Annotated in this window: 104 protein-coding genes, 2 pseudogenes and 1 riboswitch (1 of these 107 only partly in view); of the genes and pseudogenes, 58 read left to right on the top strand and 48 right to left on the bottom strand. The window is 58.2% G+C overall.

Annotated elements, in window-relative coordinates:
• Window positions 1-103 precede the first annotated feature (103 nt).
• A complete protein-coding gene (locus QD409_RS01115) occupies window positions 104-499 on the bottom strand; it encodes a hypothetical protein (protein ID WP_430761634.1) in 396 nt (131 codons plus the stop codon).
• Window positions 500-1,431: 932 nt separating this feature from the next.
• Here QD409_RS01115 and QD409_RS01110 point away from each other — a divergent pair.
• The 4 genes from QD409_RS01110 to repC all read left to right on the top strand — a co-directional run bounded on the left by QD409_RS01110 (window position 1,432) and on the right by repC (window position 6,067).
• The gene (locus tag QD409_RS01110) at window positions 1,432-1,920 is read left to right on the top strand and encodes a ProQ/FINO family protein (RefSeq protein WP_430761633.1); all 489 of its coding nucleotides are present in this window, start codon (window positions 1,432-1,434) and stop codon (window positions 1,918-1,920) included.
• A gap of 479 nt (window positions 1,921-2,399) precedes the next feature.
• Complete coding sequence (repA, locus tag QD409_RS01105) at window positions 2,400-3,593, top strand: plasmid partitioning protein RepA (RefSeq protein WP_430761632.1); 1,194 nt, start codon at window positions 2,400-2,402, stop codon at window positions 3,591-3,593.
• A gap of 4 nt (window positions 3,594-3,597) precedes the next feature.
• Entirely contained in the window at window positions 3,598-4,599 is a 1,002-nt protein-coding gene (gene repB, locus QD409_RS01100) for a plasmid partitioning protein RepB (RefSeq protein WP_430761631.1), read from the top strand.
• A 154-nt stretch (window positions 4,600-4,753) separates the two neighbouring features.
• A complete protein-coding gene (repC, locus tag QD409_RS01095) occupies window positions 4,754-6,067 on the top strand; it encodes a plasmid replication protein RepC (RefSeq protein WP_430761630.1) in 1,314 nt (437 codons plus the stop codon).
• Window positions 6,068-6,519: 452 nt separating this feature from the next.
• Here repC and QD409_RS01090 read toward each other — a convergent pair whose 3' ends face one another.
• The 5 genes from QD409_RS01090 to QD409_RS01070 all read right to left on the bottom strand — a co-directional run bounded on the left by QD409_RS01090 (window position 6,520) and on the right by QD409_RS01070 (window position 11,608).
• The gene (locus tag QD409_RS01090) at window positions 6,520-7,521 is read right to left on the bottom strand and encodes a hypothetical protein (protein ID WP_092856681.1); all 1,002 of its coding nucleotides are present in this window, start codon (window positions 7,519-7,521) and stop codon (window positions 6,520-6,522) included.
• A gap of 371 nt (window positions 7,522-7,892) precedes the next feature.
• A complete protein-coding gene (locus tag QD409_RS01085) occupies window positions 7,893-9,209 on the bottom strand; it encodes a flagellar hook protein FlgE (RefSeq protein WP_430761629.1) in 1,317 nt (438 codons plus the stop codon).
• Window positions 9,210-9,352: 143 nt separating this feature from the next.
• Complete coding sequence (locus QD409_RS01080; protein WP_430761628.1) at window positions 9,353-10,072, bottom strand: hypothetical protein; 720 nt, start codon at window positions 10,070-10,072, stop codon at window positions 9,353-9,355.
• A 152-nt stretch (window positions 10,073-10,224) separates the two neighbouring features.
• Entirely contained in the window at window positions 10,225-10,944 is a 720-nt protein-coding gene (locus QD409_RS01075; protein WP_430761627.1) for an SAM-dependent methyltransferase, read from the bottom strand.
• Between the two features lie 163 nt (window positions 10,945-11,107).
• Window positions 11,108-11,608, bottom strand: a complete 501-nt coding sequence (locus QD409_RS01070) for an Lrp/AsnC family transcriptional regulator (RefSeq protein WP_004120269.1) — start codon at window positions 11,606-11,608, stop codon at window positions 11,108-11,110.
• A 130-nt stretch (window positions 11,609-11,738) separates the two neighbouring features.
• On the opposite strand from QD409_RS01070, the gene hppD reads away from it, so the two are divergent.
• The 12 genes from hppD (at window position 11,739) to QD409_RS01010 (ending at window position 24,345) form a co-directional block, all read left to right on the top strand.
• A complete protein-coding gene (gene hppD, locus QD409_RS01065) occupies window positions 11,739-12,848 on the top strand; it encodes a 4-hydroxyphenylpyruvate dioxygenase (RefSeq protein ID WP_430761626.1) in 1,110 nt (369 codons plus the stop codon).
• A gap of 58 nt (window positions 12,849-12,906) precedes the next feature.
• Complete coding sequence (gene hmgA / locus QD409_RS01060; RefSeq protein ID WP_430761625.1) at window positions 12,907-14,268, top strand: homogentisate 1,2-dioxygenase; 1,362 nt, start codon at window positions 12,907-12,909, stop codon at window positions 14,266-14,268.
• Window positions 14,269-14,305: 37 nt separating this feature from the next.
• Window positions 14,306-15,331 carry a fumarylacetoacetate hydrolase family protein gene (locus QD409_RS01055; RefSeq protein ID WP_430761624.1) on the top strand — a complete coding sequence of 342 codons (1,026 nt, stop codon included), beginning with the start codon at window positions 14,306-14,308 and terminating at the stop codon, window positions 15,329-15,331.
• On the top strand, window positions 15,328-15,960 hold the full coding sequence (gene maiA / locus QD409_RS01050; protein WP_430761623.1) for a maleylacetoacetate isomerase: 633 nt from the start codon (window positions 15,328-15,330) through the stop codon (window positions 15,958-15,960). The genes QD409_RS01055 and maiA overlap by 4 nt, the downstream gene beginning before the upstream one ends.
• A gap of 208 nt (window positions 15,961-16,168) precedes the next feature.
• On the top strand, window positions 16,169-17,923 hold the full coding sequence (locus QD409_RS01045) for an alkaline phosphatase (RefSeq protein WP_430761622.1): 1,755 nt from the start codon (window positions 16,169-16,171) through the stop codon (window positions 17,921-17,923).
• A gap of 74 nt (window positions 17,924-17,997) precedes the next feature.
• Complete coding sequence (locus tag QD409_RS01040) at window positions 17,998-18,462, top strand: twin-arginine translocation signal domain-containing protein (protein WP_092854516.1); 465 nt, start codon at window positions 17,998-18,000, stop codon at window positions 18,460-18,462.
• A gap of 5 nt (window positions 18,463-18,467) precedes the next feature.
• Window positions 18,468-19,154, top strand: coding sequence for an ABC transporter ATP-binding protein (locus QD409_RS01035; RefSeq protein ID WP_430761621.1), 687 nt, complete (start codon window positions 18,468-18,470; stop codon window positions 19,152-19,154).
• Window positions 19,151-20,425 carry an ABC transporter permease gene (locus QD409_RS01030; RefSeq protein WP_430761620.1) on the top strand — a complete coding sequence of 425 codons (1,275 nt, stop codon included), beginning with the start codon at window positions 19,151-19,153 and terminating at the stop codon, window positions 20,423-20,425. Before QD409_RS01035 ends, QD409_RS01030 begins: the two co-directional genes overlap by 4 nt.
• A gap of 88 nt (window positions 20,426-20,513) precedes the next feature.
• Window positions 20,514-21,482, top strand: a complete 969-nt coding sequence (locus tag QD409_RS01025; RefSeq protein ID WP_430761619.1) for an ABC transporter substrate-binding protein — start codon at window positions 20,514-20,516, stop codon at window positions 21,480-21,482.
• Entirely contained in the window at window positions 21,483-22,508 is a 1,026-nt protein-coding gene (locus QD409_RS01020) for a FecCD family ABC transporter permease (RefSeq protein WP_425348566.1), read from the top strand. It begins immediately after the preceding gene.
• Window positions 22,505-23,539 (top strand): FecCD family ABC transporter permease, encoded by a 1,035-nt coding sequence (locus QD409_RS01015; RefSeq protein ID WP_430761618.1) that lies wholly within the window; start codon window positions 22,505-22,507, stop codon window positions 23,537-23,539. Before QD409_RS01020 ends, QD409_RS01015 begins: the two co-directional genes overlap by 4 nt.
• An 8-nt stretch (window positions 23,540-23,547) precedes the next feature.
• The gene (locus tag QD409_RS01010; RefSeq protein WP_092854456.1) at window positions 23,548-24,345 is read left to right on the top strand and encodes an ABC transporter ATP-binding protein; all 798 of its coding nucleotides are present in this window, start codon (window positions 23,548-23,550) and stop codon (window positions 24,343-24,345) included.
• Here the strand turns inward: QD409_RS01010 and QD409_RS01005 are convergent.
• From QD409_RS01005 to QD409_RS00975, 7 genes are all read right to left on the bottom strand, one after another.
• On the bottom strand, window positions 24,326-25,018 hold the full coding sequence (locus QD409_RS01005) for a class I SAM-dependent methyltransferase (RefSeq protein ID WP_430761617.1): 693 nt from the start codon (window positions 25,016-25,018) through the stop codon (window positions 24,326-24,328). The genes QD409_RS01010 and QD409_RS01005 overlap by 20 nt on opposite strands.
• A 140-nt stretch (window positions 25,019-25,158) precedes the next feature.
• Window positions 25,159-26,226, bottom strand: coding sequence for an ABC transporter ATP-binding protein (locus tag QD409_RS01000; RefSeq protein WP_430761616.1), 1,068 nt, complete (start codon window positions 26,224-26,226; stop codon window positions 25,159-25,161).
• 32 nt (window positions 26,227-26,258) lie between these two features.
• Window positions 26,259-27,113, bottom strand: a complete 855-nt coding sequence (locus QD409_RS00995; protein ID WP_092854463.1) for a carbohydrate ABC transporter permease — start codon at window positions 27,111-27,113, stop codon at window positions 26,259-26,261.
• Window positions 27,103-28,008, bottom strand: a complete 906-nt coding sequence (locus QD409_RS00990) for a carbohydrate ABC transporter permease (protein WP_425348567.1) — start codon at window positions 28,006-28,008, stop codon at window positions 27,103-27,105. Before QD409_RS00990 ends, QD409_RS00995 begins: the two co-directional genes overlap by 11 nt.
• 95 nt (window positions 28,009-28,103) lie before the next feature.
• Complete coding sequence (locus QD409_RS00985; RefSeq protein WP_430761615.1) at window positions 28,104-29,318, bottom strand: ABC transporter substrate-binding protein; 1,215 nt, start codon at window positions 29,316-29,318, stop codon at window positions 28,104-28,106.
• An 86-nt stretch (window positions 29,319-29,404) separates the two neighbouring features.
• Window positions 29,405-30,190 carry a DUF4037 domain-containing protein gene (locus QD409_RS00980; RefSeq protein ID WP_092854467.1) on the bottom strand — a complete coding sequence of 262 codons (786 nt, stop codon included), beginning with the start codon at window positions 30,188-30,190 and terminating at the stop codon, window positions 29,405-29,407.
• Window positions 30,191-30,224: 34 nt separating this feature from the next.
• The gene (locus QD409_RS00975) at window positions 30,225-31,544 is read right to left on the bottom strand and encodes an alpha-L-fucosidase (protein ID WP_430761614.1); all 1,320 of its coding nucleotides are present in this window, start codon (window positions 31,542-31,544) and stop codon (window positions 30,225-30,227) included.
• A 203-nt stretch (window positions 31,545-31,747) separates the two neighbouring features.
• Between QD409_RS00975 and QD409_RS00970 the strand changes: the two genes are divergently transcribed.
• Window positions 31,748-32,755 carry a LacI family DNA-binding transcriptional regulator gene (locus QD409_RS00970; RefSeq protein ID WP_092854471.1) on the top strand — a complete coding sequence of 336 codons (1,008 nt, stop codon included), beginning with the start codon at window positions 31,748-31,750 and terminating at the stop codon, window positions 32,753-32,755.
• A gap of 104 nt (window positions 32,756-32,859) precedes the next feature.
• Here QD409_RS00970 and QD409_RS00965 read toward each other — a convergent pair whose 3' ends face one another.
• The 4 genes from QD409_RS00965 to QD409_RS00950 form a co-directional block, all read right to left on the bottom strand.
• Window positions 32,860-34,014, bottom strand: a complete 1,155-nt coding sequence (locus tag QD409_RS00965; protein WP_430761613.1) for an ABC transporter permease — start codon at window positions 34,012-34,014, stop codon at window positions 32,860-32,862.
• Window positions 34,011-35,228 carry an ABC transporter permease gene (locus QD409_RS00960; protein WP_092854474.1) on the bottom strand — a complete coding sequence of 406 codons (1,218 nt, stop codon included), beginning with the start codon at window positions 35,226-35,228 and terminating at the stop codon, window positions 34,011-34,013. Before QD409_RS00960 ends, QD409_RS00965 begins: the two co-directional genes overlap by 4 nt.
• Window position 35,229: 1 nt before the next feature.
• Complete coding sequence (locus tag QD409_RS00955; RefSeq protein ID WP_092854476.1) at window positions 35,230-36,210, bottom strand: HlyD family secretion protein; 981 nt, start codon at window positions 36,208-36,210, stop codon at window positions 35,230-35,232.
• A 291-nt stretch (window positions 36,211-36,501) separates the two neighbouring features.
• Window positions 36,502-36,693, bottom strand: coding sequence for a hypothetical protein (locus QD409_RS00950; RefSeq protein WP_430761612.1), 192 nt, complete (start codon window positions 36,691-36,693; stop codon window positions 36,502-36,504).
• Window positions 36,694-36,922: 229 nt separating this feature from the next.
• On the opposite strand from QD409_RS00950, the gene QD409_RS00945 reads away from it, so the two are divergent.
• The 4 genes from QD409_RS00945 to QD409_RS00930 all read left to right on the top strand — a co-directional run bounded on the left by QD409_RS00945 (window position 36,923) and on the right by QD409_RS00930 (window position 41,352).
• Entirely contained in the window at window positions 36,923-38,017 is a 1,095-nt protein-coding gene (locus QD409_RS00945) for a GGDEF domain-containing protein (RefSeq protein ID WP_430761611.1), read from the top strand.
• Window positions 38,018-38,114: 97 nt separating this feature from the next.
• Window positions 38,115-38,372, top strand: a riboswitch (cobalamin riboswitch).
• A 163-nt stretch (window positions 38,373-38,535) separates the two neighbouring features.
• On the top strand, window positions 38,536-39,552 hold the full coding sequence (locus tag QD409_RS00940; RefSeq protein ID WP_430761610.1) for an ABC transporter substrate-binding protein: 1,017 nt from the start codon (window positions 38,536-38,538) through the stop codon (window positions 39,550-39,552).
• A gap of 1 nt (window position 39,553) precedes the next feature.
• Window positions 39,554-40,591, top strand: a complete 1,038-nt coding sequence (locus tag QD409_RS00935; protein WP_430761609.1) for a FecCD family ABC transporter permease — start codon at window positions 39,554-39,556, stop codon at window positions 40,589-40,591.
• Window positions 40,588-41,352: an ABC transporter ATP-binding protein gene (locus tag QD409_RS00930; protein WP_092854484.1), complete on the top strand. Its 765-nt coding sequence runs from the start codon at window positions 40,588-40,590 to the stop codon at window positions 41,350-41,352. The genes QD409_RS00935 and QD409_RS00930 overlap by 4 nt, the downstream gene beginning before the upstream one ends.
• 378 nt (window positions 41,353-41,730) lie before the next feature.
• Here the strand turns inward: QD409_RS00930 and QD409_RS00925 are convergent, their stop codons facing one another.
• The 4 genes from QD409_RS00925 to QD409_RS00910 form a co-directional block, all read right to left on the bottom strand.
• Complete coding sequence (locus QD409_RS00925) at window positions 41,731-42,216, bottom strand: GNAT family N-acetyltransferase (protein WP_430761608.1); 486 nt, start codon at window positions 42,214-42,216, stop codon at window positions 41,731-41,733.
• A gap of 403 nt (window positions 42,217-42,619) precedes the next feature.
• On the bottom strand, window positions 42,620-43,318 hold the full coding sequence (locus QD409_RS00920) for a 4'-phosphopantetheinyl transferase family protein (RefSeq protein WP_092854485.1): 699 nt from the start codon (window positions 43,316-43,318) through the stop codon (window positions 42,620-42,622).
• Window positions 43,315-47,334, bottom strand: coding sequence for a Pls/PosA family non-ribosomal peptide synthetase (locus QD409_RS00915; RefSeq protein ID WP_430761607.1), 4,020 nt, complete (start codon window positions 47,332-47,334; stop codon window positions 43,315-43,317). Before QD409_RS00915 ends, QD409_RS00920 begins: the two co-directional genes overlap by 4 nt.
• 392 nt (window positions 47,335-47,726) lie before the next feature.
• Window positions 47,727-48,671, bottom strand: coding sequence for a GlxA family transcriptional regulator (locus tag QD409_RS00910; protein WP_430761606.1), 945 nt, complete (start codon window positions 48,669-48,671; stop codon window positions 47,727-47,729).
• Window positions 48,672-48,798: 127 nt separating this feature from the next.
• On the opposite strand from QD409_RS00910, the gene QD409_RS00905 reads away from it, so the two are divergent.
• The 3 genes from QD409_RS00905 (at window position 48,799) to QD409_RS00895 (ending at window position 51,413) form a co-directional block, all read left to right on the top strand.
• Window positions 48,799-49,596 (top strand): SDR family NAD(P)-dependent oxidoreductase, encoded by a 798-nt coding sequence (locus QD409_RS00905; protein ID WP_430761605.1) that lies wholly within the window; start codon window positions 48,799-48,801, stop codon window positions 49,594-49,596.
• Window positions 49,597-50,023: 427 nt separating this feature from the next.
• Window positions 50,024-51,226: a DUF3422 domain-containing protein gene (locus QD409_RS00900; protein WP_430761604.1), complete on the top strand. Its 1,203-nt coding sequence runs from the start codon at window positions 50,024-50,026 to the stop codon at window positions 51,224-51,226.
• A gap of 49 nt (window positions 51,227-51,275) precedes the next feature.
• Complete coding sequence (locus QD409_RS00895; protein WP_430761603.1) at window positions 51,276-51,413, top strand: hypothetical protein; 138 nt, start codon at window positions 51,276-51,278, stop codon at window positions 51,411-51,413.
• Window positions 51,414-51,483: 70 nt separating this feature from the next.
• On the opposite strand, the gene QD409_RS00890 is transcribed toward QD409_RS00895, so the two are convergent.
• Window positions 51,484-51,660 carry a hypothetical protein gene (locus QD409_RS00890; RefSeq protein WP_430761602.1) on the bottom strand — a complete coding sequence of 59 codons (177 nt, stop codon included), beginning with the start codon at window positions 51,658-51,660 and terminating at the stop codon, window positions 51,484-51,486.
• 431 nt (window positions 51,661-52,091) lie between these two features.
• Between QD409_RS00890 and QD409_RS00885 the strand changes: the two genes are divergently transcribed.
• Together QD409_RS00885 and QD409_RS00880 are read left to right on the top strand one after the other, a co-directional pair.
• On the top strand, window positions 52,092-52,355 hold the full coding sequence (locus QD409_RS00885) for a DUF982 domain-containing protein (RefSeq protein WP_430761871.1): 264 nt from the start codon (window positions 52,092-52,094) through the stop codon (window positions 52,353-52,355).
• A gap of 484 nt (window positions 52,356-52,839) precedes the next feature.
• On the top strand, window positions 52,840-53,262 hold the full coding sequence (locus tag QD409_RS00880) for a DUF4168 domain-containing protein (RefSeq protein ID WP_092854497.1): 423 nt from the start codon (window positions 52,840-52,842) through the stop codon (window positions 53,260-53,262).
• Between the two features lie 370 nt (window positions 53,263-53,632).
• Here QD409_RS00880 and serA read toward each other — a convergent pair whose 3' ends face one another.
• Entirely contained in the window at window positions 53,633-54,871 is a 1,239-nt protein-coding gene (gene serA / locus QD409_RS00875; RefSeq protein ID WP_092854499.1) for a phosphoglycerate dehydrogenase, read from the bottom strand.
• Window positions 54,872-55,388: 517 nt separating this feature from the next.
• Between serA and QD409_RS00870 the strand changes: the two genes are divergently transcribed.
• Window positions 55,389-55,529 (top strand): hypothetical protein, encoded by a 141-nt coding sequence (locus QD409_RS00870; protein ID WP_159432209.1) that lies wholly within the window; start codon window positions 55,389-55,391, stop codon window positions 55,527-55,529.
• Window positions 55,530-55,627: 98 nt separating this feature from the next.
• Here QD409_RS00870 and QD409_RS00865 read toward each other — a convergent pair whose 3' ends face one another.
• Complete coding sequence (locus QD409_RS00865; protein ID WP_430761870.1) at window positions 55,628-56,137, bottom strand: L,D-transpeptidase; 510 nt, start codon at window positions 56,135-56,137, stop codon at window positions 55,628-55,630.
• 519 nt (window positions 56,138-56,656) lie between these two features.
• On the opposite strand from QD409_RS00865, the pseudogene QD409_RS00860 reads away from it, so the two are divergent.
• Window positions 56,657-57,215, top strand: a pseudogene (locus tag QD409_RS00860) (recombinase family protein); the annotation flags it as partial.
• Between the two features lie 414 nt (window positions 57,216-57,629).
• Here the strand turns inward: QD409_RS00860 and QD409_RS00855 are convergent.
• Together QD409_RS00855 and QD409_RS00850 are read right to left on the bottom strand one after the other, a co-directional pair.
• Entirely contained in the window at window positions 57,630-58,409 is a 780-nt protein-coding gene (locus QD409_RS00855) for a response regulator transcription factor (protein ID WP_092854503.1), read from the bottom strand.
• Window positions 58,410-59,144: 735 nt separating this feature from the next.
• Window positions 59,145-60,233 (bottom strand): hypothetical protein, encoded by a 1,089-nt coding sequence (locus QD409_RS00850; protein WP_092854505.1) that lies wholly within the window; start codon window positions 60,231-60,233, stop codon window positions 59,145-59,147.
• Between the two features lie 595 nt (window positions 60,234-60,828).
• Here QD409_RS00850 and QD409_RS00845 point away from each other — a divergent pair.
• The 4 genes from QD409_RS00845 to QD409_RS00830 all read left to right on the top strand — a co-directional run bounded on the left by QD409_RS00845 (window position 60,829) and on the right by QD409_RS00830 (window position 64,972).
• A complete protein-coding gene (locus tag QD409_RS00845) occupies window positions 60,829-61,404 on the top strand; it encodes a PE-PGRS family protein (protein ID WP_092854507.1) in 576 nt (191 codons plus the stop codon).
• 106 nt (window positions 61,405-61,510) lie between these two features.
• A complete protein-coding gene (locus tag QD409_RS00840) occupies window positions 61,511-63,226 on the top strand; it encodes a type I secretion system permease/ATPase (protein WP_092854509.1) in 1,716 nt (571 codons plus the stop codon).
• A gap of 14 nt (window positions 63,227-63,240) precedes the next feature.
• Complete coding sequence (locus tag QD409_RS00835; RefSeq protein WP_092854511.1) at window positions 63,241-64,686, top strand: HlyD family type I secretion periplasmic adaptor subunit; 1,446 nt, start codon at window positions 63,241-63,243, stop codon at window positions 64,684-64,686.
• A gap of 7 nt (window positions 64,687-64,693) precedes the next feature.
• A complete protein-coding gene (locus QD409_RS00830; RefSeq protein WP_159432210.1) occupies window positions 64,694-64,972 on the top strand; it encodes a transposase in 279 nt (92 codons plus the stop codon).
• Between the two features lie 363 nt (window positions 64,973-65,335).
• Here the strand turns inward: QD409_RS00830 and QD409_RS00825 are convergent, their stop codons facing one another.
• Window positions 65,336-65,956: a GGDEF domain-containing protein gene (locus QD409_RS00825; RefSeq protein WP_245298139.1), complete on the bottom strand. Its 621-nt coding sequence runs from the start codon at window positions 65,954-65,956 to the stop codon at window positions 65,336-65,338.
• A gap of 1,508 nt (window positions 65,957-67,464) precedes the next feature.
• Between QD409_RS00825 and QD409_RS00820 the strand changes: the two genes are divergently transcribed.
• From QD409_RS00820 to QD409_RS00785, 8 genes are read left to right on the top strand one after another with little or no spacing between them, the layout of a single operon-like run.
• Window positions 67,465-67,779, top strand: a complete 315-nt coding sequence (locus QD409_RS00820) for a helix-turn-helix domain-containing protein (RefSeq protein ID WP_430761601.1) — start codon at window positions 67,465-67,467, stop codon at window positions 67,777-67,779.
• Complete coding sequence (hyfB, locus tag QD409_RS00815) at window positions 67,776-69,797, top strand: hydrogenase 4 subunit B (protein ID WP_430761600.1); 2,022 nt, start codon at window positions 67,776-67,778, stop codon at window positions 69,795-69,797. Before QD409_RS00820 ends, hyfB begins: the two co-directional genes overlap by 4 nt.
• A complete protein-coding gene (locus QD409_RS00810) occupies window positions 69,788-70,744 on the top strand; it encodes a respiratory chain complex I subunit 1 family protein (RefSeq protein ID WP_430761599.1) in 957 nt (318 codons plus the stop codon). Before hyfB ends, QD409_RS00810 begins: the two co-directional genes overlap by 10 nt.
• Complete coding sequence (locus QD409_RS00805; protein WP_430761598.1) at window positions 70,744-71,409, top strand: hydrogenase-4 component E; 666 nt, start codon at window positions 70,744-70,746, stop codon at window positions 71,407-71,409. The genes QD409_RS00810 and QD409_RS00805 overlap by 1 nt, the downstream gene beginning before the upstream one ends.
• Window positions 71,406-72,869 (top strand): hydrogenase 4 subunit F, encoded by a 1,464-nt coding sequence (locus QD409_RS00800; RefSeq protein ID WP_430761597.1) that lies wholly within the window; start codon window positions 71,406-71,408, stop codon window positions 72,867-72,869. Before QD409_RS00805 ends, QD409_RS00800 begins: the two co-directional genes overlap by 4 nt.
• An 11-nt stretch (window positions 72,870-72,880) precedes the next feature.
• Entirely contained in the window at window positions 72,881-74,398 is a 1,518-nt protein-coding gene (locus QD409_RS00795) for an NADH-quinone oxidoreductase subunit C (RefSeq protein WP_430761596.1), read from the top strand.
• A gap of 12 nt (window positions 74,399-74,410) precedes the next feature.
• On the top strand, window positions 74,411-74,944 hold the full coding sequence (locus QD409_RS00790; RefSeq protein WP_430761595.1) for an NADH-quinone oxidoreductase subunit B family protein: 534 nt from the start codon (window positions 74,411-74,413) through the stop codon (window positions 74,942-74,944).
• Between the two features lie 12 nt (window positions 74,945-74,956).
• Window positions 74,957-75,973 carry a DUF4365 domain-containing protein gene (locus QD409_RS00785; RefSeq protein WP_092855551.1) on the top strand — a complete coding sequence of 339 codons (1,017 nt, stop codon included), beginning with the start codon at window positions 74,957-74,959 and terminating at the stop codon, window positions 75,971-75,973.
• A gap of 85 nt (window positions 75,974-76,058) precedes the next feature.
• Here QD409_RS00785 and QD409_RS00780 read toward each other — a convergent pair whose 3' ends face one another.
• Complete coding sequence (locus QD409_RS00780) at window positions 76,059-76,385, bottom strand: integration host factor subunit beta (RefSeq protein WP_092855553.1); 327 nt, start codon at window positions 76,383-76,385, stop codon at window positions 76,059-76,061.
• 315 nt (window positions 76,386-76,700) lie between these two features.
• Between QD409_RS00780 and QD409_RS00775 the strand changes: the two genes are divergently transcribed.
• Complete coding sequence (locus QD409_RS00775) at window positions 76,701-77,747, top strand: IS110 family transposase (RefSeq protein WP_430761594.1); 1,047 nt, start codon at window positions 76,701-76,703, stop codon at window positions 77,745-77,747.
• A 297-nt stretch (window positions 77,748-78,044) separates the two neighbouring features.
• Here QD409_RS00775 and QD409_RS00770 read toward each other — a convergent pair whose 3' ends face one another.
• The 3 genes from QD409_RS00770 to QD409_RS00760 are packed head-to-tail and all read right to left on the bottom strand — an operon-like array spanning window position 78,045 to window position 80,577.
• Window positions 78,045-79,400 (bottom strand): sensor histidine kinase, encoded by a 1,356-nt coding sequence (locus QD409_RS00770; RefSeq protein ID WP_430761593.1) that lies wholly within the window; start codon window positions 79,398-79,400, stop codon window positions 78,045-78,047.
• Complete coding sequence (locus QD409_RS00765; RefSeq protein ID WP_430761592.1) at window positions 79,397-80,062, bottom strand: response regulator transcription factor; 666 nt, start codon at window positions 80,060-80,062, stop codon at window positions 79,397-79,399. Before QD409_RS00765 ends, QD409_RS00770 begins: the two co-directional genes overlap by 4 nt.
• 2 nt (window positions 80,063-80,064) lie before the next feature.
• Window positions 80,065-80,577: a PepSY domain-containing protein gene (locus QD409_RS00760; RefSeq protein WP_430761591.1), complete on the bottom strand. Its 513-nt coding sequence runs from the start codon at window positions 80,575-80,577 to the stop codon at window positions 80,065-80,067.
• 1,075 nt (window positions 80,578-81,652) lie between these two features.
• On the opposite strand from QD409_RS00760, the gene QD409_RS00755 reads away from it, so the two are divergent.
• Both QD409_RS00755 and QD409_RS00750 read left to right on the top strand, forming a co-directional pair.
• Window positions 81,653-83,107, top strand: a complete 1,455-nt coding sequence (locus QD409_RS00755) for a hypothetical protein (RefSeq protein ID WP_430761590.1) — start codon at window positions 81,653-81,655, stop codon at window positions 83,105-83,107.
• A gap of 278 nt (window positions 83,108-83,385) precedes the next feature.
• Window positions 83,386-84,176, top strand: a pseudogene (locus QD409_RS00750) (EAL domain-containing protein); the annotation flags it as partial.
• 146 nt (window positions 84,177-84,322) lie between these two features.
• Here QD409_RS00750 and QD409_RS00745 read toward each other — a convergent pair.
• Window positions 84,323-85,618, bottom strand: coding sequence for an MgtC/SapB family protein (locus tag QD409_RS00745; protein WP_430761589.1), 1,296 nt, complete (start codon window positions 85,616-85,618; stop codon window positions 84,323-84,325).
• 432 nt (window positions 85,619-86,050) lie between these two features.
• Here QD409_RS00745 and QD409_RS00740 point away from each other — a divergent pair, with 432 nt between their 5' ends.
• Window positions 86,051-87,496: a tyrosine-type recombinase/integrase gene (locus QD409_RS00740; RefSeq protein ID WP_430761588.1), complete on the top strand. Its 1,446-nt coding sequence runs from the start codon at window positions 86,051-86,053 to the stop codon at window positions 87,494-87,496.
• Window positions 87,497-88,280: 784 nt separating this feature from the next.
• Here QD409_RS00740 and QD409_RS00735 read toward each other — a convergent pair.
• Both QD409_RS00735 and QD409_RS00730 read right to left on the bottom strand, forming a co-directional pair.
• The gene (locus QD409_RS00735; RefSeq protein ID WP_430761587.1) at window positions 88,281-89,150 is read right to left on the bottom strand and encodes an ADP-polyphosphate phosphotransferase; all 870 of its coding nucleotides are present in this window, start codon (window positions 89,148-89,150) and stop codon (window positions 88,281-88,283) included.
• 45 nt (window positions 89,151-89,195) lie between these two features.
• Window positions 89,196-89,459, bottom strand: a complete 264-nt coding sequence (locus tag QD409_RS00730; protein ID WP_430761586.1) for a hypothetical protein — start codon at window positions 89,457-89,459, stop codon at window positions 89,196-89,198.
• Between QD409_RS00730 and nhaA the strand changes: the two genes are divergently transcribed.
• Entirely contained in the window at window positions 89,452-90,633 is a 1,182-nt protein-coding gene (nhaA, locus tag QD409_RS00725; protein WP_430761585.1) for a Na+/H+ antiporter NhaA, read from the top strand. The two genes, QD409_RS00730 and nhaA, sit on opposite strands and share 8 nt — an antisense overlap.
• Before the next feature lie 216 nt (window positions 90,634-90,849).
• On the opposite strand, the gene QD409_RS00720 is transcribed toward nhaA, so the two are convergent.
• Genes QD409_RS00720 through QD409_RS00710 form a run of 3 tightly spaced genes read right to left on the bottom strand, consistent with a single transcriptional unit; the run spans window position 90,850 to window position 92,810 of the window.
• Window positions 90,850-91,122, bottom strand: a complete 273-nt coding sequence (locus QD409_RS00720; RefSeq protein WP_430761584.1) for a hypothetical protein — start codon at window positions 91,120-91,122, stop codon at window positions 90,850-90,852.
• A 54-nt stretch (window positions 91,123-91,176) separates the two neighbouring features.
• Window positions 91,177-91,953: a molybdopterin-binding protein gene (locus QD409_RS00715; protein WP_430761583.1), complete on the bottom strand. Its 777-nt coding sequence runs from the start codon at window positions 91,951-91,953 to the stop codon at window positions 91,177-91,179.
• On the bottom strand, window positions 91,950-92,810 hold the full coding sequence (locus QD409_RS00710) for a cytochrome b/b6 domain-containing protein (RefSeq protein WP_430761582.1): 861 nt from the start codon (window positions 92,808-92,810) through the stop codon (window positions 91,950-91,952). The genes QD409_RS00715 and QD409_RS00710 overlap by 4 nt, the downstream gene beginning before the upstream one ends.
• A gap of 235 nt (window positions 92,811-93,045) precedes the next feature.
• On the opposite strand from QD409_RS00710, the gene QD409_RS00705 reads away from it, so the two are divergent.
• Both QD409_RS00705 and QD409_RS00700 read left to right on the top strand, forming a co-directional pair.
• Entirely contained in the window at window positions 93,046-93,747 is a 702-nt protein-coding gene (locus QD409_RS00705) for a DUF1223 domain-containing protein (protein ID WP_430761581.1), read from the top strand.
• 1,033 nt (window positions 93,748-94,780) lie between these two features.
• Window positions 94,781-95,089, top strand: coding sequence for a hypothetical protein (locus QD409_RS00700; protein ID WP_430761580.1), 309 nt, complete (start codon window positions 94,781-94,783; stop codon window positions 95,087-95,089).
• A 260-nt stretch (window positions 95,090-95,349) separates the two neighbouring features.
• On the opposite strand, the gene QD409_RS00695 is transcribed toward QD409_RS00700, so the two are convergent.
• Genes QD409_RS00695 through QD409_RS00685 form a run of 3 tightly spaced genes read right to left on the bottom strand, consistent with a single transcriptional unit; the run spans window position 95,350 to window position 98,403 of the window.
• Entirely contained in the window at window positions 95,350-96,303 is a 954-nt protein-coding gene (locus tag QD409_RS00695; protein WP_430761579.1) for an ABC transporter permease, read from the bottom strand.
• Complete coding sequence (locus tag QD409_RS00690) at window positions 96,293-97,225, bottom strand: ABC transporter ATP-binding protein (RefSeq protein ID WP_430761578.1); 933 nt, start codon at window positions 97,223-97,225, stop codon at window positions 96,293-96,295. The genes QD409_RS00695 and QD409_RS00690 overlap by 11 nt, the downstream gene beginning before the upstream one ends.
• Complete coding sequence (locus tag QD409_RS00685) at window positions 97,222-98,403, bottom strand: NEW3 domain-containing protein (protein WP_430761577.1); 1,182 nt, start codon at window positions 98,401-98,403, stop codon at window positions 97,222-97,224. Before QD409_RS00685 ends, QD409_RS00690 begins: the two co-directional genes overlap by 4 nt.
• 540 nt (window positions 98,404-98,943) lie before the next feature.
• Between QD409_RS00685 and QD409_RS00680 the strand changes: the two genes are divergently transcribed.
• Together QD409_RS00680 and QD409_RS00675 are read left to right on the top strand one after the other, a co-directional pair.
• Window positions 98,944-99,357 carry a response regulator gene (locus QD409_RS00680; RefSeq protein ID WP_430761576.1) on the top strand — a complete coding sequence of 138 codons (414 nt, stop codon included), beginning with the start codon at window positions 98,944-98,946 and terminating at the stop codon, window positions 99,355-99,357.
• A gap of 17 nt (window positions 99,358-99,374) precedes the next feature.
• Window positions 99,375-99,671, top strand: a complete 297-nt coding sequence (locus QD409_RS00675) for a hypothetical protein (protein ID WP_430761575.1) — start codon at window positions 99,375-99,377, stop codon at window positions 99,669-99,671.
• 88 nt (window positions 99,672-99,759) lie between these two features.
• Here the strand turns inward: QD409_RS00675 and QD409_RS00670 are convergent, their stop codons facing one another.
• A complete protein-coding gene (locus QD409_RS00670) occupies window positions 99,760-100,230 on the bottom strand; it encodes a MarR family winged helix-turn-helix transcriptional regulator (protein ID WP_430761574.1) in 471 nt (156 codons plus the stop codon).
• A gap of 403 nt (window positions 100,231-100,633) precedes the next feature.
• Here QD409_RS00670 and QD409_RS00665 point away from each other — a divergent pair, with 403 nt between their 5' ends.
• Together QD409_RS00665 and QD409_RS00660 are read left to right on the top strand one after the other, a co-directional pair.
• Window positions 100,634-101,983: a chloride channel protein gene (locus tag QD409_RS00665; RefSeq protein ID WP_430761573.1), complete on the top strand. Its 1,350-nt coding sequence runs from the start codon at window positions 100,634-100,636 to the stop codon at window positions 101,981-101,983.
• Window positions 101,984-102,059: 76 nt separating this feature from the next.
• Window positions 102,060-102,332, top strand: coding sequence for a hypothetical protein (locus QD409_RS00660; RefSeq protein ID WP_430761572.1), 273 nt, complete (start codon window positions 102,060-102,062; stop codon window positions 102,330-102,332).
• A gap of 536 nt (window positions 102,333-102,868) precedes the next feature.
• Here the strand turns inward: QD409_RS00660 and QD409_RS00655 are convergent.
• Entirely contained in the window at window positions 102,869-103,366 is a 498-nt protein-coding gene (locus QD409_RS00655) for an invasion associated locus B family protein (protein WP_430761571.1), read from the bottom strand.
• Window positions 103,367-103,647: 281 nt separating this feature from the next.
• Here QD409_RS00655 and QD409_RS00650 point away from each other — a divergent pair, with 281 nt between their 5' ends.
• Entirely contained in the window at window positions 103,648-105,516 is a 1,869-nt protein-coding gene (locus tag QD409_RS00650; protein ID WP_430761570.1) for a chloride channel protein, read from the top strand.
• Window positions 105,517-105,554: 38 nt separating this feature from the next.
• Here QD409_RS00650 and QD409_RS00645 read toward each other — a convergent pair whose 3' ends face one another.
• Window positions 105,555-105,866 carry a hypothetical protein gene (locus tag QD409_RS00645; protein ID WP_430761569.1) on the bottom strand — a complete coding sequence of 104 codons (312 nt, stop codon included), beginning with the start codon at window positions 105,864-105,866 and terminating at the stop codon, window positions 105,555-105,557.
• 220 nt (window positions 105,867-106,086) lie between these two features.
• Window positions 106,087-106,392: a hypothetical protein gene (locus QD409_RS00640; RefSeq protein ID WP_430761568.1), complete on the bottom strand. Its 306-nt coding sequence runs from the start codon at window positions 106,390-106,392 to the stop codon at window positions 106,087-106,089.
• A 276-nt stretch (window positions 106,393-106,668) separates the two neighbouring features.
• Here QD409_RS00640 and QD409_RS00635 point away from each other — a divergent pair, with 276 nt between their 5' ends.
• The 3 genes from QD409_RS00635 (at window position 106,669) to QD409_RS00625 (ending at window position 108,282) form a co-directional block, all read left to right on the top strand.
• Window positions 106,669-107,028, top strand: a complete 360-nt coding sequence (locus QD409_RS00635) for a hypothetical protein (RefSeq protein WP_430761567.1) — start codon at window positions 106,669-106,671, stop codon at window positions 107,026-107,028.
• Between the two features lie 138 nt (window positions 107,029-107,166).
• Window positions 107,167-107,913, top strand: a complete 747-nt coding sequence (locus QD409_RS00630; protein ID WP_430761869.1) for a DUF4336 domain-containing protein — start codon at window positions 107,167-107,169, stop codon at window positions 107,911-107,913.
• 9 nt (window positions 107,914-107,922) lie between these two features.
• On the top strand, window positions 107,923-108,282 hold the full coding sequence (locus tag QD409_RS00625; RefSeq protein WP_430761566.1) for a hypothetical protein: 360 nt from the start codon (window positions 107,923-107,925) through the stop codon (window positions 108,280-108,282).
• A gap of 402 nt (window positions 108,283-108,684) precedes the next feature.
• Here QD409_RS00625 and QD409_RS00620 read toward each other — a convergent pair whose 3' ends face one another.
• The gene (locus QD409_RS00620) at window positions 108,685-109,065 is read right to left on the bottom strand and encodes a hypothetical protein (protein ID WP_430761565.1); all 381 of its coding nucleotides are present in this window, start codon (window positions 109,063-109,065) and stop codon (window positions 108,685-108,687) included.
• A gap of 601 nt (window positions 109,066-109,666) precedes the next feature.
• Between QD409_RS00620 and QD409_RS00615 the strand changes: the two genes are divergently transcribed.
• Genes QD409_RS00615 through QD409_RS00605 form a run of 3 tightly spaced genes read left to right on the top strand, consistent with a single transcriptional unit; the run spans window position 109,667 to window position 112,597 of the window.
• Window positions 109,667-110,752, top strand: coding sequence for a sugar ABC transporter substrate-binding protein (locus QD409_RS00615; RefSeq protein WP_430761564.1), 1,086 nt, complete (start codon window positions 109,667-109,669; stop codon window positions 110,750-110,752).
• Window positions 110,753-110,792: 40 nt separating this feature from the next.
• On the top strand, window positions 110,793-111,824 hold the full coding sequence (locus QD409_RS00610; RefSeq protein ID WP_430761563.1) for an ABC transporter permease: 1,032 nt from the start codon (window positions 110,793-110,795) through the stop codon (window positions 111,822-111,824).
• A complete protein-coding gene (locus tag QD409_RS00605) occupies window positions 111,824-112,597 on the top strand; it encodes an ATP-binding cassette domain-containing protein (RefSeq protein WP_430761562.1) in 774 nt (257 codons plus the stop codon). The genes QD409_RS00610 and QD409_RS00605 overlap by 1 nt, the downstream gene beginning before the upstream one ends.
• Before the next feature lie 393 nt (window positions 112,598-112,990).
• On the opposite strand, the gene QD409_RS00600 is transcribed toward QD409_RS00605, so the two are convergent.
• From QD409_RS00600 to QD409_RS00590, 3 genes are all read right to left on the bottom strand, one after another.
• A complete protein-coding gene (locus QD409_RS00600) occupies window positions 112,991-113,218 on the bottom strand; it encodes a hypothetical protein (protein ID WP_430761561.1) in 228 nt (75 codons plus the stop codon).
• 117 nt (window positions 113,219-113,335) lie between these two features.
• Window positions 113,336-114,400, bottom strand: coding sequence for an ABC transporter permease (locus tag QD409_RS00595; protein WP_430761560.1), 1,065 nt, complete (start codon window positions 114,398-114,400; stop codon window positions 113,336-113,338).
• Window positions 114,397-114,693, bottom strand: the final stretch of a protein-coding gene (locus QD409_RS00590; RefSeq protein WP_430761559.1) for a sugar ABC transporter ATP-binding protein. Its footprint extends 1,254 nt past the window's final position; only the last 297 of its 1,551 coding nucleotides appear in the window; its start codon lies off the right edge, out of view; it ends in the stop codon at window positions 114,397-114,399. The genes QD409_RS00595 and QD409_RS00590 overlap by 4 nt, the downstream gene beginning before the upstream one ends.

The raw sequence follows: 114,693 nt of genomic DNA, 5'->3' as shown, positions 1-114,693 counted from the left end.
CCGCGGACAACTATCAAAACCTGGAAATCCTCGGGATGAAGGGTGCGCAGATGGCATTGCGCCCTCATCATGATCGCCGGAACTGGTTGCTGAGAGAGTGAGCTTACTTCGCCTGCAACTGCTTCATGGCCTCAAGATCCTCGCTGCTCACGAATTCGCAGGCGAGAAGAGCTTTGCCTGAAAAGGCGGCTGACTCGCGGGCGATCACGGATATCACTCCCATGTCTGTGACCGGTCGATCATCTTTCGTCAGCGCTCGTCTGCAGGACTTTGCTGCGGTTCCACGGAGATTGATTGCCAAGGCCGTCCTTTTCCAAGTGGTAAGTCTTGGCCAGGTCATCGGCCCGCAAGCTTCAATCGGCACGCCAAAGCTCGCACCGGCAAAGGCAAGCTCGCTTGTCTCAAAACCTTCGCGACCAAGATCCTTGGGCAATTTATAGACGGCCGCGGTCAGGAGCGATGTGTCAGCGTTCGCCAGCTTCTCGGCTTCGCTGTACATTTTCGTTGCCGATTTCGTCGTGTAGGGCGGCTTGCACAGCGCTGCGTCGAAGAAGGCTGCCCTATCAAAGCCAAAGCGCTCCAAGCAGGCGAAAGTGAAAAAGCAACGCTCAGCGATATGAGTGCCCTCATGTTGAAGATGGCTCTCCAGAAACGGGCAATCGATTCAAGTGCGGCTACCGCCGACAGCGACCGCGTATGTATCGCCGGATTGCGCATCCGCCAAGCCTGCCTTCGCGAGATCCGAGCCAATGTCGCCAATATATAGGGGCTCTCAGGAATGAGTTGAGACGGCACCTGCCACGAAGCTTTGCGCGTGGGCAACGCCTGCGTCAGATGGCACGGAAATGCCGGTTCATCATGGCTGAAGGGCTTGATGAACCTCCCTTTCGGCTACCTCATCGGATCGGTCGCTGCGGAAATGAAGGTCGGATGGGATTGAGCAATCTCGCGGTTTGAACTTGAGAGCCGGGAAACCGTGTTGACCGCCCCTCCCCCGCTAAACAATCTCATTATGGGAACATCATCGCAGGCGACCGATGAAAGAGATTGCGCCCAACACATGAACTTTGGAATTCCATCGAACCCGGTAGTCACCGCTTCCTTGCGAAAATAGACATGAGATCTCCACTTCGACCAGCGGCGCGACGGAACTTCTGCAGCGCAGCCGCATCGCTGAATAAGGTCCACGCGGATGATTGATTATTGGGGATGAGAATGGGTGCCGCGCACTCAATACCTTCCGCGGCCAAACGCAGGCTAGCCGCCAACCATAAAAATCTGGTTAACCAAAACTTGCGGCAGCCGTCGTCCCTGCATATTTGAGTACCTGCCCGGCGAGGCCGCCGACAACCGAAGGCAAATTCTTTGCCGCTCCGTCAAAATCACTTCACAATCAGTTCGTAATGGATTCCGAGGCAGAGGAACGATTTCATGGAAGAACCCTGGATGACCAATCGTGGGCCGATCGTGGCAACGGCGCTCGACGTCAAGAAGGCGGAAGCTATCAACACGCTTCTCGTTCACCGTATCGATATCCTGCCATCCAAACCCGGCGATGTTATCCGCCCCTTCGCGCTCGGTCTCTGGAATGACATTCGGCCGCTTCTGAAGCCCGACATGCCCGTCATGTCGCTTCGCCGGGCCACCAGCGCCTTTCTCCATTCCAAGCGATATTACTTCGCCTGCGCCCAGCCGGACTCGATGCGCCACGACGTGGCGGGCAATCCTATCGAGCCGCTTTCGCCCGAAGACAGGCTCGCCGCGCAGGAGCGCCTTGCCGCGCTGCGGCAGACGCAGGCCAAATCTTCCGTGCCAGCGAGCGAACCCAAATCGCCGCCGCCACCGGCTTTGAGCAAGGCGGAACTAATCCGGGCTTCGCTGCTCGGCGGCCGCAAGCTCTCGGACCGCATCGCTCGGTAAAGCGGCGAAGGCTCGGTCTCATTGGGTAATGGAGAGTACCCAGCTGCGAAATCGTCGCTTGCTTCTGGGTTCTTTTGCCGGAAGAGGAGGAGCGGGCGTATTGCCCCTGACCATGGTGACCCGTCCCGAATGTAGTCCGCGGACTACGCGCCGGGTCGAATATAATGTCACAAGATACGACGAGACCCTCCCCGCTAGGTGAGAGCAACCAACCCTCCAACAGACACGCTCTCCGCCGCGGTAGTCCGCGGACAACCCTCGGAGCTAAACCGGTAGCATCTTTGCTCCCGGTCGCCCTGCCCCGCTACTGGCGAATCGACAGCTCTCCGACGCGGATTCCCAAGCACCCTGTGGGCAAAAAAACCCAAAAACCGCCAATTGTTTAAGCATTTGTAAAACGGTAGCGAATCGGAGCATATAGTAACTGCGTAGTTTAGCGGCATTCCGTCACAATTGCGCAGTTAATTGGGAAAACGATCATGCAACCGAGTCTCGTGCTACAGGACGATCAAGAACATCTTCCGACGCTTCTGGCAACAGATGCGCAAGAGCTGTCTTATCAGCTCCAACAACACCAGGCAAAACTCTTCCCGCCCCAGTCACAAAAGACGATGCGGATGTTCTCGCCGGCGGAGGCCGCTGCCTTCATCGGCATTGGCGAAGGCTACCTTCGCCAAATTGCAGCCGAAGGCCATGGACCGGATCCGCTTTCGAACGGCCGCCGGCTTTATACCGCAGACGATATGGATCGGATCCGCAGGGTTCTCGACGAGCGGAACGGCACCCCGAAATACGTGCCGTGCAGAAGGGGATCCGAGAAGCTCCAGATCATCTCGGTGATGAATTTCAAAGGCGGCTCCGGCAAGACGACGACGGCAGCCCATCTCGCGCAATATCTCGCGCTGCGGGGATATCGGGTGCTCGCCGTCGATCTTGACCCGCAGGCTTCCTTGTCCGCCTTGTTTGGACATCAGCCGGAGCTTGACGTTGGCGAGGGAGAGACGCTCTACGGCGCCATTCGCTATGACGAGCCGCGGCCGATTGCCGATATCGTTCGTTCGACCTATACGCCGAACCTGCATCTCATCCCCGGAAATCTCGAACTCATGGAGTTCGAGCATGAGACGCCGCGAGTGATGGCTGCTGGCCGGGCCGAAACCATGTTCTTCGCGCGCATCGGCGAAGCTTTGACCGAAATCGAAAACTTCTACGACGTCGTCGTCATCGATTGCCCGCCACAGCTTGGCTTTCTGACGATGTCAGCGCTTTGCGCCGCGACATCGATTCTGATCACCGTTCATCCGCAGATGCTCGACGTCATGTCGATGTCGCAGTTCCTGACCATGACCAGCGAGCTGATGACCGTGGTCGAGAGAGCAGGGGGGCGCACCAGCTATGACTGGATGCGTTATCTCGTCACCCGCTTCGAGCCGAATGACGGGCCACAGAGCCAGATGACCGGCTTCATGAAGGCCATTTTCGGCAACCGCATGCTTCACAATGCAATGGTCAAATCGACCGCCGTAGCCGATGCCGGCGTTACGAAACAAACCCTCTACGAAGTCGAAAGAGCCCAGTTCACCAGGGGCACCTACGATCGCGCATTGGATTCGCTCAATCTCGTGAACAGCGAGATCGAGACGCATATCCGTTCAACGTGGGGAAGGAAGTAAATAGATGGCGCGTAAGAACCTGATCGAAGTTTCCGCTCCGAATACGGTGCGGGCAGAGTCCGTTGCGACAAAAGATAATCGCCCGATAGCCGGCTTCCTGCCTCAGGTAAGAAGCGGCGGCCCCGTAGGTGGCATTACCAGAACGCTTGGCAACATCACTGAAAAGATGGAACGGGCCAACGATCTCGAGCGGCAATTGGCCGAAGGCCAAACCATCGTCGATATCGATCCGGATCTCGTTGACGGATCCTTCGTTACCGATCGCCTCGAGATAGATCCCGTCGAACTCAGCCAGCTTGTCGAACAGATCCGCGAACATGGTCAGCAGGTCCCGATCCTCGTGCGTCCGCACCCGGAATCCAAGGGCCGTTATCAGGTCGCCTACGGGCATCGTCGATTGGCAGCGACAAGAGAGCTCGGCATCAAGGTGCGCGCCGTCATCCGCCAGCTGACCGACGACCAGCTCGTCGTCAGCCAGGGCCAGGAAAACAGCGCGCGCACGAACCTCTCCTATATCGAGCGCGCGCTCTTCGCCTTGCGGCTGGAGCAGCGTGATTTCGGCAGGGATATCATCATGGCCGCGCTCGGCGTCGATAAAGCCGCGCTGTCGAAGATGCTGATCGTCATGAGGCAGGTACCGTTGGCGCTCATCAGCGCGATTGGTCCGGCTCCAGATATCGGCCGCAGGCGGTGGCTTGAGTTGGGAGAGCGCCTCGAGAGCATCGATTGCGAGCCGATCGTTGCCGAGTTGTCCGCGGACAACAGTCGCAAGCTGTCGAGCGATGAGCGTTTCCAGCAGGCAATGACGCTGGCCATCGGCAAGCCCGCATCCGTGAAACCCACCACGGCGCCGTCGATCATGGCCGGCGTGCCGGTGACATTTAAGAGAACTCCGGCGCGTGCCACCTTTGTCTTCGACAGCAAGGCGGCCCCCGGTTTCGACCAGTTTGTGCAGGAGAGATTAGAAACTCTCTTCAACGAGTTTCAACAAGGAAAGGAAACGTAACCCGCAAAAGAAAAAGGCCCCCAAACGACGTCGTCGTGGAAGCCCTTCTCGATCTTAAGCAAATCAAGAATCGCATTTCCCCGAATCACAGTCAAGAGTCTTGGCATCGTTTTGGTGAGCAATTTTCTTTTGCCTCAACGTAGGTGAAGGAAAAATGGAAGCTGAATATGTGACGACGCCCTTTGGGCGGCGGCCGATGACGCTTGCCATGTTGATAGCTCAAAGAAGAGCTGTGCATGGGAAGTCCGTCAAGTCGGTCGATAAGTGGAAAATCTATCGCGCGCTTTGCGAAGCCAAGCCTCATCTCGGCGTAACGGATCGAGCGCTTGCTGTTCTCAATGCGCTTTTGAGCTTCTATCCGAAGAACGAACTTTCGGATGATGCCAATCTCGTCGTGTTCCCTTCGAACGCGCAATTGTCTTTGCGTGCCCATGGCATGGCGGAGCAGACAATCCGGCGCCACCTGGCTGCCCTTGTGGAGGCCGGGCTCATCGTCCGCCGCGATAGTCCCAACGGCAAGCGCTACGCCCGCAGGACCAGAGCAGGGGATCTCCATGAAGCCTATGGCTTCTCGCTGGCCCCTCTTCTATCCCGTGCCGAAGAGATCGAGCATCTCGCCGCGGGGGTCGTCGCCGATCGCCTCCATATCCAGGGGCTACGCGAGCGCATCAGCCTTCTCCGCCGCGACATTGCCAAGCTCATCGAAACCGCGCTTGTCGAAGCCATTACGGGCGATTGGGATGCCGTTCATTCCGGTTTCCGCTACCTGATCGACAGTCTTCCCCGGTCGCCCAGTGTGACCGAACTGGAGCTTCTTCTCCAAAAGCTCGGTCTGCTGCACCGGGAAATCGTCAACCGACTGGAAAAACACGCAAAAACAAAAAAAATAAGCGCCAATCACTATCAAAATGAGCGGCACATACAGAATTCAGACTCCGAATCTCAAACTGAATCTGAAGCCCCACGGCCAAAACGCCCGGCAATGTTGTCCGCGGTTTCTGCAGAGCTGTTGCCGAACGCTGCCTCGGTATCTGCGGCCGCATCCCTCCAACGAAAAGAAACGCTACCTCTGGCATCGAATACCGGCTCTGAAAGCTCTGGAGAGAGCCAGGCAGGGCTGAAATCATTCCCGCTCGATCTCGTTATGAGGGCTTGCCCGGAAATTGCTGCCTATAGCTCGACAGGACAGATCAGCAGTTGGCGAGATCTTATGACTGCATCCATCGTCGTGAAATCGATGCTTGAGATCAGCCCAGGAACTCACCAGGAGGCTTGCGCCGCTATGGGCCCGGAGAACACCGCCACCGTGATTGCCTGCATCCTCCAGCGAACCTCGCATATCAAGTCTGCCGGCGCCTATCTTCGCGATCTGACCCGCCGAGCACAGAAAGGCGAATTCGCACTCGGTCCGATGTTGATGTCCCTTCTGAGGGCCAACACGGCGTTGAATGAAAGGAAATCGGCCTAACTCATCCGCATTCAAGATTTCGCCAGCTTCATCGTCAGGTCCGTTTTCGACCTGAACCAACGTCACATGCCCCGTCTTTGCCGGGGCGCTGAATGATCGCTCCGTCAACGATAACAGTCGTTTGGTGAACGATGTCGCACGGACCATGTATGGCTAGAGGAAGGGAACACGAGAATAGCTTCTCTTTCAGGATGTTATCCTAGAGAAATCAATCGGATAAAAAATGTGTAAAATTGAGTAGCACTGGCTTGAAAGGATGCGAAAAATGCCTGTGCGCCGTTCAAATTCTTCAGTCTTATCGCTGATTTGCGCGAAAAAGTCCATGCGTCGTCGGGTAGAAGACCGTTTCATGAAGACGAGAGCCGCCGAGGCTCCCGCTAAGGCATAGAAGAGGATGCTTGCTTGGCAGTCGCACTACCCCCCAACTTTCACGGGGGCAGCGCTCAACCCGCCTACTCGCAAATCGGTATCGGGCGGGCCGGAGGAGCTGGATGGTCTTTCTTATATTGCACAATGACCGGCTCCAGAGTCTCCTTTGCCCAGAACTTCGGAGCGCCGATTTCCTTCAGGCAGGAATCGTTCCAATACAATCCGGCCTGCGCTGGCGAGCGGCCAGCTGCGACAGCTTTCGCGACCGCATTGATGTCGGTCGACTCTGGATAGATGTAGAGCGTCGTCGGATTGTCCTTTACCATCGAGATGATCTGATTGGCATCGGAGGCAGACCAGCTCGTGCAGCCGTCGCTGCGGCCACCCGCATATTCCACCAGCTTGCCGAGGGGGACAAATCCGTCGCGGTTGGCATAGGGGCTTTGCGGATCCTTCTTCATGCATATGCCGGCAACCTTCGCCGCTGCATGGCCACCGATGGCGCGCTGGCGCGCATTGGCGGTATCACCCTCGCCATCGAACTGAAGGAAGCTGCGTAGGAAGGCCACATTCTTGGCCTGCGAGGACCGATAGTAGCCCTTAAAGGTCGTCTTCGTCTCTTCGGTCATATAGGCGCCGCCGGTCGTTAGGTTCGAATCCATCGCGTTGCCGAAGTTCTTGGCGCACATCCGCCCGTTACCGAAGTTGGCAACGCCCTTGAGGTCGCGGCCGCTGCCATGGCCGGAGGAGACGACGCGAAACGTCTGAGTGGCTTCGCAAACGATATAGAACCTGCCACCCGACTTGCCGTCACCCAGATCGTTCGGGCGCGTTGCATCCATGGCGAAATAGCAGGGATTGCGGACCTTGCCTTCGCTGACCTTCCGCATATAGAGCGCGCGGGCCCGTTGCAGGACAGGCCGGGCGACCTGGCCGTCACCCTGACCCACATGGACTGCAAGCCATGCCGGAATATCGGATTGTTGTCCCGCAGCGAAGGAAGGCTGCGCAATTGCGGTGATAGTAGCGACGGAGCAAAGGCTGAGCATCCTGGCGATGCTTCGGGGGGCATATCTCAACCGCACTGAATTAGATCTCCTGTTGCATGCATTGGACCAGTGCCGGGAAAAGCAGCGGGCGACAGCATGCCTGCCCCACAAGCACAGCTGCCCTGCGTTCAGATCCAGAGAAATCATATTTGTGCGCCGCTTTGCTGAACGAGATCCTAACGACGATGGAAATAATGATGGTCTCGATAGACATGGCGTGTTGACCATCAGATTTGCCCCATCTGCTCTGCCCAGCATTTAGAGCGGATGGCGGCGCAAATATGGCTGTTTGTCGACTGCCGAAGGCGGCCGGCGATTTCAAGTCTCGACGAGCGGATTTGAGGCGGGCGCATCTTCAAAACAAAAAGGGCCCCGGAGAGGGGCCCTTTGAGCGCTCGAAAAGAAAATCAGCGTGCGAGATTGACGAGGACGTCAAGCAGTTCGGAGCCCGACTGGAAGACCTTGGAATTGGCGGTGTAGCTCTTCTGCGCCTGGATCATGTCGGTGAGCTGCCCGGCCAGGTCGACGTTCGAGGCTTCCAGCGAGTTGGACTGGATGTAGCCGAGACCGTTGCTGTTGGCGAAACTCGTGACCGTGACGCCGGATTCGGCGCTTGGCTGATAGACGTTGCCGCTGAGAGGTGTCAGCTTGTCCGGGCTTGCAACGGTTGCCAGCGGGATCTGGTAGATCGGCTTCGGATCGCCGGTCTTGTAGTTGGCATAGACGACGCCGCTCTTGTCGATGGTAACGCCGGTGACCGGGCTTGCCGCCTGCCCGTTGGTCGATCCCTTCGAGCTGAAGTCGCTGGCCTTCTGCGTCATCTTGGTCAGATCCATCGCGATCGATCCGGCGGTCTTCGGGTCGGTGATGGTAAACGTCCCTCCAGTTGCCAGATTGCCGTTTGTATCGAATGTCAGCGAGCTGGTGGCAACAGGGCCAGATGAGTAGGGGAAGGATGAACCGGTACCCGTCGCCGCGTCGGCATTGCGGTAGACGGCGACTTCCCACGTGCCTGACGTTGCCGGGGTCGCCGGGGTAGTCGTGGGATCGGCAGGCGTAGGCCCCGCCGTCTTGGTGTAATAGATATCGTACATGACGGTGTTGCCGAGCTTGTCATAGCCGACAACCGAGCTCTTCTGGGTATTGGTTGTAACCGGCGCGCTGGTGGCGTTAGCGCTCGGGAGTGTCGCGGCCGCGGTAACAACCGTCGCATTCGAGTTGAGGTTGCCGGTAAAGCTGCCCGATGTCGATGCGGAATTGGCAAGGCCGCTTTGATTGACGTTGATCGGTATCAGGCCGTCGAAACCGTTGACGACGACGGCCGGCGCGCCCGACGCATAGGAATAGCCCATCAACGTGTAGCCGGCGGAATTCACGAGGTTACCGTTTGCATCGGGGGCGAAGTCGCCAGCACGCGTCAAAACCGTCTTGCCGTCGGCGCCCTGGACCACGAAGAAACCGGCGCCCTGGATGGACAGATTGCTGTTCGACGAGGTCGATATGGTGTCGCCCTGCTTCGACACGGAATAGCTGACATTCGTCTCGACGCTGCCGGAATTGTAGTCGCCGCCGCCCGAAGGCAGGATCAACGATGAAAAGCTGGCCGATCCTGCCTTATAAGCCGTTGTATTGACGTTCGCGATGTTGTCCGACACGACGCTGAGGCGATTTGCCTGCGCATTCATGCCTGAAACCGCCGTTTTCATGCTACCAAAGATGCTCATTGGTTCCTCGCACGTTGCTGATGCCGCGACGATAACCAGAGTGACTTGTGTGAAGCTGGCTTTTTCCCCGTTATGGCGCAAGGTTGAAGCAACCTCGCGGAGCGATGGGCACATTGCTTCCCCAGTTCGGAGGCCGCTGGATCTTATGGCGCAAGCGCGTGCGGCGCAGGAAAATCCAGCACGCTGCGCGTGTAGCTCTCGATCAATGCACTGAACGGCGTGCCGTCCGGCAGCTTCAATACGGCGTGATGTTCGAGAAGGAACGCTGGCAAGGCAAGAGAGCCCGTTGCGGTTGACGGAAGGCCTGCTGCTCCCATCTCCCAGCCCTCAGGAAGCGGAGACCAGAGCAATTTGGCAGACAGGTTCGTCCGCGTGAAGTTGAGCGCCTGGACGGCTCGCCCGAAAGCGATGTCGCTGGTGTTCAGCGCCTCGTTCATCTCGGTGGTCAATTTTGCCGGCACATACCAGTTATCCGCCTCCGACAGCACCCGATTGCCGCAGGCAAGACGAACGCGGCGGTAGGCGATCGGCTCGTCGGGTTTGACCGCCAGCAATTGGCGGACTTGAGCATCGGCCGCCTTGTCCTGGCCGCGTACCCGTTGTGCCACGATCTTCGAGCCTGCCGGCGCAAGCTTGTGGGAAGCGCACCAGCGATCGAGTGTCAGCGTGGCACTGGCATTGCTGAGAAGATCGGCATTCAGCGTCTGGAGGACGGCAAGGGCCTCCACCCGCACGACCGGCGTATCCGGCCATTGCGATGGGGCAGATAGATCCTGCGCTATCGACGTTTGCGCAGCCAGCGTGATCGCGGCCGCACCGGCCAGAGCTAAAGCCCGAGTGAATGTCGAAGAGCGGAAGGTCATGGGCGATGAAATCCTTTGTGCAGGCACATTTGCGGGATCGGAACGCGGGTTTCGACTTCTTGGGTCTTTGTCGGTTGGTCGATGGCTAAGATGGAGAAAACCGCGCCGACGGCAAGTCCCGGATTATGCGCTTTGCTTGCCGAGCGTTGCATTCACCAGTCCGCAGTCCGGCTGATATGGACACTATGGACGCTTGCCCGTTCCTGGGCGACGAACTCGGTGAGCGTTGCCGGAACTTCGACGTCGGCGCTGTGGCGCGCGAGAATGCGAAAGCCTCTTGGAAGGCAAGCCATGATGCGGTCGATAATCTTCTCATAGTCGACGATGAGCATTTCTCTCCCGACCAAAAGATCAAACAGGATGGGATCGAGAATGACATGCTCGTTCTCGCAGAACCAGTAGGAGGAGATGGTCAGATCGGGAAGATAGCCGATCTCAGCCGGCAGGTTCCGCCGCTCGAATTCGAATTTCCCGGGAAGCCGGGCCGCTGAGATGAGTTCTTCGCCGAGCGAGAGCTGTCTCTGCGATGCATCCAGTCCGTGAAGTTCGAGATCGGGATTGTCGGCGAGATAGGCGAAGGCGAGACTGAAGGAACCGGAGCCGCAGCCGAGATCGCATACTTTGCGATAGCTGCGGATCCTGCTTCCGAGATTGACGATCGCCTGCAGACACTTCAGCGAATTGCGTATTCCGAAGGCGCGGGTAAACGCATCGGCGGAGCTGCTGTAATCGAATATTTCGATCTGGCGCCTGCTTTCGACCGCGTTTCGCAGCGCAATGGAATCGATACTTGGGCGGTAGAGGTGATGGCATCTGAGCAGAACATCAGCAAATTCGTCAAAATGTCGTGCCTGTCCATCCATGCATGTCATGCAAGCCGACCTCCCCGCTCCTGCTTAGAGACGTCTCTTCAAGCACGATTGAAAGTGGATTGGTAGGGATGCGCCAGGGTGGCGGTCGCTGGCCGGATTAAAAAGATCGTCTGTGCCAAAAGCCGCGGGCTTACGCGACAGACCCAACCTCAAGCAGTTCTTCCTATCTCATCCCGTCGCCATGCCAGGTGTGCGACAGGGGCACCGGAAAACCTTCGAAAGTCTTGAGCGTGTCGAGAACGATCGAGGTCTTCACATGCTGCACAGATTCGTGAGGCAAGAGCACGTCGTTGACGAAGCGGGACAGGCCGGCAAGGCCGCGGGTTGCGACCTTCAGGTGATAGTCCATCTCGCCCGTCAGCGCATAGGCTTCCAGCACCTCCGGCAGCCCGTTGATCAACTGGGAAAATCGGCGGGCATTGTCTCTGTTGTGGGTGGCGAGCGTCACCGAAATGACCACCAGCATGTCCAGACCCAGCTTCTGCCGATCGAGGTTGGCTTGATAGCTGCGGATGTAACCCTCCGCCTCCAGTCTCGTGCGCCGCCGGGAACATTGCGAGGGGGAAAGCGCGATGCGCTCGCCCAATTCATTGTTGGTCAGCCTGCCATCCTTCTGGAGTTCTTCCAGCAGGCGCAGATCCAGTTTGTCGAGTTGTTCATCCATTGCGCAAAACTTCCAAAATACTCACAGATCGTGTATAATATTTTCGCTCCGTTTAAAGAATGCAAGAACTTTGCGCGTGTTTGGGGCCATACTTTGCATCATCAAGGTTTGGCCTTTCGAGGAGGAGAAAATGGGTCCTTTCCCGCATGACGCACCGCCGTCTGAAATCACCGCCGACAACCCGGCAGGCACCGACGGTTTCGAATTCGTTGAATTCGCTCATCCCGAGCCCGAGAAGCTGCGCGAGCTCTTTACGCGCATGGGCTATGCCCCCGTCGCCAAGCACAAGACCAAGGATATCACCGTCTGGCGCCAGGGCGATATCAACTACATCCTGAACGCCGAGCCAGGCAGCCATGCCGCCCGCTTCATCGCCGAGCACGGTCCGGCTGCGCCGTCGATGGCCTGGCGCGTCGTCGACGCCAAGCATGCCTTCGACCATGCTGTTGCGAAGGGTGCTGTTGCCTATGAGGGAAATGACAAGGCGCTCGATGTTCCGGCAATCGTCGGCATCGGCGGTTCGCTGCTCTATTTCGTCGAGACCTACGGCAAGAAGGGATCGGCCTACGAGGCCGAGTTCGATTGGCTCGGCGAAGCCAATCCGAACCCCGAAGGTGTCGGCTTCTATTATCTTGACCATCTGACGCACAATGTCTTCCGCGGCAATATGGACAAATGGTGGGACTTCTATCGCGATCTGTTCAATTTCAAGCAGATCCACTTCTTCGATATCGATGGCCGCATCACAGGCCTGGTGAGCCGGGCCATCACCTCGCCCTGCGGCAAGATCCGCATCCCGCTGAATGAATCGAAGGACGACACCAGTCAGATTGAAGAATTCCTGAAGAAATACAAGGGCGAGGGCATCCAGCACATCGCGGTCGGAACCGACGACATCTATCAGGCGACCGATACGCTTGCCGACAACGGCCTGCGTTTCATGCCCGGCCCGCCGGAGACCTATTATGATATGTCTTATGCGCGCGTGAATGGGCACGAAGAACCCATCGAGCGTATGAAGAAGCATGGTATTCTGATCGACGGCGAAGGCGTGGTGAATGGCGGTATGACGAAGATCCTGCTGCAGATCTTCTCCAAGACCGTCATCGGCCCGATCTTCTTCGAGTTCATCCAGCGCAAGGGTGACGAAGGCTTCGGCGAAGGTAATTTCCGTGCTCTCTTCGAGTCGATCGAAGCCGACCAGATCAAGCGCGGCGTCATCGGCACTGCGGCAGAGTGATCTCTATGCGACCCGGTGTTCGCACCGGGTCGCCAGGATTCCCGGGAGGAGTTGAGCGATGGACCAAACGATATCCAAGGCTTCCGACCGCCAGGCCACGGCGGCGGAAAAGCTGCAATACATGCCCGGCTTCGGCAATGACTTCGAGACGGAGTCGCTGCCGGGCGCTCTGCCGCAGGGCCAGAACAGCCCTCAGAAATGCAATTATGGTCTCTATGCCGAGCAGCTCTCCGGCTCGCCTTTCACGGCGCCGCGCGGAACGAACGAACGGTCCTGGCTCTATCGCATCCGTCCCAGCGTGCGCCATACACGGCGCTTTTCGAACGCCTCTTATCCGCTCTGGAAAACCGCGCCCTGCCTCGACGACCACTCGCTTCCGCTCGGTCAGCTTCGCTGGGATCCGCTGCCGGCTCCGACGGAGCGGCTGACCTTCCTTGAGGGGATCCGTACGATCACCACTGCCGGCGACGTCCTGACCCAGGCCGGCATGGCTGCCCATGCCTATGTCTTCAACGAGGATATGATCGACGACTACTTCTTCAATGCCGATGGCGAGCTGCTCGTCGTACCGCAGGTCGGTGCCATCAGGGTGTTCACCGAGATGGGCATCATCGATGTCGAGCCGTCGGAAATATGCATCATTCCCCGCGGCATGATGTTCAAGGTCTTCCGCGTCGGTGACGAGAAGGTCTGGCGCGGATATATATGCGAGAACTACGGCGCGAAGTTCACGCTGCCGGATCGCGGGCCGATCGGGGCGAACTGCCTCGCCAACCCGCGTGATTTCAAGACGCCGGTGGCCGCTTTCGAAGACAAGGAAACGCCGTGCCGCGTGCACGTCAAATGGTGCGGAAAATTCCACGTTACCGACATCGGCCACTCGCCGCTCGATGTGGTGGCGTGGCATGGCAATTACGCACCTTATAAATACGACCTGCGGACCTTCTCTCCGGTCGGCGCCATCCTGTTCGACCATCCGGATCCGTCGATCTTCACCGTACTGACGGCTCCGACCGAAAGTGTGGGCACGGCGAATGTCGATTTCGTCATCTTCCCGCCGCGCTGGCTGGTGGCCGAACATACCTTCCGCCCACCCTGGTACCATCGCAACATCATGAGCGAGTTCATGGGCCTTATCCATGGCCAGTATGATGCGAAGGAACAGGGCTTTGTGCCTGGCGGCATGAGCCTGCACAACATGATGCTTCCGCACGGGCCGGACGCTTCCGGCTTCGAAAAGGCATCCAATTCCGAGCTGAAGCCCGTGAAGCTGGATCACACCATGGCGTTCATGTTCGAGACCAGATTTCCGCAGCAGCTAACAAAATACGCGGCCGAGCTCGACACGCTGCAGGACGACTATCTCGAATGCTGGGACAATCTGGAGCGGAGATTTGACGGCACGCCGGGCATCAAGTGAAGATAACTCCAGCATCCTCTGAGAGTGGAACCAGACCATGAAGCTTGCGACTTTGAAAGACTCCACAAGAGATGGCCGGCTTGTCGTCGTCTCGCGCGATCTTACCCTCTGCTCCGAGGTCGGCCATATCGCGCGCAGCTTGCAGGCCGTTCTCGATGACTGGGAGCATGTGGCGCCGAGACTTGCGCGCGTTGCCGAGGGTATCGAAACGGGCGCGCAGCCGACGATCCGGTTTCACGAGCACGCTGCCGCCTCGCCGCTGCCGCGGGCCTACCAGTGGGCCGACGGCTCGGCCTACGTCAACCATGTGGAACTGGTGCGCAAGGCGCGCAATGCCGAGATGCCAGAGAGCTTCTGGGTCGATCCACTGATGTATCAAGGCGGCTCGGATGGCTTTCTTGCGCCGCGCGATCCGATCGCCGCTGCCGATGAGGCCTATGGGATCGACATGGAAGGCGAGGTGGCGGTCATCGTCGGCGATGTCGCGATGGGCTCCAGCCCCGAAGTTGCCCGGCAGGCAATCCGTTTGGTGATGCTCGTCAACGACGTGTCGCTGCGCGGCCTGATCCCGCAGGAGCTGGCAAAAGGCTTCGGCTTCTTCCAGTCCAAGCCGGCTTCGGCCTTTTCTCCGGTTGCGGTCACGCCTGATGAACTGGGCGATGCATGGGATGGCGGCAAGCTGCACCTGCCGCTCTTGGTCGCGCTGAATGGCAAGCCTTTCGGCAAGGCGAATGCCGGCGTCGACATGACATTCGATTTCGGTCAGCTGATCGCCCATGCCGCCAAGACCCGCAGCCTTGTTGCCGGCACGATCATCGGTTCGGGGACTGTGTCCAACAAGCGCGATGGCGGGCCGGGAAAGCCCATCGAAAATGGTGGCGACGGCTATTCCTGCATCGCCGAAATCCGCATGATCGAAACGATCGAAAGCGGATCGCCGAAGACCCCCTTCATGCGCTTTGGCGATCAGGTCCGCATCGAAATGCATGATCGTGCCGGGCATTCAATCTTCGGGGCGATCGAGCAGACTGTCGAAAAATACGAGGGGCCCCAGTCGCGATGAACGAGGTCGTCCTTTACGATTACTGGAGATCGTCGGCGAGCTACCGTGTTCGCATCGCGCTGAACATGCTCGGGATTAGCTACAAGAGCGTATCGATCAACCTGCTGGACGGAGAGCAAAACAGCCCGGATTATCTGGCGCTCAATCCGCAGGGATTCGTTCCGACGCTGGTAATCGATGGCAGCACGCTGACGCAGTCGCTGTCGATCATCGAATATCTCGCCGAGCTTCAGCCGGAGAGCGGTTTGATGCCGGTCGACATTGCGGGCCGGCAGCATGTGCGGGCTCTTGCTTACGCGATCGCCATGGATATTCATCCGATATGCAACACGCATGTCGCGGCCTATGTCACGACCATAACGGACAAGGCCGACGCGCGCGAGGAATGGATGCGGCATTTCATTGCCGCCGGACTTCGCAAGCTTGAGGCGATGTTGGGTAGTTTCGATGGCGCGTTCAGCTTCGGTGATAGGCCGACCATGGCGGATGTCTGCCTTATCCCGCAGGTCTACAATGGCCGCCGCTGGGGCGTCGACATGATCGATCTCAAGCGCATCGTCGAAATCGATGACAGATGCACCAAACTGCCCGCCTTTGAAGCGGCGCATCCGGACCGTGCGAAGCCCTGACGAAAAGCTCGGGTCAAAATGCGCCGGCGCCGGAAGGCAGGCACCACGCCCATTCGGTTTTCTTTTTTAGATGCTGTACATACAATCAGCAATCCTTAGTGAATGAATTCATTCATTCACGGTTGCAGAAAGTTGGCTTCATTTTATGTGATTGTCATCTGGCTTTTATAAGGGGGAGAGGGAAGTAACCAAGACGCGGGGGTATCAAATGCGTAAACTTCTTCTTTCTATGGTGTCGGCAACCGCATTGGCTGGGGCCGCCAATGCTGCAACCGTCTACCCTTTGGACCGGGCAACGGTACTCGTTGGCTCACCCTTCGACTTCAAGGTCGAATTCAGCAAGGTCGTCAAGCCGGAAGACGTGAAGGTCACGATCAACGGCGAGAGCTACGACGCCGTCTTCGGCAAGGCTGCTGATTTCGTCGCCGAGGAAAAGGGCGCCGAAGACAAGGTTCTCGGGTCGGCTCTGATCCTGCGCGGCGTCAAGCTCGCAAAGCCCGGCCAGTACAAGGTCGAGGTTGCGGCCGGAGACGAGAAAAAGTCGGTCAATTGGGACGTTTATGCTACTTCGGCTGCGCCCAAGGCTAAGAACATCATATTCCTGCTCGGCGACGGCCTCTCCGTCGCGCATCGCACCGGTGCCCGCATCATGTCCAAGGGCATGACCGAAGGCAAGGCCAACGGCCGTCTCGCCATGGACGACGTTCCGCCAGTCGCCTTCATCGGCACTTCCTCGACCTCCGCCATCGCGACTGATAGCGCCAACACCATGTCGGCCTATATGACCGGTCACAAGTCCGCCGTGAACGCGCTGGGCGTCTATGCCGACCGCACGCCGGCGAGCCTCGACGATCCGAAGGTCGAAACGATCGGTGAAGCCCTGCGCCGCACCGGCAAGAAGTCGCTCGGCATCGTGACCACGGCCGAGGTCGAAGACGCGACGCCGGCAGCGCTGGTCTCCCATACCCGCAAGCGCGGCGACAAGGCCGAGATCGTCGGCATGATGTATGACGTCAAGCCTGATGTCCTGCTCGGCGGCGGTTCGGCCTATTTCCTGGCCAAGAGCGTGCCGGGCTCCAAGCGCAAAGACGACAAGGACTATATCGCGCTCTTCAAGGATGCCGGCTATGCCGTTGCAACCGACAAGAACGAACTGGCGACGGCTGCCGGCTCCAACCAGGACAAGCTGCTCGGCCTCTTCCACACCGGTAATCTCGACGTCACGCTTGACCGCGAATTCCTGAAGAAGGGTACGGTCGGCAAGTTCCCGAACCAGCCGGGCCTTGTCGACATGACCAAGGTCGCGCTCGACAAGCTTTCCAAGAATCCGGAGGGCTTCTTCCTGATGGTCGAGGGTGCGTCCATCGACAAGATGAGCCATCCGCTGGATTGGGATCGCGCGCTGTTCGATACGATCGAGTTCGACAAGGCCGTTGCCGTTGCCCGCGAATTCCAGGCCAAGAACCCGGACACGCTGATCGTCGTCACCGGCGACCACACGCACGGTGTCTCCATCATCGGCACTGTCGATGATAATAAGCCGGGTACGGAAATGCGCGAGAAGGTCGGCACCTACGCGGCCGCCGGCTTCCCGAATTATGAGGACAAGGACGGCGACGGCTATCCGGATCGGGTCGACGTTTCCCGTCGTCTGTTCCTTGCCGCCAACAACGGCCCTGATCACTACGAGACCTTCCGTCCGAAGCTCGACGGTCCTTTCGTTCCGGCGATCCAGAACGAGAAGAAGGAATATGTTGCCAACGAGGCCTATAAGGACGTGCCCGGTGCCGTCTTCGTTCAGGGCAACCTTCCGAAGGATGAAGACAGCGGCGTTCATGCCGTAGACGATATCGTGCTGCAGGCTGCCGGCCCGGGCGCGGAAGGCTTCCGCGGCTACATGGAGCAGAGCGACGTCTATCACGTGCTGGCTGATACCTTCGCTCTCGGCTCCACGAAAATGTAAGGCCTGTCCATAGCTTCGACCTCGGACAGGCGGTCGAGAAACCGCCTGTCCTTCCTTCTTTCATGGGGATTCTCATGTCTCAGCTTCAGACCGTAGCCATCAGTCGCCGGACATTCTTGACCGCCGCTGCCGCGCTGCCTTTGATGGGCGCTCCCATCACCGCCAATGCTGCCGAAAAGCTGGGTTTTGGCGAACTCTACAAGAGCTTCGGCCCGCTCGGTCTCGAATTTTCCGACAAGGTGAAACAGCTGAGCGGCAAGGATGTGGCGATCAAAGGCTTTATGGCGCCGCCCTTGAAGGCGGAGGCAGCATTCTTCGTGCTGACGGAAATTCCGATGTCGCTTTGCCCGTTCTGCTCTTCAGATGCCGACTGGCCCGACAATATCGTGGTCGTCTATCTCTCTTCCAAGCAGACATTCGTGCAATTCAACGCGCCGATCATGGCGCGAGGGGTGCTGGAATTCGGCTCCTGGACCGATCCTGAAACCGGCTTCATCAGCCAATTGCGTCTCAAGGACGCGTCGTTCAAGACTGTCTGACCGCTATGCTCGCTCTCGATGTTTCCGATCTGAAGATGCATTTCCCGGGTCTGGCCGCGCCGGTCCTCGCCATTGATCGGCTTCATCTGCCGGCAGGTGGGCGGCTTGCGATCACCGGTGCGTCCGGTTCAGGCAAAAGCACGTTCGTCAATGCCATTACCGGGCTCGAAAACGTCACGGATGGCACCGTGTCCTGGAGCGGCACCGAGATCACGCGTCTCTCCGCCGGCCGGTGCGATGCCTTTCGTGCGCGCAATATCGGCCTCGTCATGCAGGACTTCCATCTGTTTCCCGGCCTGTCCGCCTTCGAGAACGTCGTGCTGCCGGTCAGGCTGGCGCGGCGTCTCTTGTCTGCGGAGCGCGAGCGTGCGCTGAAGCTCCTGGCCGTGACCGGCATCGCCCGATCACAGCAGAAGATCGAAACCTTGTCGCGCGGCGAGATGCAGCGCGTCGCGGTGGCCCGCGCGCTGCTGTCGCGTCCCGGCGTCATCGTCGCGGACGAGCCGACGGCGAGCCTCGATCGTCAAGCCGGCAACGAGGTTGCGGAGCTTCTGCTGCAATTGTCGGCGGAAGAAGGGACGACGCTTATTGTCGTCACACATGATGCCGTGCTTGCAGAGCGCCTTGGCCGCCGCATCAATCTGGCGAGCGGGCGCATCGAGAAAGACAGCCAAGAGGTTGCCGCGCAATGATCACCTTCATCCTTGCCGACCTCAGGCGCTTCTGGAGCGGGGCACTGGCCGTCGTGGTGCTGATCGCCTTGTCGGTCGCTTTGAGCGTCACGGTTACACTGCAAGAGCGAGCTGTCCGTCTCGGCAGTGCGCGCGCTGCCGAGAAATTCGATCTTCTTGTGGGAGCAGCCGGCAGCGAGACGCAACTGGCGCTTTCGGCCGTCTTTCTGCAACCGGCGCCGCTGCCGCTGATGGAGGGCGCCGTTCTTTCCCGTCTTGCCAACGATCCGCGTGTCGAACTGGCGGCGCCGGTCGGTTTCGGCGATTCCGCTTACGGACATCCGATCGTCGGCACGACCACTGGCCTGATCTCGTCCCTTTCGCCATCGCTTTCGCAGGGCGCGATGTTCTCGCGGCTCGGCGAAGCAGTTGTCGGCTCCGATGTCGCCTTGTCGGCTGGCGCCGAAATCAAGCCGATGCATGGCACGGTCGAGACCGGTGGCGAAACCCATACGGCCATTGCTTATAAGGTGACGGGCCGCATGGTGCCGACGGGCACGGCCTGGGACCGGGCGATCCTCGTGCCGATCCGAGCGGTCTGGCAGTTGCATGGCATGCATGGCGAGGACCACGACGGCGAGACGGCAGAGGCCCATGGCGCAGCTGGCTCCGATCAAGGTCGCCACGAGGACCATGAACACGAGCATGGTCATCTTGATGCCGATGCACCGCTTGATGAGCATTTCGACGCGCAAACGCCTGGCGTTCCGGCCGTTCTCGTCAAGCCGAAGACGATTGCCGATGCCTACCGTCTCAGGCAGGAATATCGAAGCGGCACGACGCTCGGGGTCTTTCCGGCGGAGGTGCTGACGAGGCTCTATGCAACGCTTGGCGATGCTCGCAGTCTCCTCCTGGCGATTGCGCTGGGAACGCAAGCGATCGTCATTGCCGCGATCGTGCTGGTGACGATCATGCATGTCGGGTCCAGGCGCCGGCAGATCGGTGCATTGCGGGCGCTTGGCACGCCAGTCCGATCTATCGTCGGGCTTGTCTGGGGCGAGCTCTTCATCCTGTTTGCTGCCGGCATCGTGCTCGGTATCGCCTTTGGTTATCTCGCAGCGCTGACAATATCAGCGCGGCTTGCCGCGTCGACCGCCGTGCGCCTGCCGGTCGGTTTCACCTTCGATGACCTATGGCTTGTCGGAGGCTTTGCAGCCGTCGCAGCGATCATTTCCATCGTTCCCGCGTTCAGCGCCCTGCGCTCCAGTCCGGCTGCGGCACTGCGCGCTTAACGCGACACGCAAAGCAAAAATAAACTGGATTGCAAAACTCTTCTTTATTGACTAAAGCCATGTCGCGCATCTGATGGAGGATCCCGCGATGGCGAATAGTGCCCGTAAAATCACTTCAATTTTTGGTCTGCTCGCCGTGATGGCAGCCAGCTCCGTTGCCGCTGAAAACGCGAAAACCGTCTCCGTGACGGATGACCGCGGCGTCAAGGTTGAGGTGCCCGCGCAGCCGAAGCGGATCGCGGCGATCTCCTATTTTGCCGACGACGTCGCACTGGCTCTTGGCATCAAGCCGGTTGCCAGCACCTACATGACATCAGGTCGGCAGCCGGATTTTCTTCTCGGCCTGACCGCGCAGATGGCGCAGATCGGCCAGCGCGCGAAGCCCAATCTCGAACTGCTGTCGCAGGCCAAGCCGGATCTGATCGTGGCGATCCGCCGCTATACGGTCGGCAACGCGCCGCAGCTGGAGAAGATCGCGCCCTATCTCGCCTACAATATGGAGCTCCTGACCGAGAGCGATAAGGAAATCGCCGAATTCTCGAAGATCCTCGGCAAGCCTGAACGCGGCCTGCAGCTCAACGCAGACTTCCACAAGCATCTGGATGAGATCGCCGCCAAGGCGCCGAAGAATGTGCATCCGCGCTTTGCGATCATGTGGGGCGGCGAGACGCCTTTTGCGTTTCATACCGAAAACACGGCGGCCTCCGTTGTTGCGGCCATCGGTGGCGACAATATCGCCGGACCGAAGACGCCGGGCGGCCCTTTCGGCATCGACTTGAGCCTGGAAACCATGCTCGAGAAGGACCCGGAAGTCCTGTTCATCTATGACTCCGGTCCGGACCGGCCGCATGAAAACAACCCGATCTGGCAGGAACTCACCGCCGTCAAGAACAAGCGGGTCTTCTATGTCGGAGATCAATGGGTGGAGACCAACGGCCCGATCGCTCGCGAAATTGTGCTGCGCGAGGCCGCGCATTATCTTTATCCCGATGCTTTCCCGGCCGTCGATGTGAAGGCGGAGGCCGCCAAGATCATTCCGGCCGACATTCAGAAGTAAATGCATCGGGCCGTAGCCACGATTGATGCGCGTAGATCGCTGGCGGTGATCGCACTCCTCGTTGCCGTGACCCTGCTGATCGTCCTCATCGGCTTGCTGCCTGGCGCGAAGGCCTTGACGATCGCGGATGCCATCCGCGTTCTTCTAAACCCGGACGGCAAGGTCGATTCCATCCTTGTGTGGACGCTGCGGCTGCCGCGAAGTCTTGCGGCTGCGTTCGCCGGTGCCGGGCTTGCCGTGTCCGGCTATCTGCTGCAGACGCTGACGAGAAATCCACTCGCGGACCCTGGGATCACTGGCGTCACTGCCGGCGCGATCACGCCGATTGTCTGCTGTTTCGTTTTCCTTCCCTGGCTGTCCTCCGCCTTCTATCCCTTCGTCGGTCTTACTGGTGGTCTAGCTGCGGCGGCCGTCACCTTCTGGGTCTCGAAGGGCGGGCAGGAGCGGCCGCTGCATCTGGCGCTCGGCGGGGTCAGCATCTCGCTGTTTCTCGGTGCCATCACGATCTACGTGCTGCTTTTGACCGGACCGCAATCGACATCGCTGCTGTTCTGGCTCTCCGGCGGCTTTCAGGGACGCTCCTGGTCGCAGCTCGTCTATATGCTTCCCTGGGTCGTCGTCGGGGTGGCGGGCGCATTGGCGCTCCATCGCGTGATCGGCATGTTTGCGCTTAGCGACCACGCTGCTGCCGGCATGGGCGTGCAGCTCAATCTCTGGAAACCCGTGATGCTCGTACTCGGCGTCTGTCCCGTCGCCGGCGTCGCGCCTGTCGCTGGACCGGTCGCCTTCGTCGGGCTGGCGGCGCCACATATTGCGCGGCTGTTGAAGCCGCGTGGTGCAGCCTGGGAAATCGCGCTTTGCGCCGCCATCGGAGCGTTGATCGTGACGATCGCCGACCTCATCGCCCGCACGATTGCCATTCCGAAGGAGCTTCCGGTTGGCATCATCACGGCGTTGATTGGCGGCCCCGTTTTCATCTACCTCATTCAGCGCGGCCGCCTACAATTTCGGGGGAATGGTCTATGACGGTAGACACTCCCGCCATTCATCTGCCACGAAGAGGTACGTTGCCGATCGTACTGGTCCTCGCGCTTCTCTCCTTAATTGCTTCGATATTCCTTGGCGTTGTCGATCTGCCTGTTACCGATGTGCTTGCTGTCTTGAGCGGCAAGGGTTCGCCCGAGGCGCAGTTGATCATTCTGGATATCCGGCTGCCGCGCATCGTCACCGGCATTCTCGCCGGTATTCAGTTCGGCGTAGCCGGTTTGCTGCTTCAGACGATCACGCGGAACCCGCTCGCCGACCCTTCGCTGATGGGAGTTTCGCAGGGCGCGACGCTGACCGTCACGCTGTTCCTGCTCTTCACGGTTTATATCTTCAGTCCCGGCGAGAACACGGTGGCGGAGCTGCCGATCGCCTGGCTCCCCGTCGCAGGTCTTGCGGGCGGCATGATCGCCGGCGGCATTATCTACATGCTCGCCTTCCGGCTCGAACTCAGCCCGCTGCGCATCACGCTTTGCGGTGTCGCCATCGGAGCTGTCCTGCATGCGCTCGCTGTCGGACTGATCGCTGGCTGCGGGTCGGCACGCATCGAGATCATTCTCGAGTGGCTCTCGGGAAGCCTCTACGCGCGCACCTGGGATCATGCGCTGTTTCTCCTGCCGTTCACGATCGCAGGCCTGCTCGTCCTGCCGCTAATCTATCGGCCCCTGGTGATGCTGCAATTCGATGCTCAGGTCGCCCGCTCGTTCGGGCTTGCCTATCGCAAGCAGTTTTCCGTCGTACTCTTGGTTTCCTGCGCCCTTGCGGCAAGCGCCGTCGGTGCCGTCGGCCCGATCGTCTTCGTCGGGTTGGTTGTTCCACACCTGGCACGTTTCCTCGCCGGCCGGCACTTCCCTTTGGTTCTGCCTCTAACCGTTGTCCTCGGCACCATCTTCATCACTCTGGGTGACCTGATCGGCCGTCTCGCCGGGCAGGCGGAAGAAGTGCCGATCGGAGTCGTCACTGCGATTGCCGGCGTGCCCGTGCTGCTTGCTCTTTTAAGAAAAATTCCCTGAGATCGCCCATGCCGCTTTCCTGTTCGCAACTCTCTGTCTTCTACGGTCGCCGCAAGGCGCTCGATGGCTTTAAGCTCTCCATGAAGCAAGGCGAGATCCGGGCGCTGATCGGCCCGAACGGATCCGGCAAAAGCACGGCTCTTCAGGCGCTTGCCGGCCTGCTTGTTCCGGCGGAGGGAGAGGTGACCATCGAGGATGTCTCGGTCGCAAACATGTCTCGGCGTGCAATCGCCAAGAAACTTGCCTTCCTGCCACAGCAGCCATCGGCACCGGATGAGATGACGGTCGCGCAGCTGGTGCGGCAGGGCCGCTTTGCCCATGTCGGGCTTTTCCGCAGCTACGATCGCAGGGATGAAGAGGCGATTGATTGGGCGCTGGACAGCACGGGGCTTTCGAGCCTTGCCGACCGCACCCTGCGGGAGCTTTCCGGCGGCGAGCGGCAGCGGGCCTGGATCTCCGCAGCGCTTGCGCAGGAAGCCGGCATATTGTTGCTCGATGAGCCGACCTCATTTCTCGATATCGGTTATCAGGTAGAGGTGCTGGATCTCGTCCATCGTCTCAGCCGGGAGAGGGGCGTCACCATCATCATGGCGATCCACGATATCAATCAGGCCATCGCCGTCAGCGACCGCATCTCGCTGCTGGAGAAGGGAGAGCTTCGCTTCGACGGCGAGCCGAGCGTTCTCGCCGAAAGTGGTCTGATCGAGAAGACGTTTCGGGTGAAAGGGCGGTTTGTCCAGGTGAGCCCAGACGCCCCGCCGCATTTCGATGTCGAGCTTACGCGGCTCAACCAGCGAGAGGCTTGACGAGCCGGAAGACAATCTTGGTCTGCGTGTAGTAGTCGAGCGCATCGGCGAAATCAGGCGTCCAGCCATCCTCGACGAACGGGATGAAGCCGTCATATTCCAGCTTGCGGCCGGAGACCGCGAAGCCTGCCTTCGCGAAAGCGCGGCCGTAATCGGAAATCGAACGATCCTGAACCACGGTGTTGGTGCGCTTGGCAACAAGCTCGCGCCACTTTGGCCAAAGCGGGTTGTCCGTATGGCAGCCGGTGACTGCGTAGTAGACACCGCCGGGCTTCAATGCCTTCCAGATATCAGCGGCGTGCGCATCGATATCCTCGACGAGGTAGATGACCTCGTGGCTGATCGCCAGATCGAACTCTTCGATCCAGCCTTCTAGCGTACCACTCACCGCATGCTGAACCGGCAGGTTGCCCTTGAAGGCTTCGGCCTTGGCGATCGATTGTTCGGCGATGTCGATGCCCAGGGCCTTGCGGAACGGTCTGATCGCATAGAGATGACGCAGGAGACCGCCCTGATTGCAACCAAAGTCGACAACGCTCTTGGCGGATAGATCGCGCTCGACGATCAGGTCGATGAGGTGCCTCCAGATCGGCGCATGCCCATCCGCCATCCTGTCCTCGGCGTCCGGATCAACATACCATGTGGCGATCGTCTTTTGGCCTTCTTGGCCCATGCGCTTTCTCTCCAGTCTATCGCAAACACACCTTGTCTTTAAGACGGACTTCGAGCGGTGACTAGGTTTTGAAACCCAAAAGCCATGCCACTGGAGGAATTTAATCTGCGGCCGTTGCGCGGAGAGTAAAGGCTCGACAATCAATGCAGACGCTCACCGTTCGACGGGTCGAACAGATGCGCCTTTGACGGATCGATCTTCAGCTGGATAGGCTGGCCCGGGGAGACGGAAGGACGGTCCCTGACCGCCGCAACGATGGATTGGGCGCCGGCCTGCAATTGCAGATGCGTGTCCGAGCCCGTCGGCTCGATGATGATGATTTTGGCCTGCACACCATCTGCATCGACGGCGATATGTTCCGGACGGATGCCAAGCTGGACGGATCGGCCGAGATGGCGGCGGGCGTTTTCCGGCAGCGGCCAATGCAGGTTTTCCGCGTCCTCCAGTACAAGGGTCCCGTTTCGATCGGTGACACGACCATCGATGAAGTTCATCGATGGCGATCCGATAAAGCCGGCGACGAAGCTGTTGGCCGGCGCATCGTAGATTTCAAGCGGCGAGCCGATCTGTTCGATATGGCCGCCGCGCATGACGACGATGCGGTCGGCCATGGTCATGGCTTCCATCTGATCATGGGTGACATAGACCATGGTGGTGCCCAGCCGCTGGTGAAGCGTCTTGATCTCGGTGCGCATCTGCACGCGCAGTTTTGCGTCGAGATTGGAAAGCGGCTCGTCGAAGAGGAAGACTGCGGGACTGCGGACGATGGCGCGTCCCATGGCTACGCACTGGCGCTGCCCGCCCGACAATTGCCGGGGATAGCGATCGAGGAGGGCGGCCAGATCAAGGATCGCGGCGGCATCGCTGACCTTCTGCTCGATCTCCTGGCGGCTGCGGCGCGCAAGCTTCAGCGAAAAGGCCATGTTGTCGCGCACGGTCATATGCGGATAGAGCGCATAGGACTGGAAGACCATGGCGATATCGCGCTCATTGGGTTCGAGATCGTTGACGATGCGGTCGCCTATTTCGATCTCGCCGTCGCTGATGCTTTCGAGCCCGGCGATCATGCGCAGCAATGTGGATTTGCCGCAGCCCGAAGGTCCCACAAGCACCACAAACTCCCCATCTTGCGCGGCGACGGAGACGCCATGCAGCACTTCGAGCGCGCCGTAGCGTTTGATGGCGTTGCGAATGGTCAGTTTCGCCATGGATCTCTCTCCCAAAATTGTCGGCCGGCGCTTCAGCGCCCGCCCATGCCCGCATTGAGGGCGATGCTGTTGTAGATGAGCTTCTGCAGGATGATCGCGAGGAATATCCCTGGAAGCATGGAAAGAGTGGCGCCGGCCATTAGGTAGTTCCACTGCGTGCCCTGCTGCGTCTGGAACATGGTAAGGCCGACCGGCAGGGTGGCATTATCTGCACCGGTCATGACGATCAGCGGCCAGAGGAAATTGTTCCATTGCCCGATGAAGGTGAACAGAGACAGAAGCCCGATCGCCGGCATGGACAGGGGCACGATGATGCTGATGAGGATGCGCAGGCGCGATGCACCGTCGATCCTTGCCGCTTCCTCGAGCTCCATGGGAATGGAAAGGAAGAACTGCCGCATCAGGAATGCGCCGAACGTGCCGAAGGAGACCGGCAGGATCACGCCGGGGAAGGTGTTGACGAGGTTCAGCTTGTTGACGATCAGAAACAACGGAATGATGAGCATCAGCGGCGGCACCATCAGCGTGCCGATATAGCCGAGCAATAGCGTTTCGCGCGCCCTGAACTTCAGCCGCGCAAAGGCGTAGCCGGAGAGGCATGAGACGACGACGGTGACTGCGGTCACGCAGATGGCGATAACCGCGCTGTTCAGGAAGAAGCGGCCGAAGGGCAGCCGGGTCCAGGCGGCGGCAAAATTGCCCCATTCGAAAACCTCGGGCAGGATATGCACCGGTATCGCCGTCACCTCTGCATTCGAGCGAACTGCGTTCGATACCATCCAAAAGAACGGAAACAGGAATGCGAGCGCGACAAGCGTGATTGCCAAGTGGTTGATGATGTCGAGTGCCAGCTTTCGGCGTGCTCTGCTTTGGGATCTAAGCGTCATAATGCACCCATTTGCGCTGGAACCAGAATTGCAAGGCTGTCAGCGCCATGATCAGCGCGAACATCACCCAGGCGATGGCCGAGGCGTAACCCATCTGGAAGTTCTGAAAGCCGCGTTGGTAGATGGCATAGCCGAGCGTCGCGGTCGACGATCCCGGTCCGCCCTTGGTCATGACGTAGATCTGGTCGAAGACCTGGAGCGACGTGATCGCCGTCATCACAGTGCCGAAGAACAGCGTCGGTGAAATCAGCGGCAGGCGGATTTTCCAGAAGCGGTCCCAGGCCGTCGCGCCGTCGATCCGCGCCGCTTCGAGATAGGTTGCCGGCACCATGTCGAGCGCCGCGTTGAAGAGAACCGTGTTGTAGCCGACGCCGGCCCAGATGGAGGTCAGGACGACGGCCTGCATGGCGAGCGTCCGATCGTTGAGCACGCCTGCGAAGGGTAGGGACAGAGCAGCCATCAGGCTGTCGAACAAGCCGCCGCTGGTGAAGATCAGCATCCAGACCATGGCAACCGCGATCAGCGGGGTGAATGTCGGAAGAAAGAAGATCACCCGGAACCAGCGCTGCCCGATCTTCAAGCTCGAAATCCAGGTCGCCAGCCCGAGCGAGATGATGATGTTCAGGACGAGATATTCGGCCGTGAAGAAAATGGTGTTGCGCATGACCGTCCAGAATTGCGGGTCGGTCGTAAACAGGCGCACATAGTTGGAAATGCCGACGAAGCGTGGCGTGCCGAGCAACTGCCAGTTGGTGAAGCTTAATGCGATCGAGGCAAGGATCGGCAGGACGAGGAACAGGACGATGCCGATCAGACCCGGCAGCAGAAAGAACAAGGCTGCCCATCCTTCGCCTCTGAACCATTTGCGGGAGCGTGGCCTTGGTCTTGCGATCATGTCGGTGTGTTTGCCCAGCATCATAGGCCTCTCCTTTCCGGCGATGGCACTGCGATCGCGGGGATGGCGCGACCGCAGGCCGTCCAGCATCCTGATTATGGGAGCTGGCTCTGAATGTCGGCGAGTGCGCCTTCAGGTTTCGAATCCCCGGTCAACGCCAGCGGCACATATTGCATCATCAGATTCTCGAACTGGTTCCATTTCTCGTTGATGCGGAACGGCGTGGTGTGAGCGAACATGTATTGCAGTGTGTCGCGCGTACCGGCGACGTTTTTGGCCGCGCCGTCATACCAGGCGGTCTGCTGCGCAAGCCGGGCCGGCAGTGCGCGTCCGGCCGAGCCGAGGATTTCGGCCGCCTTCGGGCCTGTCAGCACCTGCAGCGCCTTGAAGGCGGCATCCTTGTGCTGGCTGGTGGCGGAAATGCCCCAGCCGGAACCGGCGGTGATGAAGCGCGAAGGGCCGCTGCCGCGCGGCAGCGGCGCAATGCCGATCTTGAAATTGACGTTGGCCTGCCCGGTAATCAGCGACCAGGGACCGTCGATATACATGGCGACATTGCCCGAAGCGAAGCGGCCGCTTGCGGCGGAGGCATCGGCTGCCGAAGCAAAGACCGGCGAGAGCTTGTCCTTGGCGGTGAGAGCGGCATATTTGCTGAAGGCATCGACAAAGCCGGCGTTGGTGAGGTCGAATTCATTGTCGGCATTGAAATAGTCCGCACCGAGCGCGACCGGGCCGGCGATGAAATCGAAGGCCTGGGTGCCGTAGCCGTAGGTCCCGTCCTTTGTCAACGCCTTGGCATCGGCCTTGAAGTCGTCGAACGTCCAGTCCTTAGCAGGCTCTTTCAAGCCGGCGGCGGCGAACTTGTCACGATTGTAGAAGACCATCCACGGGCCGACGTCGTAAGGCAGCGCATAGAGCTTTCCGTCCTGTGAAAGGCCGGACATGATCGATGTCTCGAAGGCCGCCACCTTCACGTCGCTGCCTTTCACATAATCGTCGAGGGGCGTCAGGATCGAGTAGAAATTCGGCAGGCGCATCGACTGCATCGAGACGATATCGGCGACCTGTCCCGAGGCCGCCAGAACCGGCAGCCGCGTCCAGTAATCCGTCCAGCCCGAAAGCTGCAGCTTGACCTTGATGTCGGGATATTGCTGTGTGACGAGATCGGCCAGCTGCTGCCAGAGCTCGGCATCGTTGGGCTGACCCCACATCTGCCAGGTCAGGGTCACCGGGGCATCCTGCGCCTTGGCGCCGATGCCGGGTAGTGAACTCGCCGCAAGGGCGGCGGCAAAGATCAATGAACGCTTCATGATGGTTCCTCCTCCTTAATGACTTTCGTTGCAGTGACGTGCATCACTATCCGGACGCTCCCCTCCGGCTTGGTCTTGCGGCTCGTTCATGCCGCGATCATGGCTTCCAGGTCGGCGATGAGGCCGATCAGTTCGGTTCGCTGGCGCCGCCATGTGTCCGGATCTTGCCCCGGCTCCAGAATGGCGGTCATCCGCTGGGCGAAGTCGGGAGGCAGCCGTTCGAGTTCGGCTGCCATTGGCAGGTTCCAGCCGTCACCCGGAAAATAGACCCGGTTGAAGGCGAAGACCGCCTGCAGAATGGCGTTGGCAAGCTTGCCCGTCAGCCCGACCAGAAAGACGAGATCGCGGCGAACGACCTTGCTTTCATAGTGATAATCCTTGGCCCAGTAGCGCAGAATATCCATGTATTGGCTGAGGATCGAGGCCCTCAATGCTTCCGGATATTGCGCCAGCCGCTGCTTCCAGCTGGCCAGCAAACCCCTGGGATCGGCGATGATCTGCTGGCTGGCAAGATCCGTCGGCAGGTGATAGCCCCAGATCGTCCATTCGAAGCTCTTGGGCACGACGATGCCGGCAAGCCAGGACTCCAGATCGCGCTGGACGCCGGCATAGCGGCGCATCCAGACGCCATCCATGCGGATGCCTTCGGCCTGCCAGCTCCGCAGCGCTGCTTCGAAACGCAGCCACGCCGTGGTTTGCCGGACCTCCGGTCCGCGATAAGCATCGGCATAGACCCGGAAATCGAAATCCGATTGCGCATCCGACCATCCCTTGCCGCGCGAGCCGGCGAGCGCGACGGCACCATTGCCGTCTTCGGCCAGATCGGCGATCAAGGGGGTCATCGCGGCAATGAGTTCGGCTTCGCGGCTCATGACGGCACCGGGCGGCTAGGCTTCGCTATCTCCCTTAGTCCTTGAGGAACAGTTCGATGACCGGCGTCACGACATCGGGCTTCAGAACCGGCAGTTCCAAGGTCAGAATACCCTCGCCGACGGAGACGCCGATATTGGAATCGACCTCGGCATCCGGGTCGAGCCAGTGGAGTTCGCTGGCGTCATGCAGGAACTGCGCATATTTGACCTTGCGCCCCAGTCCTTCGATGTGAATGTGACGAAACGGCCAGGTCTGGATATGCAGATAGAGCCGATTGCCCTTCTGGGTGAAGCGGCAGCCGCTCGGCGCCTTATAGGCGGAAGGGCCGGCGCCGTAGATCGCGCGGCCGTTCAGCCGCATCCATTCGCCATAGGTGTCGAGTGCGGTGATGGCGCGGGCGTCGAAGGTGCCGCGGCCGGTCGGGCCGACATTCATCAGCAGGTTGCCGCCGAGAGAAACCGTGTCGATCAGGATGTTGATGAGCTGACCGGCATCCTTCCAGCTGGTTTCGTCGCGATAGTAGCCCCAGGAGCCGCTGAAGGTGTGGCAGGCCTCCCAGCGCACCGGCAATCCGGCGACCGTCGGAGCGACGCGCGGCGTGTATTGTTCCGGCGTCACTAGATCGGGCATGTGATCGGCATCGCGCGGCAGGTCGAGGCGATCGCCGACGATGATATCGGGCTGCAGCTGGCGCACCAGCTTGATGAGATCGTCGCTTTCCCAATCGGCGCGGCCCTTGCCGGGAAGACCCTTGTAGACACGGCGGGGATAGCTGAAATCGAACCAGATCACGTCGATCTTGCCGAAATTCGTGAGAAGCTCCGTCACCTGGTCGCGCATATACTTGGCATAGCGCCTGACGTCACGGCCCTCGTTAAGCTTGGCGGCGTCGGGGTGGTTGCGCTGCGGATGATGCGCATCGATCGGGAAATCCGGATGATGCCAGTCGAGCAGCGAATAGTAGAAGCCGACCTTCAGCCCCTCGGCGCGAAGCGCTTCGACATAAGGTCCGATCAGGTCCTTACCGTAGGGCGTATTGGTGACCTTGTAGTCGGTGACCTTGCTGTCCCACAGGCAGAAGCCTTCATGGTGCTTGGCGGTGAGGACGACATATTTCATGCCGGCTTGGCGCGCGCGGCGCGCCCATTCGCGCGCGTCGTAGAGGTCGGGATCGAAGTTGTCGAAATACTTCTGATAGGCCTCGGTGGTGAACTCCTCGCGGTTCTTCAGCCATTCGTGGCGCGCGCCGAGTGCGTAAAGTCCGAAGTGGATGAACATGCCGAAGCGGTCGTGTCCAAACCATGCCTTGCCATCGGCCGCATCCAGGCCGCTACTGATTGCTGCGTCGTTCACACTATCCTCCCAAGTGTTACGGCTAAATCGAACCGGTTCGATTTAATCATTGATTCTATCGTTCGGTATGTCAAGCTCGCTGTTGAAATCTCTTTCGGCGTATTGCTTCATGGCCAACAAATGCTAGATTTATGACGGAGATTCATCAGAGAAAGCACCTTCGATCGGAAGGCTAGGGGCGATAGAAACGGTTCGATAAACTTATGGCCACAATTCGCGACGTCGCCAAACTCGCTGACGTATCCGTCTCGACGGTATCGCTGGCTTTGAGCAATCCGGCGCGTGTCAGCCAGAAAACGCTGGAGAAAATCCGTCAGGCGATTGCCGCTGTCGGCTTCGTTGCCGACCCGCTTGCCCAGAGTCTGGCGCGTGGGCGCAGCCGCATGATCGGCTTCGTCGTCGGCAATGTCGGCAACCCGTTTTTCGGGGATATCCGGCGCGAACTGGAGAATTATGCGCTCGACCATGAGCATTTCGTCGTTGTGACCGACTCCTCGGGCAAGACGGATCGTGAGAGGGCGATGGTCGAGCACCTGATCGGCCTCAAGACCGCGGGTCTGGCGCTTTCACCCTCAGGGCACGATCAGGACTATCTCGACTTCATCGCCAGCCTGAACGTACCGATCGTCTGTTTCGACCAGAAGGTCGCGGGCATCGAGCGCGATTTCGTCGGCTCCGACAACTATCTTGCCGGCGCGATGCTGACCGAGCATCTTCTGCAGCTCGGCCATAGACGCATCGCCTTCATCACCGGCCCGAGCCATATGCATACGGCAACGGAGAGATATCGCGGCTTTGCCGATACGATGGCCAATGCCGGCGTCGAGGTGAACCCGAACTTCGTCGTCGATGGGCAGTTCACGCGCACGGCGGGCTACGAGGCGGCGATGCGCCTGCTCATCCAGCCGGAGCGCCCGACAGCGATCCTCGGCGCCAACAATACGGTTGCGCTTTCGGCGCTGCAGGCTATGCAGGAATTGGGTTTTCGCTGTCCCGAAGACATCTCGCTTGCCATGATCGACAATGTGCAATGGAGTTCAGTCATCACGCCGCGCATCACCATGGTGGTGCAGGATACGCTGGCGCTCGGCGGCATCATCGCAAGGCGGCTCATGCACCGCATCACCAATCCGCAAGGCACGGTTGAGCCGCCGCAGGATTTCGTGCTGACGCCGAAATTCGTCCCCGGCAATTCTTGCCGGAGGATCTAGAGCAATTCCAGGAAAAGTGCGCAGCGGTTCTCAGATTCCGTGAAAAACTGAACCGCTCTAGTTCCATCGTGCACGGCGTCAGGGAGATGCGGCGCCGGAAACTCCTAGGCTTTGGCAGCCGGGCGCTGCCGGCTTCTGCTCTCCAGCAGAATGGCGATCACGATATAGACGGCCGCCAATATCCACAGCGTCAGGAATGGTTGGCGGACGTAGGGTAGGGGCGCACCGAGCTGCGAGACGGCAACGATGCCATTGATAGCGGAGGTGCTCGGCAACGCCGTCGCGATGGCGTGCAGAAAGGGCGGCATCGCCTCGGTCGGCCATGAAAAGCCGGCCAGGAAGAGAAAGGGGATGCCGAGCGCGGCGGATACGAGCTGCACCGTCAGGGGACTGCGGAAGAGGCTGGCGATAACCAATCCGAGAGCACCAACGGCAAGCACGAAGGGGAGCGCGAAGACGAATATCGAGAGCGGCGTGCCGAGGCGGGGAATATTATAGAGATAGGGAATGACGATCAGGTAGAAAGGCACGACAATGGCTTCGAGGATCAGATAAGCAAGCAGCTTTCCAGCAACGACCGAGATCGGTCCGATCGAAGCCGCCGGCCCGGTTCTGAGCGCATCGTTTCGATAGGTGCCGAGCAGGCCGACGCCGATCAGGAGCGTTTGCTGCATGATGAGCACGAAGGCGGCCGGCAGAATGTAGGTCGCATATCCTCCCTGCGGATTGAACAGCGGCACGGCAGTCAAGGGCATGGGGTCCGAGGCGGCGGCGGCAATTCTGGGATCGACTTTGGCGGCAATCAGCCTTGCCGTTTCGACCTCCGCTCCCATGGTCTTTGCAACGGCGGTAACGCCGCCGGATATGCGCTGATAGATCAGGAAATAGCTGGCATCGGCGTAGAGCGCGACGGGCGACTGCCGATTATGCAGCAGATCGCGCTCGAAATATTGCGGAATGACGAGAATGCCAAAGAGGTTGCGGGCATGGACCTCGCGCTCGGCACTTGCCTGATCCGGAAGAACGGCGGCAACCGCGACATCCGCCGAGGCATCGACGCGCCGGGCAAGCTCGCGGCTGCTGTTGGTGCCGTCGAGATCGACGACGGCAATCGGCACATGGCGCAAGGCTTCCGTGCGATAGGGCTGCGGATAGAAGGCGGCATAGATGATCGTGGCGATGATGAGCACCGAAAAGGCCGGCTTCAGCGAGAGAACGCGACCGAGCTCGATACGGCAGATGGTGAGAATTGCCTTCATGACGCGACCCTTCCAGTTGTGGCCGCTTGTTGCATACGGCGTTGCCGCCGTGCCCGGATCACTTCCAGTCGCAATGCCGCCAGGCTCGCGAGCAGAAGCACCATGAAGAGCAGGACAGCAATCGGTTTCCAGGAAAGATCAAGCGGCGTGCCGCGGATGGTCTGGTCGATCCGCGCCATCAGATACCAGGTGCCGGGAATGATCTGCCCCCAGTAATAGGCGAAGGCGTTCATGCCGATGCGCGGAAAGCCGATGCCCATGAAGCCGAAGGCCGGTGCCATCAAGAGCGTTCCGATGCTTATGGCACTCGCCATGGGCCGAAGCAGCAAAGCCAGGAGCACGCCGATGAATTGGTCGGCAAGGATAAACAGGATACCGGCCAGCACAAGCAGATAGCGATTGCCGCGCAACGGCATGCCCAAGGCCCCGAAAAGAACCCAGTCCGCAATGCCGAGCACCACTAGGAACAACAGCGTATAAGGGAGTATCTTTCCGGCCATCGCCGGCCACAATCCTCCACCAAGGCGCCGCAACAGGCGCAGGCGATGCACCGTTTCGACATCAAGCCCGATCGTATAGGCCATCGTCGTGACGATAATGACCTGCAGTACGCTCGGTAGCAGAGCGGCGAGCAGAAAATGCGCATAGTTGAGCGTCGGGTTGAAGAGCGGATTGACCTGGACGGGTATGGGCGCGAGCGCCTTTTCGGCGGCATCGACAGGTTGACCTTCGGCGGTTCTGAGCGACAGACGGATGCCGGCTGCAACGGAGGGAACCGCGGCGCTGACGCCGCGCAGCGTCAGATTGCCCGTCGTCATCGTCTGCGTGTTGTAGAAGAAGACGACTTCGGGGCGGCGTCCGGAAAGGACATCGCGCTCAAGGTTGAGCGGCAGCATCAACAGGCCGTGAACCTGGCCGGACAGGATCAGCCGTCTGCCCTCGGCGAGGTCGCTGACATTGCGGATGACGGCCGTATCCGGCGTGGCGTCGACGGTGCGGATGATCGTTCGCGAAAGATCGGTATTGTCGAGATCGAGCACGGCGATCGGCAGCCGCGTGGCGAGGCCGGCGCTGAAGACGGCTGCCAGCACCCCCATTAGCAGAAGAGGCAGGATGGTCGTGAGGAACAGCAGGAAGGGACGGCGCCAGAGACGATCGAATTCCCTTCTGAAGACCGTCAGGAAGCCGGGGCGCAACCGTCCTTTCGCCATCATGTCAACGCTCCGCCGGCGGCCAGGATGCAATGACGCTCATCCCGGGGCGCAGGCCCTTTACGGGCTGGACCGGGGTTGCCCGTACCTCGAAGGTGCGAAGGTCGAAATCTCCCGTCGCCCGCGTGGCACGCCAGGTCGCATATTGCCCCTGAGCATTGATCATGGTCGTCTTTACGGTGATCCTGTTGTCGCCGAGGGCTGGAACGGTGACGTCAAAGCTGTCACCAACTTTCAGGCCCTTCAGCAGATCCTCGCGAAGATTGAAGGTGAACCACGGGTTCTGCAGATCGATGAGCGAAAAGATCGGCGCCCCCGCCGAAAAATTCTCGCCGAGTTCGGCGACGCGCGTGGTCACCTGTCCTGAAATCGGCGCGACGATGGTCAATTCGTGAGCATCGGTCTGCTGCTGGTTGAGTGATGCCCTTGCCTGCTCGACCTGCGTCGCCGCCAGGGCCTTTTCTTCCTTGCTTGCACCGGCGACGGCTAGCTGGAGATTGGCCTGGGCCGACTCGCGCTTGCGGATCGCCGCTTCAAGGTTCCGGGTCGTTTCGTCGACGCGCGATTGTGTCGATGCCCCGGTCGTAATCAGCTTTGCCTGACGGTCTGAATCTTCCTGATACAGCCTGACGTCCGCATCCGAGGCAGCGAGTTCCGCCTGACGCGCCGCGATCGTTTCCGGTCGGGTGCTGTTGACCCTGACGAGATCGGCCTGGGCGACGGAGAGTGCCGCTTCGGACATGTGCAGAGCGGCGGTAAGCTGCGGGCTTTCGAGTTCGGCGATCACCGTGCCGCGCTCGACATTGTCGCCGACATCGGCGTTCAGCTTCGCAACCCGGCCCGAAACACGCGGGCTGATGTCGACGCGATTGGCTGAAACTTCACCCTGAACGATAAGCGGCGGTGGTTTTGTGGCAAACCATAAAAGGACACCGAGCGCCGCCAGGATCACGATGCCAATCACAACACGAATCGTTCGCCACATACAGTCGTCTCCCCAGTTTCGCTCTCGTGACGGCCAACGGCAGGAACTGTTCGGGAACTGGCCGGGGTCGCAGGGATGGCGGGGCGAGATGCGTATCGGCACCCGCTTCTGTCATCGTTGCGACATCGGCCGGCTGTCCCTCTGCCGGCGATTGTCACGAGGACTGTAGCAGAGGAAAATGACAAAAGCACTTGTCGTTGAACCGCTTGTCGCGGCTCTGCCCCTTAGGCATTCACCTGCCAAATTCTGCAAAATGCGGATTGCGGCCCGATGACGAAAACCGCCTCTCCTTCAGAAAGAGGCGGCTGAAATAGCCAAGCTGTGCTTGACCATCCCGCCAGAAGCTCCAGATAGGTTCGATAGGCTGGGTTGCCTTTCCATCACGGCAATCCGTCCAGTTCCGCCACCCCCTCGATTATCTTCCTGACGATTTTGTTCCTTTTTATCCTTCATGCTCTCGGGAAAATCTGTGATGTCGGGCATTGCGGCCCGCACGCATCGAATGTTGCCATAATGATGCGCGTCAATTTGAAAGTTCGGTCATTGCGATGATCACCATTGCCTGCTCCAATTTGAGCAGTAAAACAGCGCTGTTCGGAGGCGAGAGGCCTGATAAACCATCTCGCAGAATTTGTTTGGTATTGCTTTTTGATACTGACTATGGCCGGTGCCGGCAATTGGCTGCGGGTCCATGCGAGGTTTGGGGACAGTGATGGAGATTCAGACGCATTTGCCATCCCTGGTGCGCGTCCTCGGGCAGGTGGCGATCATCGTCTACGCCTATTCCTGGGTCACCAGGACCATCGAGCGCGGCGTTTTGAAGTCCGTTGCTGTCGGGCTGCTCTTCGGCCTGGGGGGCATTCTGTCGATGGGCGATCCCATTCGATTTATGCCCGGCGTGTTCCAGGACGCCCGCTCGATCCTGCTCGTTCTGACGCCGATCTACGGCGGTGCGGTTGGTACCCTGGTTGCTGCCGTCATGATGGGCGTGTTTCGCTACATGGTTGGCGGGATAGGGGCGGTGGCCGGAGTCGCCGGCATTCTGATCGTTGCGACCGCAGGATATATTCTGACGCTGTTGCCGCGCCAGTTGATCGGCACCGGATGGAAACGCTCGGCCCTGTTCGGCCTGGCGACGACAACCTCGCTCGTCGTTCTTGTCTTCCTGCCATGGCCGGTCGCGCGCGAACTCCTCCTTTCGGCGACGCTTCCGGTGACGACCGTCAACATCCTCGGCGTCATGCTGCTCTCGGATCTGCTTGAAAAAGAAAGCTACCGCATCGGCATTCAGCGCGCGCTCGAGAACGAAGCCACGCTAGATCCGCTAACAAGGCTCCCAAATCGCCGGGTCCTGCAGCGCGAAGGGGATCGTTGCAGCAAGGAAGCCGGGACGAGACGGATTCCCTTTTCGATCATCATGCTCGATATCGATCACTTCAAGAAGATCAACGACAATTGGGGGCATTCCTTCGGCGATACCGTGTTGGCGCGGGTGGCGGATGTGATCCGGCTGACGGCACGCAAGACCGATATAGCCGCCCGCTACGGCGGCGAGGAAATAGTAGTCCTGTTGCCGAACACCGACATGAGAGCTGCCGGCATCGTTGCAGAGAAAATCCGCGCCGATATCGAGACGACGGTCTTGATGTTCGAGCAGGAGGCCATCCATGTCACCGCCAGCTTCGGCATCGCCTGTTCCCACGAGCCGTCGGTCGATTTCAAACAAGTTCTCGAAGCGGCCGACAAAGCGCTCTATCGCGCGAAGGCGGCCGGAAGAAATCGCGTGGAGCTCGCGGAAACGGCATAGGGTGCCGTTGCAAGTTCCCTGCCGGTTTCGGCGGTCGGCGCGATGCCGTCTCATGACTTTGTTTCGGCCGTGTCTTCTTGACGGGGATGGGCAGTCCGGCGTAACTGGATGCGACGGTTCCCCAAGGAAGACTCCGCGGGGATTAATAGGGAACACGGTGAGGACGACCCAAAAGGGACCTAGACCGTGGCTGCCCCCGCAACTGTAAGCGGATTGCCGATCATCCCGGAATGACCAGCTTGCTGTTCACCTCCGAGGGCCTCAGGGCCATGCCACTGCGAATATGCATCGCGGGAAGGCAGGTGATTGTCAGATATCCGTGAGCCAGGAGACCTGCCGTCGATCACGATCCAATCAACCGGGCGGGGATGCTCGGAAAGGACAGAGAATGATTGACCTGAGCCTTCGACATTATCGGGCGTTTTTCGGCCTTGATTGGAATCTCCGCAACCGGCGGCAGCCTGTCTGAGCGCTGTCGCGCCGACGCTGCCAGATTCCCATTCCGATCGAGACCTTTCATGCGCCATTTTTTGACGACCATTGCTTTTGCACTTGGGCTCACCGGGTTTGCCGCCTCCGGCTTTGCGGCGACCCAATATCCGCTCACCATCAACAATTGCGGCCAGCAGGTTACTTTTCAGAAGACTCCGAGCAAGATCGTATCCATCGGCCAGGGTATGACCGAGATCCTGTTCTCGCTCGGCCTTGCCGACAAGATTGCAGGAACGGCCGTATGGGTCGGTCCGGTGCTGCCGAAGTATGCTAAGGCCGATAGCAAGATCGCCCGGCTTGCCGACAATGATCCGAGCTTTGAATCGGTCGCGGGCAAAGAGCCAGATTTTGTCGCAGCCGAATTCGAATGGCATATCGGCCGGCAAGGTGCCGTCGGCAAGCGCGAGCAGTTTTCCGAGCTCGGCATCAATACCTATATCGCGCCGACCGATTGCGTCGCCAAGATCAACGCCGGGGGCGGCGATGGCGTGCGCAAGGAGCTGTTCACGATGGATCTCGTCTATCAGGAGATCGACGAACTCGCTGAGATTTTCGACGTTAGGGATCGCGGCGATGCGCTCGTCGCCGATCTGAAGAAACGCGAGGCGGATGCCGTCGCATCGATTGCCGGGGCCAAGGCCAAGGGCCTTCCAATCGTGTTCTGGTTCTCCAGCAAGGAAGTCAGCGGCGATGCCTATATCGCCGGCAAGAACAGCGCGCCGGCCTATATCCTGAAGACGCTCGGCGCCAAGAATGTCGTGACGACGGAAGAGGAGTGGCCGCTTGTGGGATGGGAAACGATCGCGCAGGCCAATCCGGCTGTGATCGTCATAGCGACGATGGATCGCCGCCGCTATGCGGCTGACGACCCGAAGGTCAAGCTCGACTTCCTTCAGAAGGATCCGGTCACCAGCCAGCTCGACGCCGTCAAGAACGGGCATTTCGTCATGATGGATGCGCAGTCGATGAACCCGACTATCCGCACCATCGATGGCATCGAAATATTGGCCAAGGGCATCAGATCCTTCGGTCTGGCAGAGTAGAATGCGCCTGATTGGAGAACGACGGCAGAGGTGGGCGCTATTGGCGCTCACCATGGCTGCGTTTGTGCTTCTGGCGTTCATGATCAGCCTTGCGGTCTCGATCGGCGAGATTTCGATCCCGTTGTCGACGACGGCAAAGGCCGTATCGAACCGGTTGTTCGGAACGGATTTCGAGCTTAGCCGGATCCATCAGGGCATCGTCTGGGATTATCGCTTGAGCCGTGCGCTCGTTGCGGCAAGCGCCGGAGCGTCGCTTGCGCTGAGCGGTGTGATCCTACAGGCCCTGCTGCGCAATCCGCTTGCGGAACCCTATGTGCTCGGCATTTCCGCAGGTGCCTCCACCGGGGCGGTCTGCATCATGATCCTCGGGCTCGGTTATGGGGTTCTGGGGCTTTCCAGCGGCGCCTTCATCGGTGCGGTCGTCGCCTTCCTGTTTGTTGGCCTGCTCGCGGCCGGTGTCGGCGGCACAAGCGAGCGCATCATCCTGTGCGGCGTCGCCGGCTCGCAGCTCTTCAATGCGCTGACCTCCTATATCGTCACCACATCGGCCAATGCTGAGCAGGCGAGGGGCGTCATGTTCTGGCTGCTCGGTTCGATGAGCGGTGTGCGCTGGCCGGATGTCTATCTTTCCGGGCCGATCGCCATCACTGGCTTCGTGATCTGCATGGCGCATGTCCGCGTACTCGATGCTTTCGTCTTCGGAACCGATGCTGCGGCTTCGCTCGGCATCGCCGTGCGCCGCGCGCAGATCGTGCTTCTCGGAACGACGGCCTTCATGACCGCGGCGGTCGTCAGCATTGTCGGCTCGATCGGTTTCGTCGGGCTCGTCATTCCGCATGCAGCCCGTTTCATGGTCGGTCCCAGTCACGACCGCCTGTTGCCGGCATCGGCGCTCGGTGGCGCGATTTTTATGGTTGCAGCCGATATCGTCTCGAGAATCATCATTCCCCAGCAGATCCTGCCGATCGGCGTCGTGACCGCACTGTTCGGCGCTCCGGCCTTCGCCATCATTCTCTATCGCGCCCGGAGGACGGCATGAGCATCGCGGTCGACAACGTAACCTTCGCTGCCGGCAACACGCTGATCGTCAACGGCATCAGCCTCTCGGTGGAAAGGGGTAAGGTGCTCGGTCTGCTGGGGCCGAACGGTTCCGGCAAATCCAGTCTGCTGCGGCTGATCTGCCGGCTGCGAAAGGTCAAGAGCGGTGTCATCCGGCTCGGCGGCAGCGACATCGCCTCGATTTCACGCGGCGACATCGCTCGCCGTATCGCGCTGGTGGAACAGCAGGCAACGACGGATACGCAGGTGACCGTCATCGATGTCGTCCGCCTCGGGCGCACCCCCCATCGTGGCCCGCTTTCGTCCTGGAGCGCCCGCGACGATGCAGCGGTTTTGGATGCACTCGCCCGTGTCGGCATGCGGGATCGGGCGGGGCAGCTATGGCAAACCTTGTCCGGCGGCGAGCGGCAGCGCGTCCACATCGCCAGAGCGCTGGCGCAGACCCCCAGCGAGTTGCTGCTCGACGAGCCGACGAACCATCTCGATATCCAGCATCAACTCGACATTCTCGGCCTGATTTCGAAGCTTGATGTTACCTCCGTCGTCGCGCTGCACGACCTCAATCTGGCGGCGATGTTCTGCGACAGTCTGGCGGTGCTGCAGAGGGGTGAAGTGGTTGCGGCCGGTTTACCGGAAGAGGTGCTGACGCAGGAGCTGATCGAACGGGTTTTCGGCGTGCGCGCCCATGTCCAGAAATCATCGGTCCATGGCCGCTGCAACATTCAATACATGGCAGGCTGATCCTCGTCCGGACCACAAAGATCGAGCCGTTCAATGCGGGTTTTCGGGAATAGCAAGACGCAGAAATCGACGGCCGCCTTCGCCACGCCGGGCTTTTCGTCCGAAAACATGATGAAGCTGGGGGGCCCTTCAAAGTCGATCCCATCGTGACGGAATTTGACTTGGACCTCTTCGCCGGGTCTGCAGGCGGCTTCACGTCGTCTCGACGAGCGGCTTGAGGCGGCCGAGCGCGATCCCAACCGGCAGAGATTGCGTCGAGGAATGCCCGTGCCTCCTCGAAGCGGCTCGCATCGAGCACCTCTCTGCCATGGCGCTCATGCCTTACCAGGGATGCTGCCTCCAGGAGCTGCAAGCGCTTCACGATCGTCTGACCGCTGCTCAACTGGTGAGCTTCAGCACCATTTCGATCTCGTCCTCAAACATCTCGCCTGTCGGCACAAAGCCGAGGCGCTTGTAGAAACCTTCGGGGCTATCGTCACCGACGACATAGCAGGTGAACAACTCGGAAAATCCGCGTGCCTTCATCTCGCGGACGACGAGCGCGATCGCCTTCTCGCCGAAGCGCATGCGCTGATAAGGGCCGGCGATCATCAAGCGCCAGAGGAAGACGCCGGGGCAATCGATTACGTCGTAGTCGGAGCCGATATGCAGCATCACGAAGCCCACCGGCGTGTCGTCGGCATAGATGGCGCGAAACCACGCATTCTCGGAAAAATGCGCTTCGGCGATCGAGGTGCCGTTGTCGGCGACCTTATCGCGCTGGGCTTCGGTCAGCGTCTCGCTGAGTTCGCAGATATCGCTGACGGTTTGCGAGGTGATGCGGCGCAAAGAGATTTCGGAGGCCGAAGTCGGCTGTTCGGTCATGATCGTTTCCATGTTGAGATTTTGATCCGGCAACGCCGGCATGGTTTGCATCGTCCGCCGACGATCCGAGATTTGCCCCGAGGTTAGCTAGGTTTACTGACGAGTATTGTCAATAAACAAAACCATAGGATGAAAACGGAGGGTGCGATTCAAGGTAAGTTAGACAGATCGCCACCATATTCATGTCAATGTGCGCTCCGAAACCAGCCCGTAAGTTTGTTGCAGACACCGGCTTTCTCAGCCCATCCCCTGCTTCTCCGATCTTTCTCGGAATCTGCGGATTTTGCGATCATGCCATCTCTGCGCTGCAGGTCGATGACATCGCATGAAACCATGACTTCGCGCTATCCGATCGGCACCTTCGCTCGCTCGAAGCTCGTGACTGGTGCCGTGGCACATAGTGTCACCAGTTGGGAGAAACCTGTTCCGGCCAGGAAAGTGGGGCCACCGCATCTGCTGACGCCTCAGCGAGAACGACCACGCGCGGAAAGAGACAGAACCAAAGCTGCGCCCTGCGACCGGTCGCGGTAACGGCCTTGCGACCCTGGAGGTCGACGGCGATATGCTCGTAGCCGAGGACCTTGCCATCGAGTGGAAAGCTGGCCTTGTAGACGGCCTCCTTGGCGCTGAACAGCAGGCGCAACGCAAGATACTGGTCGATGCCGTCGAGGATGTCGCCGAAGATTGGCACGATGTCGGCGATGTCGGCGGGTAGCGGTTCGGCCGGCTCGACGTCGATCCCGAGCGAGACGGCGCCGGCCTTGCGCGCCACGGCGGCAACTGCCATGACGTCGTCATGGGCAAGGGAACCCGTAATGCCCGCCGGCCAGAGCGGGGCGCCGGAGGCCGAACGCTTAATGACGGGATTCTCGATTCCTTCCAGGACAAGCAATTGCCGGGCGATCGCGCGCGCCGCGCCGCTTGCGCGCCGGGTATGAAGCTGGCGGGAGGAGATGGTTTGGGCTTCCTCCGGTAGCAGCAGCTTTTCGTCGCCATCGCGGATGGCGCGGCAGCCGACTTTGACGCCGGGCGGCGCCAGCTTCGCTATTTCTGCAAGCAGCGCCGTCTCCGCCGCGCGGGCAGGCGCTTCGCCGCCGCTCATGCGTCGGCGACCGGCCTGACGAAGGAATGGAGCTTGGCAGGATTGCCGCGCCAGATCGAGTTCGGTTCCAGGATCTCACCTTTCATGACGAAGCAGTCGGCATCGGCAATCGAGCCGTCGCCCATGGTCACGCCGTAGTGGATGAAGGCGGCGGGGCTGAGCGTGCATCCATTGCCGATGCGGATGTGATCCGACTTGAAGGCGCCTTCTTCCAGCGAATGCGCCTGGATGACGCAGCCTTCGTTCAGCGTCGCATCGTCGCCGATCTCGACCAGCGAGCGTTCCGTCAGGTTCGAGCCGCCGTCATAAACGCGCCGGCCGACCTTCACGCCAAGCGCGCGCATGATCATGGGCCGGAAGGGTGTGCCCGCGAAAAGGCGCACGATCGGGGAATCGGCCAGCTTCCAGTGGCGTTCGTGCCGCCAGAAGGTGATGTCGTAGATTGTCGTCATCTGCGGCCGGAGGCGACGGAAGCCGAGGCTCGCCCACTCCACGAAAATATAGAACGGTATCGTGAGGCCTGCCGTCAGGACGACTGCGACGAACAGCGCCGTCTGTGCCCATTCCGTATAGTAGTTCAGTGCGCGGTCCCAGATTGTGAGCGTGACGAACAGTGCCACCCATTGCACGGCGACGAACATCAGCGCGGTCGCGAAATTGTGGCGGTTCTTGTGCGGCAGGCGGGCGCGGCGATCGTCTTCGCTCACCCCCTGGATCAGCTCCTTGTCGCGCTTGACCATGCGCGGGATTTCGAAGGGCGGCGAGCCGAGCAGGCCGACATTCTCACGCAGCACACCATCGACCGGCACCATGACCTTCGTGCCGAGCAGGCAGTTCTCGCCGGTGCGCCCGTCCGGCGGATAGAAGATGTTGTTGCCGAAGTAGTTTCGCTCGCCGACCTTCGTGTGCTCCAGCCGGAAAGTGGATGCCGACTTGTGGATGTTGATCATATAGAGCCCATCCGACACCATCGTCCCGCTGCCAATCTCGCACATAAGCGGATTGTCCTGCTGCTGGTTGCTGCCGAAATTCGAGCCGGTCTGCACCACTTCGTTGAGGTTCCAGCCGAGCGCCCGGATATAATGGACGACGGCGGAACTGTCTCCGAAGAGCAGGTTGATGAGGCGTATGTTGGTGCATACCTCGACGACTGACTGCAGCCAGAAATGGAAGCCATAGAGCCTGTAGGTGCGCCCGGGCTTGAGAACAAGGCTGAACAGGCGGGGCACGGCCAGCGCGGCGAATAGCGCGACGGCGATGGCGCCGAAGAGCGTTATAGTCGTTCCGATCGCGACGATGCCGATCGTTTCCTGGTAGTCGTCGCTGACATTCTGCCAATAGGTTTGGAACAGCAGCGGAAACGGCGTGACGAGGGCGAACATGGTGATGAGCTGTACGGTGTCGTAGAGAATACGACGCGTTCTCGAAAGCGTCACGCCATGTACTTTGCAATAGTCTGCCGTCGTCGAGACGGCGGGCGAGCCGTGCCAATGCCCGTCATCGGGAATATGCTGGCCGCGCTGCAGCGACGATGCGTGACCGAGCTGGGCGCGGTCGCCGATCGAGGTGTCGATGTCGATGACGCAGCCAAGGCCGACGAACGCATCACGGCCGATGGTGATCGGACCGGTGTGGATATAGCCGGCCTGGGCATGGTAGCCGAGAAGCATCGATTCCTTGCGCAGGATCGAGTTCTCGCCGATTGAGATGAGGTCGGTGCAGACAGGAATGGTGCGGCACTCGATAGTGGTGTTGCGGCCGAGCCGCGCCCCCAGCATGCGAAGATAGAGGCTGTAGAGCGGACTGCCGCGGAACAGCACGACCGGCGCCGTGCGGATCAGCGTCTGTACCACCCAGAAACGATAGTAGCGCAGGCCCCAGATCGGGAAGCTCTCGGGCTTCCAGCGCCCGATCAGCAGCCATTTCATGATCACAGCGAAGCCGGACATGCCGAAGAAGACGGCCGCCGACAGGAGCGCGCAACGCAGATAGAGCTGCACCGGGTCGTCGAGCATGTCGTAGACCCAGTTGAGACCGTAGTTCAGAAGCCAGAGGCTGAGATAGCTGTAGACGCCATAGAACAGGAGCTGCGCTGCCCCGCAGGTCCAGTACGCGAAGTTCGAGGCGCGATGCGTCAGGCACGGTTCTTCGACGGCTGCTACGTCTTCTTCCGGCCCATGCAGGTGCTGCGCAAGGCTGGAGACGGTCGGATACATATAGATGTCGCGCATCGACGTGGTCGCCCATTCCTTGCGCGTGCGCAGCTTTGCGCAGAAGCGGGCCATCAACAGCGAATTGGCGCCGAGGTCATCGAAGAAGTGATCCTCGACATAGATGTCGTCGATTTTTAGCACATCCCGCAGCGCCTCCGTCAGGAAGCGCTGGTCTTTTGTAGACGGCAGGATTTCCTTGCGCTCGGTGCCGAGCCTCAGGCTGGCCGGCTTCGGAAGCTTGCGCGTGTCCACCTTGTCGGAAACGGTCATCGGCAGCGCCGGCAGCTCTTCGAGGAAAGAGGGCACCATATAGTCGGGCAAGCGGCGGCGCAGTTCCTTGGCAAGGTCGGCGCGGGCGATCGAGTCGACACCGATTTTCAGCGCATAGTAACCGACGAGTTCGACACGGCCGGGCTCGATCTCCCAGGTGGTGACCGCCGCCTGCGCAATGCCGGGCTGGTCGAGCAGCACGGCTTCGATCTCGCCGAGTTCGATGCGGTAGCCGCGGATCTTCACCTGCGTATCGATACGGCCGTGATACTCGATCTCGCCGTCGCTATTGATGCGGCCGAGATCGCCGGTACGGTAGATCCGCTGCGAGGGGTTGTTGGGAAGGCCGACGAAATCGGGGATGAATTTCTGCTCGGTCAGATCCGGGCGGTTAAGGTAGCCGACCGCAAGGCCGATGCCGGCGATGCCGATCTCGCCGAGTTCGCCCGGCTCGGAGAGCTTCGGCGACTGGGCGTCAAGGATGACGATGGAATAGGTCGGCAGCGGCGCGCCGATGGTCACCGGCCGCTCGGGCGTCAGGTATCCCATGGTCGCGGTAACCGTCGCTTCGGTCGGGCCATAGGTATTGAGGATTTGCCGCCCGTCCTTCGACCAGCGCGTGACGAGATTGTGCGGGCAGGCCTCGCCGCCGACCAGGATGGCGCGGAGCGTCGGCACGTCGCTTTCGATCGAGGAGAGCAGCGTTGGCGAGCAGGCCATGCAGGTGATGGCATTGGCACGCAGGAAATCCGCCAATTCTTCGCCGACGAGCGTCATGCGCCCCGGTGCGGGCACCACCGTCGCGCCGGCGGCGAAAGGCACCCATATTTCCTCCGTCGAGAAGTCGAAGGCGATGGTCATACCCTGATAGACGCGGTCGCCCGGCCGATAGCCGTAGGCCTCGGCGGCAATGCGCACGAAATTGCAGATGCTCTGATGGCGTACCGCCACGCCCTTCGGCCGGCCGGTCGTGCCTGATGTGTAGAGGATGTAGCAGGTGTCGTCCTCGGTGACGGCGATATCCAGCGGCGTATCGGCATATGAGGCGGTATCAGAATAATTGCCGTCAATGACGACGTGGGGCACGGAAAGCCCGGCGGCACGCGTTGCATAATGGGGAACGGTGATGACGAGGCTGACGCCGGCATCCTCGACGATCAATGCCATACGCTCCTCGGGGAAAGCCGGAGCGAGCGGCACGAAGGCCGCGCCGGCCTTCATCACGGCGAGGATGGCGATATAGGTATCGGCGGAACGATCGAGGAGCAGAGCCACCCGGTCGCCTGGCTTGACGCCGCGTTCGATGATCAGGCGGGCGAAGCGGTTCGCCTGGGCGTCCATCTCCCGATAGGTCCAGACGCGGCCGCTGTCGATGACGGCGGGCGAGGGGCCGTGAACATCGGCCAGCCTTTCGAAGAAGCGGGAAAGCCGCTCATCGGGCCGGCCTTTGTGGATTGAGTCGGGACCTCGCAGAATTTGCGGCGCGCGGCCTTTCCCGATCACTTCTGTAACGTCCTGAGCCTGGCCGTGCATATCGGTCCCTAGTCGTTCATCTTTAAAATTGTGCTTGGTTGCCGTGTCCGGCGGTGCCAATGCGGCAACATTCTTCGCGCAGGCGCCTTACGAGCAACCCAAGCAAAAGGGAAGTGGATTTTTCGCCGCAGCGGAAAAAAGCCCCCTTTTGTTTGGTGTAAGTGCAGCAACCCCCTGGTACCCGGCGCGAAAAGCACTTGCCACTCTGTGACTTAGCAGAAAGTAGCGCGCCGTTACACTGGAATGTTGGGATATCTTTGATATCCGTCCCGGCATGGTTGACGATCCGAACTATGGACGAGTGAATTTCGGCTCGATCACCTTGGGTTGTCCTCCCGACATGGATGCCGCCCTACGCGATCGGTGGAGCGGGCCTTGTCAACGACGACACATCATGCCTGCAATCCCAGCTGCGCGGAACGGCGGATTGCCTGTGGCGGCTGGCCGAAGGCACGCAGGAAGGCGCGGCGCATGCGTTCGCGATCGGCAAAGCCGGTTTCGCGAGCGACGACATCGATCGGGTGGCGGCCCTGTTCCATCATCAGGCGGGCCGCTTCCAGCCGCAGGTTTTCAACGGCTTTGGCCGGCGACTGGCCTGTTTCGGCGCGGAACGTCCGGCTGAACTGGCGTGGGCTGAGATGGGCGGCCTCCGCCAATTCTTCCACCGACAGCGTGGACGTCAGATTGCTGCGCGCATGCGCCAGCGCCTTCTGGATGCGGTCGGATTTCGGCTCCAGCTCCAGAAGCGTGGAAAACTGCGACTGACCACCGGCGCGGCGATGATAGACGACGAGCTTGCGGGCAACGGCTCGGGCGATCTCCAGCCCGTGATCCTTCTCGACCATTGCCAGCGCCAGATCGACGCCGGCCGTCATGCCGGCCGAAGTCCAGACCGAACCGTCGATGATGTAAATGCGATCCTCTTCCGTCCTGATCCGCGGATAACGGTTCCTGAGTTCGCGGGCGAGATACCAGTGCGTCGTGGCGCGGCGGCCGTCGAGAATGCCGGCTTCGGCGAGAAAAAAGGCGCCCGTGCAGATGGAGGCGAGACGGCGCGTTGCGGGAAGGGCCGCGCGGATGAAATCCGCCTCGGCCTTGGTGGGCAGCTTGATGTGGGGCGCCCCGGCAACGATCAGCGTGTCGAAACAGGGATCGCTTAAGGCTTCCGTATCGATGATCATACCGAGCGAATTGGCGATCGGGCCACCGGTCTCCGAGAGGAAATGAATGTCGTAGGCTTTCTCGTCGAGTTCGAGATTGGCGAATTCAAAGGCCGAAACGGCAGCGAGGCTCATGATCTGGAAGCCGGGAAAGAGCAGGAAAGCAATTTGCTGCATGGCGTCATGTCCTAAAAGAAGATGTCCTAAAAGGTGGTATATTCGACATTCATGACATCGGCAAGCGGGTGTAAAACTCTCCTCAAGCGCAAGGCATAGGGCCGGCGCGCAAAACGGAGAAATGATCATGGCACAGGAACATAAGGGTGCGGCGATGGTGACGGGGGCATCCTCGGGCATCGGTGCGATCTATGCGCATCGGCTGGCAAAGCAGGGCTATAACCTCATTCTCGTCGCCCGCAATGGCGAGCGATTGAAGGCGCTGGCAAGCCGGCTGACCGATGAGACCGGCCGCACCGTCGAGACCCTGTCCGCCGATCTTGGCCGGAAAGACGATCTTGCCAAGGTCGAGAAGGTGCTGAAGGAAGATCAGAGCATCACCATGCTTGTCAATAATGCCGGCTTCGGCGGCACGGCGCCGCTGCTCCAATCCGACGCCGACAAGATGCAGGAGATGGTCGATCTCAATGTGGCGGCGGTGATGCGGCTGACCTATGCCGCTGTGCCTGGTCTCGTTGCCCGTGGCGGCGGCACCGTCATCAATATTGCCTCGGTCGTCGCGATCGCGCCCGAAATTCTGAACGGCGTCTATGGCGGAACGAAAGCCTTCGTACTCGCCTTCAGCCAGTCGCTGAAGCATGAGCTTGCCGATAAGAACGTTCGCGTCCAGGTCGTGCTGCCGGGCGCGACGGCCACCGAATTCTGGGGCATTGCCGGCACGCCTGTCGAGCACCTCCCAGGCGAGATCGTCATGTCGGCGGAAAACATGGTCGACGCTTCGCTTGCAGGCCTTGCCGAAGGCGAATTCGCGACGATCCCGGCCCTTGAAGATGCGCGATTGCTTGCAAATTACGAGCAGGCACGCCAGGCTTTGATGCCGAACCTGTCGCGTTCGACGCCAGCGCTGCGCTACAAGGTCTCGTGAGGGCAGCCAATAAAGACGGCATCGTCCGCTGGTTAGCCTGATATCACCGCTGCCACGGCTCGATGACATTCGGCCGTGGCACGGAGTTTGCTGGGCTCAGGGTTTTGGAGGATGGCATCGCGCACGAGCTGGTTCTGCGGTCCCAGCGCGCTCTTACAGAAGGGTGTGCTGGAAAACGTCAGCGAAGAGTGTTCGTTGCGCCTTTGCACGAAGAAGCCTGCCCCCACTGTCCAAGACAGGCATGATGTACTTGGGTTCGCTTCTCCAACCCTATTTGCAGCGCTGTTTTGTCGCGATCAAAGTAAAATCGATTAGGGTCGCGGCGATTGTATTGACGCCGCGGAGCCGGCCTGATTTGAGGTTTGCGCACGCATATTGTCTGTTGGTCACAGACATTGCAGGGATTTGGACCTCGCAGGGTGGATTCATGACGGCGGATTTCAATGCCGAGCTCCATGCTCGGCCGTCCATTTACTTCACCGGTCCGGCCTATGTAGAGCACATAGCACTCATGCCCTCTGCGCTTCCCGCCTTGCATGGCAGCCGATATTTAACTGACGGCGGCGATAGCGAGGATCCACGAACCCAGGTGGAACACCACACGGAATTCGTTACCATCACGCGCGTGACTCAATTCAATGCAGAAGCCGACGAATGGCCGGTATCGAGCTTTTCGCTGCCTGAGATAGCGGCTCTCGTGGATATGGACGCGCCGCGGCTCATATCCCGGGTTGGTATTCTCGTGCTCGGAAACGCACCGGAGGAGCTTGGTCCAACGCTTTCAAAGTTCGGATTTCGCGATACCGCAGCGTCTTCGATCGGCGGGGGAGCGGCGCAGGTATGCTCGGACTTCCGCGTCCAGGACGACCACACGAGCCGCATCCTTCTCTTCAACAGGGACCTGAACGCCTACCGTCTGGGTCGAATGGTTCGACGGGTCTATGAAATTGAAACCTATCGATCCATGGCCCTGCTCGGTCTTCCGGAAGCCCGTCGCCTGGCCCCTTTGCTCGGCAACTACGACAAAAACCTTCTCGAGCTGACAAACCGAAATCAGACGACCCCAACCACCGAACATAAGAAACTGCTCGAAGAAATTTCGGGCCTATCCGCCCGGATCATTTCGGCGGCGGCCGAAACGCGAAATCGTTTCGGGGCTACCGCCGCCTACGCGAAAATCGTGGAGGAGCGCATCGGTGAGCTTCGCGAATCCCATGTGCCCGGCTTTCAGCGGTTTGGCGTTTTCGTTGCGAGACGGTTCAGGCCTGCCGTTCGGACCTGCGAGGCGACCGCGTTGCGCCTCGACCAACTTTCTCATGCCGCCATGCACTTGCTCGATCTCCTGCAGACGCGCATCCAGGTCGAGATCGAACATCAGAATGCTATCGAGATTCAGGCGATGGCCGATCGGGCCGCAACACAGGTCAAGATCCAAAGGGCAGTGGAAGGCTTCTCCATCATCGCCATCAGCTACTATCTGTTGAGCCTGCTCAAAGTCGCCTTCGAGGCCGCCGATCACGCGGGCTACCACATCAGCCCGTTGGTCATGCTGGTGTCGATCCCGCTCGTCATCGGGGCTGTCGCAATCTCCATCCTGCGTGTGAAACATGCGCTTTCGGCGCACGCCTAACCTGGTTTCATTTGAAGCTTAAGCTCATTCTGATGGTGTACGACTAAGATTGGCATCACCTCGCCGGCGTCGTGAATGGCGCCCTGGAGCCCTGATCGCGCGCAGCTTTCCGCTCGATCAGATCGTCGGGGCGCACCGCTATCTGGAAGCGAACGAACAGTTCACGAAGATCGTGGTGACGGTCTGAACCCGTCAAAAGGTTCCGGGCAAGTGCATTCAGCTGATGCAGTTTGCGCGATGTGACCGTGATCCTCCGATCAGGATCGGCCATCCTCGGCAAGGGTGGCCGGCTTCTCGGCAATCGGCGAAACGGCTGGCAGCTCCTCCTCGATCCGCAGATCGACCTTCCCCCATATTGACGTCTTGCCGTCAACGGGTTTCAGCTTCCGGGACGGCTTGATTTCGACGATGAACGGCCTTGTCTGCTTAGCCATATATCCTCCAGGCGGCGATTCGCGAGGGTAATGATACAGCGCATATCACACACGTCTACGTCAGCAGCACTCGCATCGGCGGCGGCGCCAGGATGCTCGGCTCGAAACCGTGCCATGTTATTCCGATCATGCCATTGCTGCGATCGCTACGCGTGAGTTGCCGCTGCTGGAGATGAGGTACTATTCGGTGGACAGCCACGCGGGCCGCCCGCCAGTGTGTATTGCCCTACCGCAAGTCTCGCTTGCCGGTTTCCAATCTCGAACGCAGCGGATTGGCCGGCTCTCAGGCCGATATTTCTCTACAAGGCGGTGGATAGGATCTCGACTATCACTAGCACATTCCGTCGTTTGGAGGATCGGAAAAGCCCATCACGCAGTCTCGTGCAGGAACAAAGATCCTGTTGATCCTGTTTCAACGCCAGAGGTCTATCATGTTAACATGTGGAATATGGCACGGGCCTGTCAGTTTTCAGCTACATCCGTTCGGCGCGTTTCGGACGGTCAAGAGCAGTTTGGAAGCACTGGATTATTTGTTGACATATTGGCCCGTTGAACACGTTGAGGCTTATGAGGATGCGTTGGTGATTTGTCGCGCCGCCATCGAGGGCAAGTCCAATCCTGAGCTTGCGAAAGATGCTTTCATTGTGGCTGCATACGAAGCCGGCATCCTGATGAAGCTCGGTTATTTCAGCTGAGATTTGCCGCCCTGGAATAACCGAAAGCGGCATTTTGAGATTGCAATCGGATCCCGGCTCGAAGCTCACTTCATTTGGTTATTTTGTGTGAACAATCGATTTCCGGGAATCCGGGTGTTTGTGAACATCCCTCAGCAGACACAGGCTCCGCGAAACTCACCCTCCTTCTGGCTTCGCCTTGAGGCGGCAATCGCACGACCTGGTCCATCGAATGCCCGTCGTTGTCGTCGAACCCTGCCGTCGTATGCGGCGGGATTTTACGACGATAGGAAAAAAGCGTTGGGGCCAACTGGTGACAGTCACAAAGCCGCCGCTCTGCGGCCAGCAGATCGCCGTGCTATTGCCCCACAGAAAACGTTTGACGGCCGCATTGTCGCCGGATCGTTCTTCAACCCTAGCCTACGGCAAAATCAATAGGATATGCCGCCCTTCGCTCTGCGCCATCAAAGAGGTGTTCCCCCCGCACTACCAAAGAGGAATCAAGATGATCACTCGTTATGTCTCTGCCGCATCGTTGACCGCTGCTGCTTTGAGCCTGATGCTTCTCAGCAATCCTGCGTCCGCGCAGCAGGCGACGCAAGACAAGCAATCCACCCAAGGACAACCAGATAGTAGCGGTACGGCTGCTACCGTCAGCGATCAAAAGATCGAGGCTTTCGCCGTCGCATATCTTCAGGTGGACAAGATCAGGCAGGAATACTCGGCCAAGATTGAAGCAGCGTCGGATGCGACCGCGAAGCAACAGCTGCAAACCGAGGCGAGCAAACAGATGGTACAGGCTGTTCAAACCTCTCCGGGCATGTCGGTAGGCGAATACAATGCAATTCTAACGGCCGCCAAGAAGGATCCGGCGCTTGTTAAGAAGGTTCAGGACAAGCTTCAGAAATCCGCACCTGCGCAGCAGTAAGCAACGCTGCGATCACCAGGCACAGTGATACCTACAGCCGCGCCGAGTGCCTTAATCTTGGCGTGGCCTCGATTAGGGTTGCTTCACCACGATGGCCGCGGTCGGTCATGTCGGTCGAACGGCGGGATAGCCTCAAGCGCACCGAGTTCTTCGGCATGACGGTCTCGGGCGCTGTGATTGGATTTGCCCCGGCTCTATCGGGTCGTCTTTCCCGGGTGGCCAGAGCTAATGTCATCGTCCTTCCGCATCATTGGCTCTTCCTAGCTGACGAGACTCGCCCCCATTGCATGGAATCCAAATCTGACTTGGCGGCTAATGGCGATGAAACCATGGTGAGAAACACCTGGAGAATGCCAATTTCCCACCGGCGTCAGTAAAGCAATCGAGTTCGTATCGTCCCCGGAATCTGGCGAAGCGCGTCAAGTATGTCATCCGCTGTCTGGCCAACGCCCTCGGCTTCAATGACCACATAACCCATTTCACCGTAGGTCTGCAGAAACTCACCGACGATATTTAGTCCGCGGGAGGAGAAAATCGCATTCAGATTGTTTAGAATGCCGGGGCGATTTTCATGAACATGGATGAAACGGGTGCCGTTTGGACGTGGCGGCAGTTGAACCTGGGGGAAGTTGACCGCGCCCAGCGTCGAGCCGACGTCGGAATACTCGACAAGCTTCCTGGAGACTTCCCTTCCAATGCGTTCCTGGGCTTCTTCGGTCGACCCGCCAATATGCGGGGTGAGGATGACATTATCCAAGCCTTGCAGCGGCGTTTCGAAACGCTCCTTGTTGGACGCCGGCTCCTTCGGGAACACGTCCACAGCCGCGCCCGCGAGATGTCCTTCTTTCAAAACCTTCGCAAGCGCTTCAAGATCGACCACAGTCCCGCGGGAATTATTGATGAAAATGGCTCCCTTTTTCATCCTGCGCAGTTCGGCCTCAGTTATCATGTTTTGCGTCGAACTGGTTTCCGGAACATGCATCGTCACATAATCTGAGATTTCGAGAAGCTCGCCGAGCGTTGCCATCGATTCCGAATTGCCGTGGCGAAGCTTGTCTGAAGGGTCAAAATAGCGAACGTTCATGCCCATGCTTTCCGCAAGAACGCTCAGCTGCGAACCGATGTTGCCGTAGCCCACGATGCCCAGCGTTTTCCCGCGCATCTCGCGGCTACCTTCGGCGGATTTGTCCCATCCGCCTTCATGAGCCGAAGCCGAGCGCGGGAAAATCCGCCTGGTCAGCATTATGATCTCACCGATCACGAGCTCTGCGACCGAGCGCGTATTCGAATAAGGAGCGTTGAATACGGGGATCCCGCGTCGGCGGGCCGCATCCAGATCGACCTGATTTGTCCCCACAGAAAAACAACCGACGGCAATGAGCTTTTTGGCGGAACTGAAAATTTCCTCCGTCAGATTCGTGCGTGAACGAATTCCGATAATATGTGCGTCGGCTATATGACTCTTGAGATCCTTGTCATCCAGAGCCTTCGGTAAATGAGTGAGATTGACGTAGCCGGATGACGAAAAGTAGTCCACGGCGCTCTGACTGATGCCTTCCAACAGAAGTACGGAAATCCGATCGCGCGGAAGAGAAAGTTGTCGGGTCATTGAATTGCCTTCGATTCTGAAATTCGATTGGGCCAAGGTCGCTTGTCGGCCGCAAAGCTCACAGCTGAGTCAACATGACTTAGCGACCATCCAATCGACAGCGCAAGAAAAAACTCAGCCATACTCAGCGGCAAAGGACGACGGCCATGCTCGTATCGGATCTCGGCCGAACCTTGGCCGAACTTCGAGCGAGAGAACTGATCTTTCATCGCCGCGAGTTCGGCACCAAGTGATGACCTGCTCCATACGAGGGCAGGCGATTTTTGGGAAGTCGGCGCAAGCGGCAGAGTTTACGATCGGGAATTTGCTATCTCCAGTCTCCTGAAGCGTGACAGCGCGTCGGAGCCGGACGATTGGTCCTGTGAGGATCTTTATCCGCCAGATCGCCGCTGATCGGTATCAGCTCAATGACGTTTTGCAGGAAGCCGAGCATCGAACAACTCTTTGCCGGAAAGCCGATCCAGGTCGGAACGTAGTCTTGCGCCAGAGGACCATCATCGCCCAAACGGAGAGAGGGATGGCGAATACGCTTGTCGCTCTTCCTCAGTTGCTGGATGGGCAACGATCTGGCGCGAGCGTGGAAGCACGTCAGCGGACTTTGATGGCGGGAACGCCGCAAGGGCGGGTGTTCCCCAAGGGATCCGTGCGTGCGGTCTGACTGAGGCCAGGATTGGAACAGCTCGTGTCCTCACCCATTCAAAGAGAAAAGCGGCATGTAATCAGATCTTGGCAGGTCCCTGCAGTACTGGAGTGCAATCAGAGCACGACGACTTTTGTTCCCACGCCGACCCTGCCATAGAGATCCATCACATCCGGATTCGCCATGCGGATGCAGCCAGAAGATACGGCCTTGCCGATCGAGTTGGGCTCATTGGTGCCATGGATGCGGTAGAGGGTGGAGCCGAGATAGAGCGCTCTGGCGCCGAGGGGATTATTGAGGCCGCCGTCCATATGGTCGGGTAATTCCGGTCGGCGAGCGATCATTTCCCTGGGCGGCGTCCAATCCGGCCACTCCGCCTTGCGGCTGATCGTCTGCGTGCCCTTCCAGGCGAAGCCCTGCTTGCCGACACCGATGCCATATTTGAGGGCAGTTCCGTCGTTGAGCACGAGATAGAGGCGCTTCTCCTTGGTGGAGATCACGATCGTGCCAGGTTCGTAGCCCGAGAGGGGCACAACCGTACGCGGGATCGGCGACCGCGCCAGGCTGGCACGTCTATCATCTTTGACGCCGGGATTGAATTGCGGAGAGATCGCGCCCGAATCGATCGAAGCCTGCCGCTGTGGACGCCGGCGGGACGGGAAATCGCCGTCTTCGTCGTCATAATAGCCATAGGGGTCACCCTGATGATAATAGCCATCGTCGAAACGCCGATCATCGCGATAGCGCGGCGGCGCCTCCCGCCAATAACGCTGAGTAGCATAGCCACTGTCCGGGTCGTCGCCATAATCCGGCAAATACCTCCACTCCTGAGCATGCACGGCGACGCTTGTCATCAGCACAGCCAGAGCAGGCAAAAGGACCAATCTTATAGTCTTCATGTCACAAACCATATTTCCCGAAGAACGCACCGGATTGCGCCCCCGCGTCGACGGGGGATGCGTGCCACCGACAATCCGCGAAACGCAGGCGTAATTGTGGCAGCGGCGGTCGAAAGTCTTGATTTTCCAACCTGTTTTTGAGAGGCCCTTGTACAGATGCGAGATGCGTAAGCAAACCTTCCTTTTCTCACGCATTCATGGTTCGTACAAACCTCGCTAAATCGAGCCGAAATCTGATGCCGAAAGTTGCAACCGTCAGCCCCCCGGCAGCAAAGACTGATCGGATACGCCCGGGTTTCGACCGACGATCAGCTGAACGGCATCCAGGTCGATGAGTTGCGCGCCGCAGGCTGCCATCGCATTCATCGGGAGCACGGATCCGGTGCGTCCCGCGCACGACCAGTGCTGACGAAATTGCTAATGGATCTTAGCGCTGGCGATGTGCTCGTCATTGTTCGCCTGGATCACCCGGCCCAATCGGTTAGCCATTTGCTCGATGTCATCGAAGACCTCGAGAAGCAAGGTGTACCTCTCCGCTCACCGCGCGATCCGGTCGAAACCTCGACAGCGCAGACTTGCCGACGGTACGGCAACTCCGCCCCAGCATAGTTGAGACAATGCCGCGCGCATCCTCAATCGTCGCGGTCATGAGTGATCGGTCGAGCGACTGCGACGAGCGGTTCACCGCGTGGCCCGTGAGAAGCTCGCAGAACCCGAACTGCTGGCTCGTTCTCCTCGGCGCGCTCCGGAGGATCATTTGATGAAGCTTTTCACTGCGATCACCATCGCCGATCCGGCTCTGTCGCTACGCGGCATTGCCATGATGCCGGTTAGTAAGGATACGCCGTTGCGGGTGGTCCGGCGACGTGCCGTCCAGCAGAATAACGTGCTGTCTGCCATCGGCCAGCGACCAGATGTGTTCCGAACGCGTCCCCGTTCGTTGGATAGCTGGTTGCCTTGGCTCGATAGCCGCTGGGCCTTGCACGTCGAGACCTTCAATAGCTCATCTACGAAGCCGTATTCCTTTCGCACGACGATAGCCTGCTCTTTGAAGAGCCCAGCCTTCGGCCTCGACAAGAGGACAGCACGGGCGTGCAATCCTCGTCAATTGGCAACGGTACGAGACAGGGAGCAATCTTCGGCGCCTATGGTGGGGTCAAACCGTGCTCCGAAACCCAACTAAAACGTCGCGACAGCTCTCCGGTTCTGGCCAGACCGCCTAACTCGGCGAGGCGTCATGCGCGCCGGCGGCTCTTTGAACCAAGCGGGCAACCACTTCAGTGCGGTTCTGCGCCTGCAACTTACGCATTATGTGTTGCAAATGCATCTTCACAGTATGCCCCGACAAATTGAGTTTTCCTGCAATTACCTTATTTGAGCAGCCGCATTGCAACTCTGCGAGGACATCCGTCTCGCGGGGAGTGAAATCGGCAATCGCCAGGTACTGCGTCTTATCATCCAAGCTTTTTTCGGCCTCATTTCTGGCCGGAATATGCTCGTTTGAGCCGTTTGTAACAGCTCCCAATAGCTGCGGGCAGAATGTTCCTCCTGCCAGAACGAGACGAAGACCGGCAAGGGCAATGTCAATGGGAAGTGAAGTCGAGAAAAAGCCGCGGATGCCTATCTTGAGCGCCTGACGGGCTATGTTGACGTCATCCGTACCTGAGAGCAACGTGATAGGAGCATCAGGAAAACGTGCAGTAATTGCTGCGAGATCATCACGCAGGCTGGTACTCTCAACATCTCTGCCGGCCAGATCTAGTGCAATCAAACGCACCTCAACCCCAAGAGCTTTGTCGAGACTCTCAGTTGAGATCATATCGATAAAATTCCAACCGGCGAGTTCACCCTCAAGAAGCTTCACCACGGTCGTTCGCGCCAGCGTAGAATGTTGAATAACAATAACAGTTGGTGCATTGCGCCCCATATGGCGCTTAGATTTAGCACTGTTGGACACCTGCGTGTTCCCCCGAATATTTGCAACCCAACAGTAACTCATATTATTCTCGTTCTCGCTTCATGTCATGACAAAAAAGTCCGGGTGTATTCTCACAATCAATAGTCAGATCTCTCATGATAATTCTTGCGGACTATAAGATACAAACGAGAGATAATCTAAGCCGGCAGGGCACGTTAATAGCACGTTAGAAGGCTTATTTATGAGGACCTGCGGAATAGACTTGTCGCGGCAGGCTTTCGATCTTTCGCCTGATTCATCTGCAAGAATCGGGTCAACAAAGCTTTCAAAGACGCTGAAAAGGTAACCGATCTGTTACAGATCCATTCAGGAAAGAGCCGTTGGATATAACGAGCTGCCGATCAACGCGGCTTTAATTCCATATCTCAATTCAAGGCATTTGCAGATCCGGATAGCAAAACAACCAGTACAAAAAAGCAAAAAAACACAATATCGCTGATTTCCCGTTATAGTTACTGAAAAATCGTATATAACGACGCATTGGCATCGACTGTCATCAGCTTTACTCAGGCAATACTGTGCAGGCACCAACAGATGCCAAGCAGACGTAACGGCCTATGGCGCTCGAAATCTATCACAACGTGGAGAAGGTCATGGTGGAATCTTCGGTATCTCTGGTAGCGAGTCGTCCGCGCCACATCGGCCCAGGAGACGAAAGCCGGGCGAAGGAAACGATCCAACATATGGTTTGGAAAATGGCACGAAGAACGGTTTCGTGCAGTTGAGCCTCCGCAATGCAAGTGGGGAGGCTGTCGGCTAGGTGTGCATGAAGCTCAGAATGTCGTCTACGAGAGCCGAATGGGCGTCCGTGAGGTTGCCGCCTCCGCCGTGGCCCCCGATGCCGGCCAACTGAAGCGCATGCTGATCATAAAGAACATGATCGATCTGCTGGGCGTCCGCCGTCCCACCGGCGGGAACGGCAATGTTGATGGGATGGAAATAGGCGAGATTGACGTCTACTATGCTGCCGGTTGACGCTCCAATCCCGCCGCCGCCACCCTCATGATTGCCGGTAAAAATCGTCTCTGATGACATGTTGAAGCCACCGCCGTTGCCGCCGATGCCTGCGATCTGCATGCTGCCCTGATCGAAAATTGCATTGTTTGTCTGATGAGCCTCCGCCGAGCCGCCTGCGGCGCCCACGGCGATGTTGATCGGTGAGAAGATGGCCACATTCACGTCGACCATACTGCCGACGAAAACTCCATCTCCGCCATGGCCTGCATAATTGTCGCCAGTAAATGTAAGTGCAGTTCCTGGGCTCATCGACGGGTCATGGCTCACGACGTTATGGTCTCCGCCCGACCCGCCGATGCCGCCAATCTGGGTTGCGCCCTGCAGAAACACTGCATTGTTCGATTGGTCAGAATGAGCCACCGCGCCAGGGCCTACCGCCACAGCACTATTCACGGGGGCAAACACCGCGACATCGGAGCTTACGAGCCCACCGTAGAAGAGGCCATTGCCCCCTGTGCCGGCGTGATTGCCCTCACCGCCGCCACCGATGGCAACATTGCCGCTTCCGCCATTCCCGCCGATCCCAGCCATTTCGGTGGGATGCTGATTGATGAGCGCGTCGTTGCCCTGGAAGGCGTCGGCACCCGAATGAGGTCCCGCAATAGCGGCGTTCGACGGCACGAAGACGGCCAATGCGTTGCTGTCGATCACGCCTTCGCTTATCCCGTCACCACCGCTGCCGGCTGAATTATAGCCCGGACCAGAAGCGACATCCAATGGAAGCCAAGTCGGCACCAATGCCAGATGCCCCGCGGCCAAATTGGAGGCGAGGTTTTGATCGGTGCCCGTTTTGGGCAAGTCTTCCGATAAGGGCCGAATTTCCGTCATTACCGTCTCCATTCCGCGGTCAACCGCACGTCTCACCGAGCGTGCAGCGTATGCAGCCTGAATTTTTCGGACATTGTGCATCTGAACGTAAGAAAAGCAGAGCCTGCAATTCGTCTACATCCCGTCGGCTAGTAATGTAGCCATTTGGCTGTCATGGCCGCAGCGCGCGTTTGACGGCACTAAATCCGCCGTTGGATTGGAGGTCCGACATCGTGCCCCTCCTTTTCTCGCGACGGAACATAATGATTTTCCAGCCGCGAACAGGATCTCCTTCGCCAGGCCCAGCCTGATCAGAACCCCGGAAAATAGCCGGTTCACTCGGGCGGCCGTTGCTTCAAAAAGCGGCGTCTCTTCGACCAGATCGCAGACATGATCCTGGCCATGCCACCCAGCGCCAAATCACTCGGCACCAAGCCAAAATAACGTTTTGTCGACTCCAAGTATACGCCCGAAGGATCGTCGCCGAATATCTAGATAGCTCGCAGATTTAACCGCGAGTAATATTCACCCGCGGTTGTATTTGCTGGCGGTGAGATGCTGGATACCCACGCCGTAGAAGGAACACCGACGAAACGAAGTAGAAGGAGGGATATCGATGCCTATTCCACAGTTGTCTGACACGATTCAACTCAACGACCCACACGCAGGCGACGCGAGTGCCGGCAACGGCGCTGGCGGCTATAACCATGGGAACATTGACTACAACCCGGTTGCATATGTCGCTAATGTGCAATCGGTCGAAGGAGCGTCTACCGATCTGCACAACGGCGATCATGTTGGGCAGGCGGCAGATTGGAGTGCCGGTGGCGGAAGCGGTGGCTTTGCTCAGGCCCAGAATGGCTTCCTTGCGGCGGTCACGAACACCGGCGCCGGCGGCGCGGGGGGAGATGCTCACTCCGACGGCAGTCAAGGAAACACGAGCGGCGGCGACACGGCTGCGGTGGGTGCGGATACGACCGCGACACAATATACGCAGCTTTTGGCTGATCAGCATGCCACCATCCTCGCAGGTGTCGGCGGCAACGGCGGCAACGGGAACATAGCTCGGGGTGGTGATATCTCGTCAGCATTGATTCACACGGATCCCGAAACGACGACGGTGAACAATGCTCTCGATCATTTCACAAATGACTTCGGCGGCCATATCGACCTCAGCCATCTTGGCTCATGAACTCAGGCGCTGAGGGTCGCCGGTTTCGGCTGGCGACCCTCCTCATAGGGTGCGGAACGAGCCAGCAGCCTCTTCTTATCAGTATCAAGTGCAGCGAGATCTGATAATGACAACGCTTTCTATAAAGCCATCGCGCCCACAGACACAGCTCGTTGTTGCGCTCCGGGCTTGTGCCGGAGCTTTCGGGTTGGTTTTCCTCTATAGCTGCGGCTACAATCTCTTTCTTCTAGCGCCTTCCGTCTATCTCCTGCAGATCTATGACAGGGTCCTGTCGAGCCGAAGCGCTGACACGCTCCTGATGCTGACGATAATCATCGCCATCGCCGTGGTGGTCGGGTCCACGCTGGATATCGTGCGCAGGGCGGCTCTTTCGCGCATCGGCAGCTGGCTGGATCACAGGCTACGCCCCATGGTGCTTACCGCATCATTCGAATATGCCGCTCGCGCCGATGCAGGAGCCGCCACGGAGTGCTACAGGGACCTGGCCACCTTACGCCAGTTCCTCGATTCACCGGCCAGCTCGCTTTTTTTCGACGTTCCCTGGGCGCCGGTATTCCTGCTCCTGCTCTTTCTTGTTCATCCGCTGCTTGGGACCATCGGTCTTTTGAGCGCAGTTGCACTTCTGCTGTTTGCATTCCTGACGGAACTGGCGACACAAGAGCCACTTACCCGCGCCAATCTTGCCCTTTCGAGGAGCTATCTGCGATTTGCGAGCGCCCTCAAAAACATCGAGGTGATCCGGGCAATGGGCATGCAGTATGGCGCAGCGCTGGTCGTCTATCGCGATGCGGAAATGGCAAGGAGGGCGCAGGACATCGCGATGCACCGGACGGAGATCATTCTTGGTTTCTCCAAATCGATCCGCACACTCGCGCAGATCCTCATGATGGGATCCGCTACATGGCTAGTGCTCGCGAGCAACAGCAGTCCCGGAATCATCTTCGTTGCAAGCCTGCTGCTCGGGCGCGGGCTCGCACCAGTCGAGGGCGCAATAGGTGCATGGCGCTCCTTTACGTTTGCGCGGAACGCCTTCAATCGCTTGAACAGAATGCTGATCGCCGTTGCATCGGAACACGATGCCCGAACGGTGCCGCAGCCGGAACCCGATGGTCTCGTTCTCGATAACGTCAGCTATATTCAGCCATTCGCCAACACGCAGATATTGAAGGGTATCACATTGCGCCTCGCGCCAGGCGACTGCGTAGCGCTCATCGGCCCGTCGGGATCCGGAAAATCGACACTAGGTCGCGTCATGGCAGGCGTTGTGCAAGCAACGAGCGGATGTGCTCTTCTTGGCGGGGTAGATATCTCAGCACTGCGCCTTTGCGGGGGGACCCGCCACGTCGGATACCTGCCGCAGGACATCGAACTCTTCGGCGGCGCAATCAAGGATGTGATAGGCCGGCTGGACGGCGGGGATCCCGGCAAAGCGATCGACGCCGCGAAGCTGGTCGGATTGCACGAAGCGATCATGCGGCTGCCGCAGGGCTACGAGACCGATATCGGTGAAGGTGGAAACCTACTCCTTCGAGCTCAGCGCCAACAGCTGGGGCTGGCACGGGCGGCCTATGGAAATCCGTCTCTTGTCGTTCTCGACGATCCGAACTCGAGCCTGGATTATGACGGCGAACGCATGCTGTTCAAGGCAATCGAGCGCATGAAATCCAGGCGGATGACCATCGTCATCATAACTCACCGGATGGGGATCCTGCCAGTCACCAACAAGATTGCCATTATGCGGAACGGGACGGTGGCTGCCTTCGGCGACAGCGAGCGGATTTATGAAACCTATCTTCAACCGCCATCGCGAACAGGAACGTAGGGAGGGACGCTGCCATGACCCTTGTTCAACTGGACGCAACGCTGGCGAGATCTTCAAATTCGTCAAGAACGGGCCAGCGGTTCGCTCAACCATCGACAGCGACAACCAAGCAACAGGCGGCCTATTCGCGGGTGACTGAGTCGAAACCGCGCGGACCCGCCCCTCCTTCGCCCATGCCGGGGCTCAGAGGCGTTATTTGGACGGGTAACCTGTTGATCTCTGTCTTTATAGTCGGATTGGGAATCTGGTCGGTTTTCGCGCCGCTGAAAAGCGCTGCGGTTGCATCGGGCGTCATCGAACCGGAGTCCAGCCGCAAGACCATCCAGCATCTGGAAGGCGGAATTGTGCGACGGATACTCGTCAAAAACGGCGATGCGGTCACGGCCGGACAGATCGTGATAGAACTCGACGATACGAAGTCTCGCTCGGAGCGCGACAGCATTCAAGCGCAACTTTGGGACGCCGAAGGAAGCCGCGCCCGCCTGCTTGCCGAGCAGACGGGCGCCGACCATGTCGCCTATCCGCCGGACCTCAGGACGGCAATGGACAGATATCCTTCGGTCAGCGCTATCCTGACTGGGCAACAGAAAATCTTCGAAGCCCGTCGCCGGGTCATGCAGGCGGAAGTTGGGATCACCAATGAAAAAATCGCGCAGGTGCAACAGGAAATCGCCGGACTGGGCGCGCAGAAGGCAGCACTGGCCGACAGAGCCGCAATCTCGCAGGAAGAGCTGGATCAGGTTACGGCCCTCAACGCCAAAGGATTGGAAAGAAAGAGCACACTTCTCAACCTTCAGCGGGAAAAAGCAGACCTTGCTGGTCAGCATGGTCAAGTAGAGGCGCAGATCTCTCGCGCCTACCAGGTGATCAGCGAGTCACAGGCCGACCTCGCAAAGCTTGAGAGCGACCGCTTGAGCGAAGTCGCACAAGGCATGCGCGACACGGAAAGCCAGATCATGCAACTGCGCGAGCGCTTGCGGGCGATCGACGACCAGCTTTCAAGGACCGATATCCGTGCTCCCGAAGATGGAACCATCATGAACCTGCGCATCCACACAGCCGGTGGGGTGATTGGCGCAGGCGAACCGCTCGTCGATCTTCTGCCGCGCGCCGATCGCCTTATCGTATCTGTCCACGTCAGACCGGAAGACATCAATCTCGTCCGTGCGGGGCTCGAGGCACAGGTTCACCTCCTTCCATACAATCAGCGGCGCGTTCCGCTCCTGAAAGGTCGGGTCGAGTATGTATCAGCGGACCGTCTCACCGATGCGCAGAACGGTCAGCCCTACTTTGCCGCAACAATCCGCGTAACGGACGAGCGGTTGGCGAAAATGAGTGATGTCGAACTGGTCGCGGGCATGCCCGCACAGACACTGATCGAAACGGGCGAAAGCAGCGTGGCGTTCTATGCTATCAGACCACTCCTCGACAGCTTCAACAGAGCATTTCGTGAGGACTGAAGCGGTGATGGGCAAGAGAAAATTCGACGACGACCAGATTACGGGCATTCTGAAGGAGCACCAAGCCGGGGTGAAGGTGGCAGATGTTTGCCACAAGCACGGCATCAGCGAGCCGACCTTCTATCGGTGGCAATCGCTGCAGTTCGGAAATGCCGGTCTCGATACAAAAAGGGTGAGAGCACTGGAGGAAGAAAACCAGAAGCTCAAGAAGCTTTTGGCCGAAGCCATGCTTTCGGCGGCAACGCTGAGCGAGATGCTGGCGAAGACATCGAAAGGGCGAACCTAACCTCCAAGCAGAGAGGTTTGTTGGCCGCCTTCCGGCCCTGCATATCACCAGAGCGGCATCATATTTTTGGACGAAAGGGCCTTCCCAAGTGGGGCAAACGGATACGGCTGGGAAAAGCAGCAAGCTCGATCACAACGTGGCTTATTCTTGAACCAGCCCGAACCTATGACCCAGACATTCGGTCCGGAACCATGGGCGACTGTCGATGACACGTGGGTTTGGTGGATCGAATTGCCAGAAAGTGCGGGCCTTTGCCTGACGCGGCGTTCAACCGAGATCCCAGCTGGCTTTGACGCCGCATCAAGGACGGGTCTCGCCGTTTGGGCCTAGGCCGCCGCTGCCGCGGCGGTGGGGTCGCCAGCCTCATGCGGCCGGCAGCGCGCTGATCGGGATGTCGTCGCTCTCGTCGCCGCGCTCGAAGGCCATTTGGTCGGCGAGCTGGCGGAGTTGGTTGAAGTCGGCCGGGCCGTCGAAGGAGATGCCGCCGAGGCGGATGGCGACGGAAAGCGGCGCGCCTTCGGCGCTGAAGGTGGCCTCGGAGACGCGCGTGCGGATGCGGGTGCCGATGTCGCGGACGTCCTCGACCGTGGCGCCAGGCAGGAAGATGTCGAGTTCGTTGGTCGCAAGCCGCGCCACGAGATCGTCACGACGAACCGAGGACTGGATGATCGAGGCAAGCGATTGCATCACGGTGTCGGCCCATTGCGGCCCGTAGCGGCGGCCGATGTCGTCGAGCGTATCGACGATGACGGCGATGATGATGCCGCCGGCATCGGTGGTGGCATGCTTGCGCCGATCGATAAAGTGCTCGACGGCCGCGGCAAAGGCGGTGCCGTTCAGCGTCTTCGTCACGCTGTCGTAGCGCGCCGCCTGGGTGACGTTTTCCTGCATCTTGCGGACGACGGCGTTGTTGAGCTGCAAGGCAAAAAGCAGCGGAAAGGCCACTAATGCGGAAATAAGCGCTGCACCGACAAATCCGGCCAAAAATGGTCGATCCGGCATCAATAGGTTTAATATAAGTAAAAGACCAACGGAACCGACCACGGCGCATAGCGCGCCGAGCGTAGCCCTCCGCAGGGCTTTGAAAATGGTGGCGGAGGGATGTCGCTGTTTTAGAATCATATCGGATTATACCCGTTCTTAATGCTGCGTCAGCTAAACAGGCGTCCGAAAAGACCGGCTTAAGAAATCCTGTAAAATTTGTTGCTTTGCACAGTTGTTTTCACGAGTTAACTGTCTACGAACGAATATCCGGGACCGTCGTTTGCGCTTGGTGCCCGGTTTGCGACAGGACCGCAGCGCTTCATCTCGATCCACGATCCTGGGCGTGTTTCATCTTCAGCGCGTGAATCGGCATGGGGGTCACGATGCCGATAGGCACAACAAGCAATTGTTTTCGCTGCAGTGTCTGGGGTCATTACTTGATGCTTACTTACATGCTGGATTGTCTAGCGGCATTGGTTTAGCAGAGGACTGCCGATTCAAAGGATTAGTCACTCGCAGGCGGTGACGAAGGTTCTAATCCCATCAAGAGCAGAGAATTGAAGCTGCTTGAGCCGCTCCTGCGCAGGTGTACTGCAATGGGTACCTTCGATCAGGCGAAACTGCAGTGCTGACCGGCGTATGTGGCCGCGGTATTTTTCATGTCGCCAGTCGAGGGCCGAGTAGCACCCTTAAGCCCGCTTGGGCTTCCCGCGAACAAGATGTGAGTTTACGGTCCTCTTTATAAGGCAAAGTCCGCATGCCGAGATGTAAACCAAATGTTTGCTTCAACTTTAAGAATAGTTTGTCGTTCTGCTGCCTATACCTTGCCGGTAATCACAACATGCAGCACCGTTCTGTTAAAGGTCGCCGCGCAAGCGGGATATCGGCTCTATTTTCGCGTTCTTTTGAACGCGACATGGGTGGTGCGAGATGACGACGATCGAAAAGCTCTAGACGACTGCAACGCTTCGCTCCAACACGGTAGCATTCCCGACGCCATCAAGAAGAAGCAGGAACTCTTGGTGAGGCTCTCGCACTAGCGATTGCCGGGACATTCACAGTAGGCTGACCGTAAGCGGTCAGACATGACGTGGCGACCATCGACGGCTTTAATGAGGGTCAGTTCCGTATCAGCCTTGGCACTGAGACCGCAGGTCGTTCACGGCCGAAAGCGCCACCGAGTTGACGCCGAAGCTCGGGCTGAAGGGTGGCCTCTCCAGCCTCGACGGCGTGTTCATTTGCGTCGCGATTTCACCCAGTTTTGCTTTTCGCCATGACCTTCTTTGATCTCGATGTAGCTTGTTCGTCAACGGGTTCTCGGCAACTGGATGGGTTAACGCCGGGTGGAAATACGGGCAGAGCATTGTGAAACTCAACAACCGGTTCTTAACAAGCGGCGGTTCGTGTCAAAACGGTGCCAATGCATCAAAATATTGCTTTTAAACATCAATAGGTACATCATAGACCTTAATTATCAGGGCCTGCGCAAGATAAACGATGGTTCAATCGTGATTACTGCCGCTCAGATGCGGGCCGCCCGGGCCCTTCTCGGTATCGACCAGCGTCAGCTGGCCGAACTGGCGGGAATTTCGGTTCCAACAATCCAGCGAATGGAGGCGAGTGCCGATGTCGTGCGCGGCAACGTCGACTCCCTGATGCGCCTTCTGGCTGCCTTCGATGGCGCGGGCATCGAAGTGATCAACGAGGGAGCCGCAAGCACCGACGGCGGGCGAGGGGTCAGGCTCAAGTCGAAGGCGAAACCATCCGAAAGCGGAACGGCCGAACCATCGGCGCCCTTGCCCGCAGCGAGGACAAACTCGTGACACCGGTTTCCGTCCTTTTGTCATGTGTGGCCGCGTTGCTCGGGACGGCGGCTTTGGCGGTACGGATCGCCCGTTCGAATCGATCCACGCCAGTCATTTACGGCGCTAGCCTGGTTTTCTCCGCGATCGCCTTTGTAACCGCACTTGCGTATCTTGTCATAGGTCTCCCTTCCACGAACGCACCGGTGCTTGTCCTTCCTATCGGCCTGCCGTGGCTGGGAAGCCATTTCCGGCTCGATACGCTTGCCGCCTTCTTCTTGACGGTCGTCAATCTTGGCGGCGTCATGTCGGCTCTTTATGCCATTGGTTATGGTCATCACGAACACGCGCGACATCGGGTGCTGCCGTTCTTTCCGGCTTTCCTCGCCGGCATGAACCTGGTCATTCTGGCAGACGATGCCTTCACCTTCCTCATCTCTTGGGAGTTCATGTCGCTTGTATCCTGGGCGCTGGTGATGGTCCACCATCACGACGCCGACAACCGGAGGGCCGGATACGTCTATATCGTCATGGCGAGTTTCGGCACGCTGGCCCTGTTGCTTGCGTTCGGCCTGCTTGCCGGTCTTAGTGGCAATTACGGGTTTGCCGCGATGCGGATATCCGAACATACGCCACTGACAGCCGGTCTTGTACTCGTCTTGCTTTTGCTCGGTGCTGGTTCCAAGGCTGGTTTGGTACCGCTGCATGCCTGGCTGCCGCTGGCGCACCCGGCTGCTCCAAGCCATGTCTCCGCCTTGATGAGCGGGGTCATGACGAAGGTCGCCGTCTACGGTTTCATCCGGGTGATCTTCGATCTGCTTGGCATGCCGACGTGGTGGTCAGGCATCGTCGTCCTGACTATCGGCAGCGGCACCGCGGTGCTCGGCATCCTGCAAGCGCTGATGGAGAGCGATCTCAAACGGTTGCTCGCCTACAGCACCATCGAAAATATTGGCGTGATCTTCGTCAGCCTCGGACTGGCGCTTGCCTTCAAGGCAAACGGCATGGGGCTGGCGGCGGCGCTTGCACTGACGGCCGCACTGTTCCATGTGCTCAACCATTCCTTCTTCAAGAGCCTACTCTTCTTCGGAGCCGGCGCGGTGCTGACGGCGACAGGTGAGCGAGACATGGACAAGCTCGGCGGCCTCATCCATCGCATGCCGGTCACCAGCATCGCCTTCCTCGTCGGTAGCGTCGCGATATCAGCGCTGCCGCCGTTCAACGGCTTCGTGTCCGAGTGGCTGGCGTTCCAAGCGATCCTGCAAAGCCCAGCCGTGCCGCAATGGGGATTGAAGATACTGGTGCCGGCTGTGGGCGGTTTGCTCGCACTGTCGGCAGCGCTCGTGGCCGCCTGCTTCGTCAAGGCGTACGGCGTGACCTTCCTCGGTCGTCCTCGCACAGCCGTGGCTGGGCAGGCGGTGGAGGTCGACCGCTTCTCGCTCGCAGCGATGTCTGTGCTGGCCGCGCTGTGCCTTCTCGCCGGCATCCTGCCGGGGATCGTCATCGACGGGCTTGCGCCCGTAACGCTGTCGTTAATTGGGGACCGGATGCCGGTGCAGACGGATATTCCATGGCTGTCGATCGCGCCGATTGCCGAAAGCCGCAGTTCTTACAATGGCCTTCTGATATTCCTGTTCACCCTCTTCTCAGCGTCGCTGACGGCCTATCTCATTCACCGCTATGCCTCACGAGCGCTGCGCCGGGCACCGGCGTGGGATTGCGGCTTTCCCGAGATCAGCCCGGCAACGCAATATACGGCGGGCAGCTTCGCCCAACCCATACGGCGCGTTTTTGGGACGCTGGCTTTCCGCGCCCGCGAGAATGTCGACATGCCGGCGCCCGGTGATCTCCGGCCGGCCCGTTTTACCGTCGAGACACATGATTTGATCTGGGAATGGCTCTACCTGCCGATCACCGGTGCCGTCGGCTTTGCCGCCGAGAAGCTCAACCACCTGCAATTTCTTACGATCCGGCGTTATCTGAGCCTGGTTTTCCTCACGCTCGTCTTCCTGCTGGTGGTGCTAGCGTTATGGTCGTGATCTCCGCTCTCATCATCCAAGCTTTCCAAATGGCCCTCGTCGTGCTGCTTGCACCACTGCTGACCGGTTTCATCCGCCTGATCAAGGCGCGCTTGCTGCGTCGGCGAGGGCCTTCCATGACCCAGCCTTACCGGGACATCCTTCGGCTTTTGCGCAAGGAAGTGGTGCTGGCCGAGAATGCGTCATGGTTGTTTCGGGTGACGCCCTATCTGATCTTCGCCGTAACCTGGATCGCAGCTGCCATCGTCCCGACTTTCGCCACCGGCCTCATCTTCAGCTGGACGGCGGATCTGATCGCCATTATCGCGCTGCTTGGCAGCGCCCGTTTCTTTCTGGCACTCGCCGGCATGGACGTCGGCACCAGCTTTGGCGGTATCGGATCGAGCCGTGAGGCGATGATCGCAACCCTCGCGGAACCGTCGATGCTGCTGATCATTTTCACGCTCGCCCTGATCGCGGGCTCGACCCAGCTTTCGAGCATCGCCGCTTTCATGACCTCCCCGCAGGTGGGGCTGCGCGTTTCGCTGGCAATCGCCTTGATCGCTCTCGTCATGGTCGCGATCGCCGAAAATGCCCGTATCCCCGTTGACAACCCCGCAACTCATCTGGAGTTGACCATGGTACATGAAGCCATGGTGCTCGAATATTCAGGACGGCACCTCGCGATGATCGAGCTGGCGGCATCCCTGAAGCTCCTGCTTTACATCTCGCTAATCGCCTGCATGTTCCTTCCATGGAAACTCGCCGTACTGGGGGAGGCGTCAGTGGCCTATCTGGCGGGCCTGCTCGCCTATCTCGTCAAGCTCGCGGCCGCCGGCGTCCTCCTTGCCTTGTTCGAGACCGCGACCGCTAAGATGCGGGTCTTTCGGGTGCCGGAATTCCTGGGCGCAGCACTCATGCTCGGCCTGCTCGCCACCTTGCTGCGATTCGTCTCGAGGAGCCTGTGATGAATGGACCGGTCTTCGACATCGCTCATATGCTCGCCGGCGGCCTGGTGCTGGTCAGCATGATGATGCTCTATCAGGACCGCCTCTACGCGCTGCTCAACGTGTTCGCGCTGCACTCATTGCTATTGACCCTGTCGGTGGCCTGGCAAGCTTTCGTCCAGGACGCTCCGCATCTCTATGTCACGGCCGCGATCGCGCTGGTCTTCAAGGCTATCGTCATTCCTATGGTACTCCATCGCATGATTCGCCAACTCGGCATTCACCGCGAGATCGAGACCGTCGTCGGCATCGGCCCAACAATGCTCGCCGGCATCTGCTTGGTCGCCTTGGCGACTGTGGTGATGTTGCGGGTAACGCCGGAGGCGGATCCTTTGGCGCGGGAGGATCTCGCCTTCGCATTGTCGGTGCTGTTGCTCGGGCTGCTGATCATGGTCACCCGCCGCAATGCAGTCAGCCAGGTCGTCGGCTTCATGTCGCTCGAAAACGGGCTGGTGCTTGCCGCGACCGGCGCCAAGGGCATGCCGCTGGTCGTCGAGATCAGCGTCGCTTTCTCGATCCTGATCGCCTTCATCGTTATTGGCGTCTTTCTGTTTCGCATCCGCGAGCGGTTCGACACGGTCGATGTTCGGGCGCTCGATGACTTCAAGGGGAGGAGGCGCAAATGACCGCGTTTTCCTCTGTTCTGACCTTCGATACGGTGACTGCCGTTCTCGTGATACCGATTGTGGCAGCCGTCCTCCTGGCCCTCTTGCCCGGCTATCGGATGACTGCACGGCTGAATGTGTTCGCAAGCCTGCTGACCTTGCTCGCCGCTCTTTCCCTGTTCGTCACCGAACGGCCGGCACCGGGACAATATCTGATTGTCGACGACCTCAATATTGTCTTCATCGTCCTCAACGCCTTCGTGGGGTTTACTACCAGCATATTCAGCGCCAGCTACATCGCGCATGAATTGGAAACCGGCCGGCTGACGCCTGCCAACCTTCGTTTTTACCACGCCATGTATCAGATCATGATGTTCGGCATGAATCTCGCTTTCGTATCGAACAATATCGGTCTGATGTGGGTCGCAGTCGAGCTTGCGACGCTCACCACCGTGTTGATGGTCGGGATCTACCGCACGCACGAGGCGCTCGAAGCCGCCTGGAAATATTTCATTCTGGGGAGCGTCGGCATCGCCTTTGCGCTGTTCGGCACCATTCTCGTCTATCTGGCGGCGCAGCCGGTCGTCGGTGAAGGTTATGACGCGATGGTTTGGACCATCCTAATCGATCACGCCTCCGCCTTCGATCCGGCGCTTCTTAACGTCGCTTTCGTCTTTCTGCTGCTTGGCTATGGCACCAAGATCGGTCTAGCGCCACTGCATGCCTGGTTGCCGGACGCGCATGCCGAGGGACCGACTCCAATCTCGGCGGTCCTGTCCGGCCTGCTGCTGAATGTCGCGCTCTATGCAGTTCTGCGCTTCAAGATGCTGTTGTCGGCCAATCCCGAAGCTTTTGCGCCTGGGCCGCTGATGATGACGATGGGGCTCGCATCGTTGATTTTCGCGGCTTTCATGCTCTACCGTCGCCGCGATATCAAGCGTCTGTTCGCCTACTCTTCGATCGAGCACATGGGTATCATCGTCTTTGCCTTTGGCCTCGGGGGATCGATCGCCAATTTTGCCGGGCTATTGCACATGGTCATGCATTCGCTGACCAAATCGGCGATCTTTTTTGCCGTCGGCCACATTGCCCAGGTCAAGGGCACGCAAAGACTGTCTGCCATCCGCGGTTTGACTGAAACGCATCCGGGGCTCGGCTGGGGCCTGCTCACCGGCGTCGTTGCCATCGCTGGACTGCCGCCGGCAGGGGTGTTCATGAGCGAGTTCCTGATCGTCAGCTCGGCTTTCGCAAAGCACCCGCTGCTGGCCATTCCGCTCGTCTTCGGATTGCTGGTCGCGTTCGGCGCGCTGCTGCTGCGGCTGACAGGGGCCGTCTTCGGGCAGCCGCGCGGCAGCAGGGCGCCTGCTGAGGCATCCTATGTGCCGATGTATGCCCACCTCGCGCTGGTGCTGGTCGCCGGCGTCTATCTGCCGTCAGAGCTGGTGGCCTGGTTCCAGCATATCGCCAACCTTCTTCGATGATTGGGGGGGAGATGTCGACGCTTAGTGATATCCTCGAGAAAGGGCGTTCCGTCCCGCACCATGCTCCGTGGCCACGCGCCATCGCGGATGCGGATGCATGGACATCGGCGGCACAGGCTCTGTCCGAAGGACGTCTGGTCCTGCTCGGTCTTTGGGGCGAAGGAAGCGCAGTTCATATGGCCTTGCTCGATGAACCGGCCGGCACGATCGGCGTCCTCAGCCTGGAAGGATTGGACAGCGCCGGCTATCCTTCCGTCGCGCAATTGCATCCGCCGGCGCTTAAGCCCGAGCGGGCGATCCGTGATTTAACCGGGCTCGAACAGTGGGGTTTGCCGGACAACCGGCCGTGGCTCGATCACGATCGATGGAATTTGCACTATCCTATGGGAAAGCGTGGCGTTCCATCGTCGAAGACCGCTCCCTATGCCTTTTTGCCGGCCGAGGGCGACGGCCTGCATCAGATCCCGGTCGGTCCGGTGCATGCCGGCATCATCGAGCCGGGACATTTTCGCTTCACAGCTAACGGCGAGACCGTCGTCCGACTTGAGGAACGGTTGGGCTATACCCATAAGGGCATCGAGGCGCTGATGGCCGGCGCGGACCTTGTCCGTGGAGCGCAGCTTGCCGGGCGAACATCCGGCGATAGCACCGTGGCCTACGCCTATGCCTTTGCGCGGGCCGTGGAGGCCGCGCTGGGATTCGCAGTTCCGCCCAGGGCGGTTTCGCTGCGCGCTCTGATGGCCGAACTGGAGCGGCTCGCCAACCATCTCGGTGATATCGGCACCATCTGCAACGACGCCGCCTTTCCGCTGATGCTGGCTCATTGCGGCGTGCTGCGCGAGCGCGTACTGCGTGCCGCCGATGCCGCTTTCGGCCACCGTTTGATGCGTGACCGCATCGCGCCCGGCGGCGTCGCGATCGACCTCGGCGACACCGGGCTGGTCGGCTTGCGGAACCTGTTGGCCGAAATCCGCCGCCGATTCCCGGCCCTGGTGGAACTCTACGACAACACTGCCTCGCTGCAAGACCGGACGGTCGGCACGGGCAAGCTGCGGGTTGATCTGGCCCGTGAATATGGAGCAGGTGGTTATGTCGGGCGGGCCTCGGGACGCAGTTTCGACGCCCGGTGGGCCCTGCGCTACCCACCCTACGATAATCTGATCTTTGATGTTCCAGTGCTTGACGACGGCGACGTCAACGCCCGTGTCTGGATCCGTATTCGGGAGGTCGAACAGAGCCTGTCGCTAGCTGAGCAGATTCTCGACCAGCTTCCGAAAGGCCCAGTCCTCACCGCTGTACCCTTCGTTAGCGAAAGCCGCGAAGGTCTGGCCCTCGTCGAGGGATTTCGCGGTGATGTGCTGGTCTGGCTGCGGCTCACACCTGAGGGCATCATCGAACGCTGCCACCTGCGCGATCCATCTTGGTTCCAGTGGCCGCTCCTGGAGGCAGCGATCGAAGGCAACATCGTCGCCGACTTCCCGCTCTGCAACAAGTCTTTCAACTGCTCCTATTCTGGTCATGATCTTTGAAGGCAGGACCCCATGCGAAAGCTCCTCTTCGAAAGCCTGCTCCACCTGCCGCTGACCGAACCGGCGCCGCGCCTCTCGGATGCAGCGATAGAAGAACTTTCCGCCGCCATCGAAGCGGCATCCCGCCGGCGTCTCGGCCGCAGCCTCTCGATCCGCGCCATCGATGCCGGATCATGCAACGGTTGCGAGTTGGAGATGCATGCGTTGAGCAACGCCTTCTACGATATGGAGCGCTTCGGCATCCGTTTCGTCGCCTCACCGCGGCATGCAGACGTGCTGCTCGTAACCGGCCCGGTAACCAAAAACATGCGCGAAGCTCTGGAGCGGACGTACAATGCTACGCCGGCCCCCAAGTGGGTTGTTGCGCTTGGTGATTGCGCGCGAGACGGCGGCTATTTTGCGGGCAGCTACGCCATCATCGGCGGGGTTTCAAAGGTCATACCTGTCGATCTCCACATCCCAGGCTGCCCACCGTCGCCGACGGATATCCTCAGAGGTTTACTTGCTTTGCTTGAACATGTGAACACGGGAGGCCGCGCTTCGTGACGGCGAGCTTCAATGGTTCGACTTCTCCGGGCTGGATTTATCGCAATAGACGCTCTGATCGCGGCCGTTCGACGCTGGATTTTTCCGCCACCGCCACTGCAGCTGCGCGGCAAGAAGCTGCATGACCATGAGACGGATCCCGCCGTCCGCCTTGCCATCGACGCTGTCGAGAAGGTTTTTCTTCGGGATTTCAAATGGGCTTTCCGTAGGTTGTCAAGTTCGGACACCGGCATTGATGCGCGCGCCGAAATCCTTGATGACGGCCGGCCGACAGGCCGGTTTTTGCCGTTGCAAATCAGATCCGTATCGCCCACGAGCCGGAGGCATGGCGATCATACCCATCGCGGAGAGAAGAAAAACCTCGATTACTGGACAAGGCATTCACTACCGGTCTGGGTGATCATCGTCGATTCTGAAAGCGGCCTGATGCTCTGGCAACAGGTTGAGGAGCGGTTGTGCGAGGTAACGGACGCGGAATGGTCGATCGTCATTCCGGCGACCAATGTGCTCGACGCCTCCGCCCGGCTCTGCTTCGAGGAGACCATAGCGACGGATCCCGAGTCCTTGATGCGCTCCGCCTTTGCGCTTGATCACGCACTGATGCAGGAAATACGGGATCAGACGACATTTTTTGTCTGGGACGAGTGGGGTGACACGACTGCGATCTTCTGCAATCTCCGCATCTATATCGGCGAAGGCCGGGAGGAAGAGCCGGATGTGCGGATCGACTATCATCTTCGCGCGCATAGTCTTCATGACGTGATGACTACCCTTTTCCCCTGGGCAACCTATTCCTATGCCGAGCCGATTTCGGAGTATTCCGGTGAAGTTGCAGTGCACATCTTGGAGGTAGAACTGCGACCTGGAGCCTACGCCTACCTAGAGGCTGAGAGTTTCCTGGAGGCAGGTTATCCCGAAGACGAGGAACCATCGGCTCCGGAACCTGATGGCTTCATCACGGAAGAAGAGGAGCGAGAATTCTGGCAAAGACGAAGAAGGTCCCGGCGCCCCGATAATCGGACGGATTAAGCAGCAAAAATCCGGCAACTTCATATCAGCCGATGAAATTTGCTATCCGGCGTGCGGGGACTGGCACAAATGCCGAGAAAGCTCCCTAGCCCTCTTCCGGTGGACGACGTACCCGTGCGTGCCGAACGTCTATCTTTGGATTCAAGCGATCCTGCATCTCCTTACTCGCTCTGAAGAAAGGCACCCATTTTTCTTCTACGAAGACAGCCTTGCCTGTTGACGGATTGCGCCCCGAACGTGGTGGCCGGTGGCGGACAGAAAATATGCCGAAGCCTCGCAGTTCGACCCTTCCGCCCTCCGCCAGTGTCCCGACAATCTCGTCGATAATCGTCTCAACAATCCGCATCACGTCGCTGGGGTAGAGGCGCGGATTGCGAGAAGCGATAATATGTACGAGTTCCGATTTGATCATTGTACCCTGTATTTCCGCTCCCTACTGCAAGACGCGGACTTAGCCGGCCATAAACCGCTTCTCAAAAAGTCTTGTGGCCAACTAACTGCTGTGCAGCGATCGCTTTTCCGATACTGATCTTCCCGAGGTACGTCTTTACCTTGGGGAGTGGCAAGGAAAAATATCGCGATCTATCTTTTCGCTCATGAACGGCTCAGCGCGCCAATCCAGATATCTACTGTCAAGCATTAAGTTGATGTGGTGGATGGCGCCCTCGGACGGCATCGAATGTGCCAAAATGGTTTTTTGCAAAACCCGAGAGAGGAGCCATCCACCATGGTCGATATTACGACAATCGGACTTGATATCGCAAAGAATGTTTTTCAGGTCCACGGTGTCGATACGCAGGGTCAGATCGTTCTACGCAAGGCTTTACGTCGAGCGCAGATGGTTTCCTTCTTCACAAAGCTGCCGCCCTGCCTGATCGGCATGGAAGCCTGTGCAACAGCCCATCATTGGGCGCGCACGCTGATAGAACTGGGACATGATGTAAGGTTGATCTCACCGGCCTACGTCAAACCTTTCGTCAAAAGGCATAAGAACGATGCCGCTGATGCGGCAGCGATCTGCGAAGCAGTGGTTCGTCCTTCGATGCGGTTCGTGTCGGTGAAGAGCAAAGAGCAGCAGGCAACACTGATGCTGCACAGTGCGCGAGAGCAGCTGATCTCGCAGCGAACGGCCTTGATGAACGCCTTACGCGGACATTTTGCCGAGCTGGGAATAGTTGTCGCGCAAGGTGCCCGCAATGTTGGAGAACTTCTTTTAATCCTGGAAAGGATGGACCAAGGTTCCAATGAGGAGGCTCTCCCGGACACAATGCGGCTCGCATTGCAGCCGCTGGCAAATGCGCTGATTGGGATTGAAGCTGAGATTGTCAAACTGGACAAGGAGATCCTCGCCATATACCGCAAAGATGATGTCAGTCTTCGGCTTGCCTCTATCCCCGGTATCGGGCCAATCACGGCGTCATTTCTGTCGGCGAGTATTCCGGATCCGGGCTTGTTCGCGGGTGGACGAGAGTTCGCGGCATTCCTAGGGTTGGTGCCTCGACAATATTCGAGCGGCGGCAAGCCAAAGCTCGGACGGATTTCCAAAATGGGCAACCGGCATCTGCGAAAGCTACTGGTGGTCGGAGCACATGCCGCTCTCTACAGCATCAAGAATGGCAAGACCAAATCGCCACTAGGGGACTGGGCAAGAGCCTTGCTGGCGAAGAAATCCTTCAAGCTTGTGGCCGTCGCTTTGGCCAATAAAATGGCGCGCATCGCATGGGCGATCATGACCAGAGCCGGTCATTACGAGCCGAATCTTGCTACCCAATAGACCAGGCATTACCGGAACTGCCCATAGGGCACAAAAGTTGGCGGCGTGACAATGGAGTGATGTGAAGGCGAAAGCGGAATGGATCGCACGAACTGAAGAACCCGTGGCATCGTATAGCGCCCCAAAGCGCGGTAAGTTGATAGGGATCGGTTCACGCGGAAAACATCAGGGCCAGCGGTCGTATCAAACCGCGCTTACAGGCCGGAGACATGACTGCACCCGACCCGCAAAGCTCAGCATCTTCCAAAAGCACCTTGCCAAGCGGGCGCCATCCAGACATTACGCTGCCACGGTTCCTCAGGTAGCGACGGGCAAGCGAATTACGACCTCGAGGCCGCCGTATTTGGATCGTTCGAAGGCAATCGTTCCGTTGTTGAGGGAGACAATCTCGCACGCGATCGCCAGGCCAAGGCCCGTGCCTGGGACTGTTTCGTCGAAGCGTCTGCCGCGTCGACCGATCGAGCTGAGAGCGGACGGTGGAATGCCCGGACCATCGTCGGATATCTGCAATTCGACGGCCGTCGCGTCATCCTTAGCCTGAATGCAGATAAGCGAGTTTGCCCATTGGGCGGCGTTCTCCAGTATCACGCCGACAAGCTCGATGAGATCGTTTGCGTCGATATCGACGTTTAGACCATCGATAACATCGACCGCCCAATCGAGATGCTCGCCGGCGCGTGTTTTCTTCAGCACCGCGACCGCTCGGGGGACAACGCTGCTCAAGGATGCGCTGAGGGCATGCATCCGAGTGCGTTGACGCAGCCGGACGAGACGCAACTGGTAATCGATCCGATCACGCATCTCGTTCGTCAGGTCAACGATCGAGGCCGCGCCGCGCGCGTCGCCGCCTTCTTCGAGTTGATAGGCAATGGTGCCAAGCACCGCGAGCGGAGTTTTTAGTCCGTGTGCAAGATCCGAAGCACGCGACCGTGCAAAATCCATTGATTTCTGCTGCAGGGCAAGGAGAGCGTTTACTTCGCTGACGACAGGAACTACTTCCAGCGGATAGGCAGCCTCGATCGAGGAAGCAACGCCCTTGCGGATGGCTTCGATATCCTGACGCAACCTCCTGAACGGCGATAGGCCGAACTGCACTTGCAGGATGGCGGCCAGTACCAAGACGACACCAAGGATTAGGAGCGCCACGGCCAGCTCCCGCCCAAAGCGGGCGATCGCCTCGTCGAGAATCGACCGGTCTTGAGCGACGATGACCTGATAGCGGCGCTCGCTTTTGGCTTTCGGAAAGCGGGCCGTCAAGGAAAAGGCGAGTAACGATTGTCCAACGGGCCCTCGTGCGGTTGAGAGTTGCCCGCCCTCGCCGAGGGAGCCGACCCTTAGGACATCATCCCAAAGCGAGCGAGAGCGGATTGTCTGCTCGGTGCCCAAATCTGTGATCTGCCAGTAGAGGCCACTAATCGGCGTATCGTAGCGTGGATCAGGCAAAGTGCCGGTAAGCACTGGCGCCGCGCCACGTGCGTCCGGATCGATCAGGGCGATAAGGCGCGACATCGTCGCCGACAAATCTGCAGAAGCGCCGCGTTCGACATTCTTTGTGAACAGATACCCGATAGTTACGCCCGCCAAAACCAGCGCGACGGCGATCCAGACGCCTGCTCCCAGTATCAGACGAACCCGTAAAGACTGAATTCTCAAGGGTCGTTCCCACCGAGGATGTACCCAAAGCCGCGACGTGTTGCGATAATATCGGCGCCCAGTCGCTTCCGCAGGCGGCCAATAAGCACCTCGACCGCGTTCGAACCGCCTTCGAAGTCCTGCGCATAGAGATGTTCGGCTATCTCGAGCTGCGAGACGACGCGACCGCCCTGATGTGCCATGAAGGCGAGCAGCCGGTATTCCTGTGGTGTAAGTACGATCGGAACGCCCGCCCGAGATACCTGTCTCATCCGCGTGTCGAGCATGAGCTCGCCGATTTCGATCTGCGATGACGCAAGACCACCGGCCCGGCGGATAATCGCTCGGACACGCGCCAGTACTTCCTCCATACGAAAAGGCTTTGCCACGTAATCGTCAGCGCCGGATTCGATCCCCTCGACCCGCTCGTCCCACTGTCCGCGCGCTGTCAGAATCAATACGGGCGCGTTACGTCCAGCGCGGCGCCAACGCTTAAGGATCGTCAAGCCATCCAGGGTCGGAAGACCGAGGTCAAGGATCACCGCATCGAATGTTTCAGTCTCGCCGCGGAACCAGGCGTCCTCTCCATCTGTGGCATATTCCGCGACGAAGCCGGCGGTCGACAACGCAATGCCAAGCGACTCTGCGATGCGGCGATCATCTTCAGCAACGAGTATCCGCATATTTATCTCACCTTGAGCAGTTTTCCCGTGCGGGCATTGAAAGAATAGCGGCGCACTTCATTGTCAGTTTCAAGTACTTTCAACTCGTACTGCAGAACACCTTTCACGGCATGCAGGCGCGCATCAATGATCTGCCCGTTGGTCAGTTGTCGGGCGATTGTGACGATGCCGTCTAACGGAAGGGCTCGATCGCTTTGAACAGCTTCCAAAGCGCCATTCGGTCCGTTAAATCTATCGTCGGTCCCATTGTGCCCGGATCCTTCGGGACCGGACGACTCGCCGCCGTCGGAATCATCGGAATCGGTGTCGCCATTGCTTGAGTCCGGATTCGATGCTCCAGCATCGGAATCTTGGCCAGAGGAACCTTCCGAACCACCGCCGCTGTCAGCAACTTCGATGTAGTGAACGCCTTTCGCCGCCCTGGCGGTTTCCTGTGCGTGCGCGACAGCCGGAAGATGCAGTGCAAGGGCAACCGCAGTGAAACACGTGAAGGCTCTTAGGGACCGAAAACGCACATACATCTCCCCACGCCGTCAAAGCCGCTCGAGTGGTGAGCTTAGACGAACGAAGCTGACAATTCCCTGACAACGCCCTCACGGGATTTTCAGGCACTATGGAGTATATCAGCCACCATCGAGGCAAAACAAGGCAACCGGAAGCAAGGTTCTAGCTCATCCGACCGAGCGGTCTTTTGACAATCGCGCGCGAGGGCATGTCTCTTCGACATTCGATAGCAACTGAAGGAATACAATATGCAGACGCTGTTTCGCTTTATGCCAGTCGTCATATATGCGTCCGCGCTGTTTGCCATCTTTCTGATGATGTTGGTCATTCGACCAACACATAGATGCGGGCCTTTTCACATTTTCAGACACCATCGAACAAGCCAGTCGCCGCTAAGCCCAAACAAGGAAATTGGAAACAGGTCCTTGGTCCAAGTGGCTCCGGCAGGCGCGTGGCATGCGAACGCTCAGGGTGCCAATTTGCGAATTGGCGCCGATCAAGGTCCGACGACGATCCGTCTCTTCGACGTTCGATAGTAACCGAAGGAATACAATATGCAGACGCCATTTCGCTTTGTGCCAGCCATCATTTACGTGGCCACGCTATTTGCCATCGTTTTGTCGATGTTGATTGTTCGACCAACGCATGTAAGAGGGCCATTTAGCCTACATTTGGCGTACATTGCCAAGATGCGAAATACTCCGGCTGCAGACTCGTGCACTGAGACCGAAATGCAAACGTCGGAAAGACACGGTTACTGCAGCAATTTATCCACGAGTGATCGATGATGTTTATCGTGACGAACACGGTATTCAGAAAACAGATCGGCGCGCGCCTGAGGTCGCCTTCGCAGAGCACGTGATTGCGTGCGATGACACTGCCGTCTGCGGTGGCAATCATAGGAAGCTTGGTTTCGGTTGGCCAAGATAGAGCCGCGGTTCTAGTTTACCGAGGTGGAGCTTTTCCGGAGCTTTCGGCCCCCTTCCTCATCAAAATCGACCTTGAAAGTATTGCAGCGGTGCCTCGCTCGAACGCGGGCATGAAACCTGCAAGCGCATTCGAAGGCACAAATATGGGTTTTCCAATATGTTCATAACTTCGATACTGAACAAAATTGCGTCAGGCAGTTTGATACTCGCGATTTCTGCTCAGGCGGCTAGTTCGATACCGATTGCCGCAGCGGCCTACATCACTCAAGTAAGCTTTGCATCTTCCGCTGTTGCCGCGCTTCCGACCAAACGAAATGCCCAAGGGCTACTGTTGGATTTGCGTGTGTCATTCGGGATGATCGCGGGGAGCTACAAGGAAACCCTCGGCATCCGACACCGAAGTGCTACTAACGTTCTCGAAGGTGTGACTCGTGCGGCACGCGCCAACCAGCGATTGGAGGATGCGCTTGCGACCCACAGCAGCAAGGCCATTGCCGATGCCACCGGCAGCCTATCAAGGGCTATCGGTGAGTTGCAAACGCTATATGCCTTAACGCCAGCGCAAAACAGGCAGGCTGCACAAGGCATGCGCTATCTGAACGCTGCATGGAAAACCTATTCTTCCCGATATGTACTCTCAACGTCAGGCAATCAAACCAAGACAGTAAGCAGGGCCGAAGTTCGAGCTCTACGTGAGAAGGTGACTGTTCTGCAAAAACGCGTTTCGTCGCTGGAAAGTCAGGTTTCCGCAAATGCGACGCTTCAACGACAAATGGCGCGACTGAGGCAGGACCTCGCCTACTACGATAGCCGACCTGATGACGACCGGACCTACCAACATATGCTGCTCACACTGACAATGGTGGCGGGCTCTTTCGATGCACTCGCTTACACCGCACGAGTGTACTATCCAACATATTATATGTATCTCGAACCGGTCAGCCCGGAATTCTACATCTGGCGTTCCTATTGGGACGGCTTCTACGACGGATATTACGAAGGGCGTAGTTCGGTGTGGTATGACGAGCCGGTCGTTGTCGAAGGTCCGTTGGTCGAGATCAACCAGATTGAGGTCAATCAGGAGATTACCTATCAGACGATCTACAATATGGCAGATGAGATCCGTGTCGAATACGAATCTCTGCCGCAAGAAAATTTAACTGAGATCGATATACCGGCGACACCAGAAGACACAATTTTCACTCCACGGACCTTGGCGTGGACGACAGATGACGATGTCATATCCAAAGTGGACGAGACAACCCCGGTCGCCGCCGAGCCGAATGGCATTTCGTCTCAGCCCGATGAAGAACATGGCCTATCGAATGACAAAGGGCCAGATATGACTACACCGCGTGGGAGTGAAGATCATTTTGGTAGCGTACAGCGGCGAGATAAGGGCATTGTAGAAGAAATCAACCACGACAATAATCAGGATGATTCTTTGGACGATCCTGGAGATTTTCTTCAAAAGAACAACATCTTGCCCGCAGAAAGTGAGGGAAATTCACATAAAGTTCCACCGGCAAAACTGATACCACAACAGCAGATGGAGCCGCAGGAAGAGGGTAGTGATTCTATCAAATGCCAAGAGGATAACAGCAGTTGCTGATACGGCGATCTATTGGTTTCGGGGCCTCCATGAACGCGCCTGAAGTCTCAGACGCCTTAGACTGACCGGATCCGTTCTTTATTTGCCCGTATGGAGCCGGTAACAACCATTCAAAGTGACGAGCTGATCCTTAACCGTTCCAGTTCGCTTACGCGCTAATTCGGCCGTGAACTCGCGGTTTTGCCTGCCACCGGAACTTGCAGAGCGTGCTCATCATGTTCATGCGAACTGTGCAACGGTTGCGGGTGTATTAGAGAAATATTACATTCAAATTATCTCAGGACTGGTTGGCGGAGCTGAAGTCCGGCCAGGTCATTCGCGTGCACCACGAGAAACTGTCCGATGGTGGTTGGGTCTCGACGCATGAGGATATTACCGAACACCGGAATGCCGAGCGGCAAATAGCGCATTTGGCACTGCACGACTCGTTGACTGAATTGCCGAACCGTGCCGCGCAAAATCGGAAACTCGACGGTTTGCTTAAACAACACGGCGTGGAAGGATCACAGTTTGCGGTCCTATACCTCGATCTGGATCGGTTCAAAGAGGTCAACGATTTGTTCGGTCACAATATTGGGGACGTTGTTCTGCTCACGGCAGCCAAACGCCTTTGCGTGGCTGCGGATAGTGCTTTTGTTGCCCGCTTTGGAGGCGACGAATTTATGGTTTTGGCAGAAGTTGACGCTGCCTCCGCGGCGGTTCTCGCCGACCGCATCATCGCGACCTTGAGCGCGTGATCTCGACGCTTGGGCGCCTTAAGTCGCTTGGGGTGCGGATCGCGATGGATGATTTCGGGACCGGTTATTAATCGCTCTCCCATCTGCAATCCTTTCCATTCGACAAGATCAAGGTAGATCAATCGTTCGTTCACAATATCGGACAGTCCTCGTCAGCGGCAATCATACGGGCAGTTATCGGGCTCGGACGTGGCCTGAATTTGCCTATTATCGCTGAGGGTGTTGAAACGACAGATCAGCTTGCGTTTCTGACCCGTGAGAGTTGCGAGCAGGTGCAGGGTGTGAATCGGATCCGAACGTTGACCCCTTACGCACGGAATCCAACATATTGATCTGCTTGCCCAATTCGCGCCAAAGTTGGGATTGGGAGCAGCGCGGGGATGCCACCACTCCTCTCTCAATTTTTACTGCATTTCCAAAAAGTTATCGCCGGCATTAATGGGTGAATCTTTAGAGCCGATTCGCAGCTTGGTCGCTATTACGGCAAGTGTTCCGGCAAAAGCGACGCTATTACCGGTGTTGTTTCGAACACGACGATGCCAGCGACGAGCGCGCTGGCGCTGGCCAATACAAAGCGGCCACTGTATGCGCGACCGCCCAGGACCAAAGCATATGCCGTCTTTGCCACCGTATTGGCGGCAACGGCAGCCCCGAGAGCCATTGCCGCAAATTCAGCGCTTATAGTGTCAAGGATGCCGGCAATTGTAACAGTGATGGCATCAATATCTGCAAGCCCAGAGAGCGTTGAGACGACAAGCAAGCCAGATTGCCCGAACCAGGCCGCGGCCGCCCGTGCGAAGAACCCTACGGCAACGAGAAGGAGCGCAGTTTTCAAAACGGAAAGCAATTCGAACGGGTTTCGTGTGCGGTGTTCAGTGTGCCCGGCAGTGTCCTTCCGTGCAAAGAGCAGTGAAAAACCGGCCATCACGAGAGCGGCGGCAACCAGGGAGGGGCCGAGGCGCACTGCGATCGGCGGCGCAAGAATGGCGATGTAAAAAAGCACCTTGAGGTACGAGACGGCGTTTGCGGCCGTTGCGCCGGCAACCAACAGTGCTGCCGACTGTCCGGTAAGGCTGAGACGGGCATTCGTGACGGCAATCGCGGTTGACGATACCAGGCCGTTGACTGCTCCGGCGACGAGTTCGCCGCGAACCTGGCCGAACGCCTTGACGGCAACATATCCCAGGAAGGAGGTGCCTGCGAGAAGGACTACCAATTGCCAAGTGCCGGAGGGAGAAATGCCGCCAAACGGGCCGAGCGGAGCAGTGGGCAGGATCGGCAAGACAATGACAGCCATTGCAAGGAAAACGATGGCCGATCGCAGCTCGTTCCAACTTAGAGCCCGAACGAACCGATGCAATATCTCGCGACTGGCCAGGATTGCCACGAGCGAAACGCCGCCGGCCGCTGCCAGCCGCGCATTGCCGAGCACGGCGAGGGATCCCAGCGCAAAGGTTGTCATGGCTGCGACGACGGTGGTGACACTGTAATCGCCTTCCACGATCGATTCCCGAAACTGATAGAGAGCGAAGATGGCGCTAAAGATTGCGAACATGGCGACGACGACGAGGCCGTATAGCGCAGGCTGCGGGGATTGCGTCTGTTCAATCAGGCCCGAAAGACCGCCGAGCATGCCGACGATCATGAAGGTGCGGATTCCGGCAGTTCGCTTTCCCGCACCTTCATCGCGCTCCCGCCAGTGGCGCTCTACGCCGACGACTGCGCCGATAGCCAGTGCCAAACCGAGCCGCTCGAAAGATTCAATGCTCTCCATCCCACCCCCTTATTCGAATCCGCTTCATCTGTGTCGCCCCATCATTCCGGCCGTTTCTGCGCCCGCCCTCTCTCTCGCGCGCTTTGTCAACAGCTTGTCTGCACCGAGCCGGTTGGAGTTACACCAGGAGCGCCTGCGGGCTCTTTGAAGCCTCACTCGGCGATCCGACTGGCATCCCGCCTCGAAAACCATACCCGCAATCTGGTGAGGCTGGACGATTGCAGGTCGGTTGTCACCGCAAGAAATGAAAGAGTAGCCTTTTCCTGGGGAGGATAAAACTGGGTACCGCTAAAGTATCCAAACGTGCTAAATATCACGACTATTCAATGGCTTAGGTTGACACCGCCGCCGATTGAACGCTATCATTATCCTTCAGTTTCCGATTGCCGTGGTGTCCTGGTGGTGACCCGCTAAAAGTCCTGGAGGTGGTAGATGAGCAAGCGTAGTAGTGTGCTGCTGACGAAGCGCGTCGTCGATGCGGCTCGGCCGGATCATGAACGTTATCACGTTTGGGATAGCGAGCTTGCAGGCTTTGGTCTTCGCATCGCTCCCACGGGTGTGAAGACTTTCCTCATCAAGTATCGAGCTGATGGCGGCGGTCGCTCAGCTCCCCAGCGCATTTTGACGATAGGGCGTTTTGGTCCGATCACCGTAGAGCAAGCAAGAAAGCTCGCCAAGGCTAAGCTCGGGAGTGTTGCGGCTGGGCAAGATCCGGCGGGGGATCTCCAGGCAATGCGCCGGCAGATGACGATTGGTGCGCTCATCGATCTTTATGAGAAAGAGGGCTGCTTCGTTCAGCGCGGTCGGCGGCAAGGCGAGCCGATGAAGGCAAGGACTAAGTCCGTAACGTTGGCGCGTCTTCGAAACCATGTAGTGCCTTTACTTGGGAAGCGACGGGCGCAAAGTCTAAACTCAGGCGATATTGAGCGACTCGTTGCTGATGTGACATCCGGAAAGACGTCTCGCGACGAGAAGATAGGAATTCGTCGACGGAGCATTGTGAGAGGCGGTGCGGCATCCGGACGCAAGGTAGCGCGCGATCTGTCTGCCGTTTTCAGTTTTGCCATTCGGAACGAAATCATTGCCCATAATCCATGCACAACCGCTGCTATTCGGAAAACTGATAATCGAAGGACGCGATTTCTTACCATAGATGAGCTTGCACGCCTGGGGGCCGCTTTGGATGAACTTGAAGCTGCAGGTCACAATCGAAAGGCTATAATCATTATCCGCCTATTGGCTTTGACCGGCTGCCGCCGCGAAGAAATAGCTGGCCTGGAATGGTCGGAAGTAAATTTTGATGACGGACTAATCGAACTTAAAGACAGTAAAACCGGGAGGTCGATCCGTCCCTTAGGCGCGCATGCAATGGTTTTGTTGAACTCAATTCCAAGAGGAGAGAGCAAGTTTGTGTTTCCGGCTGAGCATGGTGAGGGACATTATCAGGGAGCCGTACGGGCTTGGCGCAAGGCCGTTGCAAAAGCTCAGATCGCTGGTGCCACGCCACATACACTGAGGCACACGGTTGGCTCTACAGCCGCTTCTTCAGGAGAGGCGATGGCGCTGACGGGCGCAATTCTTGGCCATGCCGACTTAAGCTCCACCGGAATATATGCTCACGTCCAGCGTGATCCCTCTCGCGATGCTGCAGATCGGGTTGCCAAGCGGATTGCTGAGGCACTCGCGGGCAGAGTTGCCGTGGAAGGAGATATGCAGCAGTTAAGAGCCAAGCAGGATCTCGCAGAACTTGACTCTGAACTAAAAGCTCTTGTGCTCCGATTTCTTAACAATGGTGCGGACGTAAAGCGCGTTCTGACAATAGTGACCGGGGCGATTGCTAGTTCCGTTGCGTTAGAAGGCATGTCAAGATCCGCATAGTGAACCGCCCCGGCTTTGCCGGAGATGACCTGCCACTGAACTTTCATCCGGCTGCGATTAGAGCCTCGGCGGTTTTGCTGCTGACAATGATGCTGCAACAACGAGTGTTGCCACAGCATTGGTAGCTTGGTCGGCGGGTTTTTCTCAGGACGAGGGCTAGCGATTGTTCAGCCGATAGATTCTCGTAGGGTATTTTCCGAACCTCTCGATCGGCGCTACCTCAGAGTAGACTACGCGTCTGTCCGATGAGATAGAGCCTCCGATGGTTGGAGATTGACGATGGCAAACATCGAGTTGATAAAAGTCGAGGAACGAAGAAACGCTTGGCTCTTGTACAGTGTCCGAGCGTACACAAGCGCTGGCCGCATGGAATTCCCGATCGCGATCAAGGACCATGGAACATCGGCTTCGAATGAGGCAGCCGTTCTTCGATCCACACTTGGCTTCGCTGAGGAATTGGAGGCATCAGCTCGCCTTCGGCTTGGCCTGGGCTGAGCGGAAACCCCAAGTAGAGTCACTCTGCATTGGTGGGCATGTCGCGTCGACGTCCGTGGTACCGGGGATCAAGAGTTAGCCTGCTCGCGTTACAAATGCCTGCAAAGCAAGGCTTCAATGGATTGTCTCGTTGGCGCCAGCAAAACCATATTGTGGGTTCGAGCCCACGTGTTCGAACGCTATTAGGCTTTCTTTCGAGCGCTTCATTCTCGGCTGCGACAGTCCGCTTTCCTCCAACGATTTTCAACAGGTTCCGCGAAACTGTTCGAGCCGGAGGTCGCACGATTTCTTATTTCTCAAGCCGCTTCCGGATCGCCAGCAGCTCCTGCCGGCGCCCCGCGCTCGTTTCCGGATAAGCCATGTTGAGTCCTTTGAACGTATCAAGGACGATCTGGGAGACGATCAGCCGCGCATTATCCTTGTCGTCGGCCGGGACGACGTACCAAGGGGAGCCGGCTGTGCTTGTCGCGCCGAGGCATTGTTCATAGGCCTCCATATATTGCTTCCAGAACTTCCGCTCCTTTATATCCGCAAGGCTGAATTTCCAGTTCTTTTCCGGCTCATCGATGCGCGCCAGGAAGCGCCTTCGCTGCTCCTCCTTTGAAAGATGCAGGAAGAATTTGACGATACGGGTCCCGTTGCTGTTGAGATGTTTCTCCAAATTCCTGATCGAGCGATATCGGTCGTGCCAGAGGGTCTTGTCGTCATGTGTGGCGTCGGGGAGCCCTTCACTTTGGAGTATTTCAGGATGCACTCGGACGATTAGCACTTCCTCGTAGTAGGACCGGTTGAAGATGCCGATCCGTCCCCGTTCAGGCAGGTCACGTGTAGTCCGCCAAAGGAAATCGTGCTGAAGTTCGGCCGTACTGGGATGTTTGAAGCTGAAAACCTGGCAGCCTTGAGGGTTAACCCCCGACATCACATGCCGGATCGCGCCGTCCTTGCCCGCCGCATCCATCGCCTGGAAGATCAGCAAGATAGCATGACGGTTGGATGCGTAGAGAAGCTGCTGCATGTCGCTGAGTTGTGCGACGTGCTCTTCCAGGATCTTCTCGTACTGGCCCTTTGACTTGTAAGCAGGATGGACCGAGGTCGGCCATTTCTTCAGATCGACGTCATCGCCTTCGCGTACGCGGAAGTCCTTCGACCGTATTTTCATCGTCCACCTTCCTTCTAATCAGATCCCACACAATGGCGCCTCATCTCATCCAGCGGTCTGCGACGTCTGACTGCCGGGTAGCTTCGCTTCGCGCCGGGGCTGGATCTTGAGAGGATCGAGAATTCGGTATGCAAGCAATTTCACGCGATCGTTTATGAGGAACCAGACCAAGGCATATCCCCAAACGAACGCGGCCCAACCCCAGCCAAGCGGCGTCATGAATACCCCGTAGACCGCGATCAGCGTCGCCAAGATCTGCGTGCCGAGCACGGCGATCCATAGGATGCGAGCGGGGCGTATGGTGTCCAAAATCCTGCCTGTCGGGCGCATAAACTCAACGCTCAGGCAGTTTCTTGATGGCGAGGCATCTGGCGGGCTTGTCTTGATGTTCGTGGCGGCATTGGCAATCTTGACGGCGAACTCACCGCTCGCCTCCAGCTACTTCTCCACGCTCCATGCCTACATTGGACCGCTCAGTATCCAGCATTGGATCAATGATGCCCTGATGGCGATCTTTTTTCTGCTGGTCGGCCTTGAGATCAAGCGCGAAATGCTCGACGGGCAGCTCTCCTCGTGGAGCAGGCGTATTCTGCCTGGCGTCGCTGCGGCCGGCGGAATGCTGATCCCGGCCGGGATATATGTCGCGGTCAACAGCGGCAACCCTGATACTCTTCGAGGCTGGGCAATACCGACGGCGACCGATATCGCATTTGCCCTCGGCGTCTTGTCACTCCTGGGTTCCCGCGTCCCTGCGTCGCTAAAGATCTTCCTGGCCGCACTGGCCATCATCGACGATCTTGGGGCGGTCATTGTTATCGCTCTGTTCTACAATACCGGCATCTCGATACCCGATTTAATCGGCGCCATGCTTGTCCTTGTCATCCTGTTCGTGCTCAACCGCCGGCAGACCAATTCGCTCGTGGCCTATCTGCTGTTGGGGGCTGTGCTTTGGGTCTTTGTCCTGCGGTCAGGGATCCACGCGACATTGGCGGGCGTGTTGCTCGCGCTTTTCATCCCGATCACCGTCACGCGTGGGAAGCCAGAAGCGTCTGATAGCGTATCACCTTTGCACCGCCTCGAGCACCTTCTAGCGAAGCCCGTGGCGTTCGTGATCGTGCCGATATTCGGTTTTGCAAATGCTGGCGTATCGTTTCAGGGAATTTCGCCCACAGTGATGGTTGAGCCGGTCACGCTTGGCGTTGCCCTCGGCTTGGTGCTCGGCAAGGTGATGGGCGTGTTTGGCGCTGTGTTTTTGATGGTCAGGTTCAAGCTTGCCGATCTTCCGGCTCGTGCCAGTTGGCGACAGGTACTCGGTGTCTCCTTGCTTTGCGGGATCGGCTTCACGATGAGCCTATTCATCGGGCTGCTTGCCTTTAATGACCCTTTGTTCCAGGACCGGGTCAAGATCGGCATTCTTGCAGGTTCACTTACCGCCGGCGTGTTCGGTTACGTCGGACTTCGTTGGGCGGCGCGCCGCGAATAACAAACTTGGGGGCCGATGACCGAGGAGGAGAGGTGCAGCCAGGCCGAGCAATGAGAACCTTTCGGCTTGATGGCCAAGCTCGAGAGCGGCGGCTGAAGGACCCGCGCGCATGCAAATCAACAGCTCGCCTTTGCGAAGCGTTGTACGCGAACCGAACCGGCGGCTCCGCAAAGTGCATGTGGGGACCGGGCGCCGCCCGGTCGCCACGGATACTTGCTACATCTTGCCCATGCTCTTCATGGCATTGTCCATGTGCATCTTGCAGTCGTCCATCTTGTTGGCCTTCATGGAGTCCTTGGCCATCATCATTTCCTTGGACGCCATTTCCTTCTTATCCTTCATCATAGGGTCGGTCATCTTGTCCATGCTCGCTTGCATCTTCATCATCGATGCGTCGTCGCACTTCGTGGCCATCATTGCGTCGTCGGCAAAAGCCGGAAGCGTGAACGCCGATGCAAGAACGATAGCTACCGCAGTGATCTTCAACATGGTCTTCTCCTTGTGTTGGGCATCATTGCCCGCAGTCAAGCGTTTCCCGAACGGTTATATTCCCGCGTACCATTCGTAGCCGCGGTCCTCCCAGAAACCGCCTTTGCCACCCCAAAGGCTGGCGAAGCTGTCCTTGATTTCGATGCGCATCACGTACTTTGCGTGCTTGTAGCCAAGATGCCGCTCGACGCGCAGGCGAAGCGGCGCGCCGTGAGCCACTTCGAGGTCCTTACCGTTGAGCTGATAGGCAAGGATCGTCTGCGGATGAAAGGCGTCGATCAGATCGATGCTTTCGTAGTAGGTCCTGCTGCCGTCGACCGTCTGTTCGAGCTGGTCGGCACAGTAGAAGACGGCATAACGGGCTCCGGGCTTCAGGCCCGCGCTCTGCAGGATCGGCCCGAGCGGCACGCCCGTCCATTTCCCGATGGCGCTCCAACCCTCCACGCAGTCATGTCGGGTAATTTGCGTTCGCGATGGCAATTTTTTGAGATCCGCCAATGAGAGTTCGACCGGATGCTCGACCAAACCGTCGATCTTCAGTCGCCAGTCCGCAAAGCCCGTTTGCATCATCCGGGCATAATCTTCGCTGTCCGGCTGACTCGTGCCGTTCGGCCTGAACGTTGGCGAGATGTCGGCTTCGGAAAATTCACGAGCCAGCTTGTCCTTCGGGACGAGAAGCCGCTGGCTTTTCATCGTCAGTTTTTCCGCCATCGCCAGTACGTTTTGAACGTTGGCGTTCTGGGCGACGTCGTCGCAGCCGGCCAGGCCGATTGCACCTAGCCCAGCCGCTGATCCGATCAACAGGCGACGGCGTGTGATGAAGAACGTCATTTCCGGCCCCCTTCGCTTTCGATCCCATATCGGCCGGTGATCATCGAACGCATGTTGTTCCAAAGCCCGGAGAGGATGACCATGGCGACATGCACCAGAACGAAGAGCACGATCGACCAGGCGCAAATGAAGTGGATGGAGCGTGCAGACTGTCGTCCGCCAAAGAAATCGAGCAGGAAGGGAAAACCGGCATCCATCGCCGGCGACATGGTTAGCCCTGTCGCGAGCATCAGCGGCAGCAGAACGAAGATGACGATCAGATAGGTGAGCTTCTGGAGGGCATTATAGTGGCGGGCCTTTTCCCCCTTCGGGAAACGCAGCCGCGCGTGGTCGGCGATCTCCTGCTTCAGATGGCCGGGCGAGAGCTCTTCAGCACTTGGCGCGAGATCGCGCCTGAAATGACCGCCGAAAAAGCCGTACAACGCATAGATCGATCCATTGATCACAAAGAGCCATGCAAAGAATAGATGCCATTGGCGGCCTGTCGTCAAGTCCTGATAGCTCGGGATGGTCGCCCAGGTTGGGAACCCGCGCTCCGTCAGCTCGCCACCTTCCCGCGAAACGCCGAGAATGCCTGTTGTCACGATGGACAGGCGACCGATGCGAAGGACGCCACGCGTGCTGTCTCCATCCTGGACAGCCGCGATCGAAAGCCAGGATGGATCGGCATCGGCACCGTACTGCCCCCAATAGAGCGACGGATGCGCATTGAATATCTGCAATCCGCTCATCAGAAGCAGGCTGAGACAGAGGACGTTGAGCCAATGGGTGATCCGAGTGACGAGGGAATGCCGTCGAATGAATACTCTCGTCGGTCCAGTCGGCGGTGATGTGTCCAGGTGGTCCATGGTGGCCATGGTCGCTCCTCTCGCGCCAGCTAAGCGGCTGTGCTGTTAGGGGATACGAGCGGCGAAGTGTGGTTGTTACAGGCTTGGCGAAATAATTTTCGGCAGGTGAACCCGGCCACTCCGCTTGAACGCTCAGGAACTATCCCACCAAAGACGCCTGATCCAGATGGTCACAAAACCGTGTGCGTGTAACAAATGGCGATTTCGCTGCGAAGCCGATGATGAAGCCATTGGGAGAGAAGCGATGAAGCAACTGACGAGACTATTGATCACCGGAGCAGCTGTTTGTGTCATGGCGAGTGTTTCGTATGGCGCATCAAGCGATAGCCGCTCCCCCACGGTTGTCGAACTCTTCACGAGCCAGGGATGCTCGTCTTGTCCTCCTGCGAACGCCAACCTCATAAAGCTCAGCAAGCGTGATGACGTCCTCACCCTGAGCTTCGCAGTGACCTACTGGGACTATCTCGGCTGGAAGGACATTTTCGATAAACAGGAATTTACAGACAGGCAGGTTGCATACGAAGCCCCACTTCATCAGTCAGGGCCCTATACCCCGCAGATGATTGTCAACGGAACGAAGACCGTGGTTGGCAACAACCTGACCGAGGTGACCCAGCTTCTGGCAACTGTTTCCCGCTTGAAGGGACCGTCCATCGCCCTTAACCAAGGTGGCGCTCAAATCGGGAGCGGCGAAGCCCCAAGATCGGCGGCGGACGTCTGGTTGATCCGATATGACCCAAAGCTCATCAACGTGCCGATCGATCGTGGTGAAAACGCCGGCAGTACTTTGCCCCATACTCACGTCGTGCATGCGTTGAAGCATCTCGGGCAGTGGGATGGGAAGCCTGCCACGTTCGATTTCCCGAAGGCACCGGATGAGCTTCGCACGGCAATTCTGGTTCAGGAGCAACAAGGTGGCCCCATACTCGCAGCGGCGACCGACTGACAACATGGTGCTAAATAAACGCGCCGTCCCTCATGGCAATAAAGACTGGAAATCTCGAGCAACACGGCGCCAGGCAATAGTCCCAAAGTCATACCGAGACATTTGATGAGAGCGCCATCAATCTGTGAGTTGCCGCCTTGTAAAAATAATTGCAGCAGCTCCGTAGCAATCGCACCGAAAATACAAAAAATCCCGACAATCCTGCGCTCGCCGGGACGTGACATAAAATCTAAGCGATGAAAAGGATACCGAGATCGATCAAGCTGAATCGGTACACGCCAGTCCCGCGATCATGCTAGGGGAATGAGCGATCCTTGTTGGATGATCATTGACAATGTGCCTAAGACTGCATCGTTCAGCTAAGTCGAAATAGCCTTTCTCAGGATCGCTATTCTACAGCCCACCATCGACCTTTGATCTCTGAAAACCTTCGCCTTCCGGTGAAGGCGCGAGAGCCAATGTGAAAAGAATAGCTGCACCAATAGCCAGAGCGTTCGGTAGCCGTCGTACACTGCGAATCTGTTGCTTTCACGTGGATTGACGCTGAGATTTCATCGACCGACGGGCCTGCCGAAAATGGCCGCCAAGCATGCCAAATAAGTATAACCACGATAGCAGCCACAATACCGATTGTAATGCGGAGCTTCATCATCCTTCCAATCACGTTGACGGATAAGTCCCGCATCGCCAAGCGCCGACGGGACAATTTTGCGTCGGTTTAACAGAGTGCGGTTGCGGCAAGGAGGACCGCGCATTTGCGCCAAAAATTACTCGTCGCCGTCCACAATCTTATCGTGACTTTATATCACGGCATGATATATGTCGATCTAATTTGTTGTCCAGTTTGGGCGACATTATTGAACTGCAATTTTGACGCGGCTGCCGACGAGAGATCGGTAATTCCTCTGGGGTCAAGCGGCGCGCGGGAGAGGCGTTTCGGGCTCGAGAGTGGCGATGCGTTGGGTTCTGATTATCGCAACGGTGCCTGCAATGGAGAGGAGATGGTGTTTGATGGAGCGCCATAGAGGATGTGATGGGCGATGTTGTGAAATTCAAATCTGACAGGATTGGCCGCCAACGCCTAATGCGAACAGCGAAGCTTGAAAAGGAACTGAGGCTACGCTTTCCTTCGGCAGCAGCGTCAGGTCACAACGATCGCAACCCGCTTATCGCAAAGCATCATGAGATATCGGCGGAACCACAGGTCGGGGTCCCATTGCTTGGTATCGCAATCATGATTCTGGCGATCGCGGTCTATGCGCTGGTTGCATTTCATCTCACGGACCAGCCGCGCTACTCCGCCCGCGCCAATCTTCTTCCGCCACTAATGGCGCAGCAATAGCGGGCGCATGGCCTGCGCCGGCACGAATTTCTATTCCTCAGGCGTCTTGGCATAGGTGGTGGGGGAGTTTCACAAGGCCAGCTGGTGTGGGGCGCATCAATTGCCGCCAATTCAAATGCGATAGAGAAACACGTCCGTCTGTGGGGGATACTCTTATTCCCTCTCAGGCATTACCGCCGCATTGAAACGGATCGGTGCTTGCAATTGAGGTGGAGTGACTTCTCTCAGTCGACAACTGTCGAGCTGAGTCTGGCATCTGCCTATGCTCTTATTTCCTGCCTTTGGAACACGACGTAGGCGATCGTGTAAACAAGCAGCATGGCAGCAATCAGCCCAGAAAATTGTGGCCAGATCAGAAGAATGCTCTGATCGAAAGGCAGCGGCGCTCCGAGCAGGGCTCCCTGGAGCTGAGTGACGAAAATCAGGCCCAGCGCCCTGGTTGCGGGATTGAGAAGCGCAAGCGTAGCCTCGCCGAAGAGCGTGTTCGGAGACAGTCGTGCGATGGCATGCGCGATTTCCGCCTGATGCACGGCCGTCATCGGATCGAGGGGATCGATAGGCGCTATCGCTCCTGCCAGAAGCGGCCCGATCATGCTCCAGAAGATCGTGAAGACCAGCCAGAGCGTCAACCCGGCCAACGCCGAAGTTGCTGGAGCCCGAAAGAGCGTCGAGAACAGCATCGAAATCGCCAGCCAAACGCCGGCATAGGCGAGCGAAGCGATCAGGAAGGCCACGCCACGCATGATTTCCTCACCCGACGGCGGCAGGCCGAGCATCAGAATCCCCATGCCGGTGACAAGTAGCCAGAGCGTGACCAGGCAGATCCCTATGACCAGAAGCCCACCGATGAATTTTCCGGCGAGCAGCGCATCGCGATAGATCGGCTGGGACAGGATACGGCTCATCGTGCGGCGGTTATACTCGCCGTTGATCGCGTCGAAGCCGAGCGCTATTGCCACCAGCGGCAACAGGAAGCCCAGGAAGGCGACGAAGGACGGCAGCGGCTCGCGGGCCGTTGTGAAGATGCGAAGAAAAAGAAACTGATCTTCGCTGAGGGTATTCTTGATCTCGCCGATTGCCGCATAGATCGAGCCGAAGGCGGTGAGGAGCACGAGCAGCATCACAAGATGCATACGCGGGCTCGTCATGTGATCGGCTGCCTCCTTCATGGCAACCGTGGAGAGACCGGCAAAGGGGGAGCCTTCACGCTGCATGATCCACCTGTTCGAAATAACGTACATAGACTTCATCGAGGCTCGAGCGATCCATCGACAAGCGCCTGAGGCGGCCGCCGGCTGAAACGATCCTGCTGGCGATTTCGGGGCGAACATCCGTCTCCGCGTCGATGCGGGTTACGTCGGATGCTATGGCCGTCACCCGCCTCGTCTGCGGGATGCCGGAGGCTATCTTGGCGGTGTCGCATCCTTCCGCCTCAACCTCGATGATGTACGACCCGCCCAGAACCTGGCTGGCGAGATCCGAAACGCGGCCGACCAAACCGACCCTGCCGCGATGGAAAAGTGCCACCCGGGAACAGATCGCCTGGACCATCGACAAGAGATGCGAAGACAGGACGATCGTCATGCCTTCACCGGCGAGTTGCACGATGAGATCGAGCAATTCCTGCGTCGACTGCGGATCGAGACCCGACGTCGGCTCATCCAGAATGGCGACTTCGCTTCCCTTTGCCAGCAGATCGGCAATACCGAGCCGCTGTCGCATACCGCGCGAAAATGTTGATACGCGGCGATCGGCAACCTCAGTGAGGCGCACGCGCGCCAAGGCGCTTGCAATGTGCTGCTCCGCATCGGCAATGCCGGCAAGGCGCATGGTGTAACGCAGATTCTCCCAGGCGCTCATGCTGTCGTAGAATCCGACGGCATCCGGCAAATAGCCAACCCTGCGCTTGACCTCCAGCGGCTCACGCAAGGGGTCATGACCCAGCACGCGCACGCTGCCGCCATCGGGTTCGGTCAGTCCGAGCAAAAGCAGGATCGTTGTCGTCTTGCCGGAGCCGTTCGGCCCGAGCAGCCCAAAAATCTCTCCCTTATTGACCACCAGATCGAGACTTTCGACGGCAACAGAGCGACCGTAGTGTTTGGTGAGGCCTTTTGCCTCGATGACAGGCGTGTTCATCGGCGTCCATACCTTGTGACCGCCATGGCAAGCACGATGACGGCCGCGCCGATCACGCCGAGACCGGCGGCGCCCCAGATAGTCGATGTCGTCACGGTGACACGGAAGTCCGCATTGTCGGATGCGCCACTACCGTCCGCCCTTATATTGACCATGTAGTCGCCGGCAATTGCATTGTTCGATGGCGTCATGTGCACAGCAACCGTTTGCTGAGCGCCGGGTGCGATGGCATCGAGCGCCTTCGGGTCAAGCTGAACATTCCAGCCACTGGGAGCACTTGCCGAAAGCTTGACATCCGTCGCAGGTGCCGTTCCGGAATTGTTGATGGTGAAGTTGAACACCTGTTCTCTGCCGGCCACGGCCCTGCCGGAAAGCCGGCCATCCGGGCCTGACAGGGATATCGACGGTTGACCGGTAACATCGAGCACCAGCTGCGTCTTGCCCTGAACCTTCGGGCTGGACGCTTCCACCATGACTGTATACTTGCCGGCGGCAACATTCTGTGGCGGCTTTACGGATACCTTTACGGTCTTGGTTTCACCGGGCTTGAAGGGAAGGCTGGTCAGTTCCTGACTGCCGTATTGTTCTTTGAAAGTCGCGGCAAAGCCGGACGGAGTATCCGATACAAGATTGAAGGTCTCGTTCTCCTGGCTGTCATTCTTGATGGCGACATCGAAATCGAAGTTCGATCGAGGCGTTCCTCTCAACGCTGGCAAGCTTGGCGTCAGCGTCACCTTGTCTGGCTCTGCGGCAGCCAGTGTCATAGAAATTGGCAGTTGCAGTATCTCGTTCGTGTCGGAGGTGCCGCGAACGGTAAAGTTATAGGTTCCGGGCTTGATGGTCCCAGGTGTCGTAATCTTCAAGGTCAGCCTCTGGCTGTCATCGGAACCGACGATCGCGGCGCTGACGGGCTTACCCGCTCCATCCAGCTCCCATTTCCAGCTGTCCGGCAGACCGTTGACGGAAAAGGCAATACGCGCCGGCGGCAGGTTTGAATTCGAAAGGGTCAAGGACAGGCTGGTATCTTCACCGATACGTTCGGTCAGAACTGGAAAATCCGTCGTCAACCACAAGCCCGTGGGTTTGGCTGGCGCTATTTGCGCGCAACCGACAGAGGCATACGAAACCATCCCGCCGGCAAGCACTATGGCCGGCAGGAAATGACGAAAGCGACTCATCGCATCACTCCCAAATCAATAATGGCACGCTGGCTCGGCTACTGTTGATGCGCCAAGACGTTGGAACGATCCGGCGCAATTGCGACAAGAATCGGGCAAAGACATTAAATCTTCTTAATGTGCTTTCTCGATCCAAAGTGCTCGCGACAGGGCACTGCATCGACGTCGACCGAAACCCCGGGAAAGGCAATCTTCCTGGAAAGATCAAATGTCAGGTATATTACGATGAAAATCATATACTTAAGACGATATCGGATTAATGAGGGATTTTGGAAGAGCCCCATTTCAGTGCTGCTCGGCATCGCGCTCCCACTCGCGAGGGGCAGTCGCTTCCTACTCGCATTTTGTATCATACCATGATATTTTGATCCAAGGTGAATTAAGGTGATTCTGAATGGGGGATGAATGCATGGATGATTTGGAAGTTTTTATGAGGCCATATTAGCATTTTTATTTGCGTTGGAGCATTGGCGCCGTACCCAGAGGCTGCGGACGCAAGGATTTTGGCAAGGCTGTAATTGATAGTTGGGGGATTGATTGATGAAACGCGTTCTGATTGTTGAGGATGATGCGCTAATCGCGATAGATCTTCAACATATCATCCATGATCTCGGGTATGAGATCTCGGGAATTGCCAACAGCTTTGAAAGTGCAAAGCGGCTCGCGCCTCATTCGGACTTCGCCCTTGTCGACGTCCACCTCACCGATGGCGCCACCGGACCGCGCATCGGTCAATTTCTGGCCGATGAATTCGGTATATCAGTCGTCATGGTAACCGCCAATCCGGAGGTTGTTGCAGATGGTATTTCCGGGGTTATCGGCGTCATTTCCAAGCCCGCGCAACCGGCCACAATCAAGCAGGTGCTGGAGTTCATGTTGAATCACAAGAACCATCAGTTGCCCCATCCTCCGGCACTACGTCTGCTTTCGTTCGAAAGACGTGACCGCATCTAGAGAGGCGAAGCAGCATCATGGAAACGCACGAGCCCCTCTGCCTTCTGTCATTGCGCCTGGAAAAGCTGCTGCAACGTCATGGTGTCCTCGACGACCAAGGCCAGATGGAAACCCCAAAAGCCGGTGAAATGCCGGCTGAGCTTCAACAGAGACTGTCCGGGCTCATTGAAAACATGGCTGAGCTTAGGGGGCTGATCGACGTCGGCCAGGATGCCCGCCGTGGCAAATCGCTCTCCATGGCGGTGATGCACGCCGCTCACGTCATGATGGAGGAAGTCTGCGGCGCGCTGGAATGCAGCGAAGAAAAGCAATAGGAGTGCTTCTCGTTGCACGCCCGAAGGCGTGGATGTTGCGCTCCGCCGGAGCTAAACTATCGAGCACAGACCTCGATTTTCGCTGCGATCAGTCGGATCGCGACAGGCGCCGAAGCCGCCTCAAGGATTCGACCAGCAGTTTCTCATTCTCGAACATCCCTTTGAGATGGATCCTCGCCAACTGTTCGAGCAGTTCGTCGCCCACTTCGGTCAGGCCGATCAGGACGCTGCGCTTGTCTTCCGGCGAAGGCATGCGGACCGCCAGACCAGCAGCTTCCAGCCGGTTTACCAGTTGGACCGCACCATTGTGCTGCAATAGCATCTGTTCGGCGAGTTCTCGCATCATGATCTGCCGCGCCGGCGAGACCTTGATCACCAGCAGCGCCTGATACTGCTGCGATGTCACGCCCACTTCGGAAAGGGCAGCCTCACTGAATGAAAGAAACCGTCGCATGGCAAGCCGCACGCCCGCAAGACCGTGATAGACATCAGGATCCAGAGGCTCGTTCACGTCAAAATCACGCTTGTGCGATCGTCTGGGCCGCTTGTCAGGGCGCATGCACATCATCCTTTGTGTATCTCGTGATGATATATTTTACGCACGCCCCGACTGGCAAGCGTTTACGCAGACGTGACCTTTGACCTGGCTGCCGATACCGCTCGTAAGTTGCTTTCAAGACAGCCCCGACCTGCCTCTCGACAATTTAACGCCATAGGGTCTTGCGTCCGTGGCGGGTGAGCGATGCGGATCACCTCTCCTGGCGGCATTCATCATTCCCCCAAAGGGCGATTCTTCAGTCGACATATTTCTACTCATGCTCTGGTTCGCCTTCCCGATCCTCCGGTCAGATGAATTTGCGAGATTACGTCGATGTGCGTTTGGCAGTTCAACTATGTCTCGTGTTTTATATCATGGCATGACATATAGCGTCAGTAGATCTCCACCTTCGTTCAGGCAAATGATGTCATCGCGCTTCCGTAGACCGAAACTCCTCCGTCGTTCCCGCGTTATCTTGGGCTCGTTCAATCTCTGGCGGCCGCGATTGGTGTTCTGGACGGGGGCGTTGGCGATCGGCGTGATCAGCGTCGGCTTTGCCAAGCTTGCCGATCTGGCGCAGCGGGCTTTTGCCGGAGTGACAAGTTCCGGGGAGTGGGGCTGGCTGCTGCCGCTTGCACTGACACCGCTCGGTTTCATGCTTTCCGCCTATCTGGCGGCGACGCTGTTTCCGAATTCTCAAGGAAGCGGCATTCCCCAGGCGATCGCCGCGCGACACCTGCATCACGACGAGGACAGAACGAAACTGCTGTCGCTCAGGGTTGCCTTCGGCAAGATCGTGCTGACCATTCTCGGGTTATTTTGCGGCGCCTCCATCGGCCGCGAGGGACCGACAGTGCAGGTGGGAGCCTCCTTCATGCTGGCGGTGGCGCGCTTTGGCGGCATGGCGCAGGCCAAGGGGCTGATCCTTGCCGGCTCGGCCGCCGGTATTGCCGCTGCCTTCAATACCCCACTCGCCGGCATTGTCTTTGCCATCGAGGAGATGAGCCGCACCTATGAATCGCGTGCCAATGGCCTGGTGCTGATGGCCGTCATCCTCTCCGGCCTCGCAGCGCTCGGGCTGTCTGGCAGCTACAACTACTTTGGCACCGCCGATGTCGCGCCGATAATGCTCAGGGACTGGATTGTCATGCTGATCTGTGGCGTTGGCGGCGGGGCACTCGGCGCTACCTTCAGTGGTCTTGTCCTTTATATCGGTATTCGCATCCGCCGCTGGGCTCTGCCACAGCCTTTGGTGCGGATCGTCCTGCTTGCGGGCTGCTGCGGCCTCGCCATTGCCATCATCGGCGTCGTCTCGGGTGGGAACACTTTCGGCACCGGCTACGATCAGGCACGCGGCGCAGTCGAGGGCCATGCCCTTCCCTTGCCGTTCTTCGCCGAAAAACTGCTGGCAAGTTTCCTGTCGATGATCTCGGGTATTCCGGGTGGCATTTTTGCGCCGTCGCTTGCCGTCGGCGCTGGCCTCGGCAGCACGGTTGGCTCGTTGCTCGGCACGAGCATTGCTCTCGCGGCAATCCTTGGCATGGCGGGTTACTTCGCCGGCGTCGTGCAGGCGCCGATGACCGCCTTCGTCATCATCCTGGAAATGACCGGCGACCACCAGGCCGTCATACCGATCATGGCGGTCTCGATGATCGGTTATGTAACCTCGCGGCTGCTGTCGCGCGAGCCGCTCTATCATGGCCTGTCGCGCGTCTTCATCGCGGCGGCGATCCGCGCACGGCGGAGCACAGAAAGAAATATGTCCCACACCTAGTTGGCTTAGAAGGGCTATCGAGCGGCGTCATGCAAAGGACAAGCGTCAACGCACCTCGGGAATGGAGTTCAACGATATGACCTCATTCTGGAATGCAACCGTGATCTTCCCGGTGGTGGCAATGTCGTCGCACATCGAAGCACCTCAGCCGATTTTCGTTTCGGATCAGTTGCCCGATTGCGCAGATGTCGTAGAAAAGGTTCTGATCAAGACAAAGGGCCGGCTCCTGTCGTTTCGCTCAACCAAGGATAAATGCACGGTTGTCATTCTCTTGGACAAGGAAGGAGCGCGCCCCGAAAAAATTGTCTTAGAGGTCGACAGAAACGCAACTTTCGACAGGACGGAATAGCTTTTTACACTGTGAAGATGCAATCAGAGATTGCTATCTTCACACAGCTGAGCATTTCTCGTTCTGAAGATGAAACTGAAAATACAATATTAGAGCCCTCAGCGGCGTTCAATAGATGGTTTGGTTCGATGGAAGTGGATGATCATTCATGACAGGCAAGATCACGCGCAGAATAATATTTCTAGTATGCGCGTTTCTCATCGTGCTGACGGCACTTGGTCTTCTGATGCGATTCTATGGCCCAATGGCAGAAAGTCATCAAAAATACGGCGAGATTACCAAGGTTTAGAGTGATCTCGTTAATCGCCTGGTCGGCGGCAAATTCACTTGGTGCCGTTTCTCGCGTGTTTGGATTCTCGGTGCGCCAGCTCAATGCGAGCCCCTCGGCTCGGAGCCCAGATCCGCGTGACATGATAGCGATCGAGATCTGGGCTCCATTACATGAACGGGCGTGGTGGATCACGTTTGTGCCGGTCTAAGTGAAGCGGAAGCCACAATCAGCCCGGTCGCTCTCAGGTGAGAGAAATTACCAGACCTCAATTGCAGGCACTGATCCGTTTCAACGCGGCGGTGATGCCCGAGAGGGAATATGAATAGCTGGTGGCGGTTCCCCGCTTCGAGGTGGCGTGCAGTTCCAATTTGTCGCCCGACTTCAGCGCCTGGATCATGGACGGCTGGTCAGCTTCGTTCTGAACCCAGCCGTGCCTGTCCTGGGTGAACATCGCAAAGGTTTTGCCACTAATCACGGCCGTCATTGGCGCACCTTGCTTGAGATCGTAACCCGCCATTGCCTCCGGGACGTAGTCCTTTCCCGGTGAATGCGCGACCATAAAGAAATTGTCGCCATGATCGACATTAGCGGGCATCTGGGCCGTCGGCGTCGACAGGATATAGCAACTCATACCGCCGTCGGACTTATAGGAAAATGCGCCCCATGCACCGAATTGATCGAGGCGGACGGGCGGTGCGGCGTGAGCTGCGGTGATTGCGGACATGGTGAGCACGAGAGAGGCTGCGAGAATTTTGACAGTCATCGTTTCCTATCATTTCTTCTGTCAAGGAAGCCCGACGCGAACATGCACGTAGAAATCTCGTCATGCTTTCAAGCTTGCCGCTACTGATCGACCTGCCGCAGGCAATTTCCTTCGAGATTGATCTGGACCCGGTCCGCCGATTGCGAATCGGTTGCTTTTCATAACTCGGATTTTATATCATGTCATGATATATATGCGCGACGATGATCTGCCTGACAGCGCGTAGGCTTGCATCGGCCTCGAAATGGCGAGCACGCGCAATCCAGCAAAGGCACGTCCTCATGGTAGACACAGAGAAGTCGAACCTCGATCATGCAAAGGCTCACGAGCCGAATGAATATGCCCTTGCCCAGCGTGGCTCAAATAACGCTGCGCCGGAGCATGATGAAGACTTGCGGTTGAGCTTGCTTTTGCTGTCGGCTCTGGCACTCGGCCTCGGTGTCGTAACAGGCCTGGGGGCGGTTCTATTTCGCGATTTGATTGCGCTTCTGCACAACCTGTTCTTCAACGGCACGGTCTCAATCGTTTATGATGCAAACGTGTTCACGTCACCCAGTCGATGGGGTGTGTTCATTATAGCCGCGCCGGTTATTGGCGGGATCATCGTCACTTTTCTCGTCAGCAATTTTGCGCCGGAGGCCAAGGGACACGGCGTCCCGGAGGTCATGAACGCCATCTATCATCATGAGGGTCGGATCCGGCCAATTGTCGCGGTCGTGAAATCCCTGGCGTCCGCCGTGGCGATCGGCAGCGGCTCGTCGGTCGGCCGTGAGGGCCCAATCATTCAGATCGGTTCAGCATTGGGCTCGACCCTTGGACAGATCATTCGCATGCCGATAGGGCAGCGTATTGTTTTGGTTGCGGCTGGCGCAGGCGCGGGCATCGCCGCGACTTTCAACACGCCGATCGGTGGCGTGATGTTTGCCATTGAACTGATGATGCCTGAAGTCAGTGTCAGTACGTTTCTGCCGGTCGCGATTGCCACCGGAGCAGCGACCTTTGTGGGCCGCTGGTTTATCGGCCAGCAACCCGCGTTTCTTGTGCCGCCCCTGCAGGCGCTAACGACCGACGGCAGCGCTGTTGTTCTGCTGCTTCTCTACACCGCTCTCGGCGCCATGACCGGTGTAGCCGCCGCAGCCTTCATTCATGGTCTGCATTTGGCCGAGGATTGGTTCGAGAAGATTCCCGGCCGTTATACGCGCCATATCATCGGCATGCTGTTTCTAGGCCTGCTCATGTATGTTCTCTTTGTCTCGTTCGGCCAGTACTATGTCGATGGCGTAGGGTATGCGACGATCGAGAGCATCCTGGTCGGACACACGACATCCTTGTGGCTCCTGGCGCTGTTGTTTGCATGCAAGCTGATCGCAACGTCGACAAGTCTCGGTGCGGGGTCCTCCGGCGGCATCTTCTCGCCATCACTCTTCATGGGCGCGACCCTCGGTGGCGGCTTTGCGGCCTTACTGCACATGCTCGGTCTTCCAATCCAGATCAGCATCCCCGCCTTTGCGATGGTGGGGATGGGCGCAATGGTAGGCGGCGGCACTGGCGCGGTGATGACCGCCATTACGATGACCTTCGAAATGACACGCGAGTACGACATCGTCATGCCGATGATTCTTGCAGTAGCCACCAGCGTCGGCGTCCGCCGGCTACTCTCGCGTGAGAACATCTATACCCTCAAGCTGGTTCGTCGTGGCAGGCCCATACCCAAGGCGCTGCATGCCAACATGTTTCTGGTTCGCCATGCCCGCGAAGTCATGGACAGCGACATCCTTGTCTTGCAGGCGGAACAAAGCTTCGACGAATTCCTGCGCCAGCACGAAGGGGAGGGGCGGCTTCGCCACGTTGTGGTGATCAAGGGCAGCCATGTATTTGGTGTCATACGCATCAATACAGGGCTACGACGCGGCTTGGCAGATACTCACACCGGCGTATGTCTGGGGGATATCGCAAATCGTGATTTCACCATTGTTGGCACGGAGATGACCGCATCCGACGTCATCGAGCGGATATGGCGAAAGAATGCGTTCATGGCGGTGGTGGTGAGTGGTCATGGTATTCCACGCGAAACCGATGTCGTTGGCGTTATCACCAAGGAACATGTTGCCAATTCCGTTGCAGACGGTCTTAAGATTTATCCACGGTGAGACGGTGATAAAGGATTGGCTGGTGCGACTCCGATCGGTCATTCGATCGATGTGGGGGAGGATACATTGCCCCTGGCTGAATAGCCCGGCTGTCCGCTCATATGCCCTACGACGATAGAGAAAGCAGCGATCGCGCAAAGCAGAATAATAAGGGGCACAACCGCCTGCTTCACGAATCCCATGATGGAAGGCTCGCCCTCTGGGTCCTTCATTGCAATATCGGCATTGGTTTGCGGCGCCGTTGGGCTACGCAATTCCGGAAGCATGCCAACCGTTTTTCTGCCGTTGGCTTCGACACGGCTGCGCCTTGATCTCGGTTTGATTGCTTTGAATTGCTGCACCTCAGCCACGTTCTTGCACCTAGAAAATTGAAGGGGACCCTTGGCGAATTTGGATCGACAGAAGCCGGCTGGTCGATCACTTAGACATGCTGGTTCAGCATCTTCGGACAGGCTGCCTTCGGAGTTATGCGCGAAAAGACCGCCGTTTGAAGGTGTGGGTTGTAAGGCCGCGGGCTTGTCAGCGGGCGACCCAAGACAACGTCTTCTCAATTCGGACGCAGGACAGCCATCACGCGGTTCGCGTCGCAGCGGCTTGGCAAGACAGGTCCGTTGGTCTTGTCTCGTCAAAATCCATCACTGATCCAACGACACCGAAGACGCGGACATTGCCGCCCTTGTTTTTGAGAAGCCCGGCGACCGAGCCGTATACTACGACGATCGCGCCGGTCTCCACGATCAGGTCATGAAGGACCGTGCCGTGAAGTTCAAAGGTTCGACCTCTCGGAACCGTCAGACTTCCAGTGATCACACCGTAAAACTGCACATCGCGATCAAGTCGTATCGAGCCATCAATTCTGACATCTAGTCGTTCCAACCGAAGTTCCTCCAATGGATTAAGCGTCGTCGTCTCGTTCGGCCCCTTACCTCAATATATATCATGTCATGATATAAATCAAAGAGGCTCGAATGGCGACTTGAAAAATCACGAAATTTTGTTCAACCTCGCGCATTCAGGTGCAAGCGGAGGAGAGAGCCCGCGCAGAGCACCCAATGGCAGCGACATTCTCACCATTCGAGCATTGTGCATGGTTCGCTTAAAGTATATCATGTTATGATGTAAATTGGCTCTGGCTTCGCAGCGCGGACAGGTTTGCTTCCGATGGCGTCGAATCAAAAGACAAATGCAATAGCGGCGCTTTTCGATGACCTTGTCAGTGCGAACGAGGCGATTGAGCGTCTGGCTTCCGTTGGCATCTCTCCGACTAAGATCGAGGTGCTGACGGGAGCCGATGCCATCGCGTTTGCCGCCAGCGAAGAGAGTGGATTTTGGCACAAGCTCGCGACACTACTTTTCGAGGACGACGATCGGAGCGCGCTCTTGCGAGACTTACGGCATGGCAGTCATCTGCTTGTTCTAAGCGATCTCGAATTTGGTGAAGAAGACCTCGCTCTCGACATTCTCGACAATGACGATCTTTGGGATGCTCGTGACAGCCGTTTCGAGAAATGAAACTACGTTGCCTGCAAAAGGATAGGCGATCCTCGTTTGTCGCCGGTTGTTCAACTGCGCTGCAAGGCAGCGTCGGCATGCGCCACTGTCTCCAGGCAACGTCAAAGCCGATCGCTGATCTCCAACGAAGGAGCCACCTTGTCTTGTGAACCCCGAGGCATCTACCCGCCAATTGGTGTTCTGAAGCCGGTTGCGGAGAATGTCTGGATTGTCGACGGTCCGCTCATTCGGTTTGGCATGCCATGGCCGAGGATGTCGTTCCCGACGCGGATGACCGTGATCAGGCTTGCCGGCGGCCTTTTCATTCATTCGCCGACTGCACTCTCGCCCATCTTAAAAAAGCATCTGCAAGAATTGGGCTCCCCGCGCTGGATCGTGGGGCCGAACCGTATCCATTATTGGTGGATCCCCGATTGGAAAGACGCTTATCCTGGCGCGGACATCTATCTTGCCCCCCGCATTCGCGAACAATCCAGGGGGCGCATCAATTTTACTGCGAATGCGCTGTCAGGGACGGCCGGTTATCCGTGGGATGACGAACTCATGACCTTGCCCGTGGAAGGCAGCTTCATGACAGAGATCGAGTTTTTTCATCCTAAGAGCCATACATTGGTGCTCACCGACCTCATCGAGAATTTTGAACCCTCCAGACTCGATGGCTTCTTCATGCGCTGCCTCACATGGCTCGGCGGAGTGCAGGACCCGCATGGAAGCATGCCCCGGGATATGAGAATGACCTTCTCGCGAAATCTCTTAAACCTCAAAGCTGCCGTCGAAATGATGATCGAATGGGATCCCGAGCGGATTATCCTGGCACACGGTCGCTGGTACGAAACAGACGGTACCCAGGAGTTGCGTCGCGCTTTTGGTTGGTTGCTTGGCTAGTCTTGCGCTTTGCCCAATATCAGGTGCTCTTCTGCTGGACGTTTTTCATCTCAAATGGAACCTCGACCGTTCGAAATAGTTGGCAAGCGATCTCCCGCAATCGTCCAGCCGTTCGATGACCTTGCCAGCGCGAACGAGGCGGTCGAACGTCTGGTTTCCGTTGACATCTCTCTGACAAAGATCGAGTTGTTGACGAAGCCTGATGCCATCGCATTCGCGGCCAACGAAGAGAATGGATTTTGGCAAAAGCTTGCGACATTGCTTTTCGAGGACGACGACAGGACCGCGCTCCTGCGAGACTTGCGTCACGGAAGTCATCTGCTTGTTCTCAGCGATTTGGAATTCGGTGAAGATATGAATTCCGTGTGAGTTGAGTGGCGGCCCTGGCTTGGCAGACCGAGGGTGCGCACCATCCAGTATAATTCAATCGAGTCCAGGCTGACTTACGGTCAAACTCCCGGGTAGACCTCGCAGTTCGATACCAGCGAACGATCATCTCGTCTGCCGCGCAGCATAATTATTGGATTCTGGTTAGGGAAGATGATTTGGTACCGATCTGAACATTGGTGCTCCCTTGAAATTTGGGATACAGCGCAATTAACGTAGCCGCCCACTGCTAGGCGTCAGATTTGGCTCTAAACCTCTGTCACCCTAGTTTAGTGCTGCCGGGAAGGCGGCTGGAGCCACATGGCGCCCCAAAAGGCTCCGGACTGGGCATGACACTCCAATGGCATGCCCACTTGTTGCTGGCGTTCGACGTCTGCGGACCAGCTATAAGAGGGCAAGGAATACCGCGATTTCAGCAGGTTTTGTGGCTCGAAACAGCACCTCACCCTCTTTGCTGACCAGCACGGTGCAAAAGTCCACAACGGAATTGGCACCAAGTTGCGAACGAAATACTTTTGACCGCAATCCGCTCGCGGCGCCAAATAAAGGCGTCACCTTGCCATCGTGCACGCGCACAACCGCCAGATCAGCCTCTTTGAGTCGCTGACGATCTTCAAGGATTAAACGCTCCTGCTCCCGACCGGCTACTCGGGTCAAGTCGTTGAAGATCACCACCACCGGCTTCTTGCCGCGAAAAACCTCCAACCCCTCGGCAGCTTTCTGGGGCTGCAGCTTCAGTTCACGATATTCATCGACGATCGTCATGGATTCATCCTCGACTGAAATTCTCGGAGATTACACATCAAGGAGGAATTCTTTCTGGCCGGCTTTGTTCCAATCCCATTCTGTCAACAAATCAAACGGCAGGTCGCAATCCGTGAGCGGCTCTATCGCTTGGCGGATATGCCTAATTCAGGCGGTCGGTCAGACCAATGCTGGCCGACATAGCGCAGGGCGCCTAAGTCGACACTTCCTCCTGCGCAGAACCGGGCCGTCGCCAGTTGGTTACGATAATTTAATTTTCAAGAATCCCGCGAGCCCAGAATCCCAGCTCGTAAACTCAAAGAACATTTCGAGCGTGCATACGATGTTGAAACGTCTAACGTTTCCGTTGCGGACGTTGGTGGCGCATGTGTTTCGAATCTTGGATTGATCGACACTGCCAGTCGCCAAGAAGCGATGGACGACAACCCGTTCTCATTTCTGCCACGGAAATGTCGATATTTCTTCACCATCTACAATGGGCGAGACCTGTTTTCGATAAGGAGACGGTCACGCCATCTTAAGTCAAGGGCGCCGGGAAACACCCTGCAACAAAGCCTTCCGACATTGAGTTGTCGGACGACTAAAGAGGAGGATAACTCCAATGATCGGAAATAACGATAATGATGGCGAACTAGTCGGCTTGCGCAGTAATTCGCGGCGCGATTTGCTTCTAGGGATGTTGGGCGGAAGCGTTGCCGCGATTGCTGGCCTGCCGACGCTTGCCAAGGCCGCAACCAGTATGGAGGGGACGTTTCCAAGCCATCCGAACTGGAAGTTCGTTTTCATCAATCACGTCACGACGAACCCTTTCTTCGTTCCGACTCAGTATGGCATCGCTGACGCATGCGCGTTGCTCGGATGCTCGTATCAATGGACGGGATCCCAGACATCCGTTGCGTCCGAGATGGTCAACGCGATGGATACGGCGATCACAGCCAAAGCGGACGCGATTGCCGTCTGTCTCGTCGATCAACATGCATTCAATGCGCCGGTCGAACGGGCTCTCGCTGCCGGCATTCCCGTCTTTGCCTATAACGCTGATACGACCGGTAACAAGCGCCTTGCCTATATTGGTCAGGACCTTTATCAGGCCGGTAAGTCGCTTGGTGAACGCATCGTCAGTCTTGTCGATGAAGGTGATGTTGCCGGCTTCATCGCCACGCCAGGGCAGCTCAATATCCAGCCACGCATGGACGGGGCGAGGGATGCAATCAAGGCATCCGGCAAGAAGATCACGTTGGCGGAGATAGCCACCGGTCCGACCATCAATGAGGAAGTCACGCGGGTCGATGCCTATTACACCGGTCATCCCAATCTGAAAGGTATGTTTGCGGTCGACGCCGGCAGCACCTTGTCGGTCGGCAAGGCCATGCAGAAATACGATCTTCACGCCAAAGGCATCCGTGCCGGCGGCTTCGATCTTCTGCCGCAGACACTCGACGCGATCTCTGAAGGGCATCTGGATTTCACCATCGATCAACAGCCCTATCTACAGGGATTCTACACGGTGATGGAAATGTTCCTCTTCACCGCGTCCGGCGGCCTTACCGGGCCTTCCGAGATGAATACTGGTCTGAAATTCGTCACCAAGGACGGCGTGGAAGCCTATCGCAAGACGAAGAGCCGCTTCGAAGGCAATTCGAGCGATGAAGCTTTCCTCGAAAGACCCAAATCGATCGCTGGCTGAGTTGCCGAATGTCGAGTGTTGGTCAAAAGGTTGGTTCGCTATGACCGAACAAGATGCCGCCCGCCGGTCGGCCGATGTTGATGTAAAGCCCCATATGACGACGTCTTGGTTGAGATCATGGCAGTCCATGGGAATGGTCGTCTTGCGCTGGCGTGAGACGAGCATTCTCGCAGCAGGCATCGCGCTTGCTGCCTATTTTCAATATGCCAATGGCGCGTTCCTATCTCAAGCCAATCTGCAGAACCTCATCCAATACTCCGGCACCACAGCAATTATCGCCGGCGGCGAAGTGCTGGTGCTGGTCTGCGGTGAGGTCGACCTGTCGGTCGGCATGGTCTACGCACTGACGCCGTTTGTCATGTATTTCGCGGCAGCAGCAGGTGCGCCATACTATCTGGCGGTTTTTGTCGGTCTCGGTGCGGCGGCCGTGGTCGGTCTTATCAACGGGCTGATCACAACACTGCTACGGGTGCCGTCCTTTGTCACGACGCTCGGGATGCTGTTCGCCATCAATGGATTCACGCTAACGATCTCGGGCGGCTTTCCGGTGGAACCACAAGCTGGGGAGGGGTTTACCAGTCTGTTCGGCGGGAGCGCCTGGTCGGAACTCGGCTGGGCTGTCGTCATCACGCTCATCTTGCAATTCTTTCTCAAGAAGACCCGCTGGGGTCTTCATACCGTGGCAACTGGCGGAAATCTCGTCGGCGCAGCCGAGGTCGGCATATCTGTGCGCCTAATAAAGATCGGTAATTTTATCCTTTGCGGTGTCTTGGGTGGCTTCGGGGGGATAATTGACGCGTTTCGGATCGGATCCGTCGACCCCCTGGCCGGCGGTTCCCAGATCATGTTCCAGGCGATGGCTGGTGCGGTTATCGGCGGCACGTTGCTGACCGGTGGTGTGGGAACAGTCATTGGCGCTCTGATCGGATCGCTGGTCCTGGGTATCCTGACGGACGGCTTCACGCTGCTCGGCGTCAGTGCCTACACATTCGATATGATCCTCGGAGCGGCGATCCTCGTGACCATGGCTGTCAACGTTCGCCTGACACAAATGCGCGGTGGAGATGTGTGATGCCAGACGAGATTCAAACCGAAGTCCTGAGAGCGGAGCACATCGCAAAGTCCTTCGGCCAGGTGACAGCTCTGCGGGATATCAACTTGCGGCTTCACCGAGGCGAAGTCTTGGGACTTCTCGGCGACAATGGAGCAGGCAAGTCCACCCTTATCAAGATACTGACCGGCTTTCATCGTCCGACAAGCGGCCAGCTCTATTTCGAGGGCCAACCCACTACGCTTCACTCGGTAAGCCACGCACGCTCCCTTGGGATCGAAGCCGTCTTCCAAGATCTGGCGCTGATCAACGAAGTCAATGTCTACCGCAACATGTTCTTGCGGCGTGAGCCGGTCCATGGCCGCTTTCTCGGCATTCTCGATGATCGCACAATGCGGGCGCGGGCGATTGAATTGCTGGACCGTATGGGGGTGAGGATTCCGTCCGTCGATGTGCCAGTCGCCAGACTATCCGGCGGTCAGCGACAGGCGATTGCAGTTGCTCGTTCTGTCTACCAAAAGGCGAAAGTTCTCTTGCTCGATGAGCCAACGGCGGCGATGGGCGTCAAGGAATCCGCCCAGATTCTTGATGTTATCCAACGTCTGAAGCGTGAGGGGGAAGTTGCCATCATCATCATTGCCCACAATTACGCGCAAATCTTCGATGTCTGCGACCGCATCAACCTTGTCGAGAACGGCGCCATCGCCTTCGACAAGCCGACCGCAGACACCTCGATTCAGGAACTGATGGATCTCGTGGTCAGCAAATATCGTAATGCTCGCGTCACGGCCTGACGGGATGGTACGAGCGTGAGCTTGCGGCGTCTTGTATCGAAGAGACTTCGGGTGACTTATTATGAACCTTGCATCGAGACTTATCAGGAGCTTAGAAAAGCTGGAGCGCCGCCGTCGGTCCGATTCCTTCACATCAGGTTTTTGTCAATGGTTCATTTGGATGGCATCACAAAGCCTCCTTCGTTCGCGGATCCACGGTCTGAGCCCATGGCGATTACCGGCTCGCCTCTCGAGCCTGCACAACCTCAGATGCGGTCGCCGCTCTTTGGCGGCAGGCACCAATTTCCCGCTTTCGCGAGCGCGGCTCAGGAGAACGGGACCAATCTCAAGATCGGCGGTTGAAGCCAAAGCGCCTACACGTGAATTGGCTACTTGTAGCGTCGTACGCTTCGGTCATCGCCGCCGCTGCCACTCTGCTTCCATTGCCTTCAGATCCAGTTCCAAAATCTCTCGCATCAAACGATGCGTATCAGCGAGCTGTCGGTGTTCAGGCGCATCCTGAAAACCCGCCGCACCGGCGATCAGCTTTGCCACAATCAATTTCTGTCCTTCGATCGCTGCCTGTGTGCGGTCGATCGCCAGCGACAAATTATCGTCAGAAAGCCTCTTGTATTTGGGCATCGCGCACCTGCTCCTCCCTAAGCATGACAATGCAGATTATCATACAATTCAGATGCTCTGCGATCTGGCTCGGTGAGATTGCGGGTTCTTATCCCCTCAAAAGCGGCGTTTGTGCCTTCATCCGGCTCTTGCCATTTGCATTAGGGTAACGCGTTGCTGAAGACGCCGCTGCGCCTGGTCGACAACTACGGCGATGATGATGACCAGCCCTTTGATGACCATCTGCCAGAAGGATGATACGCCCATCATAACCAGCCCGTCTGACAGGATACCGATGACGAAGGCGCCGATGATGGTACCGCCGATCGTACCGCGTCCACCCGACATCGAGGTGCCGCCAAGGACGGCCGCGGCGATGGCGTTGAGCTCGAAGCTCTCGCCGGTCGCCGGGTGCGCGGCCATCAGTTCCGATGAAATGATGATGCCGACGATCGCGGCGCACAGCCCTGAGAACATATAGACGAAGATCTTCACAACATCGACGCGGATGCCGGACATGCGCGCCGCGCGCTCATTGCCGCCGACAGCGAAGATATGCCGGCCGATCGGTGTCGAGCGGGAGACATAGGCGGCGATCAGCGCGAGAAAGATGAGGATCCAGATGGAAACGGGAAGGCCGAGCAGCCTGCCGGCGCCGAAGACATCGAAGCCGGTCGTGTCGAATTCCGGCCTGCCGACCAGGTTCGGAAAGGTCTGACCGTCCGAGGATAGCAGCGCGAGGCCGCGGGCGACGTAGAGTGTGCCGAGCGTCGCGATGAAGGGCGCGACGTTCAGCTTGGTGATGAGCAGCCCGTTGATGAGGCCGATCAGCAGCCCGACCGCAAGGGTGATCAGGATGATCTCGTATATGCTGAAATAGACGGTGTATCCGATCGGCAATGCGACGCCGTTGAGGATGAGGGCGCCCGCCACCATGCCGCACAGGCCGACGATCGAGCCGACTGAGAGGTCGATACCGCCGGTGATGATGACGAAGGTCATGCCCATCGCCAGGAAGGCGTTGAGCGCGACGTGCTTCGACATCAGGATCATGTTGGCAGTCGATGTGAAGTTCGGGGCGAAGATGGCGAAGAAGATGATGACGGCAAAGAGCGCGATGAAGGTTCTGAGTTTCATCAGCGTCAGGAGTGCAGAGCCGTTCGAGCGCTTGGCCGCAAAAGAAGTAGAGGTATCTGCCGTCATGACGCGAGTTCCCTTGTGTGTCCGTGTCCCTTGGCCGAAGCGGCGATGATGGCTTCTTCCGTGGCGTCTTTCCTGTCGAAGATCGCGACCAACTTGCCGTTGCTGAGCACTGCGATACGGTCGGAAAGCGCCATGACTTCTTCAAGGTCCGATGTCGAAAACAGGATTGCCAGGCCTTTGCCGGCAAGCTTGCGCATGGTGCGGAAGACATCGGCCTTGGCGCCGACGTCGATGCCCCGGCTCGGTTCGTCCATCAAAAGAACCTTGGGGTCGGTCATCAGCGCCTTGCCGAT

The sequence above is a fragment of the Rhizobium sp. BR 315 genome (assembly GCF_050577975.1).
Taxonomy (GTDB): domain Bacteria; phylum Pseudomonadota; class Alphaproteobacteria; order Rhizobiales; family Rhizobiaceae; genus Rhizobium; species Rhizobium miluonense.
Note: the sequence above shows the minus strand (reverse complement) of the source record. Positions and strands in the feature narration are given on the sequence as shown.

Excerpts from the sequence above, each read along its gene's own strand:
- QD409_RS00830 (WP_159432210.1), top strand. The coding sequence starts at position 64,694 with ATGGGCAAGAGAAAATTCGACGACGACCAGATTACGGGCATTCTGAAG.
- maiA (WP_430761623.1), top strand. The coding sequence starts at position 15,328 with ATGAACGAGGTCGTCCTTTACGATTACTGGAGATCGTCGGCGAGCTAC.
- QD409_RS00775 (WP_430761594.1), top strand. The coding sequence starts at position 76,701 with ATGGTCGATATTACGACAATCGGACTTGATATCGCAAAGAATGTTTTT.
- QD409_RS00680 (WP_430761576.1), top strand. The coding sequence starts at position 98,944 with ATGAAACGCGTTCTGATTGTTGAGGATGATGCGCTAATCGCGATAGAT.
- QD409_RS01040 (WP_092854516.1), top strand. The coding sequence starts at position 17,998 with ATGTCTCAGCTTCAGACCGTAGCCATCAGTCGCCGGACATTCTTGACC.
- QD409_RS00885 (WP_430761871.1), top strand. The coding sequence starts at position 52,092 with ATGTTAACATGTGGAATATGGCACGGGCCTGTCAGTTTTCAGCTACAT.
- QD409_RS00660 (WP_430761572.1), top strand. The coding sequence starts at position 102,060 with ATGACCTCATTCTGGAATGCAACCGTGATCTTCCCGGTGGTGGCAATG.
- QD409_RS00990 (WP_425348567.1), bottom strand. The coding sequence starts at position 28,008 with ATGATCGCAAGACCAAGGCCACGCTCCCGCAAATGGTTCAGAGGCGAA.
- QD409_RS00595 (WP_430761560.1), bottom strand. The coding sequence starts at position 114,400 with ATGACGGCAGATACCTCTACTTCTTTTGCGGCCAAGCGCTCGAACGGC.
- QD409_RS00970 (WP_092854471.1), top strand. The coding sequence starts at position 31,748 with ATGGCCACAATTCGCGACGTCGCCAAACTCGCTGACGTATCCGTCTCG.
- QD409_RS00710 (WP_430761582.1), bottom strand. The coding sequence starts at position 92,810 with ATGGCCACCATGGACCACCTGGACACATCACCGCCGACTGGACCGACG.
- QD409_RS01085 (WP_430761629.1), bottom strand. The coding sequence starts at position 9,209 with ATGAGCATCTTTGGTAGCATGAAAACGGCGGTTTCAGGCATGAATGCG.
- QD409_RS00755 (WP_430761590.1), top strand. The coding sequence starts at position 81,653 with ATGTTCATAACTTCGATACTGAACAAAATTGCGTCAGGCAGTTTGATA.
- hppD (WP_430761626.1), top strand. The coding sequence starts at position 11,739 with ATGGGTCCTTTCCCGCATGACGCACCGCCGTCTGAAATCACCGCCGAC.
- QD409_RS00700 (WP_430761580.1), top strand. The coding sequence starts at position 94,781 with ATGGGCGATGTTGTGAAATTCAAATCTGACAGGATTGGCCGCCAACGC.
- QD409_RS00855 (WP_092854503.1), bottom strand. The coding sequence starts at position 58,409 with ATGAGTTACTGTTGGGTTGCAAATATTCGGGGGAACACGCAGGTGTCC.
- QD409_RS00655 (WP_430761571.1), bottom strand. The coding sequence starts at position 103,366 with ATGACTGTCAAAATTCTCGCAGCCTCTCTCGTGCTCACCATGTCCGCA.
- QD409_RS00715 (WP_430761583.1), bottom strand. The coding sequence starts at position 91,953 with ATGACGTTCTTCATCACACGCCGTCGCCTGTTGATCGGATCAGCGGCT.
- QD409_RS01115 (WP_430761634.1), bottom strand. The coding sequence starts at position 499 with ATGTACAGCGAAGCCGAGAAGCTGGCGAACGCTGACACATCGCTCCTG.
- QD409_RS00780 (WP_092855553.1), bottom strand. The coding sequence starts at position 76,385 with ATGATCAAATCGGAACTCGTACATATTATCGCTTCTCGCAATCCGCGC.
- QD409_RS00950 (WP_430761612.1), bottom strand. The coding sequence starts at position 36,693 with ATGCCCGACATCACAGATTTTCCCGAGAGCATGAAGGATAAAAAGGAA.
- QD409_RS01005 (WP_430761617.1), bottom strand. The coding sequence starts at position 25,018 with ATGGGCCAAGAAGGCCAAAAGACGATCGCCACATGGTATGTTGATCCG.
- QD409_RS00670 (WP_430761574.1), bottom strand. The coding sequence starts at position 100,230 with ATGCGCCCTGACAAGCGGCCCAGACGATCGCACAAGCGTGATTTTGAC.
- QD409_RS00795 (WP_430761596.1), top strand. The coding sequence starts at position 72,881 with ATGTCGACGCTTAGTGATATCCTCGAGAAAGGGCGTTCCGTCCCGCAC.
- hmgA (WP_430761625.1), top strand. The coding sequence starts at position 12,907 with ATGGACCAAACGATATCCAAGGCTTCCGACCGCCAGGCCACGGCGGCG.
- QD409_RS00740 (WP_430761588.1), top strand. The coding sequence starts at position 86,051 with ATGAGCAAGCGTAGTAGTGTGCTGCTGACGAAGCGCGTCGTCGATGCG.
- QD409_RS00870 (WP_159432209.1), top strand. The coding sequence starts at position 55,389 with ATGGCGAATACGCTTGTCGCTCTTCCTCAGTTGCTGGATGGGCAACGA.
- QD409_RS00675 (WP_430761575.1), top strand. The coding sequence starts at position 99,375 with ATGGAAACGCACGAGCCCCTCTGCCTTCTGTCATTGCGCCTGGAAAAG.
- QD409_RS00935 (WP_430761609.1), top strand. The coding sequence starts at position 39,554 with ATGCGCCTGATTGGAGAACGACGGCAGAGGTGGGCGCTATTGGCGCTC.
- QD409_RS00800 (WP_430761597.1), top strand. The coding sequence starts at position 71,406 with ATGACCGCGTTTTCCTCTGTTCTGACCTTCGATACGGTGACTGCCGTT.
- QD409_RS01025 (WP_430761619.1), top strand. The coding sequence starts at position 20,514 with ATGGCGAATAGTGCCCGTAAAATCACTTCAATTTTTGGTCTGCTCGCC.
- repA (WP_430761632.1), top strand. The coding sequence starts at position 2,400 with ATGCAACCGAGTCTCGTGCTACAGGACGATCAAGAACATCTTCCGACG.
- QD409_RS00840 (WP_092854509.1), top strand. The coding sequence starts at position 61,511 with ATGACAACGCTTTCTATAAAGCCATCGCGCCCACAGACACAGCTCGTT.
- QD409_RS00905 (WP_430761605.1), top strand. The coding sequence starts at position 48,799 with ATGGCACAGGAACATAAGGGTGCGGCGATGGTGACGGGGGCATCCTCG.
- QD409_RS00605 (WP_430761562.1), top strand. The coding sequence starts at position 111,824 with ATGCCAGACGAGATTCAAACCGAAGTCCTGAGAGCGGAGCACATCGCA.
- serA (WP_092854499.1), bottom strand. The coding sequence starts at position 54,871 with ATGACCCGACAACTTTCTCTTCCGCGCGATCGGATTTCCGTACTTCTG.
- QD409_RS00845 (WP_092854507.1), top strand. The coding sequence starts at position 60,829 with ATGCCTATTCCACAGTTGTCTGACACGATTCAACTCAACGACCCACAC.
- QD409_RS00665 (WP_430761573.1), top strand. The coding sequence starts at position 100,634 with ATGTCATCGCGCTTCCGTAGACCGAAACTCCTCCGTCGTTCCCGCGTT.
- QD409_RS01055 (WP_430761624.1), top strand. The coding sequence starts at position 14,306 with ATGAAGCTTGCGACTTTGAAAGACTCCACAAGAGATGGCCGGCTTGTC.
- QD409_RS00685 (WP_430761577.1), bottom strand. The coding sequence starts at position 98,403 with ATGAGTCGCTTTCGTCATTTCCTGCCGGCCATAGTGCTTGCCGGCGGG.
- QD409_RS00705 (WP_430761581.1), top strand. The coding sequence starts at position 93,046 with ATGAAGCAACTGACGAGACTATTGATCACCGGAGCAGCTGTTTGTGTC.
- QD409_RS00615 (WP_430761564.1), top strand. The coding sequence starts at position 109,667 with ATGATCGGAAATAACGATAATGATGGCGAACTAGTCGGCTTGCGCAGT.
- QD409_RS00695 (WP_430761579.1), bottom strand. The coding sequence starts at position 96,303 with ATGCAGCGTGAAGGCTCCCCCTTTGCCGGTCTCTCCACGGTTGCCATG.
- repC (WP_430761630.1), top strand. The coding sequence starts at position 4,754 with ATGGAAGCTGAATATGTGACGACGCCCTTTGGGCGGCGGCCGATGACG.
- QD409_RS01010 (WP_092854456.1), top strand. The coding sequence starts at position 23,548 with ATGCCGCTTTCCTGTTCGCAACTCTCTGTCTTCTACGGTCGCCGCAAG.
- QD409_RS00850 (WP_092854505.1), bottom strand. The coding sequence starts at position 60,233 with ATGACGGAAATTCGGCCCTTATCGGAAGACTTGCCCAAAACGGGCACC.
- QD409_RS01020 (WP_425348566.1), top strand. The coding sequence starts at position 21,483 with ATGCATCGGGCCGTAGCCACGATTGATGCGCGTAGATCGCTGGCGGTG.
- QD409_RS00945 (WP_430761611.1), top strand. The coding sequence starts at position 36,923 with ATGGAGATTCAGACGCATTTGCCATCCCTGGTGCGCGTCCTCGGGCAG.
- QD409_RS00940 (WP_430761610.1), top strand. The coding sequence starts at position 38,536 with ATGCGCCATTTTTTGACGACCATTGCTTTTGCACTTGGGCTCACCGGG.
- QD409_RS00920 (WP_092854485.1), bottom strand. The coding sequence starts at position 43,318 with ATGAGCGGCGGCGAAGCGCCTGCCCGCGCGGCGGAGACGGCGCTGCTT.
- QD409_RS01030 (WP_430761620.1), top strand. The coding sequence starts at position 19,151 with ATGATCACCTTCATCCTTGCCGACCTCAGGCGCTTCTGGAGCGGGGCA.
- QD409_RS00890 (WP_430761602.1), bottom strand. The coding sequence starts at position 51,660 with ATGGCTAAGCAGACAAGGCCGTTCATCGTCGAAATCAAGCCGTCCCGG.
- repB (WP_430761631.1), top strand. The coding sequence starts at position 3,598 with ATGGCGCGTAAGAACCTGATCGAAGTTTCCGCTCCGAATACGGTGCGG.
- QD409_RS00720 (WP_430761584.1), bottom strand. The coding sequence starts at position 91,122 with ATGTTGAAGATCACTGCGGTAGCTATCGTTCTTGCATCGGCGTTCACG.
- QD409_RS01045 (WP_430761622.1), top strand. The coding sequence starts at position 16,169 with ATGCGTAAACTTCTTCTTTCTATGGTGTCGGCAACCGCATTGGCTGGG.
- QD409_RS01075 (WP_430761627.1), bottom strand. The coding sequence starts at position 10,944 with ATGACATGCATGGATGGACAGGCACGACATTTTGACGAATTTGCTGAT.
- QD409_RS00995 (WP_092854463.1), bottom strand. The coding sequence starts at position 27,113 with ATGACGCTTAGATCCCAAAGCAGAGCACGCCGAAAGCTGGCACTCGAC.
- QD409_RS00765 (WP_430761592.1), bottom strand. The coding sequence starts at position 80,062 with ATGCGGATACTCGTTGCTGAAGATGATCGCCGCATCGCAGAGTCGCTT.
- QD409_RS00960 (WP_092854474.1), bottom strand. The coding sequence starts at position 35,228 with ATGATGGCGAAAGGACGGTTGCGCCCCGGCTTCCTGACGGTCTTCAGA.
- QD409_RS00790 (WP_430761595.1), top strand. The coding sequence starts at position 74,411 with ATGCGAAAGCTCCTCTTCGAAAGCCTGCTCCACCTGCCGCTGACCGAA.
- QD409_RS00985 (WP_430761615.1), bottom strand. The coding sequence starts at position 29,318 with ATGAAGCGTTCATTGATCTTTGCCGCCGCCCTTGCGGCGAGTTCACTA.
- QD409_RS00915 (WP_430761607.1), bottom strand. The coding sequence starts at position 47,334 with ATGCACGGCCAGGCTCAGGACGTTACAGAAGTGATCGGGAAAGGCCGC.
- QD409_RS00810 (WP_430761599.1), top strand. The coding sequence starts at position 69,788 with ATGGTCGTGATCTCCGCTCTCATCATCCAAGCTTTCCAAATGGCCCTC.
- QD409_RS00900 (WP_430761604.1), top strand. The coding sequence starts at position 50,024 with ATGACGGCGGATTTCAATGCCGAGCTCCATGCTCGGCCGTCCATTTAC.
- QD409_RS00650 (WP_430761570.1), top strand. The coding sequence starts at position 103,648 with ATGGTAGACACAGAGAAGTCGAACCTCGATCATGCAAAGGCTCACGAG.
- QD409_RS00910 (WP_430761606.1), bottom strand. The coding sequence starts at position 48,671 with ATGCAGCAAATTGCTTTCCTGCTCTTTCCCGGCTTCCAGATCATGAGC.
- QD409_RS00735 (WP_430761587.1), bottom strand. The coding sequence starts at position 89,150 with ATGAAAATACGGTCGAAGGACTTCCGCGTACGCGAAGGCGATGACGTC.
- QD409_RS01000 (WP_430761616.1), bottom strand. The coding sequence starts at position 26,226 with ATGGCGAAACTGACCATTCGCAACGCCATCAAACGCTACGGCGCGCTC.
- QD409_RS00965 (WP_430761613.1), bottom strand. The coding sequence starts at position 34,014 with ATGAAGGCAATTCTCACCATCTGCCGTATCGAGCTCGGTCGCGTTCTC.
- QD409_RS00930 (WP_092854484.1), top strand. The coding sequence starts at position 40,588 with ATGAGCATCGCGGTCGACAACGTAACCTTCGCTGCCGGCAACACGCTG.
- QD409_RS00980 (WP_092854467.1), bottom strand. The coding sequence starts at position 30,190 with ATGAGCCGCGAAGCCGAACTCATTGCCGCGATGACCCCCTTGATCGCC.
- QD409_RS00880 (WP_092854497.1), top strand. The coding sequence starts at position 52,840 with ATGATCACTCGTTATGTCTCTGCCGCATCGTTGACCGCTGCTGCTTTG.
- QD409_RS01035 (WP_430761621.1), top strand. The coding sequence starts at position 18,468 with ATGCTCGCTCTCGATGTTTCCGATCTGAAGATGCATTTCCCGGGTCTG.
- QD409_RS00955 (WP_092854476.1), bottom strand. The coding sequence starts at position 36,210 with ATGTGGCGAACGATTCGTGTTGTGATTGGCATCGTGATCCTGGCGGCG.
- QD409_RS00690 (WP_430761578.1), bottom strand. The coding sequence starts at position 97,225 with ATGAACACGCCTGTCATCGAGGCAAAAGGCCTCACCAAACACTACGGT.
- QD409_RS00805 (WP_430761598.1), top strand. The coding sequence starts at position 70,744 with ATGAATGGACCGGTCTTCGACATCGCTCATATGCTCGCCGGCGGCCTG.
- QD409_RS00620 (WP_430761565.1), bottom strand. The coding sequence starts at position 109,065 with ATGACGATCGTCGATGAATATCGTGAACTGAAGCTGCAGCCCCAGAAA.
- QD409_RS00610 (WP_430761563.1), top strand. The coding sequence starts at position 110,793 with ATGACCGAACAAGATGCCGCCCGCCGGTCGGCCGATGTTGATGTAAAG.
- QD409_RS00835 (WP_092854511.1), top strand. The coding sequence starts at position 63,241 with ATGACCCTTGTTCAACTGGACGCAACGCTGGCGAGATCTTCAAATTCG.
- QD409_RS00600 (WP_430761561.1), bottom strand. The coding sequence starts at position 113,218 with ATGCCCAAATACAAGAGGCTTTCTGACGATAATTTGTCGCTGGCGATC.
- QD409_RS01110 (WP_430761633.1), top strand. The coding sequence starts at position 1,432 with ATGGAAGAACCCTGGATGACCAATCGTGGGCCGATCGTGGCAACGGCG.
- QD409_RS00745 (WP_430761589.1), bottom strand. The coding sequence starts at position 85,618 with ATGGAGAGCATTGAATCTTTCGAGCGGCTCGGTTTGGCACTGGCTATC.
- QD409_RS01080 (WP_430761628.1), bottom strand. The coding sequence starts at position 10,072 with ATGACCTTCCGCTCTTCGACATTCACTCGGGCTTTAGCTCTGGCCGGT.
- QD409_RS01070 (WP_004120269.1), bottom strand. The coding sequence starts at position 11,608 with ATGGATGAACAACTCGACAAACTGGATCTGCGCCTGCTGGAAGAACTC.
- QD409_RS01015 (WP_430761618.1), top strand. The coding sequence starts at position 22,505 with ATGACGGTAGACACTCCCGCCATTCATCTGCCACGAAGAGGTACGTTG.
- QD409_RS00785 (WP_092855551.1), top strand. The coding sequence starts at position 74,957 with ATGGTTCGACTTCTCCGGGCTGGATTTATCGCAATAGACGCTCTGATC.
- QD409_RS00925 (WP_430761608.1), bottom strand. The coding sequence starts at position 42,216 with ATGACCGAACAGCCGACTTCGGCCTCCGAAATCTCTTTGCGCCGCATC.